Genomic DNA, 111,028 nt, shown 5'->3' with positions numbered 1-111,028 from the left:
TGGCCGCGGATCCAGCCCGACGGCACCGGCCCGGTCAACCCGCGCGGCCTGGACTTCTACGACCGGCTCACGGACTCGCTGCTGGACCGGGGCATCGACCCGATCGTGACGCTCTACCACTGGGACCTGCCGCAGAACCTCCAGGACCGGGGCGGCTGGACCAACCGGGAGACCGCCGAGCACTTCGCCACGTACGCCACCGCCGTGCACGCCCGGCTCGGCGACCGGGTGCGCACCTGGACCACGCTCAACGAACCGTGGTGCTCGGCGTACCTGGGCTACGGCAACGGGGTGCACGCCCCCGGCGAGCGGGACCCGGGCGCGGCCTTCACCGCCGTACACCACCTGCTGCTCGGGCACGGGCTGGCGGCCCGCGCGCTGCGCACGGCCGGCGCGGAGACCGTCGGGATCACCGTCAACCCGGCCGACGTGCGCCCGGCCGACGCCGACAGCGCCGCCGACGCGGCGGCCGTCCGCCTGGTCGACGGCCTGCACAACCGGATCTTCCTCGACCCGCTGCTGCGCGCGGCCTACCCGGAGGACGTGCTGGAGCACGTGGCCCGGATCGTCGAGCCGACGTTCGTCCGGGACGGCGACGAGAAGCTGATCGCCGCCCCGATCGACCTGCTCGGGGTCAACTACTACGCGCCCACCTACGTCGCCGGCCGGCCGGCCGGCGCGGGCGGCAGCGCGTACCCGGGCACCGAGGGCGCGGTGGAGTTCCTCCCGCCCGTCGGCCCGCTGACCGACATGGGCTGGATGATCGAGCCGGCGGGGCTGACCCGGCTGCTGGAGCGGCTCGCCACCGACTACCCCGGCGTGCCGCTGCTGATCACCGAGAACGGCGCCGCGTTTCCCGACAAGGCCGGCACCGGCGCCCCCGACGGTGCCGGGCAGGTGGTCGACGCCGACCGGATCGCCTACCTCGACGGGCACCTGCGCGCCGCGCACGAGGCGATCTCCCGAGGGGTGGACCTGCGGGGCTATCTCGTATGGTCGTTGTTGGACAACTTCGAGTGGGCCGAGGGTTACCGCCGACGGTTCGGGATCATCCACGTCGACTACCTGACCCAGCGCCGCACACCGAAGTCCAGCGCCCGGTGGTACCAGGAGGTGATCTCCCGGAACGGGCTGTGACGAGGCGGTGGTAACGGGGATGACGACGGCGCAGCGGCCGACACTGGAGGCGGTGGCCCGGCGGGCGGGGGTGTCGCGGGCGACCGTCTCCCGGGTGGTGAACGGCTCCACGACCGTCGCCGAGCCGATCCAGGAGGCGGTCCGCCGGGCGGTGGCCGAGCTGGGGTACGTGCCGAACCTGGCCGCCCGCAGCCTGGTCACCCAACGGACCGACTCGGTCGCCCTGGTGCTGCCGGAGGCCGCCACCCGGGTCTTCTCCGACGACCAGGTGTTCCCGGGCATCATCCGGGGTGCCGCCCAGGAGTTGGAGGCCGCCGACAAGCAGCTCGTGCTGATGCTGGCCGGCTCGCCGGCCGGGCACGACCGGGTGGAGCGCTACACCACCGGGCGACACGTGGACGGGGTGCTCTTCGCCTCGCTGCACGGCGAGGACCCACTGCCCGGCCGGCTCGCCCGGCTGGGCATCCCGGTGGTGTGCAGCGGTCGCCCGCTCGACGGCGCCGACGTGCCGTACGTCGACGTCGACCACGTCGGCGGGGTGACCACGGCGGTCCGGCACCTGATCGCGGGCGGTCGCCGGCGGATCGCCACCATCGCCGGCCCGCAGGACATGGTGGCCGGCATCGAGCGGCTCACCGGCTACCGGAACACGGTCGCCGAGGCCGGGCTGCCGGAGCTGGTGGCGACCGGCGACTTCACCCGCGAATCCGGGACGACGGCGATGCGGCAGCTCCTCGCCGAGCACCCCGACCTGGACGCGGTCTTCGCCGCCTCCGACCTGATGGCGCACGCCGCCCTGCGGGCGCTGCGCGAGGCGGGGCGGCGGGTGCCGGACGACGTGGCGGTGATCGGCTTCGACGACATCGAGACGGCCGCGTACACCGAGCCCCCGCTGACCACCGTCCGCCAGCCGATCGTGGAACTCGGCCGGCGGATGACCCGGCTGCTGCTGCGGCTGGCCGCCGGGGAGGCGATCGAGCGGGCCGTGGTGCTCCCCACCGAGCTGGTGGTCCGCGAGTCGGCCTGACGTGTAAGGAAGGGCACCTTGTTAACGCCTTCTGTATAGGAAGGGCCCCTTCCTAACGCCGCACCCGTCCGGTGCCGGATTAATCCGTAGAGGCGCAATACGGGCGCCGGTAGCGTCGCGCGTGTGACCGCGAACCTGATCCGCGTACCTGCCCTCTCCGACGTCGCCGAGTACGCGTACGCGGCCACGGTCGAGCCGCCGGCCCGGCTCGTCTTCACCGCCGGCGCCTGTCCGCTCGACGCCGAGGGGCGGACCGTGGCGCCCGGCGACCCCGTCGGCCAGGCCCGGCAGGTGATGGCCAACCTGGAGACCGCCCTCGCGGCGGCCGGAGCCCGGCTCACCGACGTCGTCAAGACCACCGTCTACGTGGCGTCGTCCCGGCAGGCCGACCTGGTGGCTGTGTGGGAGGTGGTCCGGGACGCGTTCGGCGACCACGAGCCGCCCAGCACCCTGCTCGGGGTGGCCGTGCTCGGCTACACCGACCAGCTCGTCGAGGTCGAGGCCGTCGCCGCCGTCCGCGAAGGGGCCTGACGTGCGGGTCCGGACCGCCCGCCCCGACGACGCGCCGGCCGTGGTGGCGCTGCGCGCGCTCGTGCACCCCTACCTGGTGCGCGGCGTCGACTCGACCCGGCGCATGATCGCCCAGCCCCCGCCCGGCGAGGACTGGACGGCGTACGTCGTCGAGGTGGACGACACGGTGGTCGGCTGGGCGTCGGCGTACCGCAACGACCGGACCTCGGAGCCCGACGTCGGGGAGGTCCCCACCCTGCACGTGCACCCGGAGCACCGGGGCCGGGGCGGCGGCACCGCGCTGCTGACCGCCGCGCTGGGGCACCTGCGGGACATCGGGGCGCGCCGGGTGCGTACCTGGGCGCTGCCGGAGTCGCTGCCGTTCGCCCGCCGGCACGGGTTCACGCCGAGCCGGGAGCTGCGTTACTCGGCACTCGACCTGCGACCGGCCCCGCCGATGCCGGAGCCGCCTCCGGGCGTACGGCTGCTCCCGCTGACCGACGTGGACCCGCGTCGGGTCTACCTGGCCGAGACGGCGGCGGCGGCCGACGAGCCGGGGGACGTGCCGGCCGACTCGATCAGCTACGAGAGCTGGCGCTCCGAGGTCTGGGACAACCTGGGCCTGGACCGCGCGGCCAGCACGGCGGCCGAGGCCGACGGCGAGGTGGTGGCGTTCAGCCTCGTCAAGCGGGACGGCGACCGGATGTGGTCGGACTACACCGGCACGCTGCCGGCGCACCGGGGGCGCGGGCTCGCCCGCCTGGCCAAGACGGCGGCGCTGTACCGCGCCGCCGCCACCGGGGTACGCGTCGCCTACACCTCGAACGACGAGGCGAACGCGCCGATGCTGGCGGTCAACGTCCGGCTCGGCTACCGCCCGGTCGGATCGAGCTGGTCCTGCCTGCGTGAGCTTTCCTGACGGTCCCGGTCAGCCCGCCGTGATGGGCTGGCCGAGCGAGCGGCGGGCCAGCAGGGTCGCCCCGGCGACGGCGGCCGGCATGACCAGCACCGCGCCGAGCGGGATCAGGAAGCAGACGAAGACCGCCACCCCGAAGCCGAGCGTGGTCGGCCGGTCCGCCTTGAGGATCGACCGGCGCTCCGGCAACCGCATCCCGCGCCGGTAGAAGGGGGCGCCGACCAGTTCCACGGCGAGCAGCCAGCCGCCGACCGCCGCGCCGATCACCGGCACCACGGTCTGGCCGACCACCGGGACGAACCCGGCGGCGAAGAGCGGGATGCCGAACAGCACCGACAGGCCGACCAGCCGTACCGAGTCGGCGAGGCTGCGCCGCAGCGACGGCCAGAACGGCACGTCGACCGCGCCGGGCGTGCCGCCGAGGCGCTCCTCGACCCGTTCGGAGATCTTCTCGTAGAACGGGTCGCCGATGACCAGGGTGACCGCAGTGAAGCTGACCACCGCGAGCAGGCCGCCGATGCCGAGGAAGGCCAGCCCGGCGACCACCCGGACCAGGTTGCGCCAGGTGGCCGACCAGTCGTCGGCGAACGGCGTGACCAGCGCGGCCAGGTCGTCGACGAAGTACGCCAGGGTGGCGAACGCGGCCACGAAGATCGCACCGGAGATCAGCGCCGGCACGATGCCGAGCAGCATCAGCCCGGGGCTGCGGACGTAGAGGCCGAGGCCGCGCAGGAGCAGGCCCACGCCGGTGAAGAACCGGCCGACGGCGCCGGTCACGGGCGCGGCGATACGGGGTGCGTTCACGACCGCAGAGCCTAGTGGTCGCCGCCGGCCGACGCCCCGACAGCGGCCGTACGGCACCGGGGCAGGATGGACGGGTGCGGGCGGCCCGGTTGATCTCGTTGGTGTTGCTGCTCCAGGCGCGGGAGACGATGACCGCGGCCGAGCTGGCGCGGGAGTTGGAGGTGTCCGAGCGGACCGTCTACCGGGACGTGCTGGCGCTCTCGGCCGCCGGGGTGCCGGTCTACTCCGACCGGGGGCGAACCGGCGGCTACCGGTTGCTCGGCGGCTACCGGACCCGGTTGACCGGGCTGACCCGGGACGAAGCGGAGGCGCTCTTCCTGGCCGGACTGCGCGGGCCGGCCGGCGACATGGGGCTCGCCGACGCGGTGGCCTCGGCCGAGTTGAAGGTGCTGGCCGCGCTGCCGCCCGCGCTGCGCGACGCGCCGGCCCGCACCGGGCAGCGGTTCCACCTGGACGTGCCGGGCTGGTTCCGGGAGGTGGGGCCGCCGCCGTGGCTGACCGAGCTGGCCGGGGCGGTCTGGCGGGACCGGGTGGTCGAGCTGCGCTACCGGCGCGGGGACCGCGAGGTCACCCGGGAGCTGTCCCCCTACGGCCTGGTGCTCAAGAGCGGCGTCTGGTACCTGGTCGGCCGGGTCGGCGACGACGTGCGCACGTACCGGGTGGACCGGGTGACCGGCGTCGCGGTGAGCGGGGAGACGTTCGACCGGGACGGGGGCTTCGACCTGGCCCGGTACTGGCGGGAGCAGGCCGAGGCGTTCCTCCGGGGCATGCTGCGGGACCGGGTCACCGTCCGGCTGAGCCCCGCCGGCCTGCGCCAGCTCCGGCACCTGGCCGACGCTCCCTTCGCGTACGACGAGGCGGTCGCCGCCGCCGACGGTCCCGACGGGCAGGGCTGGGTGACGACCCGGCTGCCCGTCGAGTCCGTCGACGTGGCGTACAGCCAGTTGCTGGGGTTGGGGCCGGAGGTCGAGGTACTCGACCCGCCGGGGCTGCGGGCGCGACTGGCCGAGGCCACGTCCCGCGCCGCCACGCTCTACGCGACGCGGGACGTGGCCTCGGCCGGGACGGCGCGGACCGACACCGACGGTCAGCGGTAGCCGGTGACGTCGGCCGGCCGGCCGGGGTCCTGCACCTCGACCAGGTACCGCCAGGCGTCCGGGCGGCTGCCGTCGAGGTCGGTGAAGCCGTACACCTTGGCCAGCTCGCCGCTGGACACTGACCGACCGTTCCAGCGGGCCCGGTCCTCGTCGGCGGCCAGGGCGGCCACCGCGCGCCCGACGAACGCCGGCGACTCCGAGATGGCGAAGTGCGGCTGCTTGTCCAGGGCGTCCCGCCAGTTCTCCTCGGTGACCCCGAAGAGCTCCAGCATCGCCTCCGACCGGAGCCAGCCCGGGGTCAGCGCGACGGCCGTGCACCCGTGCGGCCCCACCTCGTGCGCCCAACTCGCCGCGAGCCGGTTCACGGAGACCTTCGCGAGGTCGTAGAAGACCGAGAGCCGGTAGTTGGCGTCGTTGTACTCCCTGGTGCCGTCGCCGACCTCCACCACCAGGCCGCCGGGGCGGCGGACCAGCAGCGGCAGGGCGAAGTGGCTGGTGATGATGTGCGTGTCGACCGCCAGCCGCAGGGTGCGGAAACCCGCGTCCAGCGGCTGCTCCCAGACCGGTTTCTCCCAGGTGATCAGCGGGTCGCCGCCCCAGATGTCGTTCACCAGCACGTCGAGCCGGCCCTGCTCGGCGTCGATCCGGGCGACCAGGTCGCGCACCTGCTCGGGGACGAGGTGGTCGACCCGGACGGCGATGCCGGTGCCGCCGGCCGCCGTGACCAGCTCGGCGGTCTCCTCGATGGTCTCCGGCCGGTCCATCTCGGAGCGGCCGGCCCGGGTGCTGCGGCCGGTGGCGTAGACGGTGGCGCCGGCCGCGCCCAACTGGACCGCGATCTGCCGGCCGGCGCCCCGTGTCGCCCCGGCGACGAGCGCGATCTTCCCTGTCAGCGGTGTCGTCATGCCCGCCAGCCTGTCAGCGATACCTGACAGCGGAAGTCCGGTTTTCCGCACCCGGGTCCGTGCGTCATGCTCGGCGGCATGCACCTGCTGCTCTCCGGCATCGTCGGCTCGGTCGCGTACGGGCTGGCCGGGCCAGGCTCCGACGTCGACCGGATCGGCGTCTTCGCCGCGCCCACCGTCGCGTTCCACGGCCTGCACCCGCCCCGCGAGTCCGTGGTGACCACCAACCCCGACACGACCCTGCACGAGGCCGCGAAGTGGTGCCGGCTCGCGTTGAGCGGCAACCCGACCGCCACCGAGCTGGCCTGGCTGCCGGACGACTGCTACGAGACCCGGACGGAGTTCGGTGACCGGTTGATCGCCATCCGGTCGGCGTTCCTCAGCGCGCCCCGCGTCCGCGACGCCTACCTCGGCTACGCCGGCCAGCAGTTCCGCAAGCTGGAGTCCCGGGGCGACGGCACGTTCTCGGCCGACACGCGGCGGCGGACCGCCAAGCACGCCCGGCATCTGGCCCGGCTGGTGCACCAGGGCCGGCTGCTCTACACGACCGGCGTGCTGGAGATCCGGCTCGCCGACCCCGGGTGGTTCCGGGCATTCGGCGATCGGGTGGCCGACGGCGAACTGGAGGAGGCGCGCACGCTGCTCGCCGAGACGGAACGCGACTTCGACCGCGCCCGCTCCCCGCTGCCGGACCGCCCCGACGAGGCCACCGTGGAACGCTGGCTGCTCGACGTCCGCGCCGCCCACCTGCCGCCCGAGCTGACCGCGCCCTGAGCCGCGCCCTCACTCCCCCGGTTCCGAGGGATCCGGCGGCGGGCGGCGGGCGGCGGGCGGCGGGCGGCGGGCGGCGGGCGGCGGGCGGCGGGCGGCGGGCGGCGGGGCATTGTCCACGCCGCGCTGTCGAGCTGCCCCGTCCATGGGACCGTTTCGAGGCGGCGGACCGACGGGCCGGACGCGCCGCCGGGGCTGCCCCTATCCGTGGGGCAGCTCGACAGGGCGCGGCAGGACGGGTCTGCGCAGTTGGCCGACCACCGGGGCCCCGCGCCGAGCCCGCCGGCGAACGCCGCCGCACCGAAGCCCGTCGACAGTCCCGCCGCGCCGGGGACTGAGCCCGCCGCGCCGAGGATCTGGCCGTCCGCCGGGACCGGGCCGCAATGCGGTTGGGCCGGCCGGAGCGCGCTGCTAGTCTGCCCAGGCGTCCTCGATCTTGGAAGGGAGGTGGGCACCGTGTCCATCACGACATCGCTGTGCTCCCACCCGGCCGCGAGGACGCCACGGTCCTGACCCGGGAGCACGTCACACCCGGAAGGATCCCCATGACCGACCTGGTCATCCGCCCACTCACCGTGGGCGAGGAAGAACTGTTCGACTCGCTGCCCGACCCCGGCCTGGTGGGCCGCGCCGCGTTCGGCGAGAACTACTCCGACATGGCCGCCGACGGCCAGTACCGTCCCGAGTGGAGCTGGGTGGCCCTGCGCGGCGACGTGGTGGTGGCCCGCGCCGCCTGGTGGGGCGGGCCGAACGACGCCGCGCCGCTGGCCCTCGACTGGTTCGACTTCACCGACCGGGAGGCGGCGGTCCGGCTGCTCCGGACCGCGCCGCTGCGGGCCGAGTACTCGCTCTCGCTGCCGCCCGGCTGGCGGGACGACCCGGCAGTCCGCGCCCAGGCCGAGGCCCGGATCGACGCCGCGACGGCAGCCGGCATGTCGGTGCTCGTCGAGCGGTACCGCTACCGCTGGAAGCCGGAGTGCGGGCTCCCCGCCCGCCCCGGCCGGCTGGAGTTCCGACCGGAGCCGGACGACGCCGTGATCCTCGACGTGCTGCGCCGGGTGGGCGAGGGGAGCCTCGACGCGCACACCCGGCACACCGCCGCCGAGCACGGGCCGGACGCGGCGGCGCAGGAGGAACTCGACCTGTTGCGCTGGCTGCCGAGCCCGCGCGACTGGTGGCGGCTGGCCTGGACGCCCGAGGGCGAACTGGTCGGCGTCACCGTGCCGGCCCGCAACCACAGCGACCCGATCGTCGGCTTCGTCGGCGTGGTGCCCGAGCAGCGCGGGCGCGGGTACGCGTACGACCTGTTGGTCGAGGCCACCAACCTGCTGGTCGAGGCGGGGATGAAGGAGATCGTGGCGGCCACCGACCAGACGAACCACCCGATGGCCGCCACCTTCGCCAGGGCGGGCTACCCGATCGAGCGGGAACGGATCGACCTGGTGTGACGGCTCGGCTCCCGGCGTCGGTGTCCGGCGCCGGGAGCCACCGGGTCAGTCGGTCAGCCGTACGCGGACGCGGCGGTTGGCACGGCCCTTGCTCTCCACCTTGACCACCTGCACCTTGCCGATCTGGGCGGTGGAGGCGACGTGCGTGCCGCCGTCGGCCTGGACGTCCAGCCCGACGATGTCGACGATCCGGACCTCCTGCTCGTCCGGCGGGATCAGGTTGGACTGGGTCCGGATGATGTCCGGCAGGGCGAGCGCCTCGGCCCGGGGCAGCACGCGCACGGCGACCGCCCGGTCGGCGGCCACCTCGGCGTTGACCAGCTCCTCGATGCGGCTCTTGAAGTCGGGCGGCACCTCGGGCAGGTTGAAGTCCATCCGGGCCTCGCCCGGCTCCATGTTGCCACCGGTGACGAGCGCGCCGAAGTCACGGAACACCACTCCGCAGAGCACGTGCAGCCCGGAGTGGGTCCGCATCAGCCGGGTGCGCCGCTCGTCCTCGACGGCGCCGGTCACCGCGGTGCCGGCCGGCGGCAGCGGGTCGCCCTCGGCCGGGATCAGCCAGAGGTCGTCGCCCTTGCGGGTGCCGACGATCCGGGTCTGCACCCCCTGCCAGAGCAGTACACCGTGGTCCGGCGGCTGTCCGCCACCGCCCGGGTAGAACGCCGACCGGTCCAGCACGATGCCCTGCTCCGGGTCGGCGTGCAGCACGGTGCACTCCCACTCCCGCAGCGTCGGGTCGGCGAGGTCCAGCCGGTGCGTACGACCGTGGTGTGTGACGCCCATGTCAGGGCACATTACTCGTTGAGGAAGGCGGATATCCGGCTGCGCAGGTCGGCGCGTTCCGTCCAGAGGACGCCGGGCCGGTCGTACACGTGCAGGGTGGCCCGGGGCAGCGCAGCCGCGAGCTGCTCGGCGACCTCGGCCGGGTGCAGGTCGTCGCCAGCGCAGCCGATCACCAGGGCGGGCGCGGTGACCGCGGCCAGCGACCCGGCGTCGCGCAGCGGCGCCTGCTCGGGCAGGCTGGCGAGCCCGGGGGCGAGCCCGTCGCGGAGGAGCTGGTCGAGCCGCTGGCGCAGGTAGGCCCAGCCGGCCGGGGTGTTGCGTACCGCCGACGGCAGCTCCGCCTGGACCACGTCGGCGACGGCGGAGGCGTCCCCGCTCTCCACGGCGTCGAACAGCGCGGTCAGCCGGGCCCGGGCGACCTCGCCGCGCGGCCGGTCCAGCACCGCCGGCAGGAAGAAGACCAGCCGGTCGAAGCGTTCGGGGCTCTCGGCGAGCAGCCGGCAGAGCGCCCCCGCGCCGAGGCTGGCGCCGAAGGCCCGGGTGGCGCCGCCCAGGTCGGCGACCGCGCGCAGGTCGCGGGCGAGGTCCAGGTAGCTCCACTGGCCGGGCGGCGCGTCGGAGCGGCCGTGCCCGCGGAACTGGAAGAAGAGCTTGCGGCCGGTCACCCCGCTGCCGAACGGCCGGGTGGTGGCGATGCCGTTGCCCAGCCCGTGGGCGAACACGGTGGTCGGGTCACCCGCCCCGGTGACGAGCTGCTCCAGCCGTACGCCGTGCGGCGTGGCGACCAGCTCGGTCTCCGGCTCTGGCAGGGCCGGCCTGCCGGTGCGCGGGGCACCGGGGCCGGGCCCCCAGGTGCGGGGCCCGCCGTCCGGCGGGGGCGGCCAGCGGAAACCTCTCACCAGAACCCTCTGCCGTCGCTCAGGTCGCGCAGGCCGACCCGGACGTCGAGCAGGTAGATGAGACCCGCCGCGATGCCGATCAGGCCGAAGAGGCTGATCGGGCCGAAACCGAGCAGGGTCAGCACCAGACAGACGGCGAGGATGGCGACCCAGCCACCCTTGGGCAGGGTGCCGATGGCGGCGAAGGCGTCGGAGCGCTGGGTGATGGCGTGCACCAGGGCGACGCCCTGCACGATCAACGCGAACACGAGCAGGATCAGCTCGATCACGTAGCGGACTTCGAAGGCGAAGAGCGGCGCGGCGTGGGCCATGACGGCAAGCTTATGCCGGCGACCCCGGAAACGTCCGACAGGACGCCTCCGGGGTCGCCGACGCAGCGGGACTACTCGGCGGCCGGGCGGGTCCGCTTGGTGGCCCGGGGCAGCTTCGCCGACGGCGTGGCGGCCGGCTTGGGGGCGGCCTTGGTGGCGCGCGGGGCCCGGGTCGCCTTCTTGGCGGCGGCGGGCTTGGCCTCCACGACCTCGGCCACGTCGGCCGGGGTTGGCACCTCGGCGACGGCCGGGGCGACCACAGCGGCCGGGGCGGTCTCGGCCGGCTTGACCTCGGCCTCGGTGGCCTCGATGTCGGCGTTCACGGTCTCGGCGGCCTCCAGCACGCCGGCGCCGACGACCCGCTCACCCCGGGCGACCAGCGCGACGTACGCGGCCTGCGCCCGCTCCTGCGCGGCCTGGGCGCCGGCGACCACCACGGCGGCGTTGCGGGTCGCCACCTCACGCAGCTTGTCCAGGTCGGCGACCTCGCGGAGCTTGTTCAGGTCGGCGACCTCGCGCAGCTTGTCGAGGTCGGCCGCCTCGCGGAGGCGCTTCAGGTCGAGGTCGGACGAGGCGGCCTTCTCCCGCAGGCCACTGGCGGTCAGGTTCGCCGTGCGCAGCGTGTCGTTGGCCTTCTGCCGCAGCTCGAAGCCGGTGACGACGGCCTTGCCGCCCAGGTCGGCGACGACCCTGGTGCCGAGGTCGGACACCACGGCGGGAAGCTTGCGGAGCTGCTGGAGGGCCAGCTCGCCCGCGCCGGCGGCGGCGTAGATCGGGGCCGGGATGCGGTGGGTCTTCGGCTGGGTCATCACTTCTCCTCTTCGGCCGCGTCGGCGGCCTTCCGGACCGCCCTGCGGGCGGCCTTCTTCGCGGGGGTGTCGGTCGGAGCGGGAGCGGGGCCGGCCTCGGTGACGGCGACCGACTCGAGGACGGCCTCGGTCGGGGTGCCCTCCGGCGTGGTGGGTCCGGTGGCGGCGAGGTTGGCCAGGTCCGGCGCCTCGGCGGCCTCGGGCGCGCCCGGGGCGGCACCGTCCGGCGTGGCGCCGGCGGCCGCCGCGGTCGCCTCGGCGAGGCGCGCGTTCTCCCGCCGGAACGTCTCGTAGATCTGGGTGAGCGACTGCTTCTGCGCCATCGTCAGGTCGGGGTCGACCGCGATGGCCGCGAGCACACCCTGGCCCTCCTTGTCGTCGAGCAGCCCGGCGCGCAGGTACATCGCCGGGGTGGAGACCCGCAGCGCGCTGGCGAGCTGCTGGAGCACCTCCGCGCTCGGCTTGCGCAGGCCGCGCTCGATCTGACTGAGGTACGGGTTGCTGACCCCCGCCTGCTCGGCGAGCTGTCGGAGCGAGATCTTCGCGTTGCGGCGCAGGTCGCGAATGAACCCGCCGACGTCGGGAAGGTCCTTACCAGTGGCCATACCCCGACGGTAGCCCGCCCTGCTAGCTCCTGCAAGCAAAGTGCTAACCAGAGTTAGCGAGGTCTCACCTGTGTGAGTTGCGTGCCCGAACGTCACCTGCGTACCTTCCTCCGATGACCAAGATCGAGGTGAACGGCGCGCTGCTCGCGTACGACGACACCGGCAGCGGCACCCCCGTCGTCCTGCTGCACGCGGGGATCGCGGACCGCCGGATGTGGCGGGGACAGATCGGCCCGCTGGCCGAGCGGCACCGGGTGATCGCCCTGGACCTGCGCGGCTACGGCGACTCGGAGCTGCCACCCGCCCCGTTCGCCCACCACGACGACGTGGCGGGGCTGCTCGACGCGCTCGACCTCCCCCGGGCCGCCCTGGTCGGCTGCTCGTTCGGCGGCGCGGTCGCCATCGACACCGCGCTGGCCCACCCCGACCGGGTGACCGCGCTCGCCCTGCTCGGCACCGCCGTCTCCGGGCACGAGTGGTCCGAGGAGGCGAACGGCCTCTGGGACACCCTGGTGGGCGAGGTCGAACCGGAGGACTTCGCCGCCAGCGCCGCCGGTGAGGTGCGGTTCTGGGTGGTCGGCCCCGGACGCCGCCCGGAGGACGTCGACCCGGAGCTGGTCGCGTTCGCCGTCGAGATGGACCAGCGGGCGCTCGCCGCCGAGCAGGCCCTCAGCGCGGTGGACGTCGCCGAACTCGACCCGCCCGCGATCGGGCGCCTCGGCGAGCTGCGGGTGCCGGTCCTGGTCACCGCCGGCGCCGCGGACGTGCCCGACATCAGCCGGCTCGCCGACCGGATCGCGGCCGAGGCACCGGGCGCGACCCGCCTGCCCGACGTGCCGGACACGGCCCACCTGCTGCCGCTGGAGCGTCCCGCCCCGGTCAACGCCGCCCTGCTCGATTTCCTGCCCTGACGCCCGACCCGGCCCGGTGCCCGGCCGTCGGCGCGCTGACCGTCGCGGCGTCGCCGGGCCGGGCGCGCGGCGGCGGCTACCAGACGGGGCGTACGGCGCCGACCGGGAGGCCGCCGCCGAATAGCGGCACCTCGGCGTACTCGGCCAGCACCGGGGCGTCCAGGCCGAGGCGGCGCAGGGCGGAGACCAGCACCGGCATCCGCGCCCGGCCCGCACCGTCGTCGATCTTGAGGGCGACCGCGCCGATCCCGGGCACCGCGGCGGCGATGACGCCCTCGGCGCCCACCTTGGCGAGCAGCCCGGGGACGCCGCGCATCAGCCGGGTGTCGTCGGCCTGGGTGCCACCGACGATCTCCGGATGGGCGCGCATCGCGTCGGCCACCGTCCGGGGCACGGAGCCGGGCTCCGCCGAAACCAGCCGGAGGTACGCCCCGGCCAGGCCGGTCAGCGACACCGCGAGCACGGGAGCGCCGCAGCCGTCCACCCCGACCGCCGCCGCCCGCTCACCGGTGAACTCCTCGACCGCGTCGCGGAGCCGCTGCTGCAACGGGTGCTCCGGGCGCCAGTAGCCGTCGAGCGGCCAGCCGGCCGCCAGGCAGGTCAGCAGCATCCCGCTGTGCTTGCCGGAGCAGTTCATCTGCGTACGGGTGGGACCGCCGCCGGCGCGCAGCACGGCGGCCCGCGCGTCCTCGCCCACCGGCAGGTCCGGCGGGCAGTGCAGGGCCGACTCGTCCAGCCCCGCGCCGGCCAGCAGCGCGCCGACCCGGGCCAGGTGGAAGTCCTCCCCGGCGTGGCTGGCCGCGACCAGCGCCACGTCCGCCGGGTCGGTCAGCGACAGCCCGGCGCGGAGCATCCCGACCGCCTGCATCGGCTTGTTGGACGAGCGCGGGAAGACCGGGGAGGTCACGTCCCCGGCACCGGCCACCGGCGCGCCGTCGGCGTCGAGCACCACCACCGAACCCCGGTGCACGCCCTCGACGAACCCGGACCGGACCACCTCGGCGAGCGGCACGCCGCCCTCGTACGTCTTTCCCACGGTGTGGACGGTACCGACCGCCCGGCCACCCTCGGCGGGCGGGTGACCAGGCAGTCGACACCCGGGCGTACAGGAGTGCCGGCGGGGCCGCCGCTTACCGCCCGGCGGCCGGCACGCCGAGCAGCCCACGCGCCTCGGCGGTGGTCAACGGCGGCCGCTGGGCGAGCTGGGCGAAGCCGACCGCCCGGGCGACGAGCTGCATGTTGGACTCCACCGGGCGGCCCTTGGCGTAGGTCACCGTGTCCTCCATGCCGACGCGCAGGTGCCCGCCGGCCGAGAGCGACGCCAGCATGACCGGGATGGTGCTGCGGCCGATGCCGGTGGCCGAGAAGGTCGTGCCCTCGGGCAGGTCGCGCAGCGCCTGGTGGGCGGCCACCAGCGCCGAGGTGGTGCCCGGCATGCCGCCCGGCACGCCCATCACGAAGTCGACGTGCACGTGCCCGCCGGCCGGCAGGCCGTACTTGCCGAGCAGGCGCTGCAGGGCCGTCAGGTGACCGAGGTCGAAGATCTCGTACTCCGGCACGATGCCGCGCTCCTGCATCCGGGTGTGCAGGTCGACGATGAACTCCCAACGGTTGAGGAAGACGTCGTCGCCGAAGTTGAGCGTGCCCATCGTGCAGGAGGCCATGTCGGGCTCCGCGTCGAGCACGGCGAGCCGGTCGGCCTCCGGGTCGGTCACCGCGCCGCCGGAGGAGAGCTGCACGATCAGGTCGGTGCTCTCCCGCAGCGCCGCCACGGTCTCCCGCAGCCGCCCCTGGTCCAGGGTCGGCTTCGCCTCGTCGTCGCGGATGTGGACGTGGATCACGGCGGCGCCGAGCGCCTCGCACTCCTTGGCGGTGAGCAGCAGCTCGTCGAGCGTCACCGGCAGCGCCGGCACCTCCGCCTTGGCCGACTCCGCGCCGGTGGGGGCAACCGTGATCAACGTCCCTGTCGTCATGCCCGGATCGTAGACCGAGGCCAGGGAGCCAGTCGACCGGAACTTTTCCGGCCTCAGCGCCGCGAAGGAGAGATTCTTTCGCCGCCGGAGCGCTAGGCCGGATCGATCGCGGCGGCGGTCTCGCCGACGAGCAGGCGGGCGTCGTCGGCGACGTTGCGCTTGACCACGGCCAGGGCGACCTGGCCCAGCTCGTGGTGGTGCACGGCGGTGCCGACGAAGCCGACCGCCCGGCCGTCGAGGGTCACCGGCGTGCCGGCGACCGGCGGCTGGTCGGTGGTGACCCCGTCCAGGTGCAGCAGGACGAGCCGACGCGGCGGCCGGCCCATGTTGTGCACCCGGGCGACGGTCTCCTGGCCCCGGTAGCAGCCCTTGTCCAGGTGCACGGCGGGGGCGACCAGGTCCACCTCGGCCGGGATCGTCCGGTGGTCGGTGTCCACCCCGACCCGGGCCCGCCGGGCGGCCACCCGCACCGCCTCGTACGCCCACAGCCCGGCCACCGGCACCCCGTTGCCGCGCAGCTGGGTGACCACCTGTTCCATCGCGGCCCGGGGCACGAGCAGGTCCACGCCCAGCGGGCCGCGTCGCGCCCACCCGCCGACCGGCAGCGGCTTGACGTCGTACAGCGCGGTCGGCCGGGGCGGCACCTCGCCGGAGCGGAACTTCGGGCCGGGCACCGCGACCACGTCGGGTGCGGCCAGCCCGGTCGCGCCGAGCGTCTCCACCGCGGCGGGGGCCGCCGGCCCGACCAGCGAGAGCAGCGCGTGCTCGCCGGTCGCGTCGCGGGGCTCGACCCGGCTGAAGAACCGCATCTTCTCCAGGTAGGACAGCAGGCCGGTGGTGGCGCCCGGCTCGGTGTCGAGCCAGGTGGTCACGCCGTCCTCGGCCACCATGGCGTGCTGCTCGACGTGCCCGTGCGGCGAGAGCACCAGCAGCTCGGTGCCCTGGCCGGCGGTGAGCTGCGCCAGGTGCTGGGTGGTGAGGGTGTGCAGCCAGCCGATCCGCTCCTCGCCCGGCACCGCCACGACGCCCCGGTGCGAGCGGTCGACCAGGCCGACCGCGGTCTCGAGGGTGCGCTGCTCGCGCATCGGGTCGCCGTAGTGCGCGGCCACCCCCCGGACGCCGGCCGCCAGGTGCGCCGGCTCGGGCTGGTCCCGGCTGGCCTCGTCGATGCTCTCGACGCTCACCGCGCCCGCGATGTCGATCATTTCCGGTCCCCGTTCTCGCAGCGGTCGCAGACGCCGAAGAGGGAGACGTGGCCGATGTCCACCCGGAACCCGCGCTGCTGCGCCAACCGGTCGGCCAGCGGGCGCAGCAGCTCCGGATCGATCTCGTCGATCGCGCCGCACTCCCGGCAGACAAGGTGGACGTGCTGGTCCTCGCCGGCCGCGTGGTAGGTCGGCGAGCCGTGCGAGAGGTGGGTGTGGGTGACCAGGCCGAGCCGTTCCAGCAGCTCCAGCGTGCGGTAGATGGTGGTGATGTTGACCCCCGCGGCCACCTCCCGGACGGCCGTGTGCACCTGCTCCGGGGTGGCGTGCCCCAGGTCGAGCACGGCCTGGAGGACCAGTTGCCGCTGCGCCGTCAGCCGCAGCCCACGGGCGCGGAGCATTTCCGCGAGGGAGGATTCGGACACCGTCCGATCATAGTTCGCCCGACCGCCCCGGCCGCCGGGTCGAACGGCCCGTCGAGTTCCCGCGCCACCGGTGCCGGCGTCGGGCGGGCGGTAACCTCCCCGCACCGGGCGGCGGCGGTGCGCAGGCCCGCCGCTACGCTCGGCGGTCATGGTGGCGTCGAGGATCGCCGTGCCGGGGCGCGGGCTGGTGCCACCCGGGGAGCCGGTGCTGCGCGGCGACGACCGGGGTGTGCTGCACGGCGACGGGCTCTTCGAGACCATGCACCTGCGGGGCGGGCGGCCGTGGCTGCGCGACGCCCACCTGGCCCGGCTGGCCCGGGCGGCGACGGCCGTCGAGCTCACCCTGCCCCCCACCGACGTGCTGGTCGACCTGCTGGAGACCGTGAGCGCCGGCTGGCCGGCCGAGGTCGAGGGCGCGCTGCGGCTGGTCTGCACCCGAGGCCCGGAGGGCGGCGGCCCGCCGAGCGTTTACGCCACGCTGGGCGAGGTGCCGGCGGCGACCCGCGCGGCCCGCCGGGACGGGATCACCGTCGCCACCCTGCCGCTCGGCGTCGCGGCGCGGGCCCGCGCCGCACTCGACTGGTTGCCCGCGGGAGTCAAGTCCACGTCGTACGCGGTGAGCACCGCCGCCCGCCGCTGGGCGGCCCGCAGCGGGGTGGACGACGCGCTCTGGGTCTCCTCCGACGGGTACGCCCTGGAGGGCCCGACCGCCAACCTGGTCTGGCTGGCCGGCGACACCCTCCGCACCGTGCCCGCCGCCGAGACGGGCGTCCTGCCGGGCGTGACCGCCGCCTGGCTCCTCGCCCACGCCCACGAACTGGGCCTGCGCGCCGACGAACGCCTCGTCACCCCGGCCGGGCTGCACTCCGCCGACGGCGTCTGGCTCACCTCGTCCGTCCGTGGCCTGGCGGAGGTCCGCACCCTGGACACCGTCCCGCTGCGCCGCTTCCCGCACACGCCCGCCCTCCAGGCCCTACTGGGCTTCCCCCTCCCCTGACCGGGGAGGGGGACGGGTCGGGCGGGTCAGCCGGCCACGCGGGTGAGGCGGGCGGAGAGGTGCGGCGAGAGGCCGTGGCCGACGGCGGCCATCTCCTGGGCGTAGAGCAGCGCGCCCTCGACGATGCCGAAGAGGCGGTGACCGGCGGTGACCTCCTTGGCGGTCGCCGTCCGGACCACCGCGTCGGTCACGAATTCGAGCTGGGTGCCCTTGCGCTTGCCGATGTGCAGCTCCATGACCCCGGTCGGCGTGGTCATCAGCGCTTCCAGCTCGTCGGTGACCCGCTCGCCGTCCATCACCGGCCGCCACCAGCCGACCTCACGGCCCGCCGGGCGGACCGGCCTGCTCTGCTCGTCCAGGATCCAGGCGCGCGACTCGTAGAACAGGAACGGCCGGCCGTCGTGGCTGATCCGGATCTCCTGGGCGTAGTCGAAGTCCTCGATCGTGGGGTAGCCGCCCCGGCCACGGCCACGCCACACCCCGACGTACGGCAGCAGGCCGTCCAGCGACGGGTGCAGCTTCGGGCCGACCCGCAGGTCGTGGCTCTCCTCGTACGGGTACGGGTCGACCGGCGGCGCGTTCAGCCACGGCGGCGGCTGCAGGGGGTTCTCGTCGCTCACCGGTTCACTCCGCCTCTCCCCGCCAGCGGCCACGACGGCTCACCAGCGTCCTCTCGATATACGTACGGCCAGGTAGACCAGGCCACCGGCGAGCGCGCCCAGGCCGGCGACCAGCAGGCTGACGAACCCGATCTCGGTAACCATCGCGACCATCCTATGCTGGGCCCCATGGCCCGCACTCTCGTCGTCAAGGCCACCGCCGGCGTGGACGCCCCCGAGCGGTGCGCGCAGGCATTCACCGTCGCCGCCACCGCGGCCGCCGCCGGGGTGCACGTGTCGCTCTGGCTGACCGGGGAGTCGACCTGGTTCGCGCTGCCGGGCCGGGCGCAGGAGTTCGAGCTGCCGCACTCGGCCCCGCTGGCCGAACTGCTGCACGTGATCCTCACGACCGGCACGGTGACCGCCTGCACCCAGTGCGCCGCCCGTCGGGACATCGGCCCGGACGACGTGCTGCCGGGCGTCCGCATCGCGGGCGCGGCGGTCTTCGTCGAGGAGGCGATGGCCGAGGGGGCGCAGGCGCTGGTCTACTGACCCTCACCCCTCGATACCGTCCCGGCAGTTCGGGCGAATGCCTACGATTCGGGTGTGACCGAGGCGACGGAGCGGTTCTTCGAATCACTGCCGGCGCGCGCCCCGCAGGTGCTGCGCAGTCCGGTCAGCGGGACGATGCAGATCGACCTCGCCCGGGGCAACCAGACGGCGCACTGGCTGGTCCGGCTCCAGCCGGGCGCGATCGACGTCAGCCGCAACCGGGGGCCGGCCGACGCGATCTGGTACACGAGCGAGGAATTGTTCGACCGGCTCGTCACCGGCCGGGCCCAGGCGATCTCGAGCGTGCTGCGCAACGAGAGCAGCTTCAGCGGCGAGGTCGTGCTCCTCCTGGTGTTCCGCCGCTTCTTCCCCGACCCGCCCGGCACCCGGGATCCCCGCGAGGTCGTCCGCGAGCAGGCCGGACGGCTCCGGTGAGGGAGTCGGTCAGCATCCTGGACGGCAACACCTTCCTGGTCAGCGACCGGCACGGCGACATCGAGCCGTCCCTCGACTTCCCGACGGGGCTCTTCTCCTTCGACACCCGGTTCCTCTCCACCTGGGTGCTGACCCTCGACGGCGAGCGGCTGCACGCGCTCAGCGTCGACGACGCGGAGTCCTTCCGCACCCGCTTCTTCCTCGTCCCGGGCGAGCCGACGCACTACCTGGACGCGAAGGTGTCGGTGATCCGGCGCCGGTCCATCGGCGACAGCTTCGAGGAGGAACTGACGCTGCTCAACCACGCCGGGAGGGAGACGGAGTTCACCGTCCGGTTGGACATGGGCGCCGACTTCGCGGACCTGTTCGAGATCAAGCACGTCCGGCAGAAGCACGGCCACAGCACCGCCATCGTCGGCGACGAGGAGCTGCGCCTCACCTACCGCCGGGAGAACTTCCACCGCGAGACGGTGATCAGCTCCAGCGCGCCCGCGCACGTCGAGGTGTCCGGCATGACCTTCCGGATCCGCCTCGCCCCGCACGGCGAGTGGCGCACCCGGCTGCGGGTGGCCACCGTCGTCTACGGGGCGCGCGGCGAGGACATCCGGGCCAGCCTGCCGCTCTACGGCGGCAGCCGCACCTCGCCCGCGATCCGGGCCGAGCACGACGAGCTGATCGCCCGGGCGCCGAAGCTCGGCTGCGACTGCCAGCCGCTGGCCGGGGCGTACCGGCAGAGCCTGGCCGACCTGGCGGCGCTGCGCTACGAGTCGATCACCCTCGGCGTGCGGCTGATGGCGGCCGGGCTCCCGTGGTTCATGACCCTGTTCGGTCGGGACAGCATCATCACCTCGCTCCAGGTGGTGCCCTTCCTGCCGGAGCTGATCCCGGCGACCATCCTGATGCTGGCCGGCCTCCAGGGTTGCCGGATCGACGACTTCCGGGACGAGGAGCCGGGCAAGGTCCTGCACGAGCTGCGCTACGGCGAGACGGCGGGCTTCGAGGAGCAGCCCCACTCGCCGTACTACGGGTCGGCGGACTCCACGCCGCTGTTCGTCATCCTGCTCGACGAGTACGAGCGGTGGACCGGCGACGCCGGGCTGGTGCGGCAGTTGGAGGCCCAGACCCGTGCCGCGCTCACCTGGATCGACACGTACGGCGACCTGCTCGGGACCGGATACCTGTGGTACCAGACGCGCAACCCGCAGACGGGGCTGCAGAACCAGTGCTGGAAGGACTCCTGGGACTCGATCTCCTACCACGACGGCCGGCTGCCCGGCTTCCCCCGCGCCACCTGCGAACTCCAGGGGTACGCGTACGACGCGAAGATCCGCGGCGCGCGGCTGGCCCGGACGTTCTGGGGCGACCCCGCGTACGCCGACCGGCTGGAACGGGAGGCGGCCGAGCTGAAGATGCGGTTCAACCGGGACTTCTGGATCCCGGAGCGGGAGTTCTACGCGCTCGCCCTCGACGCCGACGGCCAGCACGTGGACGCGCTCAGCTCCAACATGGGGCACCTGCTGTGGAGCGGCATCGTGGACGAGTCGCGGGCCGGCCGGGTCGCCGAACACCTGCTGGGCCCGCGGCTCTTCTCCGGCTGGGGCGTACGGACCCTCGCCGACGACCAGGGGCGCTACAACCCCGTCGGCTACCACGTGGGGACGGTGTGGCCGTTCGACAACTCGATCATCGCCTGGGGCCTGTGGCGGTACGGGTTCCGCCGGGAGGCCAGCCAGATCTGCGAGGCGATGCTGTCCGCGTCCCGGTTCTTCGGGGGGCGACTGCCGGAGGCCTTCGCCGGCTACGAGCGGAGCCTCACCGAGTACCCGGTGGAGTACCCGACCGCGTGCAGCCCGCAGGCCTGGTCGGCGGGCACCCCGCTGCTGCTGCTACGGGTGATGCTGGGGCTGGAGCCGCAGGGCGAGCACCTGATCATCGATCCCGCCGTGCCCGAGGGGATGGGGCGGGTCGAGCTGCTCGACATCCCCGGCCGCTGGGGTCACGTCGACGCGCTCGGGCGCAGCCGCAGCCCGCACGACCACGCCCCCGGCCACTGACCGCCGGTCTCAGGCCGGACAGCCGGTGGTGGCGGAGAGGGCGACCCGGTCACCCGAGAGACCGGCGATGACCATGACGCCGCCGCGCCGGTAGGCGTACGCCTCGGGGGTTTGCAGCATCGGGACGCGGGCGACGGGGGCCAGCGCGGCGGCCAGGGACGGCGGGGCCGGGACGGCGACGGCGCGGGCGGTGCGGGCGGCGCCGCCGGCGGGGCAGGGCGCGACGACCACCTCGGGGGCCGTTCCGGCCGGGCCGCCGAGGGCCCGCAGCGCCACCGCCAGGGCCTCGGTCTCCGCGCCGGTGGTGCCGGTCGCCGGCGCGGCGTAGCCGTCGCCGATCGGCCGGCAGCCCGTGTCGGCGGTCAGCCGGACCCGGCCGTCCCCGGCGACCGTGCCCTCGACGGTGACGAACTCGCCCGCGTCGGCGCGCAGCCGGGGGCCGTCATCCGAGGTCACCCGGACGCCGGCCCGCCAGTGCCCGGGGAGCCGGTCCGCGACCCGCTCCAGCAGGGCCCGCTCCAGGCCGACGGGGACGAACACGTCCACCCCGCGGGTCAGGATGGCGCCGTCGGCGAACGGCGTGACCCGGCAGCCCCGCTCGATCTCGGGCGGGGTCAGCACAGCGGTGTCGCCGGCCGCCGCGACCAACTCGCCGGCCGCGCGGTCGACGACCGGGCCGGCCTCGGCCAGGCTGCGCTGCTCCCGGACGGTCGGCGGGTCGTCCCGCACCGACGCCCAGGTGAGCACCGTCAGCAGCACCGCCCAGGCCACGGTGGCGGCGAGCAGCCAGGGCAGCCACCGCCGGGACGCCGGCCGGTCGGGACCGGTGGGCGGGGCCTGCCCCGCCGCTACGACACCGTTCACGACGCCATCGTGTCACGCCGGTGGAACGCGCCCGGAGACGGTCGTGGCCCGCCACCCTCGGCGAGGGGACGGGCCACGGGCCGATCGGAGCGTGGGTCAGGAGGCGACGGTGACGGCGACCTCGTTGATGCCCCGGCTGGCGGTCACGGCGGTGTCGCCGTTGCCGTGCCGGGAGAGCGCCCGCAGGGTCCAGGTGCCCGGCGCGGCGAAGAACCGGAACTGGCCGGCCGGCGAGGTCACCACCTCGGCGGTGAACTCACCGGTCGAGTCGAGCAGCCGGACGTACGCGCCCGGCACGGCCTCGCCCGCGTCGGACCGGACGACGCCGGTGATCACGGTCTCCTTCTCCAGGTCGAGGCTCGCGGGCAGCGGGGCGGCCTGGTCGGGAGCGGCGCAGCCGGCAGCGGTGGGTGCGGTCATGGCTCAGGCCTCCCCGGGCTCGTCGCCGAGCGCGACCGGCACGCCGACCAGCGAGCCGTACTCGGTCCAGGATCCGTCGTAGTTCTTCACGTTGCGGTGCCCGAGCAGCTCCTGGAGCACGAACCAGCTGTGCGAGGAGCGCTCGCCGATCCGGCAGTACGCGATGGTCTCCCGGCTGTCGTCCAGCCCGGCGTCGGCGTAGATCTTGCGCAGCTCGTCGTCGGACTTGAAGGTGCCGTCCTCGTTGGCCGCCTTCGACCACGGCACGCTGATCGCGGTGGGGATGTGCCCGGCCCGCTGCGCCTGCTCCTGCGGCAGGTGGGCGGGGGCGAGCAGCCGGCCCGCGAACTCGTCGGGGCTGCGCACGTCGACCAGGTTCTTGGTGCCGATCGCGGCCACGACCTCGTCGCGGAAGGCCCGGATGGAGGTGTCCGGCTCCTGCGCCACGTACTGCGTCGCCGGGCGGGTCACCGCGTCGGTCACCAGCGGGCGGGCGTCCAGCTCCCACTTCTTGCGGCCGCCGTCGAGCAGCTTCACGTCGCGGTGGCCGTAGAGCTTGAAGTACCAGTACGCGTACGCGGCGAACCAGTTGTTGTTGCCGCCGTAGAGGATGACGGTGTCGTCGTTGCCGATGCCGCGCTCGGAGAGCAGGGCCTCGAACTGGCTCTTGTTGACGAAGTCCCGGCGCACCTGGTCCTGCAGGTCGGTCTTCCAGTCCAGCTTGATCGCGCCGGCGATGTGGCCGGTGTCGTAGGCCGAGGTGTCCTCGTCGACCTCGACGAAGACGACGCCCGGGGCGTCGATGTTCTTCTCGGCCCACTCGGCCGAGACGAGTGCGGTGTCGCGACTCATCAGATCACTCCCTGGTGAGGATGGATGGTGAGCCAGCGCGTGGAGATCGATGAACATGACTGTCGCACCACGCGCGGGACCCATAGCGAGGAAACGGATCACGGGTTCGTGCGACGGCGCCGCTGCCGGGCGTTCGGTGGGAGAGCACCGGGGGTACGCGGACCCTGAGTGCCACTGGCTGCGTCAGGCAGCCGAGGACAGCCCCGCCGTCAGATGACGGGGCGACACAGGCAGGTGGCCACGCGGCACAGGTCGACCGCGCGCCGTTTGGTGAGGAGCGTCCCCATGAGCAGGGAGCCTACCAGCCACGCCCGATGACGCCACCGGACCGACCAGCATCCGGGACGCGTCACCGCGCCACCGGCCCGTCACCCCCGGTCGCGTCGCCCCCGCGCTCGGGCCGGCGGGCGGACCGCCGGCGGCTCAGCCCACGGCGGAGTTGATCGGCACGTTCTTCGCGTCCGCGGTGACCGCCAGCCCCTCGGGCAGCGGCCGGACCTCCCGGACGGCGAGCTGGAACGGCAGCTCGGGCAGGGGCACGTCGACCGAGATGCTCTTGGCGTAGTTGCTGAGCATCGTCCGGGCCAGCGGCACGTTCGGCAGCCCCTCGGCGTTCAGGTCGTTGAAGCGCAGCGCCACCTGACCCTCCTTGCCGACGGTGATGTCGGCGGTGCCGGTCACGGTGAGCCGCTGGCCGAGGATGTCGACCGGGGCGGTGACGGCGAGCCGGCCGCCCTGCTCGCCGAGGGTCAACCCGGGCCGGTCGAGCAGCTTGGCGAGGCTGTCGTAGCTGATGGTGCCGGTGCCGTCGACCGTCTCGGCGACCACGTCGCCCTGCCCGGAGCGGATCGTGTCCAGCGACGCGCGGACGTTGTGGGCGTCCACGTCGAGCTTCGGCAGCGCGACCACGTCGCCCTGCACCGGGCCCTGCACGTCGCGAAGCCCGATGGAGATGCGCTCGTACCGGCCGTCGAGCACCTGGGTGAGGAACGGGAAGCCGCCGACCTCGACCTCCGGCGCCGAGGACTGCGCCCCCTGCTTGGCGACCTCCTGCCGGATCTGGTCGGCGATGGCGCGCTCGGCCACCCCGGCCGCGACCCGGTCGGCCACGACGAGCAGGCCGCCGAGGACCAGGAGCAGGACGACGAGGGTGACGAGCACCTTGCGCCCACGTCGACGGGGCCGCTCCTCGTACGTGTGATCCTGCGCCACGCCGCCTCCTGTCGTGAGTGCCCGGGGTGCCGCGAAGCGGCCTATCGGTGGTACCCGAACGGGGAAATCCTCAACCACGCGTCAGAGGACCAGCTTGCACATGGCGTACGCGGCCGGCGCGGCGAGGGCGAAGCCGCCGAGCGGCCCCTGCATGTGCCGGGCCACCCACATGGTCGGCGGCTCCCCCGCCATCAGCCGGCCCGCCTCCGCGTACCCCACGGCGAGGTCGGCCAGCACGGCGGCGACGGCCGCGACCAGCCCGATGATCGCGGCCCTGGTCGGGGTGAAGGGCGTCACCAGGTAGCTGCCGAGGACGGCGCTGACCAGCGTGCCGACCATGGCGCCGCCGACCACGCCGGCCGCGCCCCGGGGCACCTGCGGCGCCAGCCGCGGCCAGGGCGCCACCGCGTCGGTGAGCCGGGCGACGGTGAGCGCGACGCCGCTGGCGGTGAGGCAGACGGTGATGGCCTGGGTGCCGGCCGGGATCCGGCTGAGCGTGATCAGGGTGGCGAAGGCGACGACGCCCACCACGATCAGCAGGGTGCCACCCAGGGAGTCGGTCACCCGCACGCGGTCGACCCGCCGGACGAGTTGGCCGAGCACCCCGAGGAGGAAGGCGCCCGCCGCGACGTAGCCCAACGGGGCCAGTCCGGCGACGTCCGTCTGCACGGCGGCGGTGTCGGCCGCGACCGCGGCGGCCACGCTGACCAGGGCGACCAGCAGCAGCGCCGGCGGCCGCATGGCCATCGTCCAGGCCAGCACGAAGAGCAGTTGCACGCCGAGGACGATGCCCGCGAACGGCAGCCGGTGGCCCGGGCCGGAGGTCTGCGCCCCGAGCACCAGGCCGATGCCGAGCAGGACCGCGAACCCGGCGACGGCCAGCGCGAGCGGGCGGCGCACCTCGACCGGCTCGACCACCTCCTCGTCCGGCTCGGCGTCCGCCTCGTCGTCGGGCCGGCGCGGCGGCTCGCCACCGCGACGGGCGCGACGCGGCCCGCCGCGCTCGCGGGGGGCGCCGTCGTCGTCTGGGGCCGGCCCGGTGCGCGGCGCCGGCGGCTGGCCACGGGACGGGCCCGACGGCCCCGGGCGGGGCCCGTCGGACCACGGGTCGCGGCCGGTCTCGGGCGAGCTGGAGGGAAACACGCCCCGATCGTGCCAGACCGGCCGGCCGGCGCGGAGGTCACGGTTTCGGCAACGTTAAAACCTGAGGCGCGATCATGGGCAAGCCGGGCAAACGGGAAAGGACGCGGAGGTGGCGCCGGGGCCATCGGTTACGCTCAAGCCGCTACCCGCCCGTCAGCGACGCCGGGACCCACGCAAGTTCATCAGCGCCACACCCCCTGCGGAAAGCGCTGGTCGCGCGCGGCCGACGGCCGCCGGGACGGAGGTGATCGTGGAGATCCTGCTGCTGGTGACCGCACGCGCCGGCGAAGCATCCGCTGTGCTGCCGGCACTCGACCTGCTGCCGCACTCGGTCCGCACCGCGCCGCGCGACGTCCGCACCCTGGTGGCCGGCCCCAGCCCGGACGCGGTGCTGGTCGACGCCCGTTCCGAGCTGAGCGAGGCTCGGGCCACCTGCCGGATGCTGCACGCCACCGGGCTCGGCGTGCCGCTGGTCGCGGTGGTCACCGAGGCCGGGCTGATCGCGCTCAACGCGGACTGGGGCGTCGACGACGTCATCCTCGCCTCGGCGGGCCCGGCCGAGGTGGAGGCCCGGCTGCGGCTGGCGGTCGGCCGGCTGAGCAACGCGACGTCCGGCGCCGGGGGCTCGATCCGCGCCGGCGAGCTCACCATCGACCCGGACACGTACGCCGCGAAGTTGAAGGGCCGGCCGCTCGACCTGACCTACAAGGAGTTCGAGCTGCTGAAGTTCCTGGCGCAGCACCCCGGCCGGGTGTTCACCCGGGACCAGCTCCTGCGGGAGGTCTGGGGCTACGACTACTTCGGCGGCACCCGCACGGTCGACGTGCACGTCCGGCGGCTGCGGGCGAAGCTCGGCTCCGAGTACGAGTCGATGATCGGCACGGTGCGGCAGGTGGGCTACAAGTTCGTCGTGCCGCCGTCCCGGTCGCTGCCGGAGTCGGAGCACGCCCCGCTGCCCGTCTGAACCCTCTTCCCCTTCCGGGGAACTATTCGCGTACGCCCCCTTTTGCGCAGCTCGCCGGTTTTAGTCTGACTGTCGGGTTTGCTAGTAAAGGGAGGCGGCGGCGTGCGCATCGACCACGGGGGCAACGGTTCGGCACGGACGGGCAGGACGATCCGGGACCCCTCCGCCGTGCGCGCCGTCGGCATCGTCGTGCTGGTCGTGACCGCCCTGCTCGGCACCGCGTACGCGCTCGGCCGCAGCCTGGTCCCCGACCGGCCCGCCTCCGACGTGACGACCAGCACCGGCCAGCACTACGCCGACCAGCCGCCGACGGACGACCCCGACCGGCCCACGCCCGGCGACGACCGCAGCACCGGGCCCGCGGTGGCCGGGCAGGACGGCGGCGCCAGCCCGAGCGGCACCCCGACCGGGGCCGACGGGCCGTACGGCACGCAGACCACCAGCGGCACGTCGCAGGTCGCGCTGACCTTCGACGACGGACCGGACCCGCAGTACACCCCGCAGGTGCTCGCCCTGCTCCGCGAGCACCACGTCCGGGCCACCTTCTGCGTGGTGGGCGAGAACGCACAGAGCCACCCCGACCTGATCCGGGCGATAGTGGCCGACGGGCACACCCTGTGCAACCACACCTGGAACCACGACGTCACCCTCGGCCAGCGGTCGCCGGACGCCATCCGGGCGGACCTGCTGCGCACCAGCGAGGCGATCCGGGCGGCGGTGCCGAACGCCCCGATCGCGTACTACCGCCAACCCGGCGGCGCCTGGACCGGCTCGGTGGTGTCCGTGGCCCGGAAACTCGGGATGACCCCGCTGCACTGGACGGTCGACCCGGCGGACTGGGAGACGCCGGGGGCCGACCGGATCGCCGGGATGGTCCTCACCAACGTCGAACCCGGCTCGGTCGTGCTGCTGCACGACGCCGGCGGCGACCGGCAGGGCACAGTGGACGCGCTGTACGAGATCCTGCCGGCCCTGACCAGCCGGTTCAAGGTGGCGGCGCTGCCCAACGGCGCGACGTGACGCTCGGCGAACCGCTCGGCGTGGTCGTCCGCCCGGCCCGCCGACGTGACCCCCGCTACACCGCCCGGCGGGCCGGCTGAAGGTCGGCGGGACCGGCGGCCGACCGGACTACGGTGACGACATGAGCAGCGCCGCACCGACCAGCCAGCAGGTGACCCGGACCGACAGCCTCAGCCCCGCGCAGATCGCCGACGTACTGGCCCTCGCGGGGGCCGCCGGCGACGCCGACGGGGCGGACCCGTTCGACGAGCACGTCCTGCTCCGGCTGCGGGACCCGGACGCGGCCGCGGTGCACGTGACCGCCCGGGCCGCCGACGGGACGCTGACCGGGTACGCCCACCTGGACACCACCGACGGCGAGGCCGGGACCGGCGTGGAGTTGGCGGTGCACCCGGCGTACCGGCGGCGCGGGACGGGACGGGCGCTGGCCCGGGGCGTGCTGGCGGCGGCCGGGGGGCCGCTGCGGGTCTGGGCGCACGGCGACCATCCGTCCGCCGCCGCGCTCGCCGTCGACCTGGGCCTGCGCCGGGCACGGGTGCTCTGGCAACTGCGCCGGCCGCTGACCGCGCCGATCCCCGAGCCCCGGCTGCCCGAGGGGGTGACGCTGCGCGCGTTCCGGCCGGGCGACGACGACGCCGCCTGGCTCGCCCTCAACGCGCGCGCCTTCGCCGAGCATCCCGAGCAGGGCCGCTGGTCCCCCGCCGACCTGCGGGTACGCCTCGCCGAGCCGTGGTTCGACCCGGACGGCTTCCTGCTCGCCGTCGAGGCGGCCACCGGCCGGCTGGTCGGCTTCCACTGGACGAAGGTCCACGAGCGCCCCGGCTCGGCCCGGATCGGCGAGGTCTACGTCCTCGGGGTGGACCCGGCGACGCACCGGGGCGGACTGGGCCGGGCGCTGACGGCGGCGGGCCTGGCGTACCTGCGGGACCGACGGGGCCTGGACCGGGTCATGCTCTACGTCGACGAGTCGAACACCGCCGCGGTGGCCCTCTACGAGCGGCTCGGCTTCGCCCGTTGGTCCGCGCACGTGAACTACCAGTCGGCCTGACCGAGACCGGCCCGGGTCCGTCGCTGGGGCGGCGGACCCGGGCCGACGGGGCCGGACCGACGGACCCGGGCCGACGGGTCACCGGCGGATAACGGCGGCGCGTCGGCGAGATAACGGCCTACCGGAAAAATGCCCATACTTCTGACAGGGGCATCCGAGTTCACTTAACGGACAACTCACCCTCAGCGAGCGGTCACCTGCACTGCCGCACCTGTTCACCTCGCGTTCACGTGCGACCGGCGAACCGGCTACCTGGCACTCCTAACTTTTGGACCAGCCGGTCAGCGCCGGCACCCCGGGCCCCAATCCGGGTGCGAAGTCAGACGTGAAGGGAAACCCCTCAGGTGAAGCTCCAGCGGCACGGCACTCTCGCCTGCCTCGCTCTTACCGCGACGCTCGCTCTCAGCGCATGCGGCTCGGACAACAACGAGCCCGCGAGCAGCGCCTCCGCCTCCGGGTCGGCCGCCGCCGCCGACTGCGCCACCGGCACGCTGAACGCCCAGGGCTCGTCGGCGCAGAAGAACGCCATGGACGAGTGGATCAAGGCGTACCAGCAGAAGTGCTCCGGCGCGAAGATCAACTACGAGCCGTCCGGCTCGGGCGCCGGCATCCAGGCCTTCATCGCCGGCACGGCCGACTTCGCCGGCTCGGACTCCGCCCTCAAGGAAGAGGAGCAGCCGCAGGCCAACGCCAAGTGCGTCGGCGGCGCCGCGATCAACCTGCCGATGGTCATCGGCCCGGTCGCCATCGCCTACAACGTCAACGGCGTGGACAACCTCCAGCTCAAGCCGGCCACCCTGGCGAAGATCTTCGCCGGCAAGGTGACCAAGTGGGACGACCCGGCCATCAAGGCCGACAACCCGGGCGCCACGCTGCCGTCGACCGCGATCAACGCGGTGCACCGCTCGGACTCCTCCGGCACCACCGACAACTTCACCGACTTCCTCGCCAAGACCGCCGCGTCCGACTGGACCTTCGGCAAGGCCAAGGAGTGGAAGGCCCCGGGTGGCACCGGTGCGGCCAAGTCGGACGGCGTGGCCAGCGCGATCAAGGGCCAGGACGGCACCATCGGCTACGTCGAGTGGTCGTACGCCGAGAACGGCGGCCTGAAGACCGCCAAGGTCGGCAACGGTGCGGGCGAGTTCGCCGAGCTGACCGCCGAGTCGGCCGGCAAGACCGTCGCCGGCGCCGAGGTGGTCGGCCAGGGCGACGACCTCAAGATGAAGATCGACTACAACACCAAGGAGGCCGGGGCCTACCCGATCGTCCTGGTGACCTACGAGATCGTCTGCACCAAGGGCCTCGCCGCCGACAAGCTGCCGCTGGTCAAGGGCTTCCTCGGCCACGCCGCCAGCACCGCCGGCCAGGCCGACCTCACCGAGCTGGGCTACGCCCCGCTGCCCGAGTCGGTCCGCACCAAGGTCGAGGCCGCGGTCAAGAACCTCGCCTGACCCGCCTCACCGACACCATCACCACCACCTCAACTCGAAGCGAGCGAGCAGATGGGTGAAACCCCTCAGCGCTCGGCCGACGCCGGCACCGGCGGGACCCGCGTGACCGAAGGTCACGAGCGGCCCGTCGGTGCCTCGGCGCGTCTGGCCGAGCCACCAGTCACCACCCGTACCCCGGGCGGAGCCGGGCTGGGCGGCGGTGGCGCGCTGCCCCGGGCCCGGGCGTTCGGCGCAGAGCGGGCCTTCCGGGGCCTCACCCTGGCCGCCGGCGTCGCCGTCCTGGTCATCATCGCCGCGATCGCGGTCTTCCTGATCGCCAAGGCCGTGCCGGCGCTGCGGGCCAACACCGAGGGCTTCTGGACGTTCGAGGGCTGGTTCCCGAACGACGCGGAGCCGAAGTTCGGCATCGGGGCGCTCGCCTTCGGCACCGTGCTCAGCTCCGCCCTGGCCCTGCTGATGGCGGTGCCGGTGGCCCTGGGGATCGCGCTCTACCTGTCCCACTACGCGCCGCGTCGGCTCGGCACCACGCTGGGCTTCCTGATCGACCTGCTGGCCGCGGTGCCGAGCGTGGTCTTCGGCCTCTGGGGCCGGGACGTCTTCATCAACCCGGTCCGGGACTTCTCCGCCTGGCTGAACACGTACTTCGGGTGGATCCCGATCTTCGGCGGCGACGGCCCGTTCGGGAAGTCCATCATGCTGGGCGCGCTGGTCCTGGCGATCATGGTGCTGCCGATCATCACGTCGCTCTCCCGCGAGGTGTTCCTGCAGACCCCGACCGCCAACGAGGAGGCCGCCCTCGCCCTCGGCGCCACCCGCTGGGAGATGATCCGCACCGCGGTGCTGCCCTACGGCCGCCCCGGCATCGTCGCCGCGGTGATGCTCGGCCTGGGCCGGGCGCTCGGCGAGACCATCGCACTGGCGATGACCCTCGGCATCACCTTCAACATCTCGTTCAACCTCATCGAGAGCGGCGGCAACACCATCGCCGCCAACATCGCCAACACGTTCGGCGAGGCGAACGACACGGGTCGGGGCGCGCTGATCGCCTCCGGTCTGGTGCTCTTCGCCATCACGCTGATCGTCAACATCACGGCGCGGGCGATCATCCACCGCCGCCGGGAGTTCACGGAGTCGGCCGCATGAGCGAGCGTCAGCGAGCGAATCATCGTCACAGTGCCGGTGCCTCATGGCGCCACGCAGCGAAGCGGAGTGGCGGCATGAGCGAGCGTCAGCGAGCGAATCATCGTCACAGCGCATCGGTGCCTCATGGCGCCACGGAGCGAAGCGGAGTGGCGGCATGAGCACCACCGTCACGTCGCACCGCACCCGCCCGCCGGCCCAGCCGCCCACCCTGAAGGCCCGGCGCCTGCCGAAGTACGCCGCACCGGCCATCGCGGCGGCCGCGCTGCTGGTCGCCGCCGCGGTCGTGTACGGCGCCGGTATCGGCGGCCCGGTACTGGTCGTGGTACTCGGCGCGGGGCTCTACCTGGTCGGCCTCTTCGCCGCGGCGAACGCGGTCGAGGGGCGCCGGTCGGCGCGCAACCGCACCTGGAGCGCGCTGATCCACTCCGCGTTCGTACTGGCCGTCCTGCCGCTGGCCTCGGTGGTCTGGACGCTGGTCAGCAAGGGCGCCGAGCGGCTGGACGGCGACTTCTTCCTCACCTCGATGAACAACATCGGTGCCCGCGACCCGAACGGCGGGGCGTACCACGCGATCGTCGGCACGTTACAGCAGGTCGGCATCGCCGCCCTGATCACCGTCCCGCTCGGCATCCTCTGCGCCATCTACGTCGTCGAGTACGGCCGGGGCCGGTTCGCCTTCGCGATCCGGTTCTTCGTGGACGTCATGACGGGCATCCCGTCGATCGTCGCCGGCCTGTTCGTGCTGGCGTTCTGGGTGCTGATCGTCTCGCCGTGGTTCAACGACGGCCGGCCGAGCTTCTCCGGCTTCGCCGCCGCGCTCGCGCTGAGCGTGCTGATGCTGCCCACCGTGGTCCGCTCCACCGAGGAGATGCTGCGTCTCGTCCCGGCGCCGCTGCGCGAGGGGGCGTACGCCCTCGGCGTGCCGAAGTGGAAGACCATCCTGCGGGTCGTGCTGCCCACCGCGCTGCCGGGCATCGTCACCGGCGTCATGCTCGCCATCGCCCGCGCGGCCGGCGAGACCGCCCCGGTGCTGCTCGTCGCCGGCGGCGGCGCGGCGATCAACTTCAACCCGTTCGAGAACAACCAGTCGTCGCTGGCCCTCTTCGTCTACCAGCAGGCGGGCGACGCGTCCCGGTACGCGCCGGCGCGGGCGTGGACCGCGGCACTCACCCTGGTCGCCCTCGTGCTGATCCTGACCGTCGCGGCGAAGCTGTTGGCCCGCCGCAACCGGCTCGGCCGATGAACCCCGGAGGTACCACCACCATGGCCAAGCGCATCGAAGCCTCGAACGTGACCGCCTACTACGGCGCCTTCAAGGCGATCGAGAACATCAACCTGACCGTCGAGCCGAAGACGGTGACCGCCCTGATCGGCCCGTCCGGCTGCGGCAAGTCCACCTTCCTCCGGTCGATCAACCGGATGCACGAGGTGTTGCCCGGTGCCCGGGTCGAGGGCAGCCTCACCATCGACGACCAGGACATCTACGACCGGGACGTCGACGTCACCGCCGTCCGCCGCATGATCGGCATGGTCTTCCAGCGGCCGAACCCGTTCCCCACCATGAGCATCTTCGAGAACGTGGTGGCCGGCCTGCGGCTCAACGGGGTCCGCAAGAAGTCGATCCTGGACGAGGCGGCCGAGAAGGCGCTCCGCTCGGCCAACCTGTGGGACGAGGTGAAGGACCGGCTCGGCAAGCCCGGCGCCGGCCTCTCCGGCGGTCAGCAGCAGCGGCTCTGCATCGCCCGGACCATCGCGGTCGAGCCGCAGGTGGTGCTGATGGACGAGCCCTGCTCGGCGCTCGACCCGATCTCCACGCTGGCCATCGAGGACCTGATGTTCCAGCTCAAGGACAAGTTCACCATCATCATCGTCACGCACAACATGCAGCAGGCCGCCCGCGTCTCGGACCGGACCGCCTTCTTCTCCATCGAGAAGACCGGCGACCCGGGCCGCCTGATCGAGTACGACAACACGCAGAAGATCTTCAGCAACCCCGGGGTGAAGAAGACCGAGGACTACATCACCGGCCGCTTCGGCTGAGCCGGCCCCGTCCCCGCCCACCGGCGTCCCGTCCCGTCCCGGGCGGGGCGCCGTCGGCGTCCGCGCCCCCCGGCTCCCGACCGCGTCGGCCGGCGGCCGACTCCCGTCCCGTCGGTGCCGGACCGGGGCGCACGGCAGCGCCGGCACACGGGCGGCGGGTGCGGCGGTCAGGCCAGCACGAAGCGGGGTTCGCCGTCGTCGGGCAGGTCGAGGCGCGGGGTGACCGGGGTGGCGGCGTCCCGGGTCGCCGCCGCGCGGGCGACGCCGGCCAGGTCGCCGCCGGCCGCCACCTGGGCCAGGTTCACCAGCGTGGGCGGGAGCATGGTCAGCTCGCCCGCCTCCGCCCGAGCCAGGGCGTCCGCCGGGCGGATCCACAGGGTGTGGTCGGCCTCGCCGGAGACGTCCCGGGTCCGCTGCCCCTCGGGCAGGAGGGCCACGAAGAAGTACGTGTCGAAGCGGCGCGGCTCGAACTCCGGCGTGATCCACCGGCTCCACGGCAGCAACAGGTCCGACCGGAGGGTGAGCCCGCGCCGGGCGAGCAGATCCGCGAAGCCGCCCCGGCGCTGCTCCAGCGCCACCCGGTCGGCCTCCCAGTCGTCGCCGCTCACGTCGCCCACCACGGTCCCGGCGTCGGGGCCGGCGAGCAGGACCCCGGCCTCCTCGAACACCTCGCGGGCGGCGGCGCAGACCACCGCTTGGGCGTCCGCCGGGGTCAGCCCCAGCCGCTCGGCCCAGCCGGCCGGCGTCGGGCCGGCCCAGTCCAGGTGCGCCTGCGAGTCCGAGGGGTCGACCCCGCCGCCGGGGAAGGCGTACATCCCGCCGAAGGCCATCGCGGCGACCCGCCGGATCAGGTACACCTCGAAGTCGTCGCCGGCCGGGCGGAGCAGCAGCACGGTGGCCGCGACCCGGGGCGCCGCCGGGGTGGCGCCCTCGGCGCGGAACCGGCGGGCGTGCTCCACCAGCGCCGGGGGTGCGGGGAAGCCGTCGGCGTGGATCGTCATGCGCCGAGCCTAGTTCCCGACCGGTGGATCGCCCGCCCTGCGGTCCGGTGGTCCGCACTAGCGTGGCCGCCATGACTCGTTGGGGCATCCTGGCCACCGGCCACATCGCCGCCCGCTTCGCGGAGGACCTCCGGTTGGTGCCGGGCGCCGAGCTGACGGCGGTCGGCTCGCGGACCGCCGAGAGCGCGGAGCGGTTCGCGCACCGCCACGGCGTGCCGCGGGCGTACGCCTCGTGGGCGGAACTCGCCGCGGACGACGACCTGGACGTCGTCTACGTCGCCACCCCGCATGCCGCGCACCACGAGGCGGCCCTGACCTGTCTCGCGGCCGGCCGCGCGGTGCTGCTGGAGAAGCCGTTCACCCTCGACCTGGCGACCAGCACCGAGCTGGTCGAGGCCGCCCGGGCCGCCGGGGTCTTCCTGATGGAGGCGATGTGGATGCGGACCAACCCGCTCGTACGCCGCCTCCGCGAGTTGGTGGCGGACGGCGCGATCGGCATGGTGACCGGCGTGCGGGCCGACTTCGGGGTGGCCGGGCCGTTCCCGCCGGAGCACCGGATGCGCGCCCGCACCCTCGGCGGCGGCGCCCTGCTCGACCTCGGCGTCTACCCGGTCAGCCTGGCCCACCTGCTGCTCGGGGTGCCCGACCACGTCCGGGCCTGGGCGAAGCTGAGCCCCGAGGGGGTCGACGAGAACACCGGCGTCGTCCTCGGGTACGACTCGGGCGCCGTCGCCACGCTGAGCTGCGGCATGGTCGGGCGACCCCGCTGGTCGCCTCGGTCACCGGCACCACCGGCCGGATCGACCTGCCGGAGCCGTTCTTCCGCCCGGGTTCGGCGACCCTGTACCGGGCCGGTGCCGAGCCGGAGACGATCACCGGCGAGCTGGTCGGCGGCGGCTACCAGTACGAGGCCGCCGAGGTCCAGCGCTGCCTGGCCGAGGGCCTGCCGGAGAGCCCCCTGGTCCCGCACACGGCCACCCTGGAGGTGATGGCCCTGCTCGACGGGATCCGCGCCCAGATCGGCGTGGACTACTCCTGACGCCCCCGGACGCGCGAAGGGCCCCCGCCTGCGGCGAGGGCCCTTCGGGTCGGCCGTCAGGTGAAGAGCGGGCGGGCCAGGAAGTACATCAGGGCGCCGATCGAGCCGGCGGCCGGGAACGTGAGGATCCACGCGCCGACGATGTTGCCGGCCACGCCCCACCGCACGGCGGAGAGCCGCTTGGTGGCGCCGACACCCATGATCGCCGAGGTGATCGTGTGGGTGGTCGAGATCGGGGCGCCGAGGACCAGCGCGTTGAAATAGAGCACCGAGCTGGCCACGGTCTCGGCCGCGAAACCCTCCGGCGGCTTCAGGTCGATGATCTTCCGGCCGAGCGTCCGGATGATCCGCCACCCACCGGCGTACGTGCCGGCGGCCAGCACGGCCGCCGAGGTCCAGAACGCCCACTCCGGGATGAAGCTCGGGTCGTCCTGGTAGCCGCCCACGTAGAGGGCGAGCACCACGATGCCGATGGTCTTGGCGGCGTCCTGCATGCCGTGGCCGACCGACATCGCGGCGGCCGACGCGGTCTGCGCCCAGCGGAAGCCTCGGTTGAGCTTGCCGGGGTGCCCCTTCCGGAAGATCCACTGCACGGCGATCATAACGATGTAACCGAGCAGGAAGCCGACCATCGGCGAGAGGACCATCGGGATGATCACGCTCTCCCCGATGCCGCTCCAGAGCACGGTGCCGGACGCGGCGACGGTCGAGCCGACCAGTCCGCCGATCAGCGCGTGCGACGAGGACGACGGCAGGCCGAAGTACCAGGTGATCAGGTTCCACACGATCGCGCCGATCACGCCGGCGAAGACGATGCCGAGGCTGGCCTGCCCGGTGGGTAGTTTCACCAGGCCGCTGCCGACGGTCTTGGCCACCTCGGCGCCGAAGTGGGCGCCGATGAAGTTGCCGACCGCCGCCATGGCCAGGGCCACCCGGGGTGTGAGCGCCCGGGTGGAGATGCTGGTCGCGATCGCGTTGGCGGCGTCGTGGAAGCCGTTGGTGTAGTCGAACGCCAACGCCACCGCGATCACCGCCAGCACGGCGATGAGTTCGGGGCTCACAGGATCAGGACTCCTTGACCGCGATGGTCTCGACGGTGTTCGCCACGTGCTCGAAGGAGTCGCAGGCGGCCTCCAGCTCGTCGGCGACCTCCTTCATCTTCAGCACGGTCAGTGCGTCGTACTCGCCGGAGAAGAGGCGGACCAGCAGCATCCGGTACGCCTGGTCGCCGTCGTTCTCGAGCCGGTTGCACTCGATCCAGTAGTCCTCGAGGTCCTTCATCGACTTCAGCCGCGGCATGGCCTCGGCGGTCAGCTTGGCCTGCGCGTCGAGGACGTTGATCAGCTCGTGCATCTCCCGGGGGAGCGACGGGATCTTGGTGAGCCCGTAGAGGTAGAGCAGGTTGCCGACCGCCTCGAGGTGGTCCATCACGTCGTCCAGCAGCGAGCCGAGCCGGTAGATGTCCTCCCGGTCGAACGGCGTGATGAAGGTGGAGTTGATCTTCTTGTAGAGCTCGTGGGTGATCTGGTCGCTGTCGTGCTCCACCTCGGTGAGCCGCTCGCTGACCGACTGCACCTCCACACCGGGCAGGGCCAGCTCGTTGAGCAGTTCGGTGCCCTTCACCAGGTTCTGCGCGGCCCTGGTGAAGAGCTCGTAGAAGGCGCCCTCGTTCGGGCGGAAGGAAAACTTCACAGCACGGACCTCGTCGTGTCGGTGGAAGGGTACGGCCGCCCGGAGGGATGCCCGACTGGGAATGCTAGGAAACGACGGAAGCGGGAATTCCGCGGCCTCCCCCTGGTCAGGCCACATTCATCGGTCGTTCACCTGCCGTTCACCTACGACGTTTCCCCCGGATCCCAGCAGCCGCTCCCGTTCCCGCCGGACGTCGAAACCGGCAGGCGGATACCCCAGATCAAGGGGTGCCGAACGTCTCCCTGAGCAGGTGCGCGACCACCCCGGTCGCGGTACCACTCGCGGTCCGCCGGCACCGCGTACCAGCCCCCGCCCGGTCCGCCCGTCGAGGCGGGACGGTGGGTGGGTCGGGGTGGCGGGAGAATGGGGCGACGGGTCGGTGCTGGGAGGTTCGGGTGCGGGATCTGGCGACGGAGTTCGAGGCCGAGCGGGGGCGGCTGCTGGCGGTCGCGTACCGGATGCTCGGCAGCCGCGGCGAGGCCGAGGACGCCGTGCAGGAGACCTGGCTGCGGTACGCCGCCGCGCTCGCCGACCCGGCGGCCCGCGCCGAGATCCGGCACCTCGGCGCCTGGCTGACCACCGCCTGCGCCCGGATCTGCCTGGACGTGCTGCGCTCGGCGCGGGTGCGGCGGGAGGCGTACCCCGGCCAGTGGCTGCCGGAGCCCGTGGTGACCCCGCTCGACCAGGGCCCGCGCATCGACGGCTTCGCGCCCGACCCGGCGGAGCGCGCGGTCCGCACCGACCAGGTCGGCACGGCGCTCATGGTGGTGCTGGAACGGCTCACGCCGGAGCAGCGGGTCGCCTTCGTACTGCACGACGTCTTCGCCGTGCCCTTCCCCCGGATCGCCGAGGCGCTCGGCACGACCGACGCCGCCGCCCGCCAGCTCGCCTCCCGGGCCCGCCGGGCGGTGCAGGCGCCCGACGCGCCCCGAGACACCGCCGACCCGGCCGAGCAGCGCCGGGTCGTCGCCGCGTTCGTCGCCGCCGTCGAGTCGGGCGACCTGGACGCACTGGTGCGGGTGCTCGCCCCGGGCGTGGTCCTCATCGGCGACAGCGGCGGCCACTTCCCGGCGGCCCGCCGCCCGGTGGTCGGCGTCGACGCGGTGGCCCGGTTCGTCCTGGGCCTCTTCGGCCGGGCCGGCCGCTACGGCGCCACGCTGCGCGCCCGCCCGGTGCTGGTCGACGGCGCGCTGGGGATGCAGATGGAGATGGTGTACTCCGACGGCCGGCCGCTGCGGCTGGTCGCCGCCCTGGCGGTGGACGGTGGCCGGGTGACCGGGATCTTCCACCAGCTCAACCCGGAGAAGCTGCGCGACGTGCCGCCGCTGGGGGCCGACGACGGCTGGCCGCCACGCTGGTGACCCCGGCGCCGCGGCGGCGACACCCAGGCGCCGCGTCGGTGGGCCGCCGTGTCGATGGAAGCGCCCGGGCACGCCAGGCCACGGCGACCGCGCCGGCTCAGACCACCAGGGCGAGCCACTTCCGGTACGACGTGGCGAACGGCTCGGTGCCGTCGCCGAGCGCGCCGAGGAGCCACCGGGCCGCCGCCTCGGCCTCCGCCACCACGTCGTCCGGATAGCCGAAGCGGGCCCGGTGCTCGGCGAACTCGTCCTCGTCGCGCAGCTCGACCGCGCCGGTGGCCCGGCGGCGCACCACGTCCAGGTCCAGGTCGATCAGGTGGACGGTGTGGTCGTCCTCCCAGCGGGCCGGGCTGGCGATGTCGCAGTAGACCTCGCTGGTGCGCGGCGGCGGGTTGAACATGCCGGTCCACCAGCCCTGGTGGGGCACCAGGAGCACGAACGGGATCTGCTCGACCGACGGCCGGCCGTGGTAGACCGACTTCGTGCCCTCGGTAACGCCGAGCCAGACGCCGAGGTCGTCCTCGGCCAGCCGGCGGGCCGGGTAGTCGCGGTGGGCGCTGCCGTCGTACTTGCGGTAGATCACGCGGACCACGTCGCTCGGCATGAGTCGCACCCTAACCGATACCGCCCATCGGTCGCCGCACGGAAGTTACCGGACTCGGCCCGTGGGATTCCGTACCGTGACGACGCCACGGCCGGATCGGCACGGCCGGTGTCGGCGCCGGCGGGTACCGTCGCACGGTGACTCCGCGCCTCGCCACCGGTTCCGCCGCCCCCTCGCCCCGCACCGGAGGCCGCCGGCGGGGCTCCCGGCCGAGCGGGGCCGAGCTGCTCGCCGCCGCGGTCGGCGCGGTGCCCGGCGGCGCCGCGCGCCCGGGTCAGCAGCAGATGGCCACCGCCATCGAGGAGTGCGTGCGGGCGCGCGAGCACCTGCTCGTGCAGGCCGGCACGGGCACCGGCAAGTCGCTGGCCTACCTCACCCCGGCGCTGACCGTGGACGGCCCGGTGGTGGTCTCCACGGCCACCCTGGCGTTGCAGTCCCAACTGGTCGACCACGACCTGCCCCGGCTCGCCGACGCCGTGGAGCCGGTGCTCGGCCGCCGGCCCACCTTCGCCGTGCTCAAGGGGCGGCACCACTACCTCTGCCTGGCCCGGCTGGACAACTCCACCGAGGACGAGCCGGAGGACACGCTCTTCGACGCCCCGGCGGCGCGCCCCGGCGGCGGCACGAAGTGGCTCGGCGAGGCGGGGCGGCTCGGCAAGCAGATCCAGCGGCTGCGCGACTGGGCGGAGAAGACCGACACCGGCGACCGGGACGAGCTGGACCCGGGCGTCGACGACCAGGCGTGGCGGCTGGTCTCCATGCCGGCCCGGGAGTGCGTCGGCGCCGCCCGCTGCCCGTTCGGCGCGGAGTGCTTCGCCGAGGCCTCCCGCGCCCGCGCCCGCGAGGCCGACATCGTCGTCACCAACCACAGCCTGCTGGCCGTGGACATGCTCGCCGGCCGGCACATCGTGCCGCCGCACAAGCTGCTCATCGTGGACGAGGCGCACGAGCTGGCCGACCGCGTCTCCTCGGCCGCCCAGGCCGAGCTGGTGCCGGAGCTGATCGACCGCTCCGCGAAGCGGGCCCGCCCACTGCTGCGCCCGGAGACCGCCGACTCGCTCACCGCGGCTGGCGACGCCCTGGCGGTCGGGCTGGCGGAGGCACCGGCCGGGCGGATCACCTCCGGGTTGCCGGCCGCGCTGCGCGAGGCGTGCACCCTGCTCGACGCGGCCACCCGGGCGGCGCTCGACGGCATCGGCGAGATCAAGGCCGACGACCCCGATCCGGTGCGCAAGCAGCAGGCCAAGGCGGTGCTCGACGAGCTCTCCGCCACCGCCCAGCGGCTGCTGGAAGAGGCCGACCACGACGTGGCCTGGGTGGAGAAGAACGACAACACCGGCCGCCGGGCGCTGGTGGTCGCGCCGCTGTCGGTCGCCGGCACCCTCGCCACCCACCTGTACGACGAGCGCACCGTGGTCGCCACCTCGGCGACCCTGACACTCGGCGGCCGGTTCGACACGGTCGCCCGGGCGCTCGGGCTGGAGGCGCCCCCGGCCGACCCGCCGTCACCGGCCGCCGCGGCCCTGGCCGCCCGCGCCGCCGGACGCACCGACCCGGCCGGGCGCGCCGGAGTCACGTCGGCCGCCGGGGCCGGCCCGGCCGGGGCCACGGGTGGCGGCGGGGCGACCGGACGCGCCGGGTCGGCGGGGAACGAGCCGCCTGGCCCGGCGACCGGCACGCCCGGCCTGCCGGCCACGTCGGGGCCCGGGTGGCGCTCGCTCGACGTCGGCTCGCCGTTCGACTACGCGCGGCAGGGCATCCTCTACGTCGCGGCGCACCTGCCCCGGCCCAGCGTCTCCGGGCTGCCCGACCCAGCCGGCGAGGAGCTGCTCGCGCTGGTCACCGCGCTAGGCGGGCGTACGCTCGGCCTCTTCTCCTCGCGACGGGCCGCGCAGCAGGCGGCGGAGCTGCTGCGCGCGCGGACCGACCTGCCCGTCCTGCTCCAGGGCGAGGAGGCGCTGCCGCTGCTGGTGCGCCGGTTCCGGGAGGAGAAGGCGAGCTGCCTGTTCGGGGTGATGTCGCTGTGGCAGGGCGTCGACGTGCCCGGCGACTCCTGCCAGCTGGTGGTCATCGACCGGCTGCCCTTCCCCCGGCCGGACGAGCCGCTCGCGGCGGCCCGGGCCGCCGCGGTCGACGCCAACGGCGGATCCGGTTTCGCCGCGGTGAGCGTGCCGATCGCCGCGGTCCGGCTGGCGCAGGGGGTGGGGCGGCTGATCCGGTCGACCGGCGACAAGGGCGTGGTCGCGGTACTCGACTCGCGGCTGGAGACCGCGCGGGGCTACGGAGCCTTCCTGCGCCGCTCGCTGCCGCCGTTCTGGTACACCACCCGGCCGGAGGTCGCCCGCGGCGCCCTCGAACGCCTCGCCAAGGTCTGACCCGCCCAGGCGGGTCAGGGGGCCTTGGAGGCGACGACGACGGCGTCGGGCGGGGTGTCCGGAACGGTGCGGGCGACGAGCCGGCGGACGGCCGTGTTCAGCACGGCGATCAGCGGCACCGAGACGAGCGCGCCGGTGATCCCGGCGAGCACCACGCCGGCCGCGATCCCGATGATCACCGCGAGCGGGTGGATGGCCACCGCGCGCCCCATGATCAGCGGCTGGAGCAGGTGCCCCTCCACCTGCTGCACCCCGATCACCACGCCGAGGATGATCAGCGCGGTCACCGGGCCGCTGTCGACCAGCGCGACCAGGACCGCGACGACGCCCGACAGGGTCGCCCCGACGATCGGGATGAACGCCCCGAGGAAGACCAGCGCGGCGAGCGGGAAGGCGAACGGGATGTCGAAGACGACCAGGAAGACGCCGATGCCGACCGCGTCGATGAAGGCGACCAGCACGGTCGCCCGCACGTAGGCGACCAGCGTCGACCAGGACGCCCGGCCGGCGTCGTCGACCTTCCAGCGGGCGGCCACCGGCAGCAGCCGGACCAGGAAGCGCCAGATCTTGTTGCCGTCCCGCAGGAAGAAGAAGGTCGCGAAGAGCACCAGCAGCGTGCCGGTCAGCACCTCGGCCAGCGTGGCGGCGGTCGAGAGGGCACCGCTGGTGAACTTCTCGGTGTTGTTGTTGATCCAGTCCTGGCCCTCGTCGATGTAGCGGTCGAGCTGGCCGTCGGAGAGGTGCAGCGGGCCGGTCTTGAGCCAGTCCTGGATCTGCCGGACGCCCTCCGAGGACTTCTTGCTCAGCTCCGGCACACCCTGGATGAACTCGTTCACCACCAGGGTCAGCGTGCCGATCACCGCGGCCAGGCCGCCGACCAGCACCACCGCGGTCGCCAGCGAGCGGGGGAAGCGGGCCCGCAACAGCCAGCCGACGGCCGGCGCGAGCAGCGCCGAGAACAGCAGCGCGACCGCCAGCGGGATTATCACGATCTTGATCGCGCCGACGATGTTCAGCAGCGCCCAGCCGACGATGCCGATCACGATCAGCCGCCAGGACCAGGCGGCGGCGATCCGCAGCCCGTGCGGCACGTCGGCGTCGTCCCGGCTGGAAGTGGAGGTGTGCACCGCCGCCGGCGTCTCCGCCCCGACCACGGCCGCCGACGGCGCCGCCACCGGCCCGGGGGTCGCCGGCGAGGCCACCCCGGCCGGCTCGGGGGCGTCGACCGGGTCCGTACGACGGGGGCGCACCGATTTCCGGCCCGACTCGTACGCGCGACGGAGCCGTCCGCGTACCCGCTCGAAGCGGCTCAAGCGCACCTCCTGGCTTCAGAACCTGGCCGTGCCCGCCCCGGTGGGCGGACAGGGTACGTCCGACCACGCCACCGTAGGGCAGTTCCGCCACCCAGTGCCCCCCGCCCCCGGCGCGTAACCGCTCACGGCCGCCCGACCGGGACACGGTAGCGTTTCCGGCGTGACCGCCGACCAGAATCTCGACTCCGGCCTGCCGATCCGCCTGCTGCACGACCGCGTGCTCGTGCGGATGGAGGGGAGCGAGGGTGAGCGCCGCTCCACCGCCGGCATCGTGATCCCGGCGACCGCCGCCGTGGGCAAGCGGCTCGCCTGGGCCACCGCTGTCGGGGTGGGGCCGAATGTCCGCGCCATCGTCTCGGGCGACCGGGTCCTGTTCGACCCGGACGACCGCTCGGAGGTCGAGCTGCACGGTCGCGGGTACGTGCTGCTGCGCGAGCGCGACGTGCACGCCGTGGCCGCCGAGCGCGTGGAGAACGACTCCACCGGCCTCTACCTCTGAGCCCTCCCCGCCCGCCCCGCCGCGCGCGGCTGCGGGCGCCGGTGTCGTTTGCGGCGCTCCCGGCCGGGAAGCCAGCCGCACCACCGGCCCTGGGGAGGGACGATGCCGGTATTCGTGAAGAAGCTGCTGCTCTGGGGAAGCGTCGCGTTCCTGATCTACTTCATGGCGTTCCGGCCCGAGGGCGCGGCGGAGATGTTCAAGGCGATCGGGGCGGGGCTGATGGCGATGGCGCAGGGCCTCGGCGACTTCCTCACCAGCCTGATGACCTGACGACCCGGACCACCACGGGGCGGCCCGGGGCGCCGCCTCAGCGGTGACCGGCGGCCGGGGACCGGGCCAGTGGTGGCCGGGCGGCCGGGGACCGGAGTCAGTGGTGGCCGGGCGGCCAGGAACCCGCGGGTCGCGCGCCGGGCCAGCCGGGCGGGCCGTAGCCAGGGGCCCCGTAGCCGGCGGGGAAGGCCGGGGGCGGCGGGGCGAGCACCACCGGGATCGGCACCACCGGCTCGTCCGGCGCCTCGACCGGCCGCTGCGAGCCGTCCGGGAACCGCAGGTGGTAGCGGTGCCCGTCCCAGATCCCGGCCGGCGCCTGCGGATCCCTCCCCACGAAGAACGACCGGTACGCGGCGATGGCCTCCAGCAGCTCCCGTTCCTCCCGCGCCGTCCGTTCCCGGTCCGCCGGCCTGCGGTCCAGGCCGCGCAGCGCGCCGTCGCGCAGCAGCGCCAGCCGGGTCGCCGCGAACTGGTAGCCGCGCATGGCCCGCACACCGGCGTCCCCGGCCACCCGCTTGGCCCACACCCGGGCCGCGTGCCGTCGCCCCAGGCTGCTCAGCGCCGCCACCTCCGGCGGGGTCAGCCAGCCGGCCCGGACGTAGTCCGGCAGGGTGCGCTCGGTGAGCCGCCCCTCCCAGGCCCGCAGCCACACGGCCAGCCCCACCATGCCGAAGAAGATCGGCACCATCACGCCGATGAAGCCGTACAGCATGATCAGCGCCTCACCGGTGGCCTGGGTGAGCGTGGGCAGCAGGTTCCACAGGCCGTGCAGCATCATCGCCAGCAGCAGGCCGGCGATCGGGGCGAGCACCCGGACACGCCGGTCGGCGGTGCGGGCGGCGATGCCCAGCCCGACCCCGGTCATCGAGGTGAACAGCGGGTGGGCGAAGCCGAAGAGCAGGATCCGGACGATGAAGATCGCGATGACCTGCTGCGTGCCGGTCGCCGGGCCGTACCGCTCGACGCCGGTGGCGTAGCCGTAGCCGCCCAGGTAGAGGATGTTCTCCACCATGGCGAACCCGATCGCGGAGAGCCCGCAGTAGACCAGGGCGTCGGTGATCCCGGAGATCTCCCGTCGGCGGAAGATCAGCAGCAGGATCGGCCCGAGCGCCTTGGTGAGCTCCTCGATGAACGGCGCGACCAGCACCGCCGTCAGCGCGGTCGGCAGCCCCCAGTCGTCGAAAAGCCCGGACGAGAACTCGTTGACGGTCAGCGAGGCGGCGGTCGAGACGAACGCGCCCCAGGCGAAGCAGAAGATCAGGTATTTCAGCGGTTCCGGTTCGTACCGGTCGAGCCAGAGGAAACAGCCCACCAGCACCGGAACCGGGAGGATCGCCGCGACCAGGCCGATCAGCAGCGCCTGCACGCCGAGGCTCTCGCCGAGCGTGAAGACCATGAACACCGCGCAGGCGGCGATCAGCAGGACGACCCCGGCCAGCACCAGGGCCCGCCGCCAGCCCAGCCGGCGCAGCGGCATCCGGGGAGCGGCCGCGCCCGACTGCGGGACGGCGGGCACGGTCGGCGACGGCGGCAGGGGTGCGCCGGGCGGGGTGTCGGCCATGCGGTCAGCGTAGTCACCCCCGGCCGGCTGGACCGGGCGCATCCGCGCGCTATGCTGCCGGCAGGTCACGAGCGCCAGCGTCAAGCCCCGGCTTGCTGGCCGGCAACCCTCGTCGAGGTTCGCGGTGGGGTGCCCCGGGTGATGACCGGGCCCGGCCCGATCCGCGTGCCGGGCAAGCGCGGACCCCGCCCGGTGTGCCCACCCGGGGTCCCCGGACCCGGAGGTCGGCCGATGACCGTCACCCTCGTACCCCCGCCCGCGCCGCACCCGACGCGGACCGCGCCGCCGCCCGCGGCCGCCGGGCCGCTCGACGTGCTCGGCGTGCCGGGCCAGGTCAACCTGGACTACGCGGCCACCGCGCCGTGCGCGCGGGCCGCCGCCGACGCGGTGGCCGAGCTGCTCCCCTGGTACGCCAGCGTGCATCGCGGCGCGGGGGCCCTGTCACGGCGCTGCACCCTCGCCTACGAGCGCGCCCGGCAGACCGTCGGCGACTTCTTCGGCGCCCGCGCCGGCGACCACGTGCTCTTCACCCGCAACACCACGGACGCGCTGAACCTGCTGGCCCGGGTGCTGCCCGCCGGCACCACGGTGGTGACCTTCGGCGGGGAGCACCACGCGAACCTGCTGCCCTGGCCGCGCGGATCGGTCCGGCTGCCGGTGCCGCGGGAGCCGGCCGAGGCGGTCCGGGCGCTGGACGCCGCCCTCACCGAGCTGCGCAGGCCGGGCGCGGGGGGCGCCCCCGGCACCGACCGCCGCCCGCCCGTGCTCGTCGCGGTGACCGCGGCGAGCAACGTGACCGGCGAGCGCTGGCCGGTGGCGGAGCTGGCCCGGGTGGCCCGGCGGCACGGGGCCCGGATCGCCGTCGACGCCGCGCAGCTCGCCCCGCACGCGCCGGTGGACGTCGCCGCCCTCGACGTCGACTATCTCGCGGTCTCCGGCCACAAGCTGTACGCGCCGTTCGGCGCGGGGGTGCTCGTCGGGCGGGCGGACTGGCTGGACGCCGCACCGCCGTACCTGGCCGGCGGGGGCGCCACCGGTCACGTCGGCGCGGCCACCCACGACGTGCGCTGGGCGACCGGACCGGCCCGGCACGAGGCGGGCACGCCGAATCTGCTCGGCGCGGTCGCCCTCGCGGCGGTCTGCGGCGCCCTGGCCGGGGCCGACCGGGCGGCGCTGCACGACGCCGAGCAGGCCCTGCTGGCCCGGCTGCGCCGCGGCCTGGCGGCCCTGCCGCACGTGGTGGAGCTGCGCACCTTCGGGCCGGACGCGCCGCGGGTGGGCATCGTGTCGTTCGTGGTGGCCGGCCGGGACTCGGCGGACGTGGCGGCGGACCTGGCCGGCAACCACGACATCGGGGTGCGCGACGGCCTCTTCTGCGCCCACCCGCTGGCCCGGCGACTGCTCGCCGAGGCGGCGGCGCGCAGCGGCCGGCGGGACCTGCCGCCGACCGCCCTGCGCGCGAGCGTCGGCCTGGGCAGCACGGCGGAACACGTGGACCGGCTGCTCGCCGCCCTCGCCGCGGCGGCCTGAACGACCCCACCGCACGGCTGACCCGCGGGCCGGCGGGTCAGCCGACCGGCAGGGCGGCGGGTCAGCCGACCGGCAGGGCGGCGGGTCAGCCGACCGGCAGGGCGGCGGGTCAGCCGACCGGCAGGGCGGCGGGTCAGCCGACCGGCGGGGCGGTGGGCGGCTTCGGGGCGGCGGCCGGCTCGGCCTGGCCGCTCGGGGTGTCCTGGTCGCCGAAGGACTCCCGGACCAGGCGGTTCGCCTCCTCCTGGCTGATCCCGGAGGCCACCAGCAGGTCGCTGGCCGTGGTGCGCACCTGCGCGATCACCACGCTGCCGGAGAAGCCCACCCCCTCGGCGTACGCCCGGCCGGCCTCGCTGACCGCGCGCAGCGCCCGCTCCCGTGCCTTCTCCGGCTCCTCCCCGACGGCGAACTCGTGCTTGAGCAGGCGTACCGACTCGGCGAGGTGGCCCGCCGCGTCCGGCATCGGCTCCGGCACGGGCTCCTCGTCCTCGATCAGGGTGACCGCGCGCCGGATCAGCGTGCCGGCGTTGCGCATCGCCCGGTCGATCGGGTCGGCGGCCTCGGCGTAGTGGGTGAGTTCGTCCCGCCGGTGCCACCGGGCCGGCGAGAGGACGGCGGTCTCCTTCGCCCCCTCGATCGCCTCGGTGAAGGTGGACAGCTCCTCCTGGTTGTTGCGCAGCCGGTCCAGGGCCCGTTGGGCCTTGTCCCGGTCCCGTTGGCGAAGGGCGTCGGCGGTGTCGTCGAGCTGCGCGGCGAGCAGGTCCAGCGCCGGCCGGGCGGCCCGGTTGATCACCCGGAGCGGATTGAGCGGCAGCAGGACCGAGGTGACCAGCAACGCGATCCCGCCGCCGACGAACGCGTCGACGAACCGGGGGATCTCCAGGTTCGCGGTCTTCGGGCTCAGCGTGACGATCAGCACGGCCGTGGCCGCCGCCTGGATGACGATGGACACGCTGGCGCCGGCGAAGATGGTCAGCACGATCGACCCGGTCACCACGAGGCCGAGCTGCCACGCCCCGGTGCCGACCAGGTAGATGAGGAAGTCGCCCACGGCGACCCCGATCGCCACCCCTAGGATCAGCTCCACCGTACGGCGGAGCCGCTGCCCGACCGAGGCGGCGAGGGTGCCGACCGCGGAGATCGGCGCGAACACCGGCTCCGGGTTGCCCAGCAGATTGTGCGCCGCCCACCAGGACAGGCCGGCGGCGAGGCCGGCCTGCACGGCCAGGCCCCACGCCATCCGCACCCGGTGCAGCCGGTCGTGCAGGGTCGCCCTGCCGCGGTGCCGCAGCTCCTCCATCGCGTCGGCGATGCGGGCACCGTCGATGTCCGTTCCGCCGTCGCGGCGGATGGCCCGCCGCACCAGCGAGAGTCGACGGTCCCGGGCCACGGCCATGGCGGGGACTACCCGTACCGGGGCGGGTGAATCCTCCGTGTCGGCGGCGGTGCGGCAGACTCGGCCGCATGGCCGACCTTCTCGACCGGTGGCGGGCGGCGGCCCGGGGCGCCGGGGCGACCGACGCGACGCAGCGGGACCGCGCCGGGGCGGAGCTGCTGGGGCGCTGGCGGGAACCGCACCGGCACCACCACACGGTCGCCCACCTGACCGTCGTCCTCGACGTGGTCGACGCGCACGCGTCGTCCGCCGCGCGGCCGGACCTGGTGCGCCTCGCGGCCTGGTGCCACGACGCGGTCTACGACCCACGCGCCGAGGGCGACGCCAACGAGCGGGACAGCGCGGCGCTCGCCGACGCCCTGCTCACCCGGTCGGGGCTGCCGGCCAACGCCGTGGCCGAGGTCCGCCGGCTGGTCCTGCTCACCGCCGGGCACGCCGTCGACCCGGGCGACGCCGACGGCGCGCTGCTCTGCGACGCCGATCTCGCCGTCCTGGCCGCGCCACCCGGGGCGTACGACCACTATGCCGCCGCGATCCGCCGGGAGTACGCGCACGTGCCCGACCCGGCCTTCCGGGCCGGCCGCGCCCGGGTGCTCACGGGGCTGCTCGCCCTGCCGGCCCTGTTCCGGCTGCCGCCGCTGGCCACCCGCTGGGAAGCCCGGGCCCGCGCCAACCTCACCCGCGAACTGGCCACCCTCCACTGAGTCCCGGCCCCCGCCCCGCCCCGCCCCCTCGGCCCCCACCCTCGGCTTCCGCGATCTTGCAGTTTCGGCCCGGGCGAAAGCTGCGAATCACCGTATAGACAGGGCCGGAACTGCAAGATCGCCGGAGGGGCGGGCAGCGGGGGTGCGGGGGCGGGTCAGGTGCTTCGGTCGGCGCAGGCCGGCCTGCCGGAGCAGGCGCACGAGTTCCCGGCTCGGCACCACCCGGGCGCCCAGCCAGACCGCTGCGGCGAACCGCTCGGCGGGAATGTCGTAGTGGTCCCGGTCGAAGCCCCGGCGGGGCACCCCCAGCGCCTCGGCGAAGGCGTGCACCTCGGCGTGGGAGACGTCGCTGATCAGGTGGGACCAGAGCCGCCCCCGCCACGGCCAGGCGGGCCGGTCCAGGTAGAGCATGCCGGCCAAGTTACCCGGTGCGAGGGCCGGTTGTCGGTCGCACGCGGCCGACCGTAGCCTCGGCGGCATGGCCGGACCCCCTCTCCTCGACGACCTGCGGGCGGCACTCGGCGACGACGCCGTGCTGACCGACCCGGACCTGCTCCGGATGCACGAACGGGACGAGGCGGACCTCTGCGCCGCCGGCACGCCCCTGGTGGTCGTCCGTCCCCGCGGCACCGCCCAGGTCTCCGCCGTGCTGCGGGCGGCCGCCCGGCACGGCGTGCCGGTGGTCCCGCAGGGGGCGCGGACCGGGCTGGCCGGCGCGGCCAACGCGGTCGACGGCGCGGTGGTGCTCAGTACGGTCGCGATGGACGCCATCCTGGAGATCGACCCGGTGAGCCGGATCGCCGTGGTGCAGCCCGGCGTGGTCAACGCGACGCTCGCCGCCGCGGTGGCGAAGCAGGGGCTGTGGTACCCGCCCGACCCCGGCTCGTGGGAGTCCTCCACCATCGGCGGCAACGTCGCCACCAACGCTGGCGGCATGTGCTGTGTCAAGTACGGCGTCACCACCGAGTACGTCCTCGGCCTGGAGGTGGTGCTCGCCTCCGGCGAGGTGCTGCGCACCGGCCGGCGCACGGCCAAGGGCGTCGCCGGGTACGACCTCACCCGGCTCTTCGTCGGCTCCGAGGGCACCCTGGGCGTGATCACCGAGGTGACCGTCGCACTGCGTCCCGCCCCGGCGGAGTCGCTGACCATGGTGGCGGTCTTTCCGTCCACCGCCGCGGCCGGCGCGGCCGTCGCCGAGATCGCCGCCCGGGGCCTCTCCCCCAGCCTGCTGGAGCTGCTGGACCAGACCCACCTGCGGGCGATCGAGGCGTACCGGCCGATGGGCCTGCGGACGGACGCGCAGGCGCTGCTGCTGGCCGCCGCCGACACCGGCGCCGGGGCGGCCGACGACCTGGCCGGGTTGGCCGCGGTCTGCGAGGCGGCCGGCGCCGACGAGGTCTACGCGGCCACCGACGCCGTGGAGGCGGCGGCCCTGTTGCAGGCCCGCCGGCTCGCGCACCCGGCCATGGAGAAGTTCGCCGCGGACGCCTACCCGGGCGGCAACGGCGGCCTGGTCATCGACGACGTGGCGGTGCCCCGGGGCGCGCTGGCGGCGCTGCTGGACGGGGTGGCCCGGATCGCGGCGGAGTGCGACGTGCCGATCGGCGTCGTCGGTCACGCCGGCGACGGCAACATGCACCCGAACATCGTGGTGGACCGGGCCGACCCGGCGAGCCTGGAACGCGGCCGGCGCGCCTTCGACGAGATCATGCGACTCGGCCTGGAGCTGGGTGGCACCTGCACCGGCGAGCACGGCGTGGGCCTGCTCAAGCGGGACTGGCTGGCCCGCGAGATCGGCCCGGTGGGCGTCGCCGTGCACCAGGCGATCAAGGCCGCGCTCGACCCGACCGGCCTGCTCAACCCCGGCAAGGTCCTCTGACAGCCGGCCCCGGCGGGGCGACGCGTGGCGGGAGCCGCAGGGTGGCGGGCACGCCGGCGGGGCGACGCGCGGTGCGACCGGCCACCGCAGGCCTGGCGGGGCCGGGGCGGCGCGGGGGTCAGTCGGTGATCTCGGCCGGGGTGGCCTGGGTGAGCAGCAGCAGGATCTCGTTGGCGATCGGCGGGCGTTCCTCCCCGGGGCAGTCCTGGGACGTGATCAGGCCGACGGTGGTGAGCAGGCTGGAGGTCAGCGAGCCGATGCAGGTGACCTGGTAGGCCCGGGCCTGGTCGGTCTCCTTCGCCAGTCCCGGGTCGGCCAGCAGCCCCCGCAGCCGGGTGGCCTGCTCCGGGTCGAGCGTGCCGGTCGACGTCACCCCGTCGCCGGCGCAGTCGACGCACTCCCACCGGCCGTCCGGTTCCACGTTCAGCGTGCGCAGCGGGCCGTCCCCGCCGACCTTCTGCAACAGGCTGACCTTGCCCTCCTCGGCGGTCGCCGCGCCGATCCGCCCCGGCTCCGGCAGTCCTGTCCCGACCGGGCGCGGCGCGGGGGGGTCGTCGTCGGCGATGCCGGGCAGGGAACAACCGGCGAGGGCGGCGACCAGCAGGGCGGCGACGGACAGGGGAAGCAGACGTGACCAGACAGCGGGTGGCACGCGCCGGAACCTACCCCACCGTAGGTAGCGCCGGAACCGGCTGAGCGGTCGGCCGTCGAAGGCAGGGGTCGGGGTGGGGGATCGGTCAGCGGGACGACGACGGTAGTTCGACGGGATCGTCGTCCGAGCCGCGGTCGGCCGCGAAGCCCCGGACGTCGGGCGCGCCGAGCCGGGCGGCGTCCGCCGTGGCGTCGTCGGGCATCAGCTGGGACTGCCGTTCCGCCTCCACCCTGGCCCGGTAGTGCTCCACCTCACGGGCCCGGGTGGCCTCGTCCCAACCGAGCACCGCGCCCATCAGCTCGGCGGCGTGCCCGGCCGACTCCAGGCCGCGGTGCGCGGTCTCGAAGGAGATCCGGGTCCGCCGGGTGAGCACGTCCTCCAGATGCAGCGCCCCCTCCGCCCGGGCCGCGTACGTCACCTCGGCCGCGAGGTATTCCGGGGCACCGGCCAGCGGGGAGGCGAGCAGCGGATCGGCGTCGACCAGCGCGAGCAGGTCCAGGGTGAGGGTGCCGTAGCGCTCCAGCAGGTGCTCGACCACCCCGACCGGCATCCCGTGCCGGCGGGCCAGGTCCGCCCGGCCCCGCCACATCGCCGGGTAGCCGTCCGCACCCAGCAGCGGCAGGTCGGCGGTACGCGAGGGGCGTACGGCGCCGAGCCGGTGGGCGGCCCGGTCGACCACGTCCGAGGCCATCACCCGGTACGTCGTGTACTTGCCGCCGGCGACCAGCAGCAGCCCGAGCATCGGCTCGAAGACGGCGTGCTCGCGGGACAGTTTCGAGGTGGAGTCGGCCTCGCCGGCCAGCAGCGGCCGCAGCCCGGCGTAGACGCCCTCGATGTCGGCCGTGGTGAGCGGCCGGTCCAGCACGGTGTTGACCTGCTCCAGCAGGTATTCGATGTCCCGGGCGGAGGCGGCCGGGTGGGACCGGTCGAGCCGCCAGTCGGTGTCGGTGGTGCCGATGATCCAGTGCCCGCCCCACGGGATGACGAAGAGCACGCTGGTCGCCGTACGCAGGATCAGCCCTGCCTCGCCGGTGATCGCCGAGCGGGGCACCACCAGGTGCACGCCCTTGGAGGCCCGGACGCGGATGCCGGGGCGCAGCCCGACGTCGTTCAGCATCCGGGACATGTCGTCGCTCCACACGCCGGTGGCGGCGATGACGGTGCGGGCGTGCACCTCGAACTCGGCGTCCGGGGAGCCGGGCGGCGCCTCCAGGTCGCGGACCCGGACGCCGGTGACCTCGCGGGCCTGCCGGATCAGCCCGACCGCCCGGGCGCTGGGCACCACGGTCGCGCCGAGGCTGGCCGCGGTGCGGGCCAGGGTCACCACCAGCCGGGCGTCGTCGACCTGCCCGTCGTAGTAGCGGATCGCGCCGGCCAGCGCGTCGGCCCGCAGGCTGGGGAAGACCCGGCGGGCGCCCTCGCGGGTCAGGTGGCGGTGCAGCGGCATGCCCCGGCCGCCGCCGAAGATCCCGGCGAAGGCGTCGTACGCCGCCACTCCGGCGCCGTAGTAGGAGCGGCGGAACAGCCGGCCGGGCAGGTCGCGCGCGCCGCGCCCGCCGGGCAGCGGGACCAGGATGGGCACCGGCCGCACCAGGTGCGGGGCGAGCCGGGTGGCGAGCAGGCCGCGCTCGGTGAGCGCCTCGTGCACCAGGTGGAACTCCAGCTGCTCCAGGTAGCGCAGGCCGCCGTGGATCAGCTTGCTGGAGCGGCTGGAGGTGCCGGCGGCGTAGTCGCGCGCCTCCACCAGCGCCACCTTCAGCCCCCGCGAGGCCGCGTCCAGGGCGGCGCCCGCCCCGGTCACCCCACCGCCGATGACCAGCACGTCGAAGCGTTCGGCCCGCAGGCGGCGCAGGTCGGTGGCCCGGCGCTCCGGGGAGAGCTGGCTGGCCTCGGTTCGGGACACGTTGGGGTCGCGCACCCGTCCACGGTAACCGTCACGGCCACACCGGCGGCACACACCGTCCGCGCCGTACTGTCTGAGGAATGGAGATCGGCCCCCCGTTCCCCGCTGGTCAGCCCGCCCCGCTCCCGCCGGCCGCGCCGGCCCGGTCGAGTCCGTGGCCCGTGGTGGCGGCGGTGGTCGCCGGTTGCTGGACGGTCGGGTTCGTGGTGGTCAGCCAGCTCGGCGGGTGGCTGGCCGACCAGATCATGCTGGCCTCCGGGCTGCACCGCGTGGTGTGGCTCTGGCCGGCGACGGTGCTGTTCACCGTGCTGCTGGTCGGCGCGCCCGCGCTTTCGCTCGCCCTGCTGCCCCGCTCGGCGGCGGTCCGCGCCACCGGCCGGGCCTGGCTGGCCGCGGCGCTCGTGCTCGGCGCGCTGGGGCTGCTCCGGGCGCTCCCGCCGGTGCACCACGAGGCGTACCTCGCGGCGCTCGCCGCCACGGCCGCCCTGGCCGCCCTCGTCCTGCGGGCGCTCGCCCGCCGCGCCGCCGCGCCGCCCCGGCCCTCCGCCCCGACCGCCCCCCTGCTCGGGGTGGCCGGCGGGCTGGCGCTGCTGCTGCCGTGGGTCTGGCTGGGGGCGCTCGGCGGGCTGCTGGAGACGGTGCTCGCCGGGCTCGCCGCCGCCGCCCTGGGCGTGCTGGCGGGGGCGCTGCTGGACGACGCCTTCTGGTCCCGCTTCGCCGTCGGCGAGCCGCCCCGGCCGGCCCGGTTGGTGCTGGTCGGCGGGCTGGTCGCCGGGGTCGCGCTGCTCGTCCTCGCCGCCGGGGTCGGGCAGTCCGGGGCCCAACTGCCCCTGCTGCTGACCCTGCCGCCGGCCGGCTTCGCGCTGGCCGCCCTGCACGCGGCGGCCCGCCGCCCGGCCGCCGCCACCCCGGCAGCGCCGCCGGGCACGGTGCCGGCCGACCCGCCGGGTACCGCCCCTGCCGGCCCGTCGGACACCACCGGAAGTGAGCCGGGCGGGCGCGAGCCGGGCGGGCGGGCCGGGGTCCGCGCCGCCACCCGCTGGCTGGTCGGGCTCGCCGTGTTCGGCCCGCTGGCCTTCACCGATCCCGAGGAGATCACCCTCGTCCTGGCCAACACCCGCGACGTGCCGTTCTGGGTGGCGGCCGCCGCCGGCGCCGGACTCGCCGTCGCGGCCGTGCTCGCCGTGGCGTACGGCGTGCTGCTGGCCCGGCCCCGCGGCCGGCGGCCGAGCCGGCGGGTGGCCGGGGTGACCGCCGCGGCCCTGCTGGTCGCGGTCGGCGCGGTGGCCGTCGGCGCGGGCCAGCCCGGCCTGCACGGCGAGCGGCTGTTCGTGGTGCTGCGCGAGCAGGCCGACCTGCACGGGGTGCCGGCGGCGGCCGGGCGGGCCGGCCGGGACGCGCGGGCCGGCGAGGTCTACCGGCGGCTGGTCGACACCGCCGAGCGGACCCAGGCCGACCTGCGCCGGGACCTGCGCCGGCTGCGGCTGGACCACACCCCCTACTACCTGGTCAACGCGGTCGAGGTGGACGGCGGGCCGGCGGTGCGGGCCTGGCTGTCCCGCCGGCCGGAGGTGGCCCGGGTGCTGGTCAGCCAGCGGGTGCGGCCGCTGCCCGCGCCGGCCGGCCGCAGTCGGGGCACCGCGCCCGCGCCGGCCGGCCCGGAGTGGAACGTCCGGATGCTCGGCGCGGACCGCGTCTGGTCGCAGCTCGGGGTGGACGGCTCCGGGATCGTGGTCGGCAGCTCCGACTCCGGGGTGGACGGCGGGCACCCGGCGCTGGCCGCCGGCTTCCGGGGCGGCGACGACTCCTGGTACGACCCGTGGGACGGCACCCGCTCCCCGACCGACCAGGGCGGGCACGGCACGCACACCGTGGGCAGCGCGGTGGGCCGCGGGGGGATCGGGGTGGCCCCGGGCGCGCAGTGGGTGGGCTGCGTCAACCTGGACCGGAACCTGGGCAACCCCGGGTACTACCTGGACTGCCTCCAGTTCATGCTGGCGCCCTTCCCGCCCGGCGGGAACCCGTTCACGGACGGGCGCCCGGCGCGCGCCCCGGAGATCCTCACCAACTCGTGGGGCTGCCCGCCGATCGAGGGCTGCGACCTGCGGGCGCTCCGGCCGGCCACCGCCGCCCTGGAGGCCGCCGGCATCCTGGTCGTCGCCGCCGCCGGCAACACCGGTCCGTACTGCGGCTCGATCGACGACCCGCCCGCGCCGTACGCGGACGTGCTGACCATCGGCGCGGTGGACCAGCGGCGCCGGGTCACCGACTTCTCGTCCCGCGGACCGGTGCGGGGGGCGGCGAAGCCGGACCTGGTCGCCCCCGGCGACGAGGTGCTGTCGGCGATGCCCGGCGGCGGGTACGCCACCCTGAGCGGCACCTCGATGGCGACCCCGCAGGTGGCCGGCGTCGTGGCGCTGATGTGGTCGGCCAACCCGGCGCTGGTGGGCGACCTGCCCCGCACCCGGCAGATCCTGCGGGACACCGCGACCCCGGCGACGTACGCCTCCCGGACGGAGACCTGCGGCGGCGACGCGAACATCACCGGCGCCGGCCTCGTCGACGCGTACGCGGCGGTGCGGGCGGCCCGCGGGTGAGCGGCCCTTGCCCCACCCCGCACCCCGTGCTCTAGGGTCGGCGACCATGGATGCGGAGATCGTCGAGCTGACCGCCGACCGGGCGCCCGCCGTGGTGGAGCTGTGCCGCCGGGCGCTGGACCTGCCCGAGGACGCCGCCGAGGCGCCGGCCCTGGTGGCCGCGCTCTGGGCCCGGGCGGCCGCCGACCGGCCGGTCGTCGCGCTGGGCGCGTACCGGGGGGCGGAGCTGGTCGGGGCGTTGGTCTGCTCCCTGTCGGGGCGGGACGCCGGGCTCGGGCATGTGGACCTCGTGGCGGTGCACCCCGACCACCGGCGCCGGGGCGTCGCCCGGGCGCTGCTGTCGTCCGCCGAGCGGACCCTGGCCGGTCTCGGCGCGGCCGAGGTGCTGCTGGCGGGGAACCCGCCGTACTACGCCTGGCCCGGGATCGACGTGCGCTACACCCCGGCGGTCTGCGCCGCGCTGGCGCTCGGCTACCGGCAGGACCGGACGGCGTGGAACATGACCGCCGACCTGTCGTACGACGACTCTCCCGCGCTGCGCTCCACGGAGGCGGCGGAGGCACGGCTGGCCGGTCGGGGCGTCTCGGTCCGCCGCGCCGAGCCGGCCGACCTGCCGGCGCTGGCGGAGTTCGCCCGCGCCACGTTCGGCGGCGCCTGGGACGCGGAGCTGGCCGGCTCGGTGGGCCGGGAGGGGGCGGGCTGCCACCTGGCCGAACGCGACGGCGAGGTGCTCGGCTTCGCCGCGTACGGGTCGTCCCGGCCGAGCTGGTTCGGGCCGATGGGCACCGCCCCGGCTGCGGAGGGCTCGGGCATCGGCGGGGTGCTGCTGCGCCGCTGCCTGCGCGACCAGCGGGCGGCGGGCGTGACGGCGGCGCAGATCGGCTGGGTGGGGCCGGTGCCGTTCTACTCGGGCAGCGCGGGCGCCCGGATCGAGCGGGTCTTCTTCCTGTACCGCAGGACGCTCGGAGAGTGACGGAAGAGGGCGAAGGGGATATAGACGCCGATAACCCCATTCGCCCCCATCTTTGATCGACGCCCCCTACCGTTTCGGTAGAGGAGGCAGCCATGACCACGGACGACGAACGCCCCGGCCCGTTGCCGTTCGACTGGCTCGACTACGGCGACGCCGAGCAGCAGGCGGAGATGACCGGCGCCGACGAGCCGACCGACGAGCCGGTGGCGCTGGTCGACGAGCCGGTCCAGATCCCGCAGCCGTACGGCCGGGCGCAGAAGAGGCGCAACCAACGACCACTGCCGACCTGACGGCGAAAGGGGCGGACCGCTGACGCGGCCCGCCCCTTCCGGCGTAGTGGAGCTGGACTCAGAAGTCCATGTCCCCGCCACCCGGACCAGCCGGGGCGGCCGGGGCCTTCTCCGGCTTGTCCGCCACGACGGCCTCGGTGGTGAGGAAGAGCGCCGCGATCGACGAGGCGTTCTGCAGCGCCGAACGGGTCACCTTGGCCGGGTCGATGATGCCCGCGGCCAGCAGGTCGACGTACTCGCCGTTGGCGGCGTTGAGGCCGTGACCCGGCTCGATGTTGCGGACGTGCTCGACGACCACGCCGCCCTCGAGGCCGGCGTTGACGGCGATCTGCCGCAGCGGGGCGTCCAGCGCGATCTTGACGATCTGCGCGCCGGTCGCCTCGTCGCCGGTCAGGTCCAGCTTGTCGAAGGCGGTCTTGCCGGCCTGCACCAGCGCGACGCCACCACCCGGGACGATGCCCTCCTCGACGGCGGCCTTCGCGTTGCGGACGGCGTCCTCGATGCGGTGCTTGCGCTCCTTCAGCTCGACCTCGGTGGCCGCGCCGACCTTGATCACCGCGACGCCGCCGGCCAGCTTGGCCAGCCGCTCCTGCAGCTTCTCGCGGTCGTAGTCGGAGTCGCTCTTGTCGATCTCGGCCCGGATCTGGTTGACCCGGCCCTGGATCTGCTCGGCGTCGCCGGCACCGTCGACGATGGTGGTCTCGTCCTTGGTCACCACGACCTTGCGGGCGCGGCCCAGCATGTCGAGGCCGACGGCGTCCAGCTTGAGGCCGACCTCCTCGCTGATGACCTGACCACCGGTGAGGATGGCGATGTCGGCCAGCATGGCCTTGCGGCGGTCACCGAAGCCCGGCGCCTTGACGGCGACCGACTTGAAGGTGCCCCGGACCTTGTTGACGACCAGGGTGGCCAGGGCCTCGCCCTCGATGTCCTCGGCGATGATCAGCAGCGGCTTGCCCGACTGCATGACCTTCTCGAGGATCGGGAGCAGGTCCTTGACCGACGAGATCTTGCTGTTGACGATCAGGAGGTAGGGGTCGTCGAAGACGGCCTCCATGCGCTCCGGGTCGGTCATGAAGTAGGCCGAGATGTAGCCCTTGTCGAAGCGCATACCCTCGGTGAGCTCCAGCTCCAGGCCGAAGGTGTTGCTCTCCTCGACGGTGATGACGCCTTCCTTGCCGACCTTGTCCATCGCCTCGGCGATGATCTCGCCGACGGTGCTGTCACCGGCGGAGATGGAGGCGGTGGAGGCGATCTGCTCCTTGGTCTCGACGTCCTTGGCGAGCTTGGACAGCTCCTCCGAGACGCTGGCCACGGCGGCCTCGATGCCCCGCTTCAGGGCCATCGGGTTGGCACCGGCGGCCACGTTGCGCAGACCCTCGCGGACGAGGGCCTGGGCCAGGACGGTCGCCGTCGTCGTGCCGTCACCGGCCACGTCGTCGGTCTTCTTGGCGACCTCCTTGACCAGCTCGGCGCCGATCTTCTCGTAGGGGTCCTCGAGCTCGATCTCCTTGGCGATGCTCACACCATCGTTGGTGATGGTGGGGGCACCCCACTTCTTTTCGAGCACGACGTTGCGGCCCTTGGGGCCGAGGGTCACCTTCACGGCGTCGGCGAGCTGGTTCATGCCCCGCTCGAGGCCCCGGCGCGCCTCTTCGTCGAACGCGATCATCTTGGCCATACGGCGTTGTCCTCCTGGACACTCACGGGCCACCCGGAGGTTGTGTCCCGGATGGGCCGCCTGGTGTACGCACCTTGGGGACGTCGCCACCTGGCGACGACGACGTCTCCTCGGCCGGGCCGGATAGCCCGCGACGACCGGCCATGTGCCGCACCGACGTGTGGACGCCCGTGCGGCCGTGGCCCTACCGCCCCGACCATTGGCACTCACGGTATGCGAGTGCCAATGACTTGTTTAGCACTCTCCCCTGCCGAGTGCAAGCACGCCCGCCCCGCTCAGCCGAGTTCACCGGCCAGCCGCGCGCTGTCCACCGGTCCCTCGTGGGCGCGCTGCTCGGCGTACGTGACGACCAGGCCGACCAACTGGGCGAGGTGGGTGGGCAGGCCCAGCACCCCGCCGAGCACCGCCACCGCGATCGCGCCCACCGCCGTGCCCGGCGACTCCAGCGGGGTGACGCCGAACGGCAGCGAGCCGAAACCCTCCACCAGGCCGGCCGCCCCGCCCCCGACGATCACCGCCGCCGCGACGATCGCCACCCGGCCGAGCAGCAGGCCCAGCCGGTCGTGGAACATCCGGTACGAGCGGCCGATCGGGTGCTGCCGCTCGAAGAGGTAGACCGGGCCGGCCATGCTCAGCGCGAAGGCGAAGTAGATGCCGGGGATGACGCAGAAGCACACCCCGAGCCCGATGATCACGCCCATCAGCAGGGTCCAGCCCCAGAGGCCCGGCGCCCGGCGCAGGCCGTAGCCCAACGCGGCGCCGACGGTCACCGGCTGGCCGGCCGCCTGCCGGGCGACCACCCAGGTGCCGGCGGCCCAGCCGAGGCTCTGCACCAGGCCGAAGAGCAGGGCGCCGCCGATCAGCACGGCCATCATGGTGCCCAGGTCGGCCAGGAAGGTGTCGGGCAGCGCGGCCGGGTCGTCGGCCATCGACTCGTCCCACCGGGCCGACGGGTCGACCACCAGCGCGAGCACCGACAGCACCACGGCCGGCAGCACCTGGGTGAGCAGCAGGATCGGCAGCAGCGGCTTCCAGCCCCGGCGCACCGCGCCGACGCACCGGTCGAACCAGCCACTCACGCCGCCGCCGGGCGGGGTGACCAGCGGGTCGGCCGGGTCGAGGCCGTGGCCGGGCGGGTACCACCCGTGGACCGGCTGCCCCGGGTACGCGACCGGCGCGCCCGGATACACGACCGGCGCGCCCGGATACCACGGCTGCCCGCCGTGCGGGCCGGAGCCGGCCGGGAACCCGCCGGTGGGCGGGAAGACCCACCCCTGCGGCTGCGGCTGCGGCTGCGGCGCGCTCGCATCGCCGGCCGTGGCGGGGTCGGGATCCCCCGACGGGGGCGTGGCCTGGGGCGGCTGGTCGGACATGAACCCTCCTCAGCGACGGCTGAACCGGCTCACGATCCTCCATGCCTGGCACCCCGTGCCGCAGCCCGGGGTGCCACGAACCACGACCACGAACCACGGCCCGTCCCGGCTGCGGTTCCCGCCCAACGATGCCGCAGGTCACACCCCGGAACCGGACCCCGCCGCTGCCGCTGCCCGGCCCCTGTCGAGCTGCCCTCACAGATGGGGCACACCATGCCTCGCAGGCGGCCGAGCCGGATGCGAGGCATGGTCATACAGAGACGGGTGGTCCTACAGACGGGGCAGCTCGACAGCGCCCACCACACACCACCATCCCGCCCGCCGAACCCATGTGTCGAAGCGGGTCACCCGACCGGCTCACCCGCCGGAGCGGATCGACGGATGCCGTTTGGCACCGCCGCGCGGGGCGGGCGGCGGCGGAAGGGCCCGGTCTGTGGCGGACGGGGGACGGGGGTCAGGCGATGACGCGTACGCGCTCGGCCTGGGGCCCCTTCTGGCCCTGGGCGATCTCGAACTCCACCCGCTGGCCGTCGTCCAGCGCCTTGTAGCCGTCCATCTCGATCGCGGAGAAGTGGACGAAGACGTCCTGCCCGCCGTCGACGGCGATGAAGCCGTAGCCCTTTTCGGCGTTGAACCACTTCACGGTGCCCTGTGCCACGGTCCACTTCCTCACTCTGCACGGCGTTCCACAACCCCGGAGGCCGGCGGACCGGCACCGGAGGACCACCGAATCGGCGGTCGGGGAGGCCGCTGCATTCGGTGACCGAAATCGCACGCTACACGAGGCGTGACGGCGGCGCACGACCCCAAATCGGGCATATTCCGATCGAGGGGCATCGTCATCCGTCGCTGTGGTAGGCATGCGGCATGACGAGGACGCCGGACGGGCCGGGGCGGGGGCCGGCGGGCATCCGGCACGCGGAGATCCGGCGGGTCCGGCCCCGGGACGCCGCCCGGATGCGGGCGCTGCGGCTGGAGATGCTCGCCGACGCGCCGCTGGCCTTCCTGGAGACCCTCGCCAACGCGGCGGCCCGGCCGCACGCCGACTACGCGGCCCGGATCGCGCACGTGTCGGCCGGCACGGACACCGCGCAGTTCGTCGCGGACCCGGGCGGCCGGCTGGTCGGGCACGCCGGGGGCACGGTGACCCCGGAGGAGCCCGGGCTGACCGTCGTCTACGCCGTCTACGTCACCCCGTCGTGGCGCGGCACCGGCCTGCTCGGCGAACTGGTCGAGGCGGTGGCCGCCTGGTCCCGGAAGTGCGGCCGGCCCGAGCTGATGCTGGAGGTGGTGGTCGGCAACGACCGGGCCTACCGCGCCTACCGGCGGCTGGGCTTCGTCGACACCGGCGTACGCGTGCCGCACCCCACCGTGCCGGCGCTCACCGAACTCCAGATGCGCCGCTCCGCCTGACGCGGAAGGGTTTCCGGGGTGGGCTGCCCCGGAAACCCTTCCGTGACTCAGGCGTGCCGACGGGACTGCACGATGCGGAACCGGTTGGCCACGTAGGCGCCGTCGGTGAGCGCGGAGTTGGCCGCCGCGTTCGCGCCGCTGCCGTGGAAGTCGGAGAAGGCCGCCGACTGGTTCACGAAGACCCCGCCGGTCAGGTTGCAGGACAGGTGCACCCCGACCTCGATCGCCGCCGCCTCGGCCGCGTCGAGGACCGCCTCGTCGGTGGAGTAGACCGCCGCGGTGAGCGCGCCCTTCTCGCCGACCGTCGACCGCAGGATCTCCAGGCTGTGCGCCGTCGAGTCGGTCGCGATGGCGAACGAGATCGGCCCGAACCACTCCTTCGAGTAGGTCGCCGTGTCGTCGGCCGCCAGCTTGACCAGCGTCGGGGTGCGGACCACCGCGCCGGGGAAGGCCGGGTGCTCGACCGTACGCGACTCCAGCACCGTCTCGCCGACCTTGGTGACCTCGTCGAGGCGCTCCAGCACCCCGTCGTTGACGATCGCGCCGGTGAGCTCCACCCCGCGCGCCGGGTCGGCGGTGAGCTTGCCGATCGCGGCGGCGATCCCGCCGGCCACCTCGTCGAAGCTCTTGTGCCCCTGGTCGGTGGTGATGCCGGCGGCGGGGATGAGGATGTTCTGCGAGGTGGTGCACATCTGGCCGCTGTAGAGGGTCAGCGTGAAGCCGAGGTTGCGGCACATCCCGGCGAAGTCGTCGGTGGAGTCGACCACCACCGTGTTCAGGCCGGCCTTCTCGGTGTAGACCGCCGCCTGCCGGGCGTTGGCCTCCAGCCAGTCGCCGTACTCGGTGGAACCCGTGAAGTCGACGATCTTCACGGCCGGGTGCAGGGCCAGCGTGGAGGCGAGCTTCTCGCCGGGGGCCTCGGCGGCGAGCAGCACCAGGTTCGGGTCGAAGCCGGCCTCGGCGAGCACCTCCCGGGCGTACCTGACGGTGACGGCCAGCGGGAGCACCGCGCGCGGGTGCGGCTTGACCACCACCGGGTTGCCGGTGACCAGCGAGGCGAACAGCCCCGGGTAGGAGTTCCAGGTCGGGAAGGTGTTGCAGCCGATCACCAGCGCCACGCCGCGTGGCACCACGTGGAAGGTCTTGGTCATCCGCAGCGGGTCGCCCTTGCCGGCGGCCTTCTCCCAGCCCGCCGTCCCCGGGTGCCGGGTCATCTCCGCGTACGCGTAGGCGACCGCCTCCAGCGCGCGGTCCAGCGCGTGCGCGCCGCCGGCCTGGAAGGCCATCACGAACGCCTGGCCGCTGGTGAACTGCACCGCGTTGGCCAGCTCGAAGATGTGCTTGTGCAGCCGGTCGAGGATCTCCAGGCAGACGCCCACCCGGGTCTGCGGGCCGGCGTCGCGCCAGCTCGGCAGTGCGGCGGAGGCGGCGGCGACCAGCTCGTCGGCCCCGGCGTGCGGGTAGCGGACGCCCAGCTCGACGCCGAACGGGCTGGTCTCGGTGGCGACCCGGTCGCCGGCGCCCGGCTGGTCGAGGGGGAAGTCGCCGCCGAGGTACGCCTCGAAGGCGGCCTTGCCGTCGGCGGCGGCGGTCTCGCCGTAGACCCGTGGGCTGGGCGACTCGGGGTAGGCGGACCAGTACCCGCGCTCCGTGATCGCGGTCAGCGCACGGGTCAGGGTGTCGGCGTGCCTGTCGTACAGGGGGTGCGGGGTCTCCGTCATGCCCGCCATCATGCAACAGGAAGCCCCAGGATCAGTAGGGCCGTGTCACAACTCAGATCGTGAGCTGCCAGTCGGTCCAGCCGTCGACCCGGCGGAAGCCGAGCTGCTCGTTGATCGTGATCATGTAGCTGTTCTCGGCCGCGTTGAAGGTGTCGATCGCGCGGACCGCCGGCTCGTGGGCGAGCAGGTGCCGCAGGTTCTCGATCTTGACGAGCAGACCGAGCCGGTGCCCCCGGTGAGCGGGGTCGACGATGGTGATCTGCTGGAACGCGTGCCAGTCGGCGGAGGGGCCCACGTCGAGCAAGGTCCAGGCGGCCACCCGGCCGGACGCCTCGTGGCGCACCGCCGTGTGGTAGCGCCGCCGTCCCCGCGCCTCCAGCGCCCGCTCGATGCCGCGGACCCGTTCGACGTCGATCCGCTCGGGCTCCCACTCCACGTCGCCGAGGGGCGCGTCGGCCATCAGCCGGCCGTCGAGGTAGGCGATGTCGGCGACGTGCTCGTCGGGGGTGCTCCCCTGCCAGCGGAGGACGCGGTAGCCGTCGGCCCGGGTGCGGGCGTCGGCCAGCGCGGCGTCCAGCCCGTCGTGGTCGAGCCGGGTGGTGTCGAGCCGGCTGCGGATCTCGGCCAGCGCCGGCCGCGCGCCGGTCGACGCGGCGAAGGCGGCGCCGGCCTCGGGCCGGGGCGGGCCGCCGGGCAGCGCGGCGACCGCCATCCCCAGCACCCGCTTGCGGCCCCGCTCGCGCAGCAGCCGTACGGCGTGCTCGTGCAGCGCCCGGCCCACCCCGCGGCGCCGCTGGGCCGGGTGCACGATCAGGTCGGCGGTGGCGTTCTCGGTGTTGTCGAGCTGCGGCAGGTCCAGCGCGAGGTAGCCGGCCGGCACGCCGTCGAGCCGGGCCAGCGCCCAGAGCGCGGTGTTGCCGGGCATCGGGTGCCGGATCGCGGCCTCGAAGCGCCGCCGGCAGAAGGGCGGGAAGTCCGGCAGGTCGGCGTCGTTGGCCGCCGCGCCGATCCGGTAGGCCGCGTCGATCGCGGTCTGGTCGGCGGCGTCGATCGGCGCGATCGTGATGCGCATGCCCCGAGGGTGGCCCGGAAACGACGATCGGGCCAGCGATTTAACCGCTGGCCCGATCGGACGTTGGTCGGGAGGGACGCTCGCACAACGCCTCCGGCGTTGGGTCGCAAGAACTCAAAGTCTCCGGCGAGACGCCCTCCCGCACGAAGCATCTTGCGCCGTCCGGTTCCTGCCGTCAAGTCCTTGTCGGTGCGTTTTCCGCACTCACAGCGAAAAGCCAGTTACCCGGCGGATCGACCCGATCCCCCGTCCGGGTGAGTCACCCCTCCCCCGTTCCTCCCGGCCGCCCCCGCGATCTTGCGCTGTGCGCCCCTGACCTGCCCGGAACTCCCGGCGGACCGGGCGGCACCCGCGGCGGTCGCCGGGCACGTCACCGGGCGGCGCCGGCCCGTCCCGTGACGACAACGGGCGGCCGGCGCCCCCTGGGTGCCCGGCCGCCCGTTCGCCGCGTCAGCCCGCCTTGCTGAACTCGATCGAGATCGACTCGACCGCCTGCTTGCGGGTGAACGACCGCGGCATGCCCATCGCCTCCAGCGCGTCGTTGACGCTGTCCACGTACGCCGTCAGGCTCGGCGTGGCGGAGGAGTAGGTGCCGGTCGTGGTCTGGGTGGACGAGCACGTCGTGTCGGTGATCGCACACGCCATCGTGTAGTGCACGGCGCTGTTCCACTGGGTCGAGGTGCCCTGCACGAACAGCCGGGTGTTCACCCGGCACGCCGCGAACAGGTACGGGTTGCGGACCGTGGTGGTGAACGTCGCGGTGTCGGTGCCGGGCCAGTAGCTCACGGTCGACTCCGCCACACAGCCACCGTCGAAGCTGCTCGACGACTTGCTGACGGTGTACTTGTCCTGCGTCCCGGCCGCCGCCGGCGTGGCGCCGAGGGCCACCACACCGAGGGAGGCGGCCAGCATGGTGAAGGCGGTCACGGCCGCCCGGGTGACGCGGGCCGGTGCTGCGTTCATGGGAACCCCTCTCGTGCCGGCCGGGTGGTCGCGGCCGATCGCAATTCGTCGCCTATGTGACAGGCGGCGGTGGACCCCGGGAGCTTCCGGGTACCGCCACCTGGAGATTCTTCGGCCGGGTCGGGAGGGCTGTCCAAGACGCGACAACGATGGGCCATAGGACGGACCTATGAGTGCTGGTAGATCTTCTGATCGTCGATGCCCGCGGGGGTCGGGCAAGGGGGATCGTCATGGTGGAACTACGTCAACTCCGGTACTTCCTCGCCGTCGCCGAGGAGCGGTCCTTCACCCGCGCCGCCGCGCTGCTGCACGTCAGTCAGCCGACGCTGAGCCAGCAGATCCGCGCCCTGGAGCGGTCGGTGCGCGCGCCGCTGTTCCACCGGGAGCCGGCGGGCGTCCGACTCACCGAGGCCGGATCCGCGCTGCTCGAACCGGCCCAGCGGGCCGTGGTCGGGATCGCCGACGGCGTACGGGCGGCCCGGGACACCATCGGCACCGGCGGCGGCACGCTACGCGTCGGCTTCAGCACCGGCGGGGCGGGCGACCTCATCGCGTCGATCCTGCCCGCCTGGCAGCGGGCCGCCCCCGAGGTACGGCTGGTCCTGCGCGAACTGACCGTGGGCGGGCTGTACACCGCCCTGCTGGCGGACCAGATCGACGTGGCGCTCACCCGGCTGCCGCTGGACCCCGAACGGCACGACTGGACGGTGCTGTTCGCCGAGCCCCGCGTCCTCGCGCTGAGCGCCCGGCATCCCCTGGCCGACGCCGGGGCGGCGGTGTCGCTGGCGGACGTGCTGACGCTGGCCATGCCCCGGATCGAGGACGTGCCGACGATCCGCGACTACTGGCTGCTCAACGACTACCGCGACGGCTGCCCGCCGCAGCAGCGCGGGGTGACGGTCACCTCGCCGGCGGAGATGGCGTACCTGATCCTCCAGGACCCGTCGGTGGTGGCCGTTGGTCCCCGCACGGCACGCGGGCTCTCGCCCCTCGCGGAGCTGCGCTTCGTGGAGCTGTCCGAGGTCGCCCCGGTGCCCTTCGTCGCGGCTGCCCGACGGCACGACCGCCGTGCCGCCGTGCTCGCCTTCCGTCAGGTCGCGGCGACGGTCGCGCGCCGCCTGCACGCCGTGCTCACGCCGGCCGATGGCAGACCGGACCGGGTGGCCGGCGTGGGGGCGAGTCGCGCGACCGGTGCCGGGGCGGGCCGGGCCGGCGGCTGAGCCGCGAGCGGTCACCGGCCTCGGACCTCAGCCGAGGAGGCCGGCGTCGCGGGCGGCGCGCAGCGAGGGCCTGATCCGGTGGGTGGGGCCGGCCTGGGCGGCGATCGCGTCGAGGGTCTTGAGCCCCTCGCCGGTGTTGAAGACGACGGTCTCCGCGGTCGGGTCGAGCCGGCCGGACTCGACCAGCTTGCGCAGCACCGCCACCGTCACCCCGCCGGCGGTCTCGGCGAACACGCCGGTGGTGCGGGCCAGCAGCCGGATGCCAGCGCGGATCTCGTCGTCGTCGACGTACTCCATCCAGCCCCCGGTGCGGCGCACCGCCTCCAACGCGTAGAGGCCGGCGGCCGGGTCGCCGATGTTCAGCGACTTGGCGATGCCCGTCGGCTTGACCGGGGTGATCGTGTCGGTGTCGGCGTGCAGGGCGGCGGCGATCGGGTTGCAGCCGGCCGACTGGGCGCCGAAGACTTTCCAGCCGCCGGCCGGCGGCTCGACCAGCCCGATCTCGACCAGCTCGGCGAACGCCTTGTCGATCTTGGTGAGCAGCTCCCCGGAGGCCATCGGGATGACCACCTGGGCCGGGATCCGCCAGCCGAGCTGCTCGGCCACCTCGTAGCCGAGCGTCTTCGACCCCTCGGCGTAGTAGGGGCGGACGTTGACGTTGACGAACGCGGTGTCCTCGAACTCGTCCGTCTCCACCAGCTCGCCGCAGAGCCGGTTCACGTCGTCGTACGAGCCGTCGACGGCGACCAGTTCGCCGCCGTAGACGGCGGTCGTGACGACCTTGCCCTGCTCCAGGTCGCCGGGGATGAAGACCACCGACGGCGCCCCGGCCCGGGCGGCGTGCGCGGCGACCGAGTTGGCCAGGTTGCCGGTGGAGGCGCAGGCGTAGCGGCTGAAGCCGAGCGCCCGGGCGGCGGTCAACGCGACCGAGACCACCCGGTCCTTGAACGAGTGGGTCGGGTTGCCGCTGTCGTCCTTGACCCAGAGCGGGGCGGTGATGCCCAGCTCGGCCGCGAGGTGCGGGGCGGCGACCAGCGGGGTGAAGCCCGGGTCGAGGGTGACCCTGGTCGCCGGGTCCTGGCCGGCGGGCAGCAGCGCCGCGTACCGCCAGATGTTCTGCGGGCCGGCCTCGATCTGCTCCCGGGTGACCGTCGCCAGCGCGGCGGCGTCGTAGTCGACCTCCAGCGGGCCGAAACACTCGTAGCAGGCGTGCTGGGCGGCGAGCGGGTAGCGGGCCGAACAGGCGCGGCAGACCAGGGCGCGGGCGGGGCTGGCGGTGGTGTCGATGCCGGAGACGGCGAACGTCGACGTCATGTCGAGGGTCCTCTCATCTTTCCCCGCATCGCACCCTGCGGCGGGGACGGAATTGGCACCTGCCCCGCCGGTCGCTCTGCGGTGAGCGCGCGGGGTGGTTGCCGGGGCGTCGTCGGGCCGTATCCCTCAGCCCCTCTGGATGAGGTATGCAGTTGTGCCGCCGAGTCTACGGGCAACAGCCTGCCCTGCCGAGCGGGGTTCCCACGCTGTGAGCGGCCCCGCTACCGGGTCACCCACGGCGACCGGGTCGGCGACCGCCACCGGGTCGGGTGAGCGCCGCGCCCGAGCGTGCGTCGGGCACGTCGGCACCACGCCTCCACGAGGCCCGTCGAGCGCCTCCACGGGACCTGTCGAGCTGCCCCGTCCGTGGGACCACCCGGGCACCCGCACCGGGGCCCGGCGCCGGCGACGGAGGTGACCGCTACCGCTGGCGCTCGCGGACGTGACCCGCGGCCGGGCTGGCGTCGACCCGTTACGGTGCGGGGGCTCATCGACGGAAAGGGATCGCACGATGCGTCGCAAGCTCGTCCCGGTGGTGGCGCTCTCCATGGCCTGCCTGCTGGTCGTCACCTCCGCCTGCTCCACGGGCAGCCGGAAGAAGCGCAACCGGTCCTCCGACCGGCCGGCCGGCGCCTCGACGAAGAAGGACCTCGACATCGACGAGGCGACGACCCGGGCGACTCCGACCCCCCGCCGCACGCCCCGGCCGGCCGACCAGCTCACCTGCGCGGAGCTGCGCGACGCCGAGGTGGGGAGCAGGAAGGTCCGCTACAACGGGTACGCCGACCCGATCCCCCTCGCCGGCGGCCGCTGGTCGGGCGAGGACGGCGCGACCGTCGAGCTGCAGAAGCCCTGCGCGATCGGCGACCTCGACGGTGACGGGGCGGCCGACGCGGTCGGCGCGGTCATGCTCAACGGCGGCGGCAGCGGCAGCTTCTTCACCCTCGCCGTCTGGCGCAACGTCGACGGCGACCCGGCCTACCAGGCGCAGACCGACCTCGGCGACCGCACCCCGGTGTCGAGCGTCAGCGTGCGCGACGGCAGGGCGACGGTGGTCTACCTGACCCGGACGCCGGACAGCGCGATGGCCGAGCTGAACATCCGGCGCACCGCCGTCTACCAGCTCAGGGGCACGTCACTGACCGAGCTGAGCCACACCGACGCCCCGTACCGCCCCTGACGCCCCCGCCGCTGGCCCCCGCGGCCGGTCGCACAGACGGGGCAGGTCGACAGCGGCGATCCCGGTGCAGGTGGTCAACGGGGCCGCAGGAATCACCTCGGGCTTCGACGACCCACCCCGGCCGCTGACCCTGCAACCCGGCGAGCGGGTCGGTGCCGCTGCTATGAGACGACGTCCTTGCGGGTGAACCGCCAGAAGGCGAGGCCCCAGAACAGCGTCGTGTAGCTGATCGCCGAGATGGCGCCGCGTACCACGTCGTCGGTCTGCACCGGCGTCGACAGCAGCCCCAGCCAGGCGGTGCTGTAGTGAGTCGGCAGGAACGCGCGCAGCGCGCCGAGCGCGGTGATCTGGTCGAGGATGCTGGAGAGGATCCACAGCAGCACCGCGCCGCCGACCGCGCCGAGCGCCGCGTCCGTCACCACCGACAGCAGGAACGCCAGGCCGGCCACCACCAGGAGTACGACCGCCAGGTAGCCGAGCACCCCCAGCAGCCGCAGCAGCCCCTCCCCCGGTTCGAGCTGGGCGGCGACGGTGCTGCGCAGCGGCTCCCAGCCGTAGCGCAGCGTGCCGATCAGCAGGGCGGTGCCGGCGAGCAGCAGCAGCGCCAGGGCCGAGTAGGCGAGCGCGACGAGCAGCTTCACCGTCAGCAGGCGGGCCCGGGGCACCGGTATCGCCAGCAGGTAGCGCAGGCTGCCCCAGCTCGCCTCGCTGGCCACCGTGTCCCCGAAGAACAGCGCCACCACCACGACCAGCAGGAACGACGCCGAGACGAAGATGGTGAACAGGGTGAAGTTCAGCCCGCCCGAGGTGGCGAACTCGACCAGGCTGCCGAACTCCCCACGCCCGTTGTCGTCGTCGTCGCCCGTGTCGAACTGGAAGGCGATCAGGATGATCAGCGGCAGCAGCACCATGAACCCGAGCGCGAGCTGCGTACGCCGCCGGGATGCCTGCCGCCGGAACTCGGCGCCGAACGGCAGGGTGGCCGACGGCCGGTAACCCGCCGCCGCGCCCACCGTGGGTGACGTCCCCGCCATCATCGGTCCCCGCTTCCCCGAGAGTTCTCACCGACCAGGGCGAGGAACGCGTCCTCCAGGCGGCGCCGCGGCACCACCCGGTCCACCCCGATGCCGGCCCGGACCAGCTCGGCGACCACCTCGCTGCGGGCGGTCCCGTTGGTGTCCACCACGAGCTGGCCCTCGCCGTCGGGAAGCACCCGCACCCCGTGCAGGCCGTCCAGCACCGCCCGGGCGGCCGCCGGGTCGGTCACCTCGAAGAGCACGCTCGGCGACTCGCCCACGATCTCCTCGACCGGGCCCGAGGCGACGATCCGGCCCTTGTTCACCACCACCGCGTGCGTGCAGGTCTGCTCCACCTCGGCCAGCAGGTGGCTGGAGACCAGCACCGCACGGCCGTCGGTGGCGTAGCGCTGGAGCACCCGGCGCATCTCGGCGATCTGCGGCGGGTCGAGCCCGTCGGTCGGCTCGTCCAGCACCAGCAGCTCGGGCAGGCCCAGCATCGCCTGCGCGATGGCGAGGCGCTGCTTCATGCCGTGGCTGTAGTTCTTGATCCTGCGGTGCACGGAGTCGCCCAGGCCGGCGATCTCCAGGGCCTCGTCGAAGTGCGCGTCCTCGGCCGGCCGCCCGGTGGCCCGCCAGTACGCCCTCAGGTTCTCCAGGCCGGACAGGTGCGGCAGGAAGCCCGGCCCCTCGACCAGCGCGCCGATCCGGGACAGCACCGGCGAGCCGGGTACCAGCCGATGCCCGAAGACGTAGATCTCGCCGGCCGTGGGCTGGGTCAGCCCCATCAGCACCCGCAGCGTGGTGGTCTTGCCGGCGCCGTTGGGGCCGAGCAGGCCGACGACCTGGCCGGGATGCACCTCGAAGTCCACGTTGGAGACGGCGACGAAGCCGTCCGCGTACTCCTTGCGGAGCTGCCGCACGGCGAGCGGGACGCCCGCGTACGCCGGGTGGACGGAGCTGTCCTGGCGGCGGTGCCGGCGCCGGGCCACGGTCACGACCGCGACGAGCCCGACCGCGATCGCGGCGACCAGCCCGACCAGCACCCACCGCCACACCGTGGCGGCGGTGGGGATCGGCTCGCCGGCGACGGTCGGCAGGCCGACCGCGCCGCCGACCGCGACGGTGTGGACGGTGGGCTCGACCGGGGTGGCGTACGCCTGGTCGGAGGTCGCCACCACGACGCGCAGCCGATGTCCCGCCTCGACGCGACGGACGATCGCCGGCAGCGTGACGGTGACCGGCTGCGCCGCCTCGATCCCGCGCGGCAGGCCGGTGAGCCGGACCGGGGCGACCAGGCCGTTGGGCAGGGTGGCCGCGCCGTTGGGGTCGACGTCGTAGAGCTTGACGAAGAGCACAGCCTCGCCGGTCGGCGACGCGGCCCGGATGTCCACGGTCGGCGCGCCCACCACGTCCACCGCCTCGGTCAGCGGCTCCGACTCGAACCGGGCGTGCTGGCCGGGGATGTCCCCGGCGACGCCGCCGAGCAGGGACGACAACTCGCCGGCGAAGGGCACCGAGGAGATGGCGGCGGGGTTGCCGGCCGGCGGATTGGCGACCGGCTGGGCCGGGCCGGCCACCGGAACGTCGCGGCGGGCCGTGCCGGCGACGCCCGGGTAGTCGGCGGTGCGGTAGCCGGTGGCCACCAGGCCCCGGTCGAGGGCGTCGAAGCCGGCGATGCGGGACCAGGTGAAGCCGACCCCCGGGGCCTCGCCCGCACCCTTGACGTAGTGGTCGAGCCACTGCACGGTCAGGAACTTCACCCGGTCCGAGTCGGTCCGCGGGCCCTCGCCGCCGTCGTGCCCGCCGGTGAACCAGGCCACCCGCACGGGCGTGCCGGCGGCGGCGATGCCGCGCGCGTTGGCGTCCGCCTCACCGAGCGGGAAGAGGGTGTCCGCCGCGCCCTGCACCAGCAGGGTCGGCGCCTTGATCCGGTCGAGCACGCCGGCCGGGCTGGACCGGCGCAGCAGGTCCACGGCGGCCTGGTCGGCCCGGCCGGTGGTGGCGATCCGCAGGTACGCGGCGCAGATGTCGGCGGCGAACCGGCCGCACGACGGGTCGGCGGCCCCGGCCGGCGCCCGCCCCGGACCGGTTCCCGGGCCGGCGCCCGGCCCCGGGCTGGGCGGGCCGGCGGAGGCGGGCGCCCCCTCGGGCTGGGTGGCGCCGGCCCCGGAGAGCCCCGCCGGCCCGGAGCCGACGTTGCCGCCGCCGCCGAAGAAGAGGCCGGCCCAGCCGGACTTGAAGACGCCCTCGGTGGGCTGCTTGCCGGTGCTCTCGGGCAGGAAGGAGCGGGACAGGTCGTGCCAGGTGATCATCGGGACGATCGCGTCGACGCGCTGGTCCTGTGCCGCGAGCAGGAGCGCCAGGCCGCCGCCGTACGAGCCGCCGACCACGCCGACCTTCGGGTCGCCCGCGGCGTCGGTGCGGATCTCGGGGCGGGCGGCGAGCCAGTCCAGCAGGCGCTGGGCGTCCCGGACCTCGTAGTCCGGGTGGTCCAGGTGGATCTGCCCGCCGCTGCGGCCGAAGCCGCGCGCCGTCCAGGTGAGCACCGCGTAGCCGCGCCCGGCGAACTCCTCGGCGTCGGCGCGGACGGACTCCTTGGTGCCGCCGAAGCCGTGCGCCAGCAGCACCGCCGGCACCCGGCTCGCCGCCGAGGCGCTCTCCGGCAGGTAGAGCGTGGTGTCCAGGTCGACGGGCTGGTCGCCGGCCGGTCCGGAGCGGACGGTCAGCATCGCCGACTCGGCGCGGACGTCCGGCTCCTGCGGGACCACCGCCCAGGTCACGGCGGCGGCGAGCAGCACGACGGCCGCCGCCGCGGCGACCGCGCGCCGGCGGGTGGGCAGGGCACGCCGGATCCACGCGGCCGACGACGGCGATCTCATGCGGCACACGGTACGGCCCGAACCCTGAGCGTTGGCTGAGATCCTCCGTACGGCCGTCCGGTTGGTCCGATCGGCGGCCGGACCGGTGCGACCGCCGCGGGTGCAGACCCTCCCAGGGAGACGAATTCGTATCACGTGAATTCCGATTTTCGGCGAGAAATCCCCTCCGATCCATCCATGCCACTCTCCCGAACGGCACCCAGCGTGGCCGGTGGCGGGACGAACGGTCACCTGGCGCCTCATGACGGAAAGCTGACCGTTCGACGACCGGATCGCCCCTCGCTGTTCGGTTAATTTCCGGTCCGGTGCACGGGACTCCACGGTCGATGCGTTTCACGTGAAGGGGGCGGTCGTGATGAGAGGTGGACTGGACGAGACACTGGCCCGGTTGGCCCGGCGCGAGGAGGCGCTGCGCCGGCAGGCCGCCGACCAGGGCGGGGCGGCGGACGGGGAGGCCGCCGCACCGCCGGCAACGCCGGACGGGGTGGCCCGGGCCCGCGCCCGGGTCCGCACGTCGCACTCGGAGCAGCTCGCCGACGGTCGGGGCGAGGCCCGCAACGCCGGGCCCGGCTGGGGCGACGCCCGGCGCGCCGGCGAGCCCCGCGACCCGGTGGCGGAGGTCGCCGACGCCGTCCGCCGGGTGGTGGTGGGCCACCCCGGCATGGCCGTCACCATTCGGGTCGAGCACGACCGGAAGGCGTACCCGCTGCGGATCGCCTGGACCGGCACGGGCGTGACGGTCGGCGCGGAGACGCCTGCCGTACCGTCGCCTGCGGCGGGGCCGGCGTCGGGCAGGACGCCGCCGGCCTGGACGCCCGGCCGGGAGGGGCTGAGCGCCGACCCGGCGGCGCGGCTGACCGAGCTGCTCCGCAACGACCCGTCCCTGCTCGACGACGGTTCCGGCGGGTAGGCAGCGCGTCGTACGGGAGCGCGGTGCAGGGCTGCCTGCCTTCGAGCGCGACGGGTGCCGGATGACATCGGGGGCTAGGGTCGGGCGGTGGCGGAACCCGACCTGACCCTGACCGCGAGCCTGCGGCCGGCCGCGCTGGACGCCCGACGGGGCATCGTCCGGCTGCACCCGGAGGTGCTCACCGCGCTGGCGCTGCGCCCGGGCGACCCGGTGCGCCTGGCCGGCCGGCGGGTGACCGCCGGGATCGTCGCTGCCGATCCGACCGCGAGCACCGCCCTGCTCCACGCCGACGACCTGATGCTGGGCAACCTCGGCGTCCGCGACGGCGGCCAGGTGACGGTGAGCCCCCTTCCGGTCACCGCGGCCCGCCGCGTCGTCCTCGCCGGGCCGGCGCCGGTCGCCGCCGTGGTCTCCCCCGAGATGCTCCGGCTGGCCCTGCTCGGCAAGGTGGTGACGACCGAGGACGACGTGTCGCTGCTGCCGCAGGACGTCCTGCCCGACGCCTCGGTACGCAGCCTGGTGGAGGCCGCCCGACGCAGCCTCTCCAACAGCGTCGGCTACGCCTGGACCAGCACCCTGCTCACGGTGGTCGCCGTCGAGCCCGGCACCGGCTCCCTGGTCACCATGGACACCGTCGTCGGCTGGGAACACGGCCCGGCGACCCACGGCTCCGCCGCCGCGGCGGGCTCGCCGGTCACCCGGGCCGCCGGCGCGGCGGGCGGGTCCGGTCAGGCCGCCGGCCCGGCGGGCCCCGGCCGGGCCGGCGGACCCGGCAGCGCGCCTGGGGGCGGCCCGGCACACGTCGGCGCGGCCGAGGGCACCGGCGGCCCTGCCCCCGGCTCGCGCCGGGCCGGGCGTGAACCGGCAACCGCGGACGCCACGGGCCGGGCCGGCGCGGGTGACGGCGCCACGAAGGCGGACGAGGAGGCCGCGCCCTCGGTGGACGAGCTGCCCGGGCTACGGTCCCAGGCCGAGGAGCTGACCGAGCTGCTCGACCTCGGCTTCCACCACCGCGAGGTGCTCGGCCGGCTGGGCACCACCGTCTCGCTGGGCGTACTGGTCGCCGGGCCGGCCGGCTCCGGCAAGGCGGCGCTGGTGCGCGCCGTGGCCGCCCGGGTCGGGGCCCGGGTCTGCCCGCTCTGGGCGCCCGAGTTGGCCACGCTGACCAACCAGGCCGCCGCCGACCGGCTGCGCGCGGCCGCAGCCGAGACGCAGGCCGGCGGGCCGGCGGTGCTGCTGGTCACCGACGTGGAGGCGCTCGCCCCGGCCGACGGGCCGGGACCGGTGGCCACCGTGTTCCGCCAGGTGGTCGCCGAGACCGTCCGGGCCGGCGCGGCGGTAGTCTGCACCACCGGCCGGCCCGAGGCCGTCGACCCGGCGCTGCGCGCCCCGGACCTGCTCTCGCTGCGGATCAGCGTCCCGCTGCCGGACCCGGCGCTGCGCCGGGACCAGTTGACCGTGCTGACCCGGCAGGTCCCGCTCGCCGAGGACGTGCGGCTCGACGAGGTCGCCGGGCGTACCCCCGGCTTCGTCGCCGCCGACCTGGCCGCGCTGGTGCGCGAGGCCGGGGTGCGCGCCGCGCTGCGGCAGAAGTCGGCCGAGACGCCGACGGTCGCGATGACCGACTTCACCGCCGCCCTGGAGGTGGTCCGGCCGACCACCATGGCGGCGTCCACCCTGGAGCTGGCCTCGGTGACCCTCGACGACGTGGGCGACCTGACGGAGGTCAAGGAGACGCTGACCGAGTCGGTGCTCTGGCCGCTGACCTACCCGGACACCTTCGCCAGGCTCGGCGTGCAGCCGCCGCGCGGGGTGCTCCTCTACGGCCCCCCGGGCTGCGGCAAGACCTACCTGGTCACCGCGCTGGCGGGGTCGGGCCGGGCGAACGTGCTCTCGGTCAAGGGCGCGGAGCTGCTGTCGAAGTGGGTGGGCGAGAGCGAGCGCGCCGTCCGCGAACTGTTCCGCCGGGCCCGCGAGGCCGCGCCCACGCTGGTCTTCCTCGACGAGGTGGACGCGCTCGCGCCGGTGCGCGGCCAGGCCAGCGACGGCGGTACGACCGACCGCGTGGTCGCCGCGCTGCTCACCGAACTGGACGGGGTGGAGGCGCTGCGCAACGTGGTGGTGGTCGGCGCGACGAACCGGCCCGACCTGGTGGATCCGGCGCTGCTGCGCCCCGGACGGCTGGAACGGCTGGTCTACGTGCCACCACCGGACGGGCCGGCGCGGGCGGAGATCCTGCGCGCCGCGTCGCGGAACGTGCCGCTGGCGCCGGAGGTGGACCTGGCGGCGCTGGGCGCGGAGCTGGACGGCTTCTCGGCGGCGGACTGCGCCGCGCTGGTCCGGGAGGCGGCGCTGGCCGCCATGCGGGAGTCGCTGACCGCCTCCACGGTCACCGCCGCGCACGTGGCGACGGCCCGCTCCCGGGTCCGCCCGTCCCTGGACCCGGTCCAGGTCGCCTGGCTCGCGGCGTACGCGGAGAAGCGCGCCGGCTGACCGACGGACGGTTCGGTCAGCCGTCTCGGTGCGCCATCCGGATACTCGAACGCCCTAGCGCTGCACGTCCAAGAAGAGAAACGCCCGCCCCGGGGTAGGGACGGGCGCTCGCGCGTCTGCGGTCGGTCAGACCCGCTCGGCGACCTGGGCGACGAAGGCCCGCCAGGCAGTCAGCGGGAAGGTGAGGGCCGGACCGGCCGGATCCTTCGAGTCCCGGACGCCCACGACGCCGGGGAGGTTGTCGGCAACCTCAACGCAGGCCCCGCCGTTGGTGGAGGAGCGGGACGACTTCCGCCAATGAGCACCCGTCATGTCCATGTCTTTGCCGCTTCCTTGAGTATGTCGAGGGTCAAGCCGAGCGGAAGAGCGCCGCCTCGGACCGCGTCCCACGACAGTCCCAGGCTAGCAATCCCCGCCGGCTGCTCTACGATCTGCGCCGCCAGCTGATTGTCCACGTATCCCGCACGTGATCCGTCGGGCAGATCGGCGAGAATGAACGCGCCGGCCAGGCCCGAGTACATGCCAGAGGACGTCGGAACGATGTGCAACTGGATATGCGGTTGCTCAGCGCACGTCATCAGGTGTTCGAGCTGTTCGGCCATCACACGCGCATCACCACACGCGCGCCGGACGACCATCTCGTCTAGGACCACGAAGAGCTGCGGGCCCGGGTCGCGAGCGAGAACGGCTTGCCGTTCCATCCGTGCCGCGACGCGCTGGTCAAGCTCCGACGTGGGCACGCGCGCCGCACGGAAGGTCGCACGGGCGTATCCCTCGGTCTGAAGTAGACCGGGCACGAAGGCGTGTTCGTACCAGCGGAGCGCCGTCGCTTCGCGCTCTATTTCGATCCACTCGCGCAGCCAGATCGGCGCGGCATCACCCTTCACCAGCTCGTTCCAGAGCGTCGCGAAGTAATCGTCCGTGCCCAGTGCCGCATCGACGGCCGTCAGGTAGGCCAGCGTCGGCGGCTTCACTCCGGTCTCGATCGCACTCACTTGGGAGTCCGAACAGAAGACCCGCTCGCCTAGCTGGGCTTGTGTTAGCCCGGCGGATGCGCGGCGTCGCCGTAGCTCGCGAAGCAGGTACTCAGACGGCGAGATTCCCACGGTTTCCACGCCCTTCCACGACTTTCCACACCATTCCCCGCCCGCCCTGACCTGGGCCGCTGCGCTCCGCAATCGAGCGGTGGCTATTCCGAGCGTAGGGGCATGGCGTCCAGGGTGGAAGGACAGACGGCGCGGCCGGTGGAGGCGACCCGAGGCCCGGCGGTCGTGCCAGTCGTGGGGCCGCTTCGACGGGAGAGCGGGGCGGCCCCCTCCAACAGATCGAGGAGGTCCTCGTCGTGCTACTTCGGTTCTGGCGCTGCAAGCCCGCGCCGACGTCGTCCCCACTTCCGCGTCGGGTTCCACTCAACGAACGTCCGAACTGGGCGACGGCTCCGACCACGGTCTTCCCGACCAACGACCCCGGTCGCGCCGGGAACCTGACCCGCGCCCAGCAGTGGCGCGCGAACGGGGGCCAGTGGTGAGCCTGGTCGTCGGTCACGTCATCCGAGTCCCCGAGGACTCCTATCGCTTCGGCACCGGCCCACTGACGCTGCACATCTCCGAGGTCATCAGCCGCGGAGAGTTCGAGGGTGCGACATGGGCCGAGCTGAAAGGCCGCGAGGTGCGCGAGGACGGATCGCTCGCCGTCCGAGAGCGGTACGCCTTCGTCCGCGTCGACCGCGTCCAGCCCGTGGCGGTGCGGTCCCTGTGACCCGCCGCCCCGAACACCTGCCGTTCCGCCCCACCTGGCGGTGCACCGCCTGCGGCATCGCCTGGCCCTGCTCACCCGCGAAGCTGCGCCTCCTCGCCGAGTACCGGCAGGATCGCACGGCCCTGCTGGTCTACCTGGCGACCTTGCAGGCCGAGGCCGCGGGACAGCTCGCCGGTCTGGACAGCGGGACGCCATCGGACAGGCTTGCCGAGCGCTTCACCGGCTGGGCCCGCCCCCGGTAACCGGCCTCCCGACCGTCCGCCCCGGCGTCCGCCTCCTTCCCCGTGAGAGCCCGGCCCGGGGCGGGCTGTGTCAGTCGGTGGGCAGCAGGGGGCCGAGCGGGCCCAAATCGAGGTTGAGGTCCTCGGGGGCCAGGCCGAAGTACTCGCGCAGCCCCGCCATCTGCTCCTCCAGCGCCATCAGCGTCGTGCCGATCCGCTCGACCTGTTCCTCAGTGAGGTCGCCGAGGTCGACGCGGCGCAGCGCCTGCCGCTCCATGAGCTGCCGCAGCAGCTCGATCACGGTGAGCACGAGGCTGGCCAGCCCCCGCTCGACGGAGTCCCGGTCGACCGCGAGCCGGCGGTCCAGCGGGGTCACCCGGGGCGGCTGCCACCGGGTGTCCCCGAGCGCGGCGGCCAGTTCGGCGGCCTCGTCCCGGCGGGTCCCGGCACCTGAGGCGGTGATGCCGCCCGGGGCGTTCGGGCCGCCGTCCGGGGCGGTCATGCCGGTGACCCTGGTGACGAGACGGCCCCGGGCACGGCAGCGTCCCGCAGCTCCGGCGGGGCGAGCGCGCCGACGGAGGCGACCAGGGCGCGCAGGGAGATCCGGACCAGGTCGACGTCGGCGATGGCGATGGTGATGTCGCCGCTGATCACCACGCCGGTGGCGAGGACCCGGTCCAGCAGGTCCACCAGCGCCACCGGCCGGTAGGCCAGCGGGTCGTCGGCGCTGCTCGGCGCGAGCGAGGTGGTCACCACGCCGACTCCCCGGCGGTCGGCGCGCCGGCTCGGCGGGCGGTCAGCACGCCGGCTCCCGCACGGTGAGCGCCGGCTCGGGCGGTCGATCCTCGGCGAAGGAGTACGGCGGCCACGGGCCGGTCAGCTCCAACCGGATCTCCGGGTGCCGCGCGGCGAGCGTGTCGACCAGCCGGCTGAAGGCGGCGAGCGCCTCCTGCCCGACCAGGTACGCCCCGTTGAGCACCATGGCGGTGGACGCGCCGGAGAGCCGGCGGTCCTGCGGCGGGTGCCGCCGGGCGGCCACCGCGTGCCCGGCGAGGGCCACGTGCACGGCGGCGGCGGCGTCGGCGGCGATCCGCTGCCCCTCCTCCCGGGCGGTGAGCTGGGCCCGGCGCCGCCGCAGGTACGCCGCCCCGGCCCCGCCCGACCCCTCGGGCTCCGCCGCCCGGGGCGTGGCGCCGGGCACGACGTAGCCCTTGACGCCCCACTCGTCCCGGCCGGCGAGCCGGTCGAGCAGGGCGGTCAGCTCGGTCCGGCGGGCGGCGAGCTGGCCCGCCACCCGGGCGTCGTCGTGGTGCACGGTGGCCAGCCGGGCGGGCACCACCGCGCCGGCCCGGGACAGCGCGGCCACCACCGCGTGGTGCGCCCGGGCGGCGCGCTCCAGCCAGGCCAGGTCCTCCAGGTTGCGGCGCAGCGCCTCCTCGCCGTACTCGGTCAGCGGCGCGGTGCTGACCACGGCGACCAGCCCGGCGGCCGGCACCGCGCGTACCGGCGCGCCGTCCATCCCGGCGGTCGCGGCGAGCAGGGCCCGGTCCGCCTCCCGCGTCACGCCGTGCAGCCACACCCCGGCGTCCAGCTGCTCGGCCGGGCCGGCGGACGCGAGGTCAGCCGTCGATCTCATCCCACTCCTCCCTCCGGGCGGCCCGCCGGGCGACCCGGGGGCGGCGCTCCGCCTCCACCTGCTCCGGGTCCCGCGGGCCGGGCTCGACCGGCGGCCTCGCCCGCGAACTGAGCCACGGGTCGTGTTCCCACCAGTCGATGCCGATCTGCCGTGCCGTGTCGACGGAGGCGATGACCAGCCGGAGCTTGAGCGTCAGCAGCTCGATGTCGAGCAGGCTGACCCGGATGTCGCCGGCGATCACGATGCCCCGGTCGAGCACCCGTTCCAGGATGTCGCCGAGGTTGGCCGGCTCGTGCCCGGCCGGCAGGACCTGGCCGGAGTTCTGCACCACCGGTGGCGGTTGCACGGTCATCTCAGCCCACCTCGCCCTTCCCGCGCTGGTAGCGCCGCACCCGCCGGTAGCCGAGCAGGCCGCCCTCCAGGTCCAGCTCCACCTCGTAGAGGCCGAGCAGGTCGGTGGAGGCGGGGATCCGGCGATCCTCGATCACCTCCACCCCGACCAGCCAGCCGTCCCGCACCGACTTCAGCGAGGTGGTCCCCACCGGGTCCCGGCCGGTCAGCTCGACGATCTGCCGCATCCCCTCGCGGGCGGCCTCGGCGGCCGAGATCGGTTCGAGGTACTCCTCCTCGTCGTCGTACCGGTCGTCGTCGTACCGGTCGTCGTCCGGCTCGTTCCTACGCGCCCGGCCGCCGTCGCCGCGGATCCGGTCCGCCATGCCGCTCACCTCCCTCGCCGCCGTCGCGCGGCACCCGCCGCGCCCGTTCCGCGCCGGCCTCCCGGCGGGGCCCGCCGACCCTTCGCCGGGCGACGGCCCGGCCCGGGTCACGGGTCCGGCCCGGGTCACGGGTCCGGCTTGGATCGCGGGTCCGGCTTGGATCGCGGGCCCCGGCCCGGTCGTCGCCCCGGGCCTGATGGCGGGCCCGGGGCGGAGCGGGCTGGCGGGCGTCGCCGGTCAGCCGCTCCAGCACCTGCTGCTGCCCCCGGTCCCGCTCCACGGCGGTGATCTCCCCGGCGGCCTCCGCCGCCTCCAGCGCCTCCAGCTCGCGCCGGACGTCGACCGGGTTGCGCTGCCGCGACTCCGCCTCCCGGGCGATCACCTTGACCACGGCGGTCAGCCCCCGGACCGGCGCGTACGGCAGGGTCAGCAGCGTCCAGAGAATGTCCACCGGTCACTCCACCAACTGGTGGGCGCTGACGAAGTCGTACGGGGCGAGCGGGCCGAGCAGGCGCGTGCGGAGCAGCTCCCGGCGCTGCTCGGCGTACTCCTCGACGGCCGCGACGAACTCGTCCTCCCGGTCCCGCTCGACCAGGAAGGCGGCGTTCGCCGCGTCCAACTCGTGGCTCGGCGGTCGCGGCGCGCTCGCCACGACGAGCGGGCCGAGAGCCTCGACGAGCTGCCGGTTCTCCGCCTCGCGGCGCAGCTCCACCGCCTGGCTGATGATCTCGCCGAGCCGGATCCGCTGCGGCCGGGTGGCCGCCTCCGGCTGCCCGCGCACCTGGCCGGCCAGCTCGGCCGCGGCCGGGTTGTCCGCCAGGATCTCCGCGATCATCTCCGGCTCGTGGTAGCGGCCGTGCACGACGTACTGGATCCGCCCCTCGAACTCGTCGAGGGCCGCGGCGAACCGATCGTGGTGCGCCTCCAGCAGGTCGGCCACCGCGTCGGGGCCGGTGACGACCGTGCCGAAACGCACCGGCAGCACCGGGGCCACGGCCGCCGTGCCGTCCACGAGTTCCTGGTACGCGGTCAGGTCCGCCGGCCGGCCGATCGGCTCGGTCAGGCTCACCTCGCTGACCAGCGCGGCCAGCTCACCGCGCCGGATCGCGGCCACCTCCCCGGGCGGGTCGCCGATCCCGGCGGCGTCCGGGGTCGGCTCCACGTCGGAGGGCACGATGCCGTAGATGAACAGTCCGGTCTCCTCGGCCATCTCAGCGCTCCTCGTCCCGGCGCCGCCGGGGTCGGTCCCGGTCCCGGTCGGTGTCCCGATCGCCGAGCGAGTCGGCGACGGCCCCGCTGATCTCCCGGGCCGCCTTGCCGAGGCCCGACATGGCCTTGCCCTTGCCGACCGCCCCGGAAGCACCCTCGACCAGGTCGGGGAGCCCCTTCTGACCCTTCGGCGTGATGTCGAACCGGTCGACCGCCTCGGCGAAGCGCAGGTACGTCTCCACGCTGGCGATGACGATCCGGGCGTTGATCTCCAGCAACTGGATGCCGACCACGGCGACCGACACCTGCGCGTCGATCACCACGCCCTTGTCCAGGACCGTCTCGACGACGTCGGCCAGGTTGGAACCCGCTCCGCCGCGCTCCAGCGCACCGCCGGCCTGATCCTCACTCGTTGCGATCGTCACTCCCGCTCCTCCCGTCGACGGCGGACCACGGGCCGGCGGGGCGCCTCCGGGGCGCGTCGCGGCCGGGGCTCCTCGCGGGGCAGGGGCTCCTCGCGCGGCTGCGGGCGCCGGGCGCGCCCCGGGGCGCGGCGACGCGGCGGCGGCTGTTCCTCCTCGTACTCGCCGTAGTCGCCCTCGTCGTACTCGTCCTCGTACTCCTCCTCGGCCGGACGGCGCCGCAGCGGCGGCTGGCGGCGGCCACGCTCGACGGGTCTGCGCTCCGCGCGCGGCTCCTCCTCGGCCTCCTCCTCCGGCTCCGGTTCGGGCTCGCCCCGGCCGCGCTCGCGCTCCGGTCGCTGCGGCCCGCGCTGCTCCCGCTCGGGCTGCTCCCGCCGGTCGCGCTCCTCCTGCTCCTCGCGCAGGGCGGTCTCGTGGTCCCTGACCACCTGCCCGTCCTCGATCTCGCCCCGCCAGCCCTGCACGGAGTCCGGGTCGAGGACGGTCTGCGTCATCACGTGCCGGACGAAGTGCTTCAGCTCCAGCCGGACGCGGCGGCCCTGCGCGCGCCACAGGTTGCCGGTGTGCTCGAAGAGCCCCTGCGGGTGGTACTCCAGCACGACCAGGATCCGGGTCAGGTCGGGCGACAGCTCGTGGAAGCTGACCGTGCCGTCGACCGAGCCCTTCTCGCCCTTCGAGCGCCAGTGGATCAGCTTGTCCGGGATCTGCCGGACGATGGTCGACTCCCAGGTGCGGTGCGACCAGAAGACCTGCGCCTTCCAGGTCAGCTTCTCGTCCGCCTCGGTGTCGACGTTCTCGACCTTCTTCATGAAGCTCGGGAAGTCGCCGAACTGGGTCCACTGGTTGTACGCGACCCGGACGGGCACGCCGACCTCGATCGCCTCCACGATGTTGGTGACCTTGAGCTTCTTCCCCCCGCCCTTGCCGCCCTTGCCGCTCCGGCCGAGAGCCGACATCACCTTCTCCTTACCGCCGGCCAGCCCGGCATGGACCAACGCCTTCACCGGCGACCCGCCCTCGGCGAGCTTCTGCGCACCCGTCGCGGCGGCGATCAGGCCGGGGCCGCCGCCCTGCTTCGCGTAGTCGCTGAGGCGTCCGGTCGCGCCGGTGATCCGCTCCGTCACCACCTGCACGGCGCGTTCGCCGATGGCGCTCGCCAGGTTCCGCGCCTCGCCGGCGAGCTGGCCCCGGACCTGGTCGCCGAGGCCGCCGGGGTTCGTCGTGGCCGCCATGGTCACCGCCCCCGCTGGTCGTCGTCGGTGTCCCGGTCCGGCCGGTCGTCGTCCGACCCGTCGTCGGGCGCGGCGGCGCCGCCCCTGCGGCGCAGCGCGTCGGCCGAGCCGCGCAGCTTGCCGCTGAGCGCGTCGATGCCGCTGCCGGCCGCGGCGGTCGCGGCCGCCTTGGAGGCGGCGGCGAGCGGCCCGCCGAGGCGACCGAGGTTGGCCAGCTGGGGGGACGACTGCAGCAGGTTGCCGCCCGCCTTCAGCAGCCCGCCCGGCTCCCGGCTGGCGCGGCCGGCCGCGACCGCGGCGGCCAGGGTGAGGGCGGTACGCAACTTGCGCCGGCGGCCGAGCAGATAGCCGAAGCCCACCGCGAGCCCGATTCGTGCTCCGCTGTTCATCAGTTCTCCTTCGCTCCCCGGAGCGGCAGACACCTGACGGCAGCGGTCGAAAATGGCCACCGGGGATCAGCACGTGCCGGACCGCAATCAGGTGTCCCGTTCAATCGGACCCGGCGGGCAGTACCCGGTGGCCTATCGGCGAAACATTTCCGCCTTTCCCCGGAACCATTTCCGGAGCCCACGGCACGGCCCTCGCCAACCACACAAAGCGGGCAGTCGGACCGCTACGAGCAGCGAGAACCTCAGAAAGGAAAGATCTGACGAATGGTCGTCACAAAGCGGGTGGCGTCGAATCGAGGCATATCTCGGCGTGCACCTTGCCGTCACCCTCGCGCAATTTCGCCCCGCACTTCGAGAGCACCGACAACGCCCCGTGATTGTCGACGGTGGTCTCCGCGACCACGAGCCGCATTCCGGCCGCCGCCGCCTCGTTCAGCAGCTCACGCAAAGCGGCCGGGCCGATGCCCTGACCCCGGGCGGACCGACCGAGCCACATCCCGGTCTCGACGGCGCCCGGCTCGCCGCGGCGGCTCATCCGGATCATGCCGACCACCTCGCCGCCGGCGAGGATCGCGTACATCTGGGTCCCGGTGGGGCCGCTCAGGCCGGCGAAGCTCGCCCGGTGGAACTCGCGGAACGCCTCCCGGCGGGCGTGCGACCAGCCCGCCGGAGCCTCCACCGGCGGCATCACGTCGCCGGGCTCCGCCTCGGCAGCCGCTACGGAGAGCAACGGCTCCAGGTTCCGCTCGTCCACCGGCTCCAACCGGACCGTTCCCGCCACGTGCCGCAGTCTGCCGCCCCCACCGGCCCAAGTCCACCCCATCGAACTCCGACTGACGGTCCGGCGGAAGGTACCGGCCGGTCGGACCGCATCGTGTTCTGCCTCACGCTCCGCTGTCGGCGGGCTCCCACCGGTGCCCCGGCCGCCCGTTTCGCGCGGGTCACCGGGCGTCGGCGTCGAACTCGCAGAGCACCACGGAAGCGTCGTCGGCCGGCTTGTGCCGGCGCAGCCGGTCCGGGTGGTCACGCTCCGCCGCGCGTACCCGGTCCACCAGCGCGCCCGGGCCGTCGGCGCTCACCACGTCCAGCAGCCCCGCCCAGTCGAGGAGACCGAACTGCTCCACCACCGCCGACGCGCCGTCGCTGAGCAGCGCCGCCCGGCGTACGGCACCCGGCCCGCGCAGCGGCAGCGTCCCGGTCACCGCGTGGAACGCCGCGTCCGGGTCGGCGGCTGCCACCCAGTAGCCGTGGGTCCGGTTCATCCGCTCCCGCTGCACGGCGACCGCCTGCCGGAGCCGGGTGGCCCGGTCGGCCGGGCCGGCCGGCGCCGCCGCCGTGGCCCGCAACTCCGCCATCGCGGCGTCCAGCCGGTCGTCGGTGACCACGCTCACCCGGCCGCCGGCCTCCAGCACCAACGGGCTGTCGCAGAGCACCAGGTAGTCGAGGTGGTCACCGCCGTCGCGCAGCAGGCAGACCGTGCTCGACGGGGTGCCCGGGTGGCCCAGGTCGCACTCGTCGCCGTGGTCGGACCGAACGGCCAGGATCGCCGCCGCCAGGTTGCTCATCAGCGTCGCCGTCGGGCGGATCGCCTCGGCCAGCCCCAGCCGGGCCGCGAGGTGCCGGACGTACCAGGACGGCCCGTGCACGCAGCCGGTGTCGAAGCCCTCCGGCACGGTGGCGCCGTCCAGGACGCCGACCAGCGGCCCGAACCGGAAGACCAGGTCCTCGTTGACCGGCCGGCCGGGTGGCGGCGCGGACGCGGAGCGTACCCGCATCGTCCGCGCCGCCCCGACCACCCGGGTCGCCTCAGCGGCGACGGAGGTCGTCGGCGGCCTCATGTGCCTGCCCCTGCACCTGGTGGGCGGCCGACCGGCCCTGCTCCCGTACGGCCGACGCGCCCCCAACGGCCGTGGAGCCCACCGACTGCGCCGCCCGCTGCGCCGGCCCGCGCATGTTGTCACGCAGGTTGTCGCGCATCTGGTGACCGACCTGGCTCGCCTGCTGGCGCAACTGCCCGGAGTGCTCGGTCACCTTGCCCCTGGCCTGCCCGGCCAACTGCCGTTCGGGCCGGCTGGGCGGAATCAGCGACGAGACCAGCAGCCCGGCGCCGAAGGCGATCAGGCCGGCGGCGAGGGGGTTGCCCTGCGCCTGCTGGCGGGACTGCTGCCCCAGCGAACGGGCGTCGTCCCGCACCGACATGGCCGCGTGCGACATCTGCTCGCGGGACTGCTCCCCGAACGCCCGCGCCGACTCGGTCGCGTGCGACATGCGCTGACCGGCGCCGTGCCCGTCCGACTGCACGCCCATCACCTTCTCCCTGGCCCGGGTGAGCGCGCCACGGGCCTGCCCGACGCGCTCACCGGCGACCCGTCGCGGGTTGACCTTGTCGGCCAGCGCGTCGACGTCGCTGCTCAGTTCGTTCCGGGTGTTCTCGATCTCCCACCGGATCCGGTCCGGATCGTTGGACATGATCTGCTCCCTCCCGGCTGGTTCACCGGCCTCGCACCGCGTTCGGCATCTCCCGTGCGGTCTGTCTCGTCCTGGGCAGCACCGAGCGGAGCTGCGCCATCTTCGTCCGCGCGTTGACGAGCAGGCCACCGGCGATCGCGGCCCAGATGACGGCCACGATCAGCGCGGCCCAGCCCTGGTCCATCACGTTCGACAGTCCCCACCACAACGCGTACGACACGAACAGCACCGTCAGGAAGCCGGCCAGTGCGGCACCGCCGAACATCCCAGCGGCCTTGCCCGCCCGGGTCGCCTCCTCGCGCAACTCGGCCTTGGCCAGTTCGATCTCCTTGCGGACCAGCGTGGAGACGTCCCGGGTCACGTCGCCGAGCAGGTCGCCGACCGACGCCTGGGTCCGCTCCTTCTCCGGGGCGCTCACGGCGCCACCCCGCCCGGGATGTCCGGCCCCGGCCGGCCGGGCGGCGAGGCGTTGCGCACCCGGGCCATCCCGGTGTACGCCTCCTCGCGCGGGTACGCCTCGGTACGCGGGTACGCCTCCTCGGCCGTGTACGGCGCCTCGACCGCCCGCTCGTACGGCTGCGGCCCGCCAGTCCCGGGCTCGGCGCCCGGCGGCGGCGTCGGCGGCTGGCCGGCGCCCCGCGCCCCGTCGCCGGAGGCGGTGAGGTTCCGGGTGAGCCGCCCGACGAGCACCCCGGCCACGGCCGCGCCGGCCAGGAAGGTCCCCGGGTGCCGGCGCGCGTACGACCGCACCTCGTCGACCACCGCCCCGGGCTCGCGTTCGTCGAGCCAGCCGGCCGCCTGCTGGGCGGCGTCCGCCGCGCGGCGGACCATTTGGGCGGCCATCCCGGAGTCCTCGCTCCGCTCCGCCATCGAGCCGAGTTCGCGCCCGATGCCGCGCAGCCCGTCAGCGGCCCGCCGCTGCTGCGCCTGGGCCTGGTCGCGCAACTGCGTACCCGCCTCACCGGTCAGGTTCCGCGCCTGCCGCCGAGCCTCGGAGACGACCTGTCCGCCCTGTTCCGCGGCGGCGTGCGCGATCTGCCCGCCGGCCTGGGCCGCGTTGTGCCCGACCCGGGATGCCTGCTGCCGGGCCTGCTGCCCGGTGCCGGTCGCACCGTCCGGTGGCCGGCTCGGGTTGATTCCCGTCATCGCCCGCTCCCTCCGTCGGCCCCGGGCCGCAGGGTCACGACCCGGAACGTGAACCAGCCGCGGGACGCGGCGAGTTCGTCAGCCGCCTACCCGCGCGGCTCGTCGACATTCCGTCCCGCCGGTCCCGGCAGGACGGGAAACCGGACCGGGACGACCGACCCGGACGGAACCGGCCACGCGGCGGGACGGCGGTCAGCGGCGGCGGTTGCGGGCCCGGGAGGAGCGCAGCCGGCGCAGCCGGCCGACCAGCACCGGCTCGGCGGCCAGCGCGGCCGGGTTGTCCAGCAGCGCGTTCAGCAACTGGTAGTAGCGGGTGGCGGAGAGGCCGAAGGTGTCCCGGATGGCCTGTTCCTTGGCGCCGGCGTGCCGCCACCACTGCTGCTCGAAGGCGAGGATGCCCCGCTCCCGCTCCGTGAGCCCGCCGGACGGCCGGTCGTCCGCCGGGGCGTCGGTCTCGCCGGCCGGCGTCCCGGCCGCACCCGCGCCCGGCCCGGCCGCCGTGCGGGGCTGCGGCACGGCCGGAACCCCGGGGTCGGAGCCCGTCCGGGGCTGGGGGACGAGGGTGCCCGCGTCGCGCGCCTCACCGGCCGCGTCCGCCTGGTCCGCCGTGGACGGCTCGGTGGCGGCCGGGGCGGCGTCGGCGGGCTGCATGGCGCTCCTCATGGGCAGGCCGGCGGCACACCACGACGCCGACCGGGGGGACCCCAGCCTAACCAGGGCCCACCCGGTTCGCATCGGACGACAGTGCCGCAACGTGACCGGGCCGGTTCGCCCCGTGTCCGTCGGCCACCGCACGCCCAGCGGCGGCGTGCCGATCGTCACCAGGTCGATCGGTTGCCCCGTTGGGAGGCGCGGCGGGCAGCCGGGCGACCGCCTGTCACGGCCCGCGCGGCGGTGCGACCGGGCGACCGCCTGTCACGGCCCGCGCGGGGCGGTGCGACCGGGGGCCGGGGAGAGCCGCCGGTCGCACCGCCGGGATCAGGAGATGTCCCGCCGGCGCATCGTCCAGAGCGCCGCGCCGAGGATCACCGTCAACCCGACCGCCAGCAACACCGAGGAGTGCTGCCAGGTGATGTCCAGGGTCTCCGGCTTGCACTCGCCGAAGTAGGTGGCCTGGCAGGCGTTCCAGTCCTCCAGCGTCACCTTCTTCTGCATCCACGCCGCCCCGTACGTGGGCAGCAGCCACGCCTCGGCGAACTGCACCCCGGCCATCTGCAGCAGGATGCCGAGGCCGAACTGCCCGACGACCATCAGGGCGATCGCCCCGCCCAGCGCCATCGCGGTGTGCCGTCCCAGCGAGGCGAGCGCGAAGCCGATCGTCGCGGTGATCAGGGCGAGCACCACCCCGCGCAGCCCGGTGAGGGCGAAGGACTGCCAGGCGCCGGAGGTCATCTTCTCCGTGCTGCCGCGGAAGGTGGCGACCAGCCAGAAGCTGCCGAACCAGAGCGCCGTCGTCGGCACCGCCAGGGCGAGCAGCCCGGTGAGCAGCGCCGCCAGCTTGGTCAGCAGCACGGTCAGCCGCTTCGGCCGCCACAGCAGCAGGTTCATCATGCCGCCGGTGTTCCACTCCGCCCCGACGAAGGAGGCGCCGACCACGAACCCGACCAGCGCCAGGATCGCCGCGAGCGGCAGCAGCGTGAAGCCGAAGTTCTCCCGGAAGTCGAAGGTGGAGGGCAGGAACCACCGCGACTCGACCGCCTCCCGGGGCGGCGGCTGGATCAGCGCGCAGTCATCCGGGAAGCCGCTGGCCTGGCTGTTTCCGGCGGACTTCGCCCGCTCGCACTCGGCGCGGTACTGCTCGTTGCGGACCACGTCCTGCTGCCACTGCTGCTCGGCGGCGCGCTCGGCCTTCGCCAGCGCGGCGGCGTCGATCTTCTCGTTGGTGAGGAAGACCCCGACCACCACGGCCGCGAGCACCAGCAGGCCCAGCAGGCTCATCCAGCGGGTGAAGCGCCGCTTGGCCAGCCGGCGCAGCTCCGTACGGTAGAGGCTCACGCGCCCCACCCTCCTCCGGCGGCGCCGGGCTGCCCCGCCCCGCCGACCTTCGTGGACTGGTCGACCTGCCGGTGCTGGCCGGGTACCGGCGCGGTGGCGGTCAGGTCGAGGAAGACGCTCTCCAGGTCGACGGCGACCGGGGCGAGCTCGCTGACGTAGAGGCCCTGCTCGGCGAGGAGCCGGGTCACGGTGGCCGGCTTGTCGACGCCGGCGAGCATCAGGTGGTCGGGCTGGCCGTCCACCCGGATCCCGGCGCGGGTCAGCGCCTCGGCGGCGACCGGCAGGTCGGTGACCGCCTCCAGCCGCACCCGGACGGCGCCGGACGAGTGCTGGGCGAGCACCTCCTCGACCGGACCGAAGGCCACCCGTCGGCCCAGCGAGATGATGGTGACCGAGTCGCAGATCAGCTGGATCTCGCCGAGGATGTGGCTGGACAGCACCACGGTCATCCCCGACTCGGCGAGGGTACGCATCAGCGTGCGCATCTCCCGGATGCCGCCCGGGTCCAGCCCGTTGGCCGGCTCGTCGAGGATCAGCAGCTTCGGGTTCTTCAGCAGGGCGGAGGCGACGGCGAGCCGCTGCTTCATGCCCAGCGAGTACGTCTTGACCCGCTCGCCGGCGCGGTCGCGCAGCCCGACCAGCTCCAGCACCTCGTCGATCCGCTGCGGCGGCACGTCGCCCGCGCCGGCCAGCAGGGACAGCGTGTCCCGCGCGGAGAAGTGCGGGAAGAACTGCGGGCTCTCCACGATCGCGCCGACCTGGCCCGCGACGGCGGGCAGCGCCTCGGGCACCTCGTGGCCGAGGATGGCCATCCGGCCGCCGTCGGGCCGGATCAGACCGAGCAGCGTACGCAGCGTGGTGGTCTTGCCCGACCCGTTGGGGCCGAGGAAGCCGTGCACCTGCCCCACCTCGACCCGCATGTCGAAGCCGTCGAGCGCGTTGCGGGTACCGCGCCGACGACTCTTGTACGTCTTGCGGAGACCTTCGATCTCCAGGACAGCTGGCAAGCTGCACCTCCCCCGATGGGCGTATGACACGCGACACCATACGCGGTATGCAGCCGAGTGCAGTACCCGGTATGCATCGCCACGCCGATCGGATGAAAGGAAGGGCCCCTTCCTATGCACCAGACGTTAGGAAGGTGCCCTTCCTTTCACGTCAGGCGCAGATGACGGTGACGCCGGCGGCGCGGAACGCCGCGACCACGTCCGGGTTGGCCCCGGAGTCGGTGACCAGCGTCTCCACCCGGTCCACCGGGCAGATCCGGGCGAAGGCGTGACCGCCCAGCTTGGACGAGTCCGCGATGATCACCACCCGCTTGGCCCGGGCCACCATCAGGTTGTTCATCGCCGCCTCACCCTCGTGGTGGGCGGCGGCGCCGAGCTGGGGGTCGATCGCGTCGACGCCGAGCAGGGCGACGTCGAGGGTGACCTCGCGCAGCAGCGCCCCGCCCAGCGGGCCGACCAGCTCGAACGACTTGGGGCGCACCACGCCGCCGGCGACCACGACCTTCATCCGGGAGCGGACGAGCAGCTCGTTCGCGATGTTCAGCGCGTTGGTGACGACGGTGAGCTGGGCGCCCTCGGCGCTGGTGTTCAGGTCGGGCCGCACGGCGAGGGCCCGCGCTACCTCCGTGCTGGTGGTGCCGCCGTTGAGGCCCACCACGGTGCCCGGCGAGACCAGCGCCGCCGCGGCCGCGCCGATCCGCTGCTTCTCGGCCGAGTGCTTGGCGGTCTTGTAGCGCAGCGGCAGGTCGTACGAGACGCCGTTGGCGACCGCGCCACCCCGCGTCCGGGTGATCATCTGCTGCTGGGCGAGCTGGTCGAAGTCACGCCGGATGGTGGCCTGGGAGACGTCCAGCCGCTCGGCGGCCTCCTCGACGCTGACCCGGCCGCTGTCGGTCAGCATTTCGAGCAGGGCGTTCCATCTGGCGTACCGGTCCACCCCAGGCCTCCAGTTACTGCGCGGTCGGTGATTGATTGCGTGCACAGTAGTGCGCGAAACTACGAGGGCGCAAAACCATGTCCTGCTCGATGACGGGGCTGGTTGCCACGGCCAGCCGAGTTCGCGCAGAATAACGCGCGAAAGACGGCTTTAACGAGCCGTATTGCGCACCGCTCCCCTGCGTAGGAGTTCTCATGTCGTACGTCGACGCGGAGATCGCGAGCCAGCCCGACTGCTGGCGGGAGGCGGCGCGGGTCGCCGCCACCGCGGCCGACCACCTCCCGCGCCACGGCGAGCGGGTCGCCGTCGTGGGCTGCGGCACGTCGTGGTTCATGGCGATGGCGTACGCGGCCCGCCGCGAGCAGGCCGGCCAGGGCGAGACGGACGCCTTCCAGGCCTCCGAGTTCCCCGCCGGGCGGCGCTACGACCGGCTCGTCGCGATCACCCGCTCCGGCACCACCACCGAGGTCACCGAGCTGCTCGCCGCGCTGCGCGGGCGGGTGCCGACGACCGTCCTGGTCGGCGACCCCACCTCCCCCGCCGCCTCGCTGGCCGACGCGGCGGTGCCGATGCCGTTCGCCGACGAGCGCTCGGTGGTGCAGACCCGCTTCGCGACCACCGCGCTGGCCCTGCTCCGCGCCCACCTCGGCGACAACATCACCGCGCTCTCCGCCGACGCGGAGGTGGCGGTGCGCGCCCCGCTGCCGATCGAGCCGTCCCGGATCGAGCAGGCCACCTTCCTCGGTCGGGGGTGGACGGTCGGGCTGGCCCAGGAGGCGGCGCTGAAGTGCCGCGAGGCGGCCACCTTCTGGGCCGAGGCGTACCCGGCCATGGACTACCGGCACGGCCCGATCTCGATCGCCGCCCCCGGCCGGCTGGTCTGGGCGTTCGGCGAGCTGCCCGACGGGCTGCCCGAGGACGTGGCGGCGACCGGCGCGGCGTTCGTGCACAGCCGCACCCACGGCTGCCGCACGGTGCTCGGCAGCTGGGCCGCCGGTCGTACGCCGGTCGACCCGATGGCCGACCTGATCCTGGCGCAACGCTTCGCCGTCGCGCTCGCCACCAGCCGGGGCCTCGACCCCGACGCGCCCCGGCACCTGAGCCGGTCCGTGGTTCTGGCATGAGCGCAGGCGACGTCGTCGTCGCGCTGGACGTCGGCGGCACCGGGATGAAGTGCGCCCTGGTCCGGCCGGACGGCGCCGTGCTGCACGCCGAGCGGCACCCCACCGACGCCGGGCGCGGCCCGGACGCCGTGGTCGACACCGTCCTGGCGGTCGCCGAGGGGCTGGCCGGCAAGGCCCGCGCCGACGGGCTCACCCCGGTCGCGCTCGGCGTCGCCGTGCCCGGCGTGATCGACGAGGCGCGCGGGGTCGCGGTCTGGTCCGCGAACGTGGGCTTCCGGGACGTACCGCTGCGGGACCTGGCACGGGCGCGACTCGGACTGCCGACGGCGCTCGGCCACGACGTGCGCGCCGGCGGCCTGGCCGAGGCGCGGCTCGGCGCCGGCCGCGACTCGGCGCACGTCCTCTTCGTCGCTATCGGCACCGGGATCGCCGCGGCGCACGTGGTCGACGGCACGGCCGTCACCGGCGCGCACGGCGCCGCCGGGGAGATCGGCCACATCCAGGTACGCGCCGGCGGGCCGGCCTGCGGCTGCGGCCGTCCCGGCTGCCTGGAGGCGGTGGCGTCGGCGGCCGCTGTCGGCCGGCGCTACACGGCCCTGGCCGGCGTCCCGGCGACCGCCGCCGACGTGGCCGACCGGGCGGCGGCCGGCGAGCCGCTGGCGGCGGACGTCTGGCGGGAGGCCGTCGAGGCGCTCGCCGACGGCCTCGCCACCGGCCAGGCCCTATTCGACGTGGAGACCGTCGTGCTCGGCGGCGGCCTGGCGCAGGCCGGCGCGCTGCTGCTCGAACCGCTGCGGACGGCGCTGCACGAACGGATGACGTTCCACCGGGAGCCGCGCCTGGTCGCGGCGGCCCTCGGCGACGAGGCCGGCTGCCTCGGCGCCGCCCTGCTCGCCCTCGACAGTCTGGAGAAGTGATGGCCACGCGGGTGAACGGCAAGGTGGTGACCCCGACCGGCGTGATCCGGCAGGGCTGCGTGGAGCTGGACGGGGGCCGGATCACGGCGGTGGCCGAGTACCCGTCCGTGCGCGACGGGCACTGGATCGTGCCCGGCTTCGTCGACATGCACACGCACGGCGGCGGCGGGCACACCTTCACCACCGGCGACGCCGAGCAGGCCCGGCAGGCCGCCGACTTCCACCTGCGACACGGCACGACGACCCTGCTGGCCAGCCTGGTCAGCTCGCCGTTCGAGCTGATGCGCGCGGCCACCGCGGCCTTCGCGCCGCTGGTCGCCGAGGGGGTGCTGGCCGGCATCCACTTCGAGGGGCCGTACCTCTCCTCGGCCCGCTGCGGCGCGCAGAACCCCGAGTTCCTCCGCGACCCGTCCACCGACGAGCTGGCAGAGCTGATCGAGCTGGGCGACGGCGCCGTCCGGATGGTCACCCTCGCCCCCGAGCGGGACGGCGCGTTGGAGGCGGTCAAGCTGCTCGTCGCGCACCGGGTGGTCGCCGCGGTCGGCCACACCGACGCCACGTACGACGAGACCCGCGCCGCCGTCGCGGCGGGCGCGAGCGTCGGCACCCACCTGTTCAACGGGATGCGGCCGGTGCACCACCGCGAGCCCGGCCCCGTGGTGGCCCTGCTCGACGCCCCGAACGTGGTCTGCGAGCTGGTCGCCGACGGCATCCACCTGCACGACGGGATGCTGACCTTCGCCACCTCGACGGCGGGCCCGGAGCGGGCCGCCCTGATCACCGACGCCATGGCCGCCGCCGGCATGCCCGACGGCGACTACGAGCTGGGCGGCCAGGCCGTCACGGTGGCGGGCGGGGTGGCCCGGCTGGCCCGCGACGGCGCGATCGCCGGCAGCACCCTGACCATGGACGAGGCGCTGCGGCACGCGGTGGCGGCTGGCATTCCGATCGCGGACGCCGTGCGGATGGCGGCCACCACGCCGGCCCGCGCGATCGGCCTCGGCGACCGGCTGGGCGCCCTCCAGGTCGGGCTCCGGGCCGACCTGGTGGTGCTCGACGACGACCTGAACGTGGTCCGGGTGATGCGCGGCGGCTCCTGGGTGGATTGACCGCCCGGCGCCGGACGGCTCGGTGCCCAGACCGGGTGAGGGTCCCGCGGCCGGCGGCCGGCGGGAAGCGCGATCGGGGCGGGGGCGGTAGGGGCAGGTCGACAGGGACCGCAGAGCGACAGGCCGGGAGAGCACGCCGGCGCAGGGAGCCGGGCACGTTGCCGACCCCGGTGTTGACCAGCATGGCCAGCGCGAGCACCCTGGTCATCTCGGGGGCGCCCACGGACCGCCAGCCCGGACGGCCACGCCCGGTTCCGCCAGCGGTTCAGCCGGCGGTGGGGACCTCGACGCCGAGCACGGCCTGCTCGTCGGGGCGGTGCACGAGCACGTCGGAGAGGTACGAGTGCACGGCCGGGGCCATGCCGACGTCCCGGCCGGCCCGCTCCGAGAGCAGCCACTTGTGCTCGATGATCTGGGCGAAGAGTTCCTGCGGCTCCAGCTTGCGGCGCAGGTGCGCCGGCACCGCCCGGACCACCGGCTCGAAGACCTCGGTCAGCCAGCGGTGCGCGGCCTGCTGCTCGTCGGTGAGGTCGCTCTCGGCCCGGTAGGCGTCCAGGTCGTTGAGCAGCCGCCGGGCCTGGTTCTCCTCGGCGTCCAGGCCGGTCAGGCGGAGCAGCCGCCGGGTGTGGTACCCGGCGTCGACCACCTTCGGCCGGACCAGGTAGCGCCCGTTGTCGATGGTCGACATGGCCACCTCGGCGACGTCGAAGCCCAGCTCGTTGAGGCGGCGGATCCGCCCCTCGATGTCGTGTCGGGCCTCCCGCTCGACCTGCTGCTCGTAGGTGATCTCGTGCCACAGCCGCTCGTAGCGCTGCACGACCTCCTCGCAGACCACCTCGGGGTCGATCGACTCGTGCAGCAGCCCGGCGGCCTGGAGGTCGAGCGCCTCGCCGAAGATGTTGACCCGGGCGATCTCCAGGTCCTCGCCGCGCTGGCCGTTGGAGAGCGAGCGGTGCAGCGCCCCGGTCTCCGCGTCCACCAGGTAGGCGGCGAACGCGCCGGCGTCCCGGCGGAACAGGGTGTTCGACAGCGAGCAGTCGCCCCAGAAGAAGCCGGTGAGGTGCATCCGCACGATCAGGGCCGCCAGCGCGTCGAGCAGCCGCCCCATCGTCTCCGGGCGCAGGGTGTGCGAGAAGAGCGCCCGGTAGGGCAGCGAGAACTGCAGGTGCCGGGTGATCAGCACCGGGTCGAGCGGCTCGCCGTCGTCGGTCTGCCGGTCGGCGACGATCGCCACCGCCTCCACCGAGGGGAAATCGATCCGCTCCAGGGCGCGCAGCAGGTCGTACTCGCGCTCCGCGACCCGCTCGCCGGTCTCCTTGACGGCGTAGACGTAGCCGCCGAGCCGGACGAACCGGACGATGTGCCGGGAGATGCCCTGGGGCAGCGCCACCAGGTGCTGCGCAGGCCACTGCTCCAACGGGGTCGACCAGGGAAGGTCGAGCAGCGCCGGGTCGACGAGGGCCGAGGTGATCCGCACGGCCCCAAGTCTGACGGTCGTCCGGGCCGAGCGCCTCCCTTCGTGGCTCGGCACACAGCCGCCCCGGCCCGTCCAGGTCCGGCGCCGACCGGGGCCGGTAGCGTGGGCGGGGTGCGGGAGACCACGATGGTACGGGGACGGGTGCAGCTCCGGCCGGTCCGTCCGGCTGGCTGGTGGTTCGACGCTCTCCTGCTCGCCGGTTTCGCGGCGCTGACCCTGGCGCTCGCCGAAGGGCTGCTCGACGATCTCGACCTGGCGGTCAGCGAGTGGGCGTTCGCGCACGACCCGGCGCCGCTGTACTGGGCCGCCCGGGTGTTCAACGTGCTCGGGCAGGGCGGCTGGTTGCTGATGCCGGTCTCGGGCGCGCTCGCCCTCGCGGTCGGATGGCGCCGGCACTCCGTCCGGCCGCTGTTGCTGGTGGCAGGCGCATTCGTGCTGACCACCCTGACCATCGGCCCGCTCAAGCTGTGGACCGACCGGGCCGCGCCGAGCGCGACGGTCAAGGATCCGTTCCTGTCGCCGGAGGAGGCGGTGGAGATCTTCAACCGGCTGCCGGCGGGCGCCTACTCGATGTCCTACCCGTCGGGGCACGTCGCCAACGCGATCGTCTGGTACGGAGTGATCGCCGTGCTGCTGACCGCGCTGACCGCCGGGCGGCTGCCCTCGGTCACGTACCGGCTGGTCCGCTTCGCGCCGCCGGCGATCCTGCTGGTCACCACCACCTATCTGAACTTCCACTGGCTCACCGACGGGCTGGCCGCCCTGCTGCTCGGCGTCGTACTCGACCGGGTGCTGCACCGGGTGCCCTGGGACGACCTGCCGTTGCCCGGGGCGCCGCGCGCCTGGGACCGGCCGTTCATCTCGACCCCCTAAGTTGCCCGCTGTGGATCAACTGGCGCGCCGGCTGGGCGTACCCGACGCGGTGGTCATCGGGCTGGGGTCGATGCTCGGCGCGGGCGTCTTCGTGGTCTTCGCGCCCGCCGCGGCGGCGGCCGGCGGGGCGGGCCTGCTGGCGGCGCTGGTGCTGGCCGGCTTCGTCGCCTTCTGCAACGCGACCAGCTCGGCCCGGCTGGCGGCCCGCCACCCCGAGTCCGGCGGCACCTACGTGTACGGCCGGGAACGGCTCGGCCCGTTCGCGGGTTTCGTGGCCGGCTGGGGCTTCGTGGTGGGCAAGACGGCGAGCTGCGCGGCGATGGCGCTGACCATCGGGGCGTACCTGTGGCCGGGGCAGGCCCGGCTCGTCGCCGTCGGCGCGGTGCTGGCGGTGACCGCCGTGAACCTGCGCGGCATCGGCAAGACCGCGACCGCGACGAAGGTGCTGGTCGGCCTGGTGCTGGCGGTACTGGCCCTGGTCGCGGTGGCCGGGGCGGTCGGCGGCGACGTCTCGCTGGCCCGGCTCGGCGACCTCGACACTTCCGGGCGGGGCGTGCTCACCGCCGCCGGGCTGCTCTTCTTCGCCTTCGCCGGGTACGCGCGGGTCGCCACCCTCGGCGAGGAGGTACGCGACCCGGAGCGGACCATCCCCCGGGCGGTGCCGCTGGCGCTGGGCGTGGTGCTGGCGATCTACCTGGTGCTGGCGGTGGTCGCCGTCGGCGTGCTCGGGGCCGATCGGCTGGCCGCGTCCGCCGCGCCCCTGGCCGACGTGGTGACGGCCGCCGGGCTGCCCGGCCTCGCCTGGCTGGTCCGGGCCGGGGCGACCGTGGCGGTGTCCGGGGTGCTGCTCTCCCTGCTCGCCGGGGTCGGGCGCACCGCGCTGGCGATGGCCCGCCGCCGCGACCTGCCCGGGGCCCTCGCCGCCGTCCACCCGGTGCACCGGGTGCCGCACCGCGCCGAACTGGCCGTCGCCGCCGTGGTGGTGCTGGTCGTGGCGCTCGGCTACGTCCGGGACGCCATCGGCTTCTCCAGTTGCACCGTGCTGGTCTACTACGCGATCACCAACGCCGCCGCGCTGACCCTGGGCCGCGACCCGGGGCGGCGGCTCCCGGTGCGGGCGCTCGCCGTGCTGGGGCTGGCCGGCTGCCTGCTGCTCGCCGTCAACCTGCCGCTGTCCAGCGTCCTCGCCGGCTTCGCCGTGCTCGCCGTCGGCGCCGCCTGGTACGCCCTGCGTCCCCGCCGGGCCTGACCCGCCGAGCCCCGGACCGTCGGACCGTCGGACCGTCGGACCGGACGGTCACTCCTCCGGCTGCCGGGGCGCCGGCGCGGCGGGATCCTCCGGCGGGGGCGGCGCCGCCTCGCGCAGCAGGGCGTTCAGGCCGGCCCGGCGGGCCACCACCGTCAGCCGGTCCCCCGCGACGATCACCAGGCGCGGGTCGGGCGCCCAGTCGAGGCGCTGACCGGCCCGGGCGTGCGCGAGCAGGCGTACGCTCTCGGCCCGCCCGACCGCGGCGAGCGGCCGCCCGTCCAGCGACGATCCGGCGGCGACGGAGACCTCGGTGACCAGCAGCGCGTGCCGGCCGACGGGGATGGTGGCGATCACCGCGCGGTCCAGCAGCGCGGCGGCGAACGACGGCGCGGCCAGGTACGACACGCTGCGCGAGACGCCGATGCCGAACGCCTGCTGGACGCGCTCGGCGAAGTGGCCGTCGAAGAGGCGCAGCACCACCTGGAGTTCGGGGTTGACCGCCCGGCCGTTCAGCGCCGCCTGGAGGTTCGTCTCGTCGTCGGTGGAGACCACCACCAGCGCCTGGCAGGTGCCCACGGACGCCGCCTGGAGGGTCTCCTCCAGCGCGGCGTCGCCCACGATCAGCGGGACGCCGAGCCGGCGGGCGAGCGCCGCACCGCGCGGCTCGGGCAGCTTGTCGATCGCCACCACCTCGACGCCGAAGTCGCAGAGCTGGGCCATCACCCGGGTGCCGACGTTGCCCAGCCCGACCACGACCACGTGCCCGGACCGCTCCGGCTGGATCCGGCCGGAGTGCAACGCCAGCCGGGCGTTGACGATCCCGTCCACCACCACGGCGGTGATCAGCGGGATCAGCGCCAGCCCGGCGAGGTTGAGCACCACCTGCATGACCTGCTGGGCGACCGGCTTGTTCGGATCCGGGTCCTGCCCGCTCAGCGTCGTCACGAGCGTGAGGTAGAGCGAGTCGCCCCAGTTGGCGTTCGTGGCGCTGCCGTTGAGCCAGCCGAGCACCCCGATCACCGCCAGCAGCGTGATCACCGCGATGCCGATCTTGCGGGTGGCGAAGCTGCGCACCGCGCGGAGCAGCACGGTCACCGGGCGGCGACGCCGCCGGGCCCGCACCAGCCGGCGCGCGGCCACCTCGGTGCCGGGCGGTGCCCCGGTCGCCTCGGCGAGCACCACGTCCGCGGCGGACTCCTCGGCGGGCAGCACCCGGACCTGCTGCGGGTCGTGGGTGTCGGCCACCCCGCAGACCACGTCGCCCGGGCGTACGTCGTCGCGGCGGGCCACGTAGAGGGTGCGCCCGCCGTGCCGGAAGTGGGTCGGGGCGACCTCGCCGAGCGCGGCGGCCACGAAGGCGGGGGCGGCCATCGACGCGTCGGAGAGCACCGCGGAGTCGGGGAAGATCTGCCGCACCCCGTTGGCGAGCCCGGTGTTGAACATTCGCACCACCAGCCGCAGCCGGGGCTCGACCTCCTGGGCGCAGAGCGCGGCGTGCATGTTGCCGACGTCGTCCTGGTGCAGCAGGGCCAGCCCGTCGGCGCCGGCCAGCCCGGCCCGCTGGAAGGTGACCTCGTCCAGCCGGTCGGCCCGGACCACCTCGACGCCCTGGAGGTCCCGCCCGTCCGGCTCGTCGGAGCGCGGTCGTTCCGGCACCACCAGGGTGATCCGGACGCGGCCCGTCGCCTGCAACTCGGTGGCGAGCAGCGCGCGCACCACCCAGTAGGCGAGGGCGTCCCGCCCGCAGACCACGTAGTGCGCCCGCGCGTCCCCGTTGGCCCGGAGCCGACGCCCCGCCCGCCGCGCACGATCCAGCAGGGGCTCCGCCATGCGCCGCATCGTAGTCAGCCGGTCGCGCCCCGCGCAGCCCCGCGATCATGAGCGCTGGTCGTCGGGCATGTCCCGCCGCGTCGGGCAGATTCCGCGGCCCCCCGGCGGGTAGACCAGCGGCATGCAGACGTTCCTGCCGTACCCGGACTTCCTGGCCAGCGCCCGGACGCTGGACCAGAGGCGGCTGGGCAAGCAGCGGGTGGAGACCATCCAGGTGCTGCGCGGGCTGACCCGCCCCACGTACGGCTGGCGCAACCACCCGGCGGTGAAGATGTGGGCCGGGTACGAGGAGGCCCTCACCCGGTACGGACTGGACGTGTGCGCGGTCTGGTGCGAGCCCGGCCGGGCCGACACCTGCGCGACCACGATGACCACCGACCTCGCCGCCGCCTGCGGGCTGACCCGCGTCCGCACCCAGGTGGAGCTGGCCGAGGCCGGCGAGCTGCCGCCCTGGCTGGGCCGCGACGACCTGCACCTGAGCCACCGCTCGTCGCTGCTGCGCAAGGACCCCGGGCACTACGGCCCGATCTTCGGCGATGACGTCCCGCCCGACCTGGAGTACGTCTGGCCGGCCTCCGACCGCGAACGGCGCTGCCTCCCGCCGCAGTGAAAGGAAGGGCACCTTGTTAACGCCTGGCGTTGTACAAGGGGCCCTTCCTAACGCCTGAGGGCGGGCAGACTGGAAGCCCACCCCGGCGGGAAGGTGCACATGGCGCTGTCGCAGGTGGTCGGTCGGCTCCTCGGCGTACGCCAGCACGAGGTGGACCCGGGCGGCGGTGGCGCCCCCCGCGTGCCGCGCCCGGTCGAGGTGGTGGTGGTCGGCGGCGGGATCGCCGGCATGTCGGCGGCGGTGGTGCTGGCCGAGCGCGGCGTGGCGGTGACCGTGCTGGAGGCCGCACCGACCCTCGGCGGCCGGCTCGGGGCCTGGCGGGAGACGCTGGCCGACGGCACGCGACAGACGAACGAGCACGGCTTCCACGCGTTCTTCCGGCAGTACTACAACTGGCGGTCGATCCTGCGCCGCGCCGACCCGGGGCTCGGCTTCCTCCGGCCGGTCCCCGGCTACCCGATCCTGAGCGCCCGCTGGCCGACCGAGGAGTTCGGCCGGTTGCCGCCCGCGCCTCCGGCGAACCTGCTGGCCCTGCTGCTGCGCAGCCCGAGCCTGCGCCTGGGCGACCTGCGCGGCATGGACCGGGACGCGGCGCTGCCGCTGCTCACCTACGACCCGGTGCGCACCTACGCCGAGTTCGACGACACCACCGCCGACGAGCTGCTCACCTCGCTGCGGCTGCCGGACCGGGCCCGCGCGATGCTCTTCGAGGTCTTCTCCCACTCGTTCTTCAACCACGAGGCGGAGATGTCGGCGGCGGAGATGATCGCGCAGTTCCACTTCTACCTGCTGGGCAACCCCGAGGGGCTGGCCTTCGACTGCCCCGACGAGGACTACGCGACGGCGATCTGGGAGCCGCTGGCCCGGCACGTGGAGAGGCACGGCGGCCGGGTGCGCACCGGGACCCCCGCCACCGCGCTGACCCGCGACGGCGCCGGGTGGCGGGTGGCCACCGCCGACGGCACGTCGTACGCCGCCCGGCACGTGGTGCTCGCCGTCGACCCGCCCGCCCTGGCCGCGCTGGTCGCCGCCTCGCCCGGCCTGGTCGACCACGCGCCCGCGCTGGTGGAGCGGTTGCCCGCGTTCGGCCGGCCCGGTCCGCCGTACGCGGTCGCGCGCTACTGGTGCGACGGGGACGTGGCCGCCGACCGGGCGGTGTTCAGCGGGGTGTCCCGGCAGCCGACCCTGGACTCGGTGACCCTCTACCACCGGCTGGAGGACGAGCCCCGCCGCTGGGCCGCCCGCACCGGCGGCTCCGTGCTGGAGCTGCACGCGTACGCCTGCGAGCCGGGCGTGCCCGCGACGGAGCTGGCCGAGCGGATGCGGGCCGAGCTGACCGCGCTCTGGCCGGAGGCGGCCGGGCTGCGGGTCCGGGAGGTGCGCGCCCGGGTGGCGGCGCAGGCGCCGGCGTTCACCCCGGGCAGCCACGCCCGGCGGCCGGGGGTGCGCACCGACGCCGACGGGCTCTACCTGGCCGGCGACGGCATCCGGACCGACTTCCCGAGCGCGCTGATGGAACGCGCGGCGGCGACGGGAATCGTCGCGGCCAACCACGTCCTGCGGGCCGAGGGCGGCGCGGCCGAGCCGGTCCGTTCGATCCGGCCCCGGGGCCTGCTCGCCCGGAGACGGTGACGACCACCGGGTGACGGCCACCGCGACGGCGACGGCCACGGGTGGTGGGCGGCGGGTGGCGGGTGGCGGGCACCGGGTGGCGGTGGCGAGGGTGATGAAAAGGGCAAAAAGGTCGACTGGCTCGCCTAGGCTGATCGCCTGGGGTGAGCCGGGAGGTCAGCGGGATGTCGCCGCGCGGGGACGACGGCCCGCTCGTCGCCGACGTACCGCGGGACGACGCGTACCCGCTGATCCGGGACGAGCGGGCCTGCATCGTGACCGCCCTGCGGCTCGGGTGGTGGATGGCGGACGCGTACCACCACGCCCAGACCGCCGAGCTGCTCGACGCCGGAGACGACCGGCCGGCGGGCGCGCCGGCGAAGCTGTCCAACCTGACCGAGATGTCGGGGCGGCGGCGCATGCAGATGTACCTGGACGGGGTGGAGGTGGCGCTCGGCCAGATCGCCGAACTGACCCGGCGCGACGCCCCCGCGCCGTCCACGGCCGGGGCGAGGGACCGGGTGACGGGCGGAGCCGGGGAGGACCTGCTGCTCGCCCTCGACGACCTGAACGTGGACGTGCTGCGCTGGACGATGGCCACCAACCACCGGGTCGGCCTGGCGTACCGGCTGGGACGCTCGCTGGCCGACACGGCGCGGCACGGTGACGCCGACCAGGTGGCGGGGCGCTTCGGCGGCCGGCAGATCCAGCTCAGCCGCTGGCTGGACGAGCTGGCCACCGTGCTGCCGCCGTACTCGGCCGCCGTGGTCCGCCGGTCACTGTCGGCGTGGGCGTCGGCGGTCACCCGGGCGGGCGTCGGCGACCCGACCGAGGCGGGGCTGCCGGACCTGGCCCGCGAGCTGCGCAACCAGGGCGACCTGTGGCGGGGCGTGCTCACCGGCGGCCTGCACCCGAGGGACCTGCTGGACGAGGAGGACTACGCGGTCGTCGCCCGGAACCTGATCATCCGGGACCGGCGGCTGGTGGTGCAGGCCGCCCGGGGGATCTTCTGGCCGGTGCTCGTACCGCTGCTCGCGGTGCTGTTCGCCGTGGTGGGGGTGAGCGCGCTCGCGGCGGCCGGCTCGCCGGCGACCCGGGCCGCCGTGGCCCTGCTCGGGCTGGGCGCGGGGACGGCCGCGATCTGGCGCACGGTCTCCGGGCCGGCGCTCGCGGTCGCCGGAGAGGTCAACCGGCCGCTGCTGGAGAGCGAGCTGACGGTGCGGATGGCGCTACGGATCGACCGGCCGCTGGCCGCCGCGCGGGCCGCCGGCCGGGCCCGCCGGCAGCGCCGCCCCGACGAGACGGCCGCTCGATCGAAATCCGTTGCCCGTCTCTCGCCCGCCGACCTACCGTGATCCCGCAAGGTCAACCACCGCCGCGGGAGCCGTCCATGTCGATGTCGCACGTCACCTGTGTGCCGTCGCGGCTGCCCGGCCCGGCGTCATCGGCGAGTGGCGGCGGTTGCCGAGCCGAAGGCCCCGAGGGTGGCCGGCCCGGCTGACGCGTGCCCGCACGCCGTCGAGCCGCCCGTCCACACCCCGGACCGGGCGGCTCTTTCGCTGTCCGGCCCGTCCAGATCGTCACCGCCACGAAGGGAGACACCGGTGGACGCCGTCCTCGTCGTCAACGCCGACCTCGGCCCGCTGCACCGGGTCACCGTCCAGCACGCGATCCGGATGCTCTGCCGCCGGGTCGCCGAGATCCACGAGGCCGAACCGGACCGGGTGATCGGGGTCTTCCCGGTCCCCCGGGTGGTCCGCCTCGTCCGCTACGTGGTGACCCGCTGGCGGTTCAGCGCCGGGCCGGCGTGGTCGCGGGCCGGGGTGCTGCGCCGGGACGGGCGGTGCTGCGCGTACTGCGGCGGATCGGCCGGCACCATCGACCACATCCTGCCCCGCTCGCGCGGCGGCCGGAACACGTGGCGGAACACGACCGCCGCCTGCTACGACTGCAACCAGCGCAAGGGCGACCGGACGCCGGCCGAGGCGGGTATGCCGCTGCGGCGCGAGCCGGCGACCCCGAGCTGGGCGGCGCTGGCCGGGCGGTGACGGACCGGCCGGCGGGAACGGGGGGCCGCGTCGGGGGTACGACCCCTGGCGCGGCGCCCGCCGGCCCCTCCCCGGGGCGCAGCCCCGCCGCCCCGGCTACCGAGGCTCCCTGGTCCGAGGCTCCCTGACGCGGGACTCCTTGGCCCGGGACTCCCTGACGCGGGACTCCCTGACGCGGGACTTCTTGGCCCGGGACTCCTTGACGCGGGGCACCGGGCGGCCGTCGGCGCAGCGCACGGTGATCACACTGCGGCGGTCGGCGGCGACCAGCTCGACCCGCACCTCCCGCGCCGGGCCCGGCGCGTACTCCTCGACGTGGTGGCCGGCGGCCGGGGTCACGTCGACCACCTCGGCCAGCTTTCGGTCGCAGCGGACCGTCACCACCCCGCCGCGCGAGTTCACGTCCACCCCGGACGGCCGGCCAGGCGTGGGAGACGGCTCGGCGCCGCCGGTCGGCGCCGGGGCGGTCGGGCTGGCTCCAGTGGGCGCGACCGGTCCGGGACTGGACCGCCCGGCGGTCGCCGACCCGGCCGGCGGACCCGCGTCGGGGGCACCCGGCCGCTTCGGCGCGTCGGCGGTGACCGGCAGGGCGACCCCGGTGGAGCCCAGCGTGCCGGTGCCGATGCCGGTGCGGGGCTCGTCGGGCGGGCCGGACCGCTGGACGGAGGGGTCGCCGAGCGTCCCGGCCACCACCACGCCGACCACCACCGCGCCCACCGCCACCAGCGCCCACGAGCTCCGCCTCGACCGCCAGCCCCGGCGCCCCGGGCGGACGCCGCCCCCGGCGGCGGGCGCGGTCCCGGCCGGCGCCGCCTCCGAATGCGGCATCCGGGCGAGCGCCCCGGCGAGGACGCGGGCCGCCTCGACGGCCGACGGCCGGTCGCCCGGGTCCTTGGCCAGGCACCGCCGGTACAGCCGGCCGACCTCGGGGGGCACGCCGTCGACCTCCGGCAGCGGGCCCGGCTCGGCGTACGCGTGGGCGCGCAGCATCCCGGTCGGCGTCTCGCTGTGCCACGGCAGCCGGCCGGCGAGCGCCTGGTGCACGAGCAGGCCGAGCGCGTAGACGTCGGAGGCGGGCAGTACCTCGCCGGCGGCGAGCCGCTCGGGGGCCAGGTAGGCCGGGGTGCCGAGCAGCCGTCCCTCGAAGTCGATCTCGGGCGTGCCGGCGACGGCGGCGATCCCGAAGTCGACCACCTTCGCCCCCGTCGGGGTCAGCACGACGTTCTCGGGCTTGACGTCGCGGTGCACCAGCCCCTCGGCGTGGGCGGCGCCGAGACCGGCGGCGACCTCCGCGCAGACCCGCAGGGCGTCCCGGGGCGGCAGCGGCCCGGCGGCGAGCCGCTGCGCGAGCGTACGGCCGGAGAGCAGTTCCATGACCACGAAGGGCGCGTACCGGTCGAAGAGGAGGGACTCCCCGTAGTCGTGGACGGCGGTGACGTTCGGGTGCGAGAGCCTGGCCGCCGCCTTCGCCTCGGCCTGGATCCGCCGCCGGGCCGACGGGTCCGCCGCCACGAGCACCTTCACCGCGACGTCGCGTTCCAGCACCTCGTCGTGCGCCCGGTAGACCTCGGACATGCCGCCCCTGCCGAGACGCCCGCCCAGCCGGTAGCGGCCTGCGAGCAACTGATCACGCTGCACAGCGGACAGCCTGCCCCACCGCACCGCCCGGCACCACCCATGCGCGGACCGTGTCCGGCACGCGGCCCGGTCGGGCCGGTCAGTGCCGGACCGGCGGTGTCCAGCCGAAGCGGGGCGGGCGACGCTCGTGGACGGCCGCGACGCCCTCGCGGGCCTCGCCGCTGGCCCGCACCTGACCGTGCCACCAGGCGACCCGGTCCTCGTCCGCCCGACCGTCGATGATCTCCTTGGCGGCCGCCACGGTGAGCTGCGACCGGGCGACCACGGCGGCGGTGACCTCGTCCACCCGGGCGGCGAGCCGGTCGACGGGCAGCACCTCGTCGACCAGCCCGATCCGCAGCGCGCGGTCGGCGTCGATCAGCTCGGCGGTGAAGAGCAGGTGCTTGGCCGCGGCCGGCCCGACCAGCCGGGCCAGCCGGCGGGTGGTTGGCGCCGGATACACCAGGCCCAGCCGCGCCGGCGGCACGCCGAACCGCGCGTCGGTGGCGGCGATCCGCAGGTCGCAGGCGACCGCGAGCTGGCAGCCGCCGCCCACGCAGGCGCCCTGGACGGCGGCGACGGTCGGCTTGGCGAAGGCGGCCAGCCGTTGCTCGGCGGCCACCACCGTGTCGAGGTCGCCGTCGTCGAGCAGGTCGTCCAGTTCGGCCAGGTCCGCGCCCGCGCAGAAGGTGCCCTCGGCGCCGGTGAGCACCAGGACCCGGACGGCCGGGTCGGCCTCCAGTTCGTCGAGCAGCCCCGGCAGCCGCCGCCACATCCCGGCCGTCATCGCGTTGCGCCGCGCCGGGTTGTGGATCACCACCGTCGCCACCGCCCCGGTCACCTCGACGAGGAGTTCCGCGTCCGCCACCGTCACCACCCCTTCGCCTGTGCCGCCGGCTCGCCGCGACGCCGGCCGCCCTGGTCGACGGCGCCGGTGCGGCGACCATAACGGCGGCAGCCCGGCGACCATCCGCGCGGGGTGGCAGGTCAGTACCTGTGGTCCGCCGGCAGGCCGGTGGCGCGCAGCTCCGGTGGCAGGTGGGCGACGTCGTTGACGGCGAGCAGGGTCGGCGGTCCGCCCGACCGGTAGCGGATCACCGTCAACCCGCCGTTGTGCGCGTTGAACCCCAGCCAGCGCCGCTCCGGCGCGTCCAGTGCGTGCCGGACGAACCAGGCGATCAGAAACGTGTGCGTGACGACCATGTCCCGCCGGTCGCCGTCCGCCGGTGCGGTGGCGAACCGCCGCACGGCCGCCGCCGTCAGCCGCGGCCCGTCGGCCCGCTCGGCCGGGGAGAAGCCGGCCAGCAGTCGGGCGTACGCGGGCGGCAGGCCGGCCGGGTCGGTGTCGTGCGGCAGGTGGTCGCCGACCTCCTCGGCGGCGTACACCGGGATCCCGGGCAGCGCCGCCGCGACCAGGCCGGCGGTCTCGGCGGCGCGCCGCAGCGGGCCGTGGTGGACGGCGTCGAGCGGCACGCCGCGCAGCCGCTCACCGAGCAACGTCGCCTGCCGCCGGCCCCGGTCGGACAGGCCGCTCCCCGGCGGGTCGACGCCCGGCGTGGCCCCCACCGGGCGGTGCTGCTCGCCGTGCCGGGCCAGGTAGAGCAGGCGGGTCCCCACGTCGTCTCCTCAGTGCGATCGGTGGGCGTGCTGCCGCAGCGCGCCCACCGATCGTGCCGGCCCGTCGCCAGTCAGCCCCGGGGGAACATCTGGCCGATGCGGATCTTGTTGCCGAACGGGTCGCGGATGCCGAAGTCGATCCCGTACGGGCGTTCCATCGGCTCGTCGGTGATGTCGACTCCCTTGGCGACCAGGTCCTCGTACGTCTTGTGCGCGTCGTCGGTGGTCATGAAGAGGAAGCCGCCCAGCGCCCCCTTGGTGAGCAGCTCCCGGACCTGCTCGGCGGTGGCCGGGTCCAGCGCCGGCGGGCCCGGCTTCTCCAGCAGGATCTCGCGCTCCGGGTCGCCGGGCAGGTTCACCGTCAGCCAGCGCATGAAGCCGAGGTCCTGATCGGTGTTGACCTCCATGCCGAGCTTGCCGACGTAGAAGTCGAGGGCCTCGTCCTGGTCGAGGACGTAGATCTGGGAGCGGCTGATCGCGTTCATCGTCATGCCGGAAACGCTACGGGGTGGCCCTGACCTGCTGCTTATCCAAAACTGCTGGGTCGGGTCCACGCCTTGGTGAAGCAGCTCGGCACGACCGCGGCGACCGGGGCCCTGCGCCTGCGGTACTCCGACGGCGGTTCCCCGACGATCTGCCGGAACGTGCGGCTGAACGTGCCCAGGCTGGAGAAGCCGACCGCGTAGCAGATGTCGGTGACGTCCCGGTCGGAGTGCAAAAGCAGGTACATCGCCCGCTCCACCCGCCGCCGCTGGAGGTAGCGGTGCGGGGTCTCGCCGAAGGTGGCCCGGAAGGTGCGGATGAAGTGCGCCTCGGAGACGTACGCGATGCGGGCCAGCGCCGGGATGTCCAGCGGCTGGTCGTACGCGCGGTCCATGGCGTCCCGGGCGCGCAGCATGGCCCGGTTCGACTCCTCCGCCGCCCTGCTCACCGGCCCAGCATAGGCGCTGGTCACCGGGTGGCCCGACCCTGCCGGCCCGGCGGACGGCGCCCGCGGCGGGCACGGCATCGACGGACGTGGAGCAGATTCGGGGGCGCCGGCGCGGCGGGAACCACGGTACGGGGACAGCCCGCCGCCTGAGCGCGCCCGTACGACGGGACGGCGGGAGCGACGGTGTCGGCGTACGATCCGCTCTCCCATCTCCCACCGGACGACGAGGGCGGCCATGACGACCAGGGACGGGCGCGACGAGCGCACCCGACGGACCACCCTCGCGGCGGCGACGGCCGTCATCGCACTGGCGCTCGTCGGCGGTCTCGCCCTCCGACACCGGGCCACCGACGAGGCAGCACCCGGGCCCACGGCCGAGGCGACAGCGTCGCCCGACGGGTCGTCCCGGGTGCCGTGGTCGGCGGCGGTGGTCGGCCGCGACGACACCACGGTCACCGTCCACGTCGGCCCCGGCGACGCACGGTGCAGGGACCTCGTGCAGCCGCGGGCGACGATCACCGCGCGGGACGACGCCCAGGTGGTCGTCGCGGTCGAGGCCCGAATCGTGCCCGCCGCCGACTGCACCACCAGCGGCGCCCGGGTCCCCCTCGTCGTGTCCCTGGCGGAGCCGCTCGGCGACCGGGTGCTCCGCGACGCGGCCGGCACGCTGCCGCCGCCGACCTACTTCGAGCGCCATGTGCCGGACCTGCCCGCCGACAAGCGGTGGAGCCCCTTCTCGACCGGATGCGACGAGGGCTGGTGCCAGGGCTACAACGGCCCGGGCGGTGCGACGCTGCTCGTGACCGCGCGCCGCACCGCCGACGTGGCACGCCCTGCGCCTGTGGCGACCGTCCGCGTCGGCCCGCACCGGGGTGTCGTCACCGGCGCCCCGGAACGCTCGTGGACGGTGTGGTGGGAGGCCGGGGACGCGACCTACAGCCTGCGGCTGGCCCCCGCCGAGGATGCCTCCTTCACCCTCGCCCAGTTCGAGCGGGAACTCGCCAGGCTGAGGTGGAGCTGACGACCCCTCGCCGCAGGGCGCCCGGCGACGCGGGGTGGGCGACCGGTCGGAGTCGCACCCTCCCCGGCGGGCACAGCTCGCGTCCTCGCCGGGCGCGGGACGGCCGATGGAATCGGAGCCCCCCGGCCGGAAGCGAACCGGCGACATCTCGCTTACAAGCTCTGTGCACCACGTCCGCGTTCGTTCGGGAACGATCGCATGCTCGAACTGGCGTCTCTCGCTGGGCTTGCCTGCGCGTCGCCGTCTTGGCCGGTTGCTGTCGGCGTTACTGTCGAGCCGCCGCGAACGCATTCGGCAACCCGCCTGAAGCGATCAAAAGTAGCGTCACCACATGGCCATGGAGAGCAGGGCGGGTGAGCAGCCGGGGACGTACAAGCAGTCCCAGCGGGCCGGCTTCGTGGAGCTGCTGTTCGACGTGGTTTTCGTGTTCGCGTTCACCCGACTCTCCGATCGGCTGGTCTCTGACCTCAGCTTGCGAAGTGGCTACGCCACATTCGTACTGACGCTGGCGCTGTGGTGGGTGTGGTACCGGCTGGTATGGGCGACCAACAGGTACGACTCGACCCGGCCAGCGATCCAGATACTGGTCATCGGCACCACGCTCGGCAGCCTGCTGATGGCCATCGCAGTGCCCGGGGCCTACGGCGACAGTGGTTTCCTCTTCGCGGGGGTCTACGTCACGATCCAGATCATCCGTCCGCTCTGGATCATTCTGATCGGCACAAACAAAGAGATACGCCTGGTCAGCGTCCGGAACCTCTTCTGGGCCCTCATCTCAGCGGTCCCGTGGATCGCCGGCGCCTTCACACAGACCGGAGCGCGACTGGCCTGGTGGAGCGTGGCCGTCGCCCTGGACTACATCGCGGGCGTCCTCGACTACCCCACGCCGCGACTCGGCCGGGCCGGGTTCCGAGCCCATCCGATTCAGGAAGACCATCTCACAGAGCGCTACCGGCAGCTCCTCATCATCGCGTTGGGCGAGGCGATTCTGATCTCCGGCATCCAGATAAGCCCGTACGGCCTCGAGCGGGACCGAGCCGCGGCGCTGCTGGTGTCGTTCGCCACCACGGTTCTGCTGTGGCAGATCTACTTCTACCGGGCCGGCGAGTTGCTGGCCGTCGCGATCGCATCGGCACCGTCTCCGGCATACGTCGGCAGACTCGCGTCATACGCGCACCTCATCATGATCACCGGCGTCGGCCTCACCGCCGTCGGCGACGAACTGATCATCTCGCACCCGCTCGGTCACACCGAGCGGCCCTGGGTCCTGGTGATCCTCGGCGGTCCTGCGGTGTTCCTGTTCGGGCGGGCCCTGCTCGACTACGTGACCTTCAGCCACGTCTCCTGGTCCCGACCGATCGGACTGCTAACGCTTGCCGCACTGGCACCCGTGACGCTCCTGCTCCCCCCGGTCCTGGTCGCCGTCGCGGCCACCGCCGTACTCACCGGAGTCGCCATCTCCAACGTGATCTCATGGCGGCTGTTCCCGCGGGTACCCAAGCCAGCAGCACCCGGCCACAAGTTCTCCTACCGACCATGAGCTGATCTACCTCTGAGTGAGCGTCCGGGAACACTGGTCACCAGTTGCCGGTACGGGCGAGTCGGCGTGACATTGTCATGATCATGGCGATGTGGATCATGGCTTCGTGG

112 protein-coding genes, 2 pseudogenes and 2 riboswitches (1 of these 116 cut by a window edge) are annotated in these 111,028 nt (G+C 74.5%); of the genes and pseudogenes, 48 read left to right on the top strand and 66 right to left on the bottom strand.

All coding sequences use genetic code 11. The features are described 5' to 3' along the window. From AB0G14_RS11920 to AB0G14_RS11905, 4 genes are all read left to right on the top strand, one after another. Window positions 1–1,137: the 3' portion of a GH1 family beta-glucosidase gene (locus AB0G14_RS11920; RefSeq protein WP_357696359.1), read on the top strand. The gene continues 243 nt to the left of window position 1, outside the view; only the last 1,137 of its 1,380 coding nucleotides appear in the window; its start codon lies off the left edge, out of view; it ends in the stop codon at window positions 1,135–1,137. Between the two features lie 19 nt (window positions 1,138–1,156). Continuing rightward, window positions 1,157–2,164: a LacI family DNA-binding transcriptional regulator gene (locus AB0G14_RS11915; RefSeq protein ID WP_350706977.1), complete on the top strand. Its 1,008-nt coding sequence runs from the start codon at window positions 1,157–1,159 to the stop codon at window positions 2,162–2,164. 123 nt (window positions 2,165–2,287) lie between these two features. Next, window positions 2,288–2,695 carry a RidA family protein gene (locus AB0G14_RS11910; RefSeq protein ID WP_357696357.1) on the top strand — a complete coding sequence of 136 codons (408 nt, stop codon included), beginning with the start codon at window positions 2,288–2,290 and terminating at the stop codon, window positions 2,693–2,695. A gap of 1 nt (window position 2,696) precedes the next feature. Next, window positions 2,697–3,593 carry a GNAT family N-acetyltransferase gene (locus AB0G14_RS11905; protein WP_357696355.1) on the top strand — a complete coding sequence of 299 codons (897 nt, stop codon included), beginning with the start codon at window positions 2,697–2,699 and terminating at the stop codon, window positions 3,591–3,593. A gap of 9 nt (window positions 3,594–3,602) precedes the next feature. On the opposite strand, the gene AB0G14_RS11900 is transcribed toward AB0G14_RS11905, so the two are convergent. After that, window positions 3,603–4,394 carry an EI24 domain-containing protein gene (locus AB0G14_RS11900; protein ID WP_357696353.1) on the bottom strand — a complete coding sequence of 264 codons (792 nt, stop codon included), beginning with the start codon at window positions 4,392–4,394 and terminating at the stop codon, window positions 3,603–3,605. Window positions 4,395–4,468: 74 nt separating this feature from the next. On the opposite strand from AB0G14_RS11900, the gene AB0G14_RS11895 reads away from it, so the two are divergent. Next, window positions 4,469–5,491, top strand: coding sequence for a YafY family protein (locus AB0G14_RS11895; RefSeq protein ID WP_357696351.1), 1,023 nt, complete (start codon window positions 4,469–4,471; stop codon window positions 5,489–5,491). On the opposite strand, the gene AB0G14_RS11890 is transcribed toward AB0G14_RS11895, so the two are convergent. Continuing rightward, complete coding sequence (locus AB0G14_RS11890; RefSeq protein ID WP_357696349.1) at window positions 5,482–6,396, bottom strand: SDR family oxidoreductase; 915 nt, start codon at window positions 6,394–6,396, stop codon at window positions 5,482–5,484. The genes AB0G14_RS11895 and AB0G14_RS11890 overlap by 10 nt on opposite strands. 78 nt (window positions 6,397–6,474) lie before the next feature. Here AB0G14_RS11890 and AB0G14_RS11885 point away from each other — a divergent pair, with 78 nt between their 5' ends. Both AB0G14_RS11885 and AB0G14_RS11880 read left to right on the top strand, forming a co-directional pair. Beyond that, entirely contained in the window at window positions 6,475–7,170 is a 696-nt protein-coding gene (locus AB0G14_RS11885) for a nucleotidyltransferase domain-containing protein (RefSeq protein ID WP_357696347.1), read from the top strand. Between the two features lie 542 nt (window positions 7,171–7,712). Continuing rightward, window positions 7,713–8,615, top strand: a complete 903-nt coding sequence (locus AB0G14_RS11880; RefSeq protein ID WP_357696345.1) for a GNAT family N-acetyltransferase — start codon at window positions 7,713–7,715, stop codon at window positions 8,613–8,615. Between the two features lie 45 nt (window positions 8,616–8,660). Here AB0G14_RS11880 and AB0G14_RS11875 read toward each other — a convergent pair whose 3' ends face one another. The 5 genes from AB0G14_RS11875 to AB0G14_RS11855 all read right to left on the bottom strand — a co-directional run bounded on the left by AB0G14_RS11875 (window position 8,661) and on the right by AB0G14_RS11855 (window position 12,022). Then, window positions 8,661–9,398, bottom strand: coding sequence for an alanyl-tRNA editing protein (locus AB0G14_RS11875; protein ID WP_350706963.1), 738 nt, complete (start codon window positions 9,396–9,398; stop codon window positions 8,661–8,663). A gap of 11 nt (window positions 9,399–9,409) precedes the next feature. After that, a complete protein-coding gene (locus AB0G14_RS11870) occupies window positions 9,410–10,297 on the bottom strand; it encodes an alpha/beta hydrolase (RefSeq protein WP_357696342.1) in 888 nt (295 codons plus the stop codon). Further along, complete coding sequence (locus tag AB0G14_RS11865) at window positions 10,294–10,608, bottom strand: DUF2516 family protein (protein ID WP_357696340.1); 315 nt, start codon at window positions 10,606–10,608, stop codon at window positions 10,294–10,296. Before AB0G14_RS11865 ends, AB0G14_RS11870 begins: the two co-directional genes overlap by 4 nt. A gap of 71 nt (window positions 10,609–10,679) precedes the next feature. After that, window positions 10,680–11,420 carry a hypothetical protein gene (locus tag AB0G14_RS11860; RefSeq protein ID WP_357696338.1) on the bottom strand — a complete coding sequence of 247 codons (741 nt, stop codon included), beginning with the start codon at window positions 11,418–11,420 and terminating at the stop codon, window positions 10,680–10,682. Then, the gene (locus AB0G14_RS11855; protein WP_357696336.1) at window positions 11,417–12,022 is read right to left on the bottom strand and encodes a helix-turn-helix transcriptional regulator; all 606 of its coding nucleotides are present in this window, start codon (window positions 12,020–12,022) and stop codon (window positions 11,417–11,419) included. The genes AB0G14_RS11860 and AB0G14_RS11855 overlap by 4 nt, the downstream gene beginning before the upstream one ends. Before the next feature lie 113 nt (window positions 12,023–12,135). Here AB0G14_RS11855 and AB0G14_RS11850 point away from each other — a divergent pair, with 113 nt between their 5' ends. Continuing rightward, window positions 12,136–12,933, top strand: coding sequence for an alpha/beta hydrolase (locus tag AB0G14_RS11850; protein WP_357696334.1), 798 nt, complete (start codon window positions 12,136–12,138; stop codon window positions 12,931–12,933). A 76-nt stretch (window positions 12,934–13,009) separates the two neighbouring features. On the opposite strand, the gene AB0G14_RS11845 is transcribed toward AB0G14_RS11850, so the two are convergent. The 4 genes from AB0G14_RS11845 to AB0G14_RS11830 form a co-directional block, all read right to left on the bottom strand. After that, window positions 13,010–13,969, bottom strand: coding sequence for an asparaginase (locus AB0G14_RS11845; protein ID WP_357696332.1), 960 nt, complete (start codon window positions 13,967–13,969; stop codon window positions 13,010–13,012). A gap of 94 nt (window positions 13,970–14,063) precedes the next feature. Then, the gene (locus AB0G14_RS11840; RefSeq protein ID WP_357696330.1) at window positions 14,064–14,906 is read right to left on the bottom strand and encodes a 3-keto-5-aminohexanoate cleavage protein; all 843 of its coding nucleotides are present in this window, start codon (window positions 14,904–14,906) and stop codon (window positions 14,064–14,066) included. Between the two features lie 92 nt (window positions 14,907–14,998). After that, window positions 14,999–16,111, bottom strand: a complete 1,113-nt coding sequence (locus AB0G14_RS11835; protein ID WP_357696328.1) for a folate-binding protein — start codon at window positions 16,109–16,111, stop codon at window positions 14,999–15,001. Next, a complete protein-coding gene (locus AB0G14_RS11830) occupies window positions 16,108–16,536 on the bottom strand; it encodes a Fur family transcriptional regulator (RefSeq protein WP_350706946.1) in 429 nt (142 codons plus the stop codon). The genes AB0G14_RS11835 and AB0G14_RS11830 overlap by 4 nt, the downstream gene beginning before the upstream one ends. A gap of 148 nt (window positions 16,537–16,684) precedes the next feature. Between AB0G14_RS11830 and AB0G14_RS11825 the strand changes: the two genes are divergently transcribed. Further along, the gene (locus AB0G14_RS11825) at window positions 16,685–17,533 is read left to right on the top strand and encodes an aminotransferase class IV (protein WP_357696325.1); all 849 of its coding nucleotides are present in this window, start codon (window positions 16,685–16,687) and stop codon (window positions 17,531–17,533) included. A 26-nt stretch (window positions 17,534–17,559) separates the two neighbouring features. Here the strand turns inward: AB0G14_RS11825 and AB0G14_RS11820 are convergent, their stop codons facing one another. Next, the gene (locus AB0G14_RS11820) at window positions 17,560–18,153 is read right to left on the bottom strand and encodes an FABP family protein (protein ID WP_357696323.1); all 594 of its coding nucleotides are present in this window, start codon (window positions 18,151–18,153) and stop codon (window positions 17,560–17,562) included. 39 nt (window positions 18,154–18,192) lie between these two features. Next, window positions 18,193–18,297 (bottom strand): small membrane protein MtfM, encoded by a 105-nt coding sequence (gene mtfM, locus AB0G14_RS11815; RefSeq protein WP_267897534.1) that lies wholly within the window; start codon window positions 18,295–18,297, stop codon window positions 18,193–18,195. 12 nt (window positions 18,298–18,309) lie between these two features. Between mtfM and AB0G14_RS11810 the strand changes: the two genes are divergently transcribed. Genes AB0G14_RS11810 through AB0G14_RS11800 form a run of 3 tightly spaced genes read left to right on the top strand, consistent with a single transcriptional unit; the run spans window position 18,310 to window position 21,173 of the window. After that, the gene (locus AB0G14_RS11810; protein WP_357696321.1) at window positions 18,310–18,684 is read left to right on the top strand and encodes a DsrE family protein; all 375 of its coding nucleotides are present in this window, start codon (window positions 18,310–18,312) and stop codon (window positions 18,682–18,684) included. A 54-nt stretch (window positions 18,685–18,738) separates the two neighbouring features. Next, complete coding sequence (locus AB0G14_RS11805; protein WP_357696319.1) at window positions 18,739–19,119, top strand: SCP2 sterol-binding domain-containing protein; 381 nt, start codon at window positions 18,739–18,741, stop codon at window positions 19,117–19,119. Continuing rightward, window positions 19,116–21,173 (top strand): glycogen debranching N-terminal domain-containing protein, encoded by a 2,058-nt coding sequence (locus AB0G14_RS11800; protein WP_357696317.1) that lies wholly within the window; start codon window positions 19,116–19,118, stop codon window positions 21,171–21,173. Before AB0G14_RS11805 ends, AB0G14_RS11800 begins: the two co-directional genes overlap by 4 nt. Before the next feature lie 9 nt (window positions 21,174–21,182). Here the strand turns inward: AB0G14_RS11800 and AB0G14_RS11795 are convergent, their stop codons facing one another. The 6 genes from AB0G14_RS11795 to AB0G14_RS11770 all read right to left on the bottom strand — a co-directional run bounded on the left by AB0G14_RS11795 (window position 21,183) and on the right by AB0G14_RS11770 (window position 25,664). Continuing rightward, window positions 21,183–22,037, bottom strand: a complete 855-nt coding sequence (locus AB0G14_RS11795) for a hypothetical protein (RefSeq protein WP_357696315.1) — start codon at window positions 22,035–22,037, stop codon at window positions 21,183–21,185. A 96-nt stretch (window positions 22,038–22,133) separates the two neighbouring features. Next, the gene (locus tag AB0G14_RS11790) at window positions 22,134–22,457 is read right to left on the bottom strand and encodes a DUF1416 domain-containing protein (RefSeq protein WP_357696313.1); all 324 of its coding nucleotides are present in this window, start codon (window positions 22,455–22,457) and stop codon (window positions 22,134–22,136) included. A 3-nt stretch (window positions 22,458–22,460) separates the two neighbouring features. Beyond that, window positions 22,461–23,309: a sulfurtransferase gene (locus AB0G14_RS11785; protein WP_357696311.1), complete on the bottom strand. Its 849-nt coding sequence runs from the start codon at window positions 23,307–23,309 to the stop codon at window positions 22,461–22,463. A gap of 209 nt (window positions 23,310–23,518) precedes the next feature. Further along, entirely contained in the window at window positions 23,519–23,596 is a 78-nt protein-coding gene (locus AB0G14_RS11780; RefSeq protein ID WP_311202345.1) for an Ms5788A family Cys-rich leader peptide, read from the bottom strand. Between the two features lie 136 nt (window positions 23,597–23,732). Beyond that, complete coding sequence (locus AB0G14_RS11775) at window positions 23,733–24,521, bottom strand: DUF2993 domain-containing protein (RefSeq protein WP_357696309.1); 789 nt, start codon at window positions 24,519–24,521, stop codon at window positions 23,733–23,735. Window positions 24,522–24,602: 81 nt separating this feature from the next. Beyond that, window positions 24,603–25,664, bottom strand: a complete 1,062-nt coding sequence (locus AB0G14_RS11770) for a hypothetical protein (protein ID WP_357696307.1) — start codon at window positions 25,662–25,664, stop codon at window positions 24,603–24,605. Between the two features lie 244 nt (window positions 25,665–25,908). Between AB0G14_RS11770 and AB0G14_RS11765 the strand changes: the two genes are divergently transcribed. The 7 genes from AB0G14_RS11765 (at window position 25,909) to pstB (ending at window position 33,330) form a co-directional block, all read left to right on the top strand. Further along, window positions 25,909–26,628: a response regulator transcription factor gene (locus tag AB0G14_RS11765; protein WP_357696305.1), complete on the top strand. Its 720-nt coding sequence runs from the start codon at window positions 25,909–25,911 to the stop codon at window positions 26,626–26,628. A gap of 108 nt (window positions 26,629–26,736) precedes the next feature. After that, a complete protein-coding gene (locus AB0G14_RS11760; RefSeq protein WP_357696395.1) occupies window positions 26,737–27,648 on the top strand; it encodes a polysaccharide deacetylase family protein in 912 nt (303 codons plus the stop codon). A 121-nt stretch (window positions 27,649–27,769) separates the two neighbouring features. Beyond that, window positions 27,770–28,696, top strand: a complete 927-nt coding sequence (gene mshD / locus AB0G14_RS11755; protein WP_357696303.1) for a mycothiol synthase — start codon at window positions 27,770–27,772, stop codon at window positions 28,694–28,696. Window positions 28,697–29,040: 344 nt separating this feature from the next. After that, window positions 29,041–30,147 carry a phosphate ABC transporter substrate-binding protein PstS gene (gene pstS, locus AB0G14_RS11750; protein ID WP_357696301.1) on the top strand — a complete coding sequence of 369 codons (1,107 nt, stop codon included), beginning with the start codon at window positions 29,041–29,043 and terminating at the stop codon, window positions 30,145–30,147. Window positions 30,148–30,198: 51 nt separating this feature from the next. Continuing rightward, a complete protein-coding gene (gene pstC, locus AB0G14_RS11745; RefSeq protein WP_357696299.1) occupies window positions 30,199–31,290 on the top strand; it encodes a phosphate ABC transporter permease subunit PstC in 1,092 nt (363 codons plus the stop codon). 154 nt (window positions 31,291–31,444) lie between these two features. Further along, window positions 31,445–32,533, top strand: coding sequence for a phosphate ABC transporter permease PstA (pstA, locus tag AB0G14_RS11740; RefSeq protein ID WP_357696297.1), 1,089 nt, complete (start codon window positions 31,445–31,447; stop codon window positions 32,531–32,533). A gap of 20 nt (window positions 32,534–32,553) precedes the next feature. Then, the gene (gene pstB, locus AB0G14_RS11735) at window positions 32,554–33,330 is read left to right on the top strand and encodes a phosphate ABC transporter ATP-binding protein PstB (RefSeq protein WP_350684604.1); all 777 of its coding nucleotides are present in this window, start codon (window positions 32,554–32,556) and stop codon (window positions 33,328–33,330) included. 167 nt (window positions 33,331–33,497) lie between these two features. Here the strand turns inward: pstB and AB0G14_RS11730 are convergent, their stop codons facing one another. After that, window positions 33,498–34,331, bottom strand: coding sequence for an NUDIX domain-containing protein (locus AB0G14_RS11730; RefSeq protein WP_357696294.1), 834 nt, complete (start codon window positions 34,329–34,331; stop codon window positions 33,498–33,500). Between the two features lie 71 nt (window positions 34,332–34,402). Between AB0G14_RS11730 and AB0G14_RS11725 the strand changes: the two are divergent. After that, window positions 34,403–35,370 (top strand): annotated as a pseudogene (locus AB0G14_RS11725) (Gfo/Idh/MocA family oxidoreductase). Between the two features lie 56 nt (window positions 35,371–35,426). Here AB0G14_RS11725 and AB0G14_RS11720 read toward each other — a convergent pair. After that, window positions 35,427–36,431 (bottom strand): inorganic phosphate transporter, encoded by a 1,005-nt coding sequence (locus AB0G14_RS11720; RefSeq protein ID WP_357696292.1) that lies wholly within the window; start codon window positions 36,429–36,431, stop codon window positions 35,427–35,429. A gap of 4 nt (window positions 36,432–36,435) precedes the next feature. Beyond that, entirely contained in the window at window positions 36,436–37,062 is a 627-nt protein-coding gene (locus AB0G14_RS11715; protein WP_350706910.1) for a DUF47 family protein, read from the bottom strand. A gap of 395 nt (window positions 37,063–37,457) precedes the next feature. Between AB0G14_RS11715 and sigJ the strand changes: the two genes are divergently transcribed. Then, window positions 37,458–38,423 carry an RNA polymerase sigma factor SigJ gene (gene sigJ / locus AB0G14_RS11710; RefSeq protein ID WP_357696290.1) on the top strand — a complete coding sequence of 322 codons (966 nt, stop codon included), beginning with the start codon at window positions 37,458–37,460 and terminating at the stop codon, window positions 38,421–38,423. Window positions 38,424–38,520: 97 nt separating this feature from the next. Here the strand turns inward: sigJ and AB0G14_RS11705 are convergent, their stop codons facing one another. Beyond that, window positions 38,521–39,027, bottom strand: a complete 507-nt coding sequence (locus AB0G14_RS11705) for a DUF402 domain-containing protein (protein WP_350706906.1) — start codon at window positions 39,025–39,027, stop codon at window positions 38,521–38,523. Window positions 39,028–39,122: 95 nt separating this feature from the next. Between AB0G14_RS11705 and AB0G14_RS11700 the strand changes: the two genes are divergently transcribed. Beyond that, window positions 39,123–41,402: an ATP-dependent DNA helicase gene (locus AB0G14_RS11700; protein ID WP_357696393.1), complete on the top strand. Its 2,280-nt coding sequence runs from the start codon at window positions 39,123–39,125 to the stop codon at window positions 41,400–41,402. Between the two features lie 14 nt (window positions 41,403–41,416). Here AB0G14_RS11700 and AB0G14_RS11695 read toward each other — a convergent pair whose 3' ends face one another. Beyond that, window positions 41,417–42,715, bottom strand: a complete 1,299-nt coding sequence (locus AB0G14_RS11695) for an AI-2E family transporter (RefSeq protein WP_357696287.1) — start codon at window positions 42,713–42,715, stop codon at window positions 41,417–41,419. A 160-nt stretch (window positions 42,716–42,875) separates the two neighbouring features. Between AB0G14_RS11695 and AB0G14_RS11690 the strand changes: the two genes are divergently transcribed. Together AB0G14_RS11690 and AB0G14_RS11685 are read left to right on the top strand one after the other, a co-directional pair. Beyond that, window positions 42,876–43,214 carry a co-chaperone GroES gene (locus AB0G14_RS11690; RefSeq protein WP_088998164.1) on the top strand — a complete coding sequence of 113 codons (339 nt, stop codon included), beginning with the start codon at window positions 42,876–42,878 and terminating at the stop codon, window positions 43,212–43,214. Between the two features lie 102 nt (window positions 43,215–43,316). Continuing rightward, window positions 43,317–43,484 carry a hypothetical protein gene (locus AB0G14_RS11685; protein WP_350706900.1) on the top strand — a complete coding sequence of 56 codons (168 nt, stop codon included), beginning with the start codon at window positions 43,317–43,319 and terminating at the stop codon, window positions 43,482–43,484. Window positions 43,485–43,581: 97 nt separating this feature from the next. Here AB0G14_RS11685 and AB0G14_RS11680 read toward each other — a convergent pair whose 3' ends face one another. Continuing rightward, a complete protein-coding gene (locus AB0G14_RS11680; protein WP_357696284.1) occupies window positions 43,582–45,045 on the bottom strand; it encodes a PrsW family intramembrane metalloprotease in 1,464 nt (487 codons plus the stop codon). Between the two features lie 63 nt (window positions 45,046–45,108). Beyond that, window positions 45,109–45,230, top strand: a riboswitch (SAM riboswitch). Between the two features lie 46 nt (window positions 45,231–45,276). Here AB0G14_RS11680 and AB0G14_RS11675 point away from each other — a divergent pair. Beyond that, window positions 45,277–46,575: an aminotransferase class V-fold PLP-dependent enzyme gene (locus tag AB0G14_RS11675; RefSeq protein WP_357696282.1), complete on the top strand. Its 1,299-nt coding sequence runs from the start codon at window positions 45,277–45,279 to the stop codon at window positions 46,573–46,575. A 133-nt stretch (window positions 46,576–46,708) separates the two neighbouring features. On the opposite strand, the gene AB0G14_RS11670 is transcribed toward AB0G14_RS11675, so the two are convergent. Further along, complete coding sequence (locus tag AB0G14_RS11670) at window positions 46,709–47,965, bottom strand: FUSC family protein (protein ID WP_357696391.1); 1,257 nt, start codon at window positions 47,963–47,965, stop codon at window positions 46,709–46,711. 74 nt (window positions 47,966–48,039) lie between these two features. Here AB0G14_RS11670 and AB0G14_RS11665 point away from each other — a divergent pair, with 74 nt between their 5' ends. Beyond that, a complete protein-coding gene (locus AB0G14_RS11665) occupies window positions 48,040–48,675 on the top strand; it encodes a metal-dependent phosphohydrolase (protein WP_357696280.1) in 636 nt (211 codons plus the stop codon). Between the two features lie 87 nt (window positions 48,676–48,762). Here AB0G14_RS11665 and AB0G14_RS11660 read toward each other — a convergent pair whose 3' ends face one another. Further along, window positions 48,763–49,086: a DUF4031 domain-containing protein gene (locus AB0G14_RS11660; protein WP_357696278.1), complete on the bottom strand. Its 324-nt coding sequence runs from the start codon at window positions 49,084–49,086 to the stop codon at window positions 48,763–48,765. 67 nt (window positions 49,087–49,153) lie between these two features. Here AB0G14_RS11660 and AB0G14_RS11655 point away from each other — a divergent pair, with 67 nt between their 5' ends. Further along, window positions 49,154–50,554: an FAD-linked oxidase C-terminal domain-containing protein gene (locus AB0G14_RS11655; RefSeq protein WP_357696276.1), complete on the top strand. Its 1,401-nt coding sequence runs from the start codon at window positions 49,154–49,156 to the stop codon at window positions 50,552–50,554. 118 nt (window positions 50,555–50,672) lie between these two features. Here the strand turns inward: AB0G14_RS11655 and AB0G14_RS11650 are convergent, their stop codons facing one another. Together AB0G14_RS11650 and AB0G14_RS11645 are read right to left on the bottom strand one after the other, a co-directional pair. Then, window positions 50,673–51,206, bottom strand: a complete 534-nt coding sequence (locus AB0G14_RS11650) for a hypothetical protein (RefSeq protein ID WP_357696274.1) — start codon at window positions 51,204–51,206, stop codon at window positions 50,673–50,675. 85 nt (window positions 51,207–51,291) lie between these two features. Continuing rightward, window positions 51,292–53,109, bottom strand: a complete 1,818-nt coding sequence (locus AB0G14_RS11645) for a glycerol-3-phosphate dehydrogenase/oxidase (RefSeq protein WP_357696389.1) — start codon at window positions 53,107–53,109, stop codon at window positions 51,292–51,294. An 80-nt stretch (window positions 53,110–53,189) separates the two neighbouring features. Between AB0G14_RS11645 and AB0G14_RS11640 the strand changes: the two genes are divergently transcribed. The 3 genes from AB0G14_RS11640 to AB0G14_RS11630 all read left to right on the top strand — a co-directional run bounded on the left by AB0G14_RS11640 (window position 53,190) and on the right by AB0G14_RS11630 (window position 56,969). Next, window positions 53,190–55,706: a S8 family serine peptidase gene (locus tag AB0G14_RS11640; protein ID WP_357696272.1), complete on the top strand. Its 2,517-nt coding sequence runs from the start codon at window positions 53,190–53,192 to the stop codon at window positions 55,704–55,706. Window positions 55,707–55,752: 46 nt separating this feature from the next. Further along, window positions 55,753–56,679 (top strand): GNAT family N-acetyltransferase, encoded by a 927-nt coding sequence (locus tag AB0G14_RS11635; protein ID WP_357696270.1) that lies wholly within the window; start codon window positions 55,753–55,755, stop codon window positions 56,677–56,679. Between the two features lie 92 nt (window positions 56,680–56,771). Beyond that, window positions 56,772–56,969: a hypothetical protein gene (locus AB0G14_RS11630; RefSeq protein ID WP_357696268.1), complete on the top strand. Its 198-nt coding sequence runs from the start codon at window positions 56,772–56,774 to the stop codon at window positions 56,967–56,969. A 58-nt stretch (window positions 56,970–57,027) separates the two neighbouring features. Here AB0G14_RS11630 and groL read toward each other — a convergent pair whose 3' ends face one another. The 3 genes from groL to AB0G14_RS11615 all read right to left on the bottom strand — a co-directional run bounded on the left by groL (window position 57,028) and on the right by AB0G14_RS11615 (window position 60,681). After that, complete coding sequence (groL, locus tag AB0G14_RS11625; RefSeq protein ID WP_350706882.1) at window positions 57,028–58,650, bottom strand: chaperonin GroEL; 1,623 nt, start codon at window positions 58,648–58,650, stop codon at window positions 57,028–57,030. Between the two features lie 275 nt (window positions 58,651–58,925). After that, window positions 58,926–60,023 (bottom strand): hypothetical protein, encoded by a 1,098-nt coding sequence (locus tag AB0G14_RS11620; protein WP_357696265.1) that lies wholly within the window; start codon window positions 60,021–60,023, stop codon window positions 58,926–58,928. A 454-nt stretch (window positions 60,024–60,477) separates the two neighbouring features. After that, on the bottom strand, window positions 60,478–60,681 hold the full coding sequence (locus tag AB0G14_RS11615; protein WP_013288855.1) for a cold-shock protein: 204 nt from the start codon (window positions 60,679–60,681) through the stop codon (window positions 60,478–60,480). 209 nt (window positions 60,682–60,890) lie between these two features. Here AB0G14_RS11615 and AB0G14_RS11610 point away from each other — a divergent pair, with 209 nt between their 5' ends. Continuing rightward, complete coding sequence (locus tag AB0G14_RS11610; RefSeq protein ID WP_357696262.1) at window positions 60,891–61,436, top strand: GNAT family N-acetyltransferase; 546 nt, start codon at window positions 60,891–60,893, stop codon at window positions 61,434–61,436. A 47-nt stretch (window positions 61,437–61,483) separates the two neighbouring features. Here the strand turns inward: AB0G14_RS11610 and paaN are convergent, their stop codons facing one another. The 3 genes from paaN to AB0G14_RS11595 all read right to left on the bottom strand — a co-directional run bounded on the left by paaN (window position 61,484) and on the right by AB0G14_RS11595 (window position 65,192). After that, window positions 61,484–63,157, bottom strand: coding sequence for a phenylacetic acid degradation protein PaaN (paaN, locus tag AB0G14_RS11605; protein WP_357696260.1), 1,674 nt, complete (start codon window positions 63,155–63,157; stop codon window positions 61,484–61,486). A gap of 52 nt (window positions 63,158–63,209) precedes the next feature. After that, the gene (locus AB0G14_RS11600) at window positions 63,210–64,229 is read right to left on the bottom strand and encodes a GNAT family N-acetyltransferase (RefSeq protein WP_357696258.1); all 1,020 of its coding nucleotides are present in this window, start codon (window positions 64,227–64,229) and stop codon (window positions 63,210–63,212) included. A 450-nt stretch (window positions 64,230–64,679) separates the two neighbouring features. Further along, complete coding sequence (locus AB0G14_RS11595) at window positions 64,680–65,192, bottom strand: hypothetical protein (RefSeq protein WP_357696256.1); 513 nt, start codon at window positions 65,190–65,192, stop codon at window positions 64,680–64,682. Window positions 65,193–65,422: 230 nt separating this feature from the next. Between AB0G14_RS11595 and AB0G14_RS11590 the strand changes: the two genes are divergently transcribed. Further along, complete coding sequence (locus AB0G14_RS11590) at window positions 65,423–66,412, top strand: LysR substrate-binding domain-containing protein (protein ID WP_357696254.1); 990 nt, start codon at window positions 65,423–65,425, stop codon at window positions 66,410–66,412. Window positions 66,413–66,439: 27 nt separating this feature from the next. Here the strand turns inward: AB0G14_RS11590 and thrC are convergent, their stop codons facing one another. Next, a complete protein-coding gene (gene thrC, locus AB0G14_RS11585; RefSeq protein WP_357696252.1) occupies window positions 66,440–67,726 on the bottom strand; it encodes a threonine synthase in 1,287 nt (428 codons plus the stop codon). 10 nt (window positions 67,727–67,736) lie between these two features. Continuing rightward, window positions 67,737–67,872: riboswitch (SAM riboswitch) on the bottom strand. A gap of 365 nt (window positions 67,873–68,237) precedes the next feature. Here thrC and AB0G14_RS11580 point away from each other — a divergent pair. Then, window positions 68,238–68,906, top strand: a complete 669-nt coding sequence (locus tag AB0G14_RS11580) for a hypothetical protein (RefSeq protein ID WP_357696250.1) — start codon at window positions 68,238–68,240, stop codon at window positions 68,904–68,906. Between the two features lie 161 nt (window positions 68,907–69,067). Here the strand turns inward: AB0G14_RS11580 and AB0G14_RS11575 are convergent, their stop codons facing one another. Together AB0G14_RS11575 and AB0G14_RS11570 are read right to left on the bottom strand one after the other, a co-directional pair. Continuing rightward, window positions 69,068–69,943, bottom strand: coding sequence for an ABC transporter permease subunit (locus AB0G14_RS11575; RefSeq protein WP_357696248.1), 876 nt, complete (start codon window positions 69,941–69,943; stop codon window positions 69,068–69,070). Further along, a complete protein-coding gene (locus AB0G14_RS11570) occupies window positions 69,940–72,804 on the bottom strand; it encodes an alpha/beta fold hydrolase (protein WP_357696246.1) in 2,865 nt (954 codons plus the stop codon). Before AB0G14_RS11570 ends, AB0G14_RS11575 begins: the two co-directional genes overlap by 4 nt. 355 nt (window positions 72,805–73,159) lie before the next feature. Here AB0G14_RS11570 and AB0G14_RS11565 point away from each other — a divergent pair, with 355 nt between their 5' ends. Both AB0G14_RS11565 and AB0G14_RS11560 read left to right on the top strand, forming a co-directional pair. Next, complete coding sequence (locus AB0G14_RS11565) at window positions 73,160–73,714, top strand: hypothetical protein (protein ID WP_357696387.1); 555 nt, start codon at window positions 73,160–73,162, stop codon at window positions 73,712–73,714. Window positions 73,715–73,801: 87 nt separating this feature from the next. After that, on the top strand, window positions 73,802–76,207 hold the full coding sequence (locus AB0G14_RS11560; protein ID WP_357696244.1) for an AAA family ATPase: 2,406 nt from the start codon (window positions 73,802–73,804) through the stop codon (window positions 76,205–76,207). 126 nt (window positions 76,208–76,333) lie between these two features. Here the strand turns inward: AB0G14_RS11560 and AB0G14_RS11555 are convergent, their stop codons facing one another. Then, window positions 76,334–76,525 carry a DUF397 domain-containing protein gene (locus tag AB0G14_RS11555; RefSeq protein ID WP_357696242.1) on the bottom strand — a complete coding sequence of 64 codons (192 nt, stop codon included), beginning with the start codon at window positions 76,523–76,525 and terminating at the stop codon, window positions 76,334–76,336. Then, a complete protein-coding gene (locus AB0G14_RS11550) occupies window positions 76,516–77,313 on the bottom strand; it encodes a helix-turn-helix transcriptional regulator (RefSeq protein WP_357696385.1) in 798 nt (265 codons plus the stop codon). Before AB0G14_RS11550 ends, AB0G14_RS11555 begins: the two co-directional genes overlap by 10 nt. Window positions 77,314–77,731: 418 nt before the next feature. Between AB0G14_RS11550 and AB0G14_RS11545 the strand changes: the two genes are divergently transcribed. Both AB0G14_RS11545 and AB0G14_RS11540 read left to right on the top strand, forming a co-directional pair. Continuing rightward, a complete protein-coding gene (locus AB0G14_RS11545; RefSeq protein ID WP_357696240.1) occupies window positions 77,732–77,965 on the top strand; it encodes a hypothetical protein in 234 nt (77 codons plus the stop codon). Continuing rightward, window positions 77,962–78,207, top strand: a complete 246-nt coding sequence (locus tag AB0G14_RS11540) for a flavin reductase (protein WP_357696238.1) — start codon at window positions 77,962–77,964, stop codon at window positions 78,205–78,207. Before AB0G14_RS11545 ends, AB0G14_RS11540 begins: the two co-directional genes overlap by 4 nt. Window positions 78,208–78,277: 70 nt before the next feature. Here the strand turns inward: AB0G14_RS11540 and AB0G14_RS11535 are convergent, their stop codons facing one another. From AB0G14_RS11535 to AB0G14_RS11445, 19 genes and pseudogenes are all read right to left on the bottom strand, one after another. Beyond that, the gene (locus AB0G14_RS11535; RefSeq protein ID WP_357696236.1) at window positions 78,278–78,688 is read right to left on the bottom strand and encodes a gas vesicle protein K; all 411 of its coding nucleotides are present in this window, start codon (window positions 78,686–78,688) and stop codon (window positions 78,278–78,280) included. Further along, the gene (locus AB0G14_RS11530; RefSeq protein WP_357696234.1) at window positions 78,685–78,939 is read right to left on the bottom strand and encodes a gas vesicle protein; all 255 of its coding nucleotides are present in this window, start codon (window positions 78,937–78,939) and stop codon (window positions 78,685–78,687) included. The genes AB0G14_RS11535 and AB0G14_RS11530 overlap by 4 nt, the downstream gene beginning before the upstream one ends. 43 nt (window positions 78,940–78,982) lie before the next feature. Further along, window positions 78,983–79,822, bottom strand: coding sequence for a GvpL/GvpF family gas vesicle protein (locus AB0G14_RS11525; protein ID WP_357696232.1), 840 nt, complete (start codon window positions 79,820–79,822; stop codon window positions 78,983–78,985). Beyond that, window positions 79,806–80,174, bottom strand: coding sequence for a gas vesicle protein GvpJ (gene gvpJ / locus AB0G14_RS11520; RefSeq protein WP_357462087.1), 369 nt, complete (start codon window positions 80,172–80,174; stop codon window positions 79,806–79,808). The genes AB0G14_RS11525 and gvpJ (AB0G14_RS11520) overlap by 17 nt, the downstream gene beginning before the upstream one ends. Window position 80,175: 1 nt before the next feature. After that, complete coding sequence (locus AB0G14_RS11515; RefSeq protein ID WP_357696230.1) at window positions 80,176–80,538, bottom strand: gas vesicle protein; 363 nt, start codon at window positions 80,536–80,538, stop codon at window positions 80,176–80,178. Continuing rightward, window positions 80,498–80,989, bottom strand: coding sequence for a gas vesicle protein GvpG (locus tag AB0G14_RS11510; RefSeq protein WP_357696228.1), 492 nt, complete (start codon window positions 80,987–80,989; stop codon window positions 80,498–80,500). The genes AB0G14_RS11515 and AB0G14_RS11510 overlap by 41 nt, the downstream gene beginning before the upstream one ends. A gap of 3 nt (window positions 80,990–80,992) precedes the next feature. Then, window positions 80,993–81,748, bottom strand: coding sequence for a GvpL/GvpF family gas vesicle protein (locus tag AB0G14_RS11505; RefSeq protein ID WP_357696226.1), 756 nt, complete (start codon window positions 81,746–81,748; stop codon window positions 80,993–80,995). Between the two features lie 208 nt (window positions 81,749–81,956). Continuing rightward, window positions 81,957–82,166: pseudogene (gene gvpJ, locus AB0G14_RS11500) on the bottom strand (gas vesicle protein GvpJ); the annotation flags it as partial. Window positions 82,167–82,168: 2 nt separating this feature from the next. After that, window positions 82,169–83,401 (bottom strand): SRPBCC family protein, encoded by a 1,233-nt coding sequence (locus tag AB0G14_RS11495; protein ID WP_357696224.1) that lies wholly within the window; start codon window positions 83,399–83,401, stop codon window positions 82,169–82,171. A gap of 2 nt (window positions 83,402–83,403) precedes the next feature. Then, window positions 83,404–83,790, bottom strand: coding sequence for a hypothetical protein (locus tag AB0G14_RS11490; RefSeq protein WP_357696222.1), 387 nt, complete (start codon window positions 83,788–83,790; stop codon window positions 83,404–83,406). 271 nt (window positions 83,791–84,061) lie between these two features. Further along, window positions 84,062–84,571, bottom strand: coding sequence for a GNAT family N-acetyltransferase (locus AB0G14_RS11485; RefSeq protein ID WP_357696220.1), 510 nt, complete (start codon window positions 84,569–84,571; stop codon window positions 84,062–84,064). A gap of 160 nt (window positions 84,572–84,731) precedes the next feature. Further along, window positions 84,732–85,628, bottom strand: a complete 897-nt coding sequence (locus AB0G14_RS11480; RefSeq protein ID WP_357696218.1) for a hypothetical protein — start codon at window positions 85,626–85,628, stop codon at window positions 84,732–84,734. Next, entirely contained in the window at window positions 85,597–86,259 is a 663-nt protein-coding gene (locus AB0G14_RS11475; protein WP_357696216.1) for a DUF3618 domain-containing protein, read from the bottom strand. Before AB0G14_RS11475 ends, AB0G14_RS11480 begins: the two co-directional genes overlap by 32 nt. A gap of 22 nt (window positions 86,260–86,281) precedes the next feature. Then, the gene (locus AB0G14_RS11470) at window positions 86,282–86,677 is read right to left on the bottom strand and encodes a phage holin family protein (RefSeq protein ID WP_357696214.1); all 396 of its coding nucleotides are present in this window, start codon (window positions 86,675–86,677) and stop codon (window positions 86,282–86,284) included. Further along, a complete protein-coding gene (locus AB0G14_RS11465; protein ID WP_357696212.1) occupies window positions 86,674–87,405 on the bottom strand; it encodes a hypothetical protein in 732 nt (243 codons plus the stop codon). The genes AB0G14_RS11470 and AB0G14_RS11465 overlap by 4 nt, the downstream gene beginning before the upstream one ends. 192 nt (window positions 87,406–87,597) lie before the next feature. After that, window positions 87,598–88,056 (bottom strand): DUF3263 domain-containing protein, encoded by a 459-nt coding sequence (locus tag AB0G14_RS11460; protein WP_357696210.1) that lies wholly within the window; start codon window positions 88,054–88,056, stop codon window positions 87,598–87,600. Between the two features lie 327 nt (window positions 88,057–88,383). Next, complete coding sequence (locus AB0G14_RS11455; protein WP_357696208.1) at window positions 88,384–89,400, bottom strand: ABC transporter permease subunit; 1,017 nt, start codon at window positions 89,398–89,400, stop codon at window positions 88,384–88,386. Continuing rightward, window positions 89,397–90,407 carry an ATP-binding cassette domain-containing protein gene (locus AB0G14_RS11450; RefSeq protein ID WP_357696206.1) on the bottom strand — a complete coding sequence of 337 codons (1,011 nt, stop codon included), beginning with the start codon at window positions 90,405–90,407 and terminating at the stop codon, window positions 89,397–89,399. The genes AB0G14_RS11455 and AB0G14_RS11450 overlap by 4 nt, the downstream gene beginning before the upstream one ends. A 151-nt stretch (window positions 90,408–90,558) precedes the next feature. Further along, the gene (locus tag AB0G14_RS11445; protein WP_357696204.1) at window positions 90,559–91,344 is read right to left on the bottom strand and encodes a DeoR/GlpR family DNA-binding transcription regulator; all 786 of its coding nucleotides are present in this window, start codon (window positions 91,342–91,344) and stop codon (window positions 90,559–90,561) included. A 194-nt stretch (window positions 91,345–91,538) separates the two neighbouring features. Between AB0G14_RS11445 and AB0G14_RS11440 the strand changes: the two genes are divergently transcribed. The 3 genes from AB0G14_RS11440 to nagA are packed head-to-tail and all read left to right on the top strand — an operon-like array spanning window position 91,539 to window position 94,494. Then, window positions 91,539–92,468 (top strand): SIS domain-containing protein, encoded by a 930-nt coding sequence (locus AB0G14_RS11440; RefSeq protein WP_357696202.1) that lies wholly within the window; start codon window positions 91,539–91,541, stop codon window positions 92,466–92,468. Next, window positions 92,465–93,385 carry an ROK family protein gene (locus AB0G14_RS11435; RefSeq protein ID WP_357696200.1) on the top strand — a complete coding sequence of 307 codons (921 nt, stop codon included), beginning with the start codon at window positions 92,465–92,467 and terminating at the stop codon, window positions 93,383–93,385. The genes AB0G14_RS11440 and AB0G14_RS11435 overlap by 4 nt, the downstream gene beginning before the upstream one ends. Beyond that, entirely contained in the window at window positions 93,385–94,494 is a 1,110-nt protein-coding gene (nagA, locus tag AB0G14_RS11430) for an N-acetylglucosamine-6-phosphate deacetylase (protein WP_357696198.1), read from the top strand. Before AB0G14_RS11435 ends, nagA begins: the two co-directional genes overlap by 1 nt. Window positions 94,495–94,759: 265 nt before the next feature. Here the strand turns inward: nagA and AB0G14_RS11425 are convergent, their stop codons facing one another. Continuing rightward, window positions 94,760–95,971, bottom strand: a complete 1,212-nt coding sequence (locus AB0G14_RS11425; protein ID WP_357696196.1) for a DUF4032 domain-containing protein — start codon at window positions 95,969–95,971, stop codon at window positions 94,760–94,762. A gap of 111 nt (window positions 95,972–96,082) precedes the next feature. Between AB0G14_RS11425 and AB0G14_RS11420 the strand changes: the two genes are divergently transcribed. Continuing rightward, entirely contained in the window at window positions 96,083–96,844 is a 762-nt protein-coding gene (locus tag AB0G14_RS11420; RefSeq protein ID WP_357696194.1) for a phosphatase PAP2 family protein, read from the top strand. 10 nt (window positions 96,845–96,854) lie between these two features. Beyond that, entirely contained in the window at window positions 96,855–98,093 is a 1,239-nt protein-coding gene (locus AB0G14_RS11415; RefSeq protein WP_357696192.1) for an APC family permease, read from the top strand. A 48-nt stretch (window positions 98,094–98,141) separates the two neighbouring features. On the opposite strand, the gene AB0G14_RS11410 is transcribed toward AB0G14_RS11415, so the two are convergent. Continuing rightward, window positions 98,142–99,932: an NAD-binding protein gene (locus AB0G14_RS11410; protein ID WP_357696190.1), complete on the bottom strand. Its 1,791-nt coding sequence runs from the start codon at window positions 99,930–99,932 to the stop codon at window positions 98,142–98,144. A 112-nt stretch (window positions 99,933–100,044) separates the two neighbouring features. On the opposite strand from AB0G14_RS11410, the gene AB0G14_RS11405 reads away from it, so the two are divergent. From AB0G14_RS11405 to AB0G14_RS11390, 4 genes are all read left to right on the top strand, one after another. After that, window positions 100,045–100,533 carry an MSMEG_6728 family protein gene (locus tag AB0G14_RS11405; protein WP_357696188.1) on the top strand — a complete coding sequence of 163 codons (489 nt, stop codon included), beginning with the start codon at window positions 100,045–100,047 and terminating at the stop codon, window positions 100,531–100,533. A gap of 99 nt (window positions 100,534–100,632) precedes the next feature. Next, a complete protein-coding gene (locus AB0G14_RS11400) occupies window positions 100,633–102,165 on the top strand; it encodes an FAD-dependent oxidoreductase (RefSeq protein ID WP_357696186.1) in 1,533 nt (510 codons plus the stop codon). A 164-nt stretch (window positions 102,166–102,329) separates the two neighbouring features. Further along, a complete protein-coding gene (locus AB0G14_RS11395; protein ID WP_357696184.1) occupies window positions 102,330–103,499 on the top strand; it encodes a hypothetical protein in 1,170 nt (389 codons plus the stop codon). Window positions 103,500–103,748: 249 nt separating this feature from the next. Beyond that, entirely contained in the window at window positions 103,749–104,192 is a 444-nt protein-coding gene (locus tag AB0G14_RS11390; protein WP_350706799.1) for an HNH endonuclease, read from the top strand. Window positions 104,193–104,288: 96 nt separating this feature from the next. On the opposite strand, the gene AB0G14_RS11385 is transcribed toward AB0G14_RS11390, so the two are convergent. From AB0G14_RS11385 to AB0G14_RS11365, 5 genes are all read right to left on the bottom strand, one after another. Continuing rightward, window positions 104,289–105,830 (bottom strand): protein kinase, encoded by a 1,542-nt coding sequence (locus AB0G14_RS11385; protein ID WP_357696182.1) that lies wholly within the window; start codon window positions 105,828–105,830, stop codon window positions 104,289–104,291. 79 nt (window positions 105,831–105,909) lie between these two features. Continuing rightward, window positions 105,910–106,683 carry an enoyl-CoA hydratase/isomerase family protein gene (locus AB0G14_RS11380; protein ID WP_357696180.1) on the bottom strand — a complete coding sequence of 258 codons (774 nt, stop codon included), beginning with the start codon at window positions 106,681–106,683 and terminating at the stop codon, window positions 105,910–105,912. A 113-nt stretch (window positions 106,684–106,796) separates the two neighbouring features. Next, window positions 106,797–107,426 carry a histidine phosphatase family protein gene (locus AB0G14_RS11375; RefSeq protein WP_357696178.1) on the bottom strand — a complete coding sequence of 210 codons (630 nt, stop codon included), beginning with the start codon at window positions 107,424–107,426 and terminating at the stop codon, window positions 106,797–106,799. Between the two features lie 71 nt (window positions 107,427–107,497). Further along, window positions 107,498–107,917: a VOC family protein gene (locus AB0G14_RS11370; protein WP_357696176.1), complete on the bottom strand. Its 420-nt coding sequence runs from the start codon at window positions 107,915–107,917 to the stop codon at window positions 107,498–107,500. A 35-nt stretch (window positions 107,918–107,952) separates the two neighbouring features. Further along, window positions 107,953–108,357: an AraC family transcriptional regulator gene (locus AB0G14_RS11365; protein WP_350706794.1), complete on the bottom strand. Its 405-nt coding sequence runs from the start codon at window positions 108,355–108,357 to the stop codon at window positions 107,953–107,955. A gap of 235 nt (window positions 108,358–108,592) precedes the next feature. Here AB0G14_RS11365 and AB0G14_RS11360 point away from each other — a divergent pair, with 235 nt between their 5' ends. Both AB0G14_RS11360 and AB0G14_RS11355 read left to right on the top strand, forming a co-directional pair. Beyond that, a complete protein-coding gene (locus AB0G14_RS11360) occupies window positions 108,593–109,378 on the top strand; it encodes a hypothetical protein (RefSeq protein ID WP_357696173.1) in 786 nt (261 codons plus the stop codon). A 331-nt stretch (window positions 109,379–109,709) separates the two neighbouring features. After that, complete coding sequence (locus AB0G14_RS11355) at window positions 109,710–110,918, top strand: low temperature requirement protein A (protein ID WP_357696171.1); 1,209 nt, start codon at window positions 109,710–109,712, stop codon at window positions 110,916–110,918. The last annotated feature ends 110 nt before the right edge of the window (window positions 110,919–111,028 follow it).

The organism is Micromonospora sp. NPDC023814 (assembly GCF_040639595.1).
In the GTDB taxonomy this organism is placed as follows: Bacteria; Actinomycetota; Actinomycetes; order Mycobacteriales; family Micromonosporaceae; genus Micromonospora.
This window is presented reverse-complemented; position numbering and strand designations above follow the sequence as displayed.

Bases quoted from the DNA above. Each gene is read 5' to 3' on its own strand.
- AB0G14_RS11915 (WP_350706977.1), top strand. From the start codon at position 1,157: ATGACGACGGCGCAGCGGCCGACACTGGAGGCGGTGGCCCGGCGGGCG.
- AB0G14_RS11890 (WP_357696349.1), bottom strand. From the start codon at position 6,396: ATGACGACACCGCTGACAGGGAAGATCGCGCTCGTCGCCGGGGCGACA.
- AB0G14_RS11885 (WP_357696347.1), top strand. From the start codon at position 6,475: ATGCACCTGCTGCTCTCCGGCATCGTCGGCTCGGTCGCGTACGGGCTG.
- AB0G14_RS11880 (WP_357696345.1), top strand. From the start codon at position 7,713: ATGACCGACCTGGTCATCCGCCCACTCACCGTGGGCGAGGAAGAACTG.
- AB0G14_RS11875 (WP_350706963.1), bottom strand. From the start codon at position 9,398: ATGGGCGTCACACACCACGGTCGTACGCACCGGCTGGACCTCGCCGAC.
- AB0G14_RS11865 (WP_357696340.1), bottom strand. From the start codon at position 10,608: ATGGCCCACGCCGCGCCGCTCTTCGCCTTCGAAGTCCGCTACGTGATC.
- AB0G14_RS11855 (WP_357696336.1), bottom strand. From the start codon at position 12,022: ATGGCCACTGGTAAGGACCTTCCCGACGTCGGCGGGTTCATTCGCGAC.
- AB0G14_RS11850 (WP_357696334.1), top strand. From the start codon at position 12,136: ATGACCAAGATCGAGGTGAACGGCGCGCTGCTCGCGTACGACGACACC.
- AB0G14_RS11840 (WP_357696330.1), bottom strand. From the start codon at position 14,906: ATGACGACAGGGACGTTGATCACGGTTGCCCCCACCGGCGCGGAGTCG.
- AB0G14_RS11835 (WP_357696328.1), bottom strand. From the start codon at position 16,111: ATGATCGACATCGCGGGCGCGGTGAGCGTCGAGAGCATCGACGAGGCC.
- AB0G14_RS11825 (WP_357696325.1), top strand. From the start codon at position 16,685: ATGGTGGCGTCGAGGATCGCCGTGCCGGGGCGCGGGCTGGTGCCACCC.
- mtfM (WP_267897534.1), bottom strand. From the start codon at position 18,297: ATGGTTACCGAGATCGGGTTCGTCAGCCTGCTGGTCGCCGGCCTGGGC.
- AB0G14_RS11810 (WP_357696321.1), top strand. From the start codon at position 18,310: ATGCTGGGCCCCATGGCCCGCACTCTCGTCGTCAAGGCCACCGCCGGC.
- AB0G14_RS11790 (WP_357696313.1), bottom strand. From the start codon at position 22,457: ATGACCGCACCCACCGCTGCCGGCTGCGCCGCTCCCGACCAGGCCGCC.
- AB0G14_RS11785 (WP_357696311.1), bottom strand. From the start codon at position 23,309: ATGAGTCGCGACACCGCACTCGTCTCGGCCGAGTGGGCCGAGAAGAAC.
- AB0G14_RS11780 (WP_311202345.1), bottom strand. From the start codon at position 23,596: ATGGGGACGCTCCTCACCAAACGGCGCGCGGTCGACCTGTGCCGCGTG.
- mshD (WP_357696303.1), top strand. From the start codon at position 27,770: ATGAGCAGCGCCGCACCGACCAGCCAGCAGGTGACCCGGACCGACAGC.
- pstC (WP_357696299.1), top strand. From the start codon at position 30,199: ATGGGTGAAACCCCTCAGCGCTCGGCCGACGCCGGCACCGGCGGGACC.
- pstA (WP_357696297.1), top strand. From the start codon at position 31,445: ATGAGCACCACCGTCACGTCGCACCGCACCCGCCCGCCGGCCCAGCCG.
- pstB (WP_350684604.1), top strand. From the start codon at position 32,554: ATGGCCAAGCGCATCGAAGCCTCGAACGTGACCGCCTACTACGGCGCC.
- AB0G14_RS11730 (WP_357696294.1), bottom strand. From the start codon at position 34,331: ATGACGATCCACGCCGACGGCTTCCCCGCACCCCCGGCGCTGGTGGAG.
- AB0G14_RS11705 (WP_350706906.1), bottom strand. From the start codon at position 39,027: ATGCCGAGCGACGTGGTCCGCGTGATCTACCGCAAGTACGACGGCAGC.
- AB0G14_RS11685 (WP_350706900.1), top strand. From the start codon at position 43,317: ATGCCGGTATTCGTGAAGAAGCTGCTGCTCTGGGGAAGCGTCGCGTTC.
- AB0G14_RS11680 (WP_357696284.1), bottom strand. From the start codon at position 45,045: ATGGCCGACACCCCGCCCGGCGCACCCCTGCCGCCGTCGCCGACCGTG.
- AB0G14_RS11675 (WP_357696282.1), top strand. From the start codon at position 45,277: ATGACCGTCACCCTCGTACCCCCGCCCGCGCCGCACCCGACGCGGACC.
- AB0G14_RS11665 (WP_357696280.1), top strand. From the start codon at position 48,040: ATGGCCGACCTTCTCGACCGGTGGCGGGCGGCGGCCCGGGGCGCCGGG.
- AB0G14_RS11660 (WP_357696278.1), bottom strand. From the start codon at position 49,086: ATGCTCTACCTGGACCGGCCCGCCTGGCCGTGGCGGGGGCGGCTCTGG.
- AB0G14_RS11655 (WP_357696276.1), top strand. From the start codon at position 49,154: ATGGCCGGACCCCCTCTCCTCGACGACCTGCGGGCGGCACTCGGCGAC.
- AB0G14_RS11640 (WP_357696272.1), top strand. From the start codon at position 53,190: ATGGAGATCGGCCCCCCGTTCCCCGCTGGTCAGCCCGCCCCGCTCCCG.
- AB0G14_RS11635 (WP_357696270.1), top strand. From the start codon at position 55,753: ATGGATGCGGAGATCGTCGAGCTGACCGCCGACCGGGCGCCCGCCGTG.
- AB0G14_RS11630 (WP_357696268.1), top strand. From the start codon at position 56,772: ATGACCACGGACGACGAACGCCCCGGCCCGTTGCCGTTCGACTGGCTC.
- groL (WP_350706882.1), bottom strand. From the start codon at position 58,650: ATGGCCAAGATGATCGCGTTCGACGAAGAGGCGCGCCGGGGCCTCGAG.
- AB0G14_RS11620 (WP_357696265.1), bottom strand. From the start codon at position 60,023: ATGTCCGACCAGCCGCCCCAGGCCACGCCCCCGTCGGGGGATCCCGAC.
- AB0G14_RS11610 (WP_357696262.1), top strand. From the start codon at position 60,891: ATGACGAGGACGCCGGACGGGCCGGGGCGGGGGCCGGCGGGCATCCGG.
- paaN (WP_357696260.1), bottom strand. From the start codon at position 63,157: ATGACGGAGACCCCGCACCCCCTGTACGACAGGCACGCCGACACCCTG.
- AB0G14_RS11600 (WP_357696258.1), bottom strand. From the start codon at position 64,229: ATGCGCATCACGATCGCGCCGATCGACGCCGCCGACCAGACCGCGATC.
- AB0G14_RS11595 (WP_357696256.1), bottom strand. From the start codon at position 65,192: ATGAACGCAGCACCGGCCCGCGTCACCCGGGCGGCCGTGACCGCCTTC.
- AB0G14_RS11590 (WP_357696254.1), top strand. From the start codon at position 65,423: ATGGTGGAACTACGTCAACTCCGGTACTTCCTCGCCGTCGCCGAGGAG.
- thrC (WP_357696252.1), bottom strand. From the start codon at position 67,726: ATGACGTCGACGTTCGCCGTCTCCGGCATCGACACCACCGCCAGCCCC.
- AB0G14_RS11580 (WP_357696250.1), top strand. From the start codon at position 68,238: ATGCGTCGCAAGCTCGTCCCGGTGGTGGCGCTCTCCATGGCCTGCCTG.
- AB0G14_RS11575 (WP_357696248.1), bottom strand. From the start codon at position 69,943: ATGATGGCGGGGACGTCACCCACGGTGGGCGCGGCGGCGGGTTACCGG.
- AB0G14_RS11570 (WP_357696246.1), bottom strand. From the start codon at position 72,804: ATGAGATCGCCGTCGTCGGCCGCGTGGATCCGGCGTGCCCTGCCCACC.
- AB0G14_RS11565 (WP_357696387.1), top strand. From the start codon at position 73,160: ATGAGAGGTGGACTGGACGAGACACTGGCCCGGTTGGCCCGGCGCGAG.
- AB0G14_RS11555 (WP_357696242.1), bottom strand. From the start codon at position 76,525: ATGGACATGACGGGTGCTCATTGGCGGAAGTCGTCCCGCTCCTCCACC.
- AB0G14_RS11535 (WP_357696236.1), bottom strand. From the start codon at position 78,688: ATGACCGCCCCGGACGGCGGCCCGAACGCCCCGGGCGGCATCACCGCC.
- AB0G14_RS11525 (WP_357696232.1), bottom strand. From the start codon at position 79,822: ATGAGATCGACGGCTGACCTCGCGTCCGCCGGCCCGGCCGAGCAGCTG.
- gvpJ (WP_357462087.1), bottom strand. From the start codon at position 80,174: ATGACCGTGCAACCGCCACCGGTGGTGCAGAACTCCGGCCAGGTCCTG.
- AB0G14_RS11515 (WP_357696230.1), bottom strand. From the start codon at position 80,538: ATGGCGGACCGGATCCGCGGCGACGGCGGCCGGGCGCGTAGGAACGAG.
- AB0G14_RS11505 (WP_357696226.1), bottom strand. From the start codon at position 81,748: ATGGCCGAGGAGACCGGACTGTTCATCTACGGCATCGTGCCCTCCGAC.
- AB0G14_RS11495 (WP_357696224.1), bottom strand. From the start codon at position 83,401: ATGGCGGCCACGACGAACCCCGGCGGCCTCGGCGACCAGGTCCGGGGC.
- AB0G14_RS11490 (WP_357696222.1), bottom strand. From the start codon at position 83,790: ATGAACAGCGGAGCACGAATCGGGCTCGCGGTGGGCTTCGGCTATCTG.
- AB0G14_RS11480 (WP_357696218.1), bottom strand. From the start codon at position 85,628: ATGAGGCCGCCGACGACCTCCGTCGCCGCTGAGGCGACCCGGGTGGTC.
- AB0G14_RS11475 (WP_357696216.1), bottom strand. From the start codon at position 86,259: ATGTCCAACGATCCGGACCGGATCCGGTGGGAGATCGAGAACACCCGG.
- AB0G14_RS11465 (WP_357696212.1), bottom strand. From the start codon at position 87,405: ATGACGGGAATCAACCCGAGCCGGCCACCGGACGGTGCGACCGGCACC.
- AB0G14_RS11460 (WP_357696210.1), bottom strand. From the start codon at position 88,056: ATGCAGCCCGCCGACGCCGCCCCGGCCGCCACCGAGCCGTCCACGGCG.
- AB0G14_RS11440 (WP_357696202.1), top strand. From the start codon at position 91,539: ATGTCGTACGTCGACGCGGAGATCGCGAGCCAGCCCGACTGCTGGCGG.
- AB0G14_RS11435 (WP_357696200.1), top strand. From the start codon at position 92,465: ATGAGCGCAGGCGACGTCGTCGTCGCGCTGGACGTCGGCGGCACCGGG.
- nagA (WP_357696198.1), top strand. From the start codon at position 93,385: ATGGCCACGCGGGTGAACGGCAAGGTGGTGACCCCGACCGGCGTGATC.
- AB0G14_RS11410 (WP_357696190.1), bottom strand. From the start codon at position 99,932: ATGCGGCGCATGGCGGAGCCCCTGCTGGATCGTGCGCGGCGGGCGGGG.
- AB0G14_RS11405 (WP_357696188.1), top strand. From the start codon at position 100,045: ATGCAGACGTTCCTGCCGTACCCGGACTTCCTGGCCAGCGCCCGGACG.
- AB0G14_RS11400 (WP_357696186.1), top strand. From the start codon at position 100,633: ATGGCGCTGTCGCAGGTGGTCGGTCGGCTCCTCGGCGTACGCCAGCAC.
- AB0G14_RS11395 (WP_357696184.1), top strand. From the start codon at position 102,330: ATGTCGCCGCGCGGGGACGACGGCCCGCTCGTCGCCGACGTACCGCGG.
- AB0G14_RS11370 (WP_357696176.1), bottom strand. From the start codon at position 107,917: ATGACGATGAACGCGATCAGCCGCTCCCAGATCTACGTCCTCGACCAG.
- AB0G14_RS11360 (WP_357696173.1), top strand. From the start codon at position 108,593: ATGACGACCAGGGACGGGCGCGACGAGCGCACCCGACGGACCACCCTC.
- AB0G14_RS11355 (WP_357696171.1), top strand. From the start codon at position 109,710: ATGGCCATGGAGAGCAGGGCGGGTGAGCAGCCGGGGACGTACAAGCAG.